Below are 114,351 nucleotides of genomic sequence, written 5' to 3' on the forward strand. Positions count from 1 at the left end.
CGCCTTTGCCCACCCTACAACTGAGCTACCGCTCGAACGCGGCCTTCAGCGCGTTCAGGTGCGGCACCAGCGGATTGCCGATGCTGGGCTGTTCGGCCGGCGGGGTGTGGATGGTGGTGTCCAAGCGACGCACGCGGGTCTGCAGGCTCATCGAGCGATGGATCAGGTCCTGCAGCTGCAACGGCAGCTTCTCGATTGTGTCGGCGGGGCCGGGATCGGCGGCGGAAAGCTTGACCTTTGTCTTTTCGCGATTGGCCTGACCCAGCGTCATCTCGCCTTCCTTCACCGCGCGATGCAGCAGCAGCCAGGAGGCGAGCTGCATCAGGCGGGTGGTGAGGCGCATGCTTTCGGTGGCGTAAGTGAGGCTGACGGCGCGATCGAGAGCCTTGGCCTCGGTGCGGCCGGCGCCGTCGAGATAGGCGGCGGTCGCTTCGACGAGGTCCATGCCCTCGCGGAACAGGGCGCCGAACGCCGCAGAGTTGGTGAACCGCTCGCTGAGTTGAACGAGAGCGCCGTCGGCTTGCAAACGTTCCATGGTTAACGCCCCTTACGCAACTTATTTACCGATCCGGCTTGGCCGCCGGGTTATGATGAACAAATCATTGCGCGGGCGAACCGCGGAGTCCAGCGACAAGCGCGGATATGGTTTCCGCGCGTCTTTCCTCTGAATTCAACTGGGCTAAAGCGCGCATCGCGCTTTAGCGTGTTGTTTGAGCATGATCCTATCGGAAAACCGCTTCGCACTTTGCCGGATCATACCGTGCGACGCAAAAAAGAGCCGCCGGAAAACCGGCGGCTTTGAAAGTTGATAACAGGGAGGCGTCAAACAGAGTGGACAGGAGCCACTCGGTGTCCAAACGAGGACAGTTCCAGTCATAAACCCGAAAGCTTAATGTGGAGTAAACGAACGATTTTTTTGAGGGTTCGTTAGCCATGTCGGTCAGTGGCCGAGCGGTATGCGGAACCAAGCTCTCAGTCATCGCCCCGCCTGGTTAGGCGTTTGGCACGCTGGCGCAACACAGGTCGCTGTCGTCCCGGACAAGGGTAAGCGCAGATCCGGGATCCATAACCACAGGCGGACGTGATTGCGGGGACTCGGAGTTGCCGGCCTCGCGCAACAGCACCGTCCTGTGGCTATGGGTCCCGGATCTGCGCGCGCTTGAGGCGCGCTTGTCCGGGACGACAGCTCTTGTGTGATCCTACGATTTGAAAATACTGTTCGCCGCATCACGCGACGCGCGCTTTTTGGTGGCGGCTTCCTCCAGTCTTGCGATCTCGGTCTTGAGCAGGGTGACGCGCTCGGTCAGTTCTTCGAGCGACAAGAGTGAGAGGTCCTGTCCGATCTCGTGACTGATCTTCTTGCGCGGCCGGTCGTCGTCTTCCATCGACATCGTCGTTCTCCTGCATTCACGCGCCGAACGAGGCTGGACGGTTGCCAGCGTGGACCATGCTGGCTAATCAATGGCCTCGTTCATCCAGCATTTTTGCTCAAGGACAAATCATGGACAAGCTGCCCGCGCAAATGACGGTGGTCGCCATCTCCAAGCCCGGTGGACCGGAGGTGCTGGTGCCGGAACAACGCAGCGTTCCGCAACCGGGTCCCGACGAGATCCTGGTCAAGGTGCAGGGCGCCGGCGTCAACCGGCCCGACGTGGCGCAGCGCTCCGGCGCCTATCCGCCGCCGCCCGGCGCCAGCGACCTGCCGGGCCTCGAGATCGCGGGTGAAGTGGTGGCGGTGGGCAGCAACGCCAGGCGGCACAAGATCGGCGACAAGGTGATGTCGCTGGTCGCCGGTGGCGGCTACGCGCAGTACTGCATCGCCCAGGACGGCCAGGCGATGAGCGTGCCGCCGACGCTGTCGATCAAGGAAGCCGGCGCGCTGCCGGAAACGCTGATGACGGTCTGGCACAATGTGTTCGAGCGCGGCGGCCTCAAGGCCGGCGAGACGCTGCTGATCCATGGTGGCTCCTCCGGCATCGGCACTATGGCGATTCAGCTTGCCAAGGCGTTCGGCGCCAAGGTGATCGTCACCGTCGGCGGCCCCGACAAAGCCGAGGCTTGCCTCAAGTTAGGGGCCGACCGCGCCATCAACTACAAGACTGAAGATTTCGTCGCCGTGGTCAAGGAAGCGACCGGCAATGCCGGCGCAAATTTGATCCTCGACATGGTCGCCGGCGACTATGTCGACCGCAATTACGACGCCGCCGCAGTCGACGGCCGCATCGTGCAGATCGCGACCCTCAACGGCCCCAAGGTCAACGTCAACATCGCCAAGGTGATGGTGAAGCGGTTAACCCATACCGGCTCCACGCTGCGCCCCCGTACGAATGCGGATAAGGCGGCGATGGTCGCGGCGATCGAGGAGAAGGTCATGCCGCTTTTGCGCGAGGGACGCGTAAAACCGCTGATGGACAGCTCATTCCCGCTGGAAAAAGCCGCCGACGCGCACCGGCGCATGGAGACCAGCGCGCATATTGGCAAAATTGTGTTGGAAGTCTAGGCCTCCGGCCCACAGGGCAAGGTGGAAACCCTTTGATTTTCCTTGCTTTCGTGCCATCTATCGCGACGCACCGAACCAATTCGGTCCGGTCTGAAATCGTCTTGCTATCAGAGTTTGCGTCGAACGCGGAGAACTGACCTTGCGTCTGATCAGGTGCCTCGCGCCCATCGCGCTGGGCCTCATGATTCTTGTCGCCGCGTCCCCTGCACGCGCGCTTGACGCTGTCAGCGTCCGCAGCGACGCGCCCGCGATCGACCTCACCGGCGTGCTCGAGCACCAGCGCAGCGATGCCGACCGCATCCAGGTCTCGACCGCACCGGGCACCGACGGCATCGTCCGCCGCATCGAGGTGCGCGCCCGCGAAGGCGGCCAGAACTGGGTGGTGTTCGCGCTCGCCAACAACACCGACGACCAGCTCGACCGCCTGATCGTCGCCCCGCACTACCGCATCGTCTCCTCCGGCTTGTTGTGGCCCGACCTCGGGCTGTCGCGCATCGCGACCATCACGCCATCGACCGGCGACCGGCCGGAGCGGCAGGAAAGCCCGACCGCCGACGTCTTCCGCATCACGCTCGACCCGGGTGCCGTCATCACCTTCGTCGCGGAACTGCGCACCGACAAGCTGCCGCAGCTCTATCTGTGGGAGCCGGAATCCTATAAGGACAAGGTCAATTCCTTCACGCTCTACCAGGGCATCGTGATCGGCATCTCCGGCCTGCTTGCGCTGGTGCTGACCATCCTGTTCGTCGTCAAGGGTAGCATCATGTTCCCGGCAGCCGCGGCGCTGGCGTGGGCGGTGCTGGTCTATATCGGCGTCGATTTCGGCTTCTGGGGCAAAGTGCTCGACATGTCGAACAACGCCGAGCGCATCTGGCGCGCGGCGGGTGAAGCCATCCTGGCGGCGACGCTGCTGGTGTTCCTGTTCGCCTATCTCAATTTGAGCCGCTGGCACGTGCGCTACTCGCACATCACGGTGGGCTGGCTGGCCTTCCTGGGCTCGCTGGTGGCGCTCGCTCTGTTCGATCCGGCCGTCGCGTCCGGCATCGCGCGCATATCGCTGGTGCTGATCGCCTTCGCCGGCTTCGCGCTGATCGTCTATCTCTCGACCCACGGCTTCGACCGCGCGGTGCTGCTGATCCCGACCTGGTTCCTGCTGGTGGTCTGGGTGGTCGCGGCCGGCATGACGGTGGCGGGCTCGGTCACCAACGACATCGTCGGCCCCGCGCTGCTCGGCGGCCTGGTGCTGATCGTGATGCTGATCGGGTTTACGGTGATGCAGCACGCCTTTGCCGGCGGCGGCGCCACCACCGGCGTCGTTTCCGACATAGAGCGGCGGGCGCTGGCGCTGGCCGGCTCCGGCGATTTGATCTGGGACTGGGACGTCTCCGCCGACAAGGTCTTCACCAGTCCCGAGACCGAGGCCCTGCTTGGCCTCAAGCGCGGCACGCTGGAAGGTCCGGCGGCATCGTGGCTGGAGGTGCTGCATCCGCTCGACCAGGATCGTTTCCGCGCCGCGCTCGACAGCGTGCTCGACCAGCGCCGCGGCCGCCTTGTGCAAGATTTTCGCCTGCGCACGCCGGACGGTCATTTCATGTGGTTCGCGCTGAAGGCGCGCCCGGTGGTCGGCTCCGACGGCGAAGTCTCGCGCGTGGTCGGCACGCTCACCGACGTCACCGAGCTGCGCATCGCCGAGGAGCGCCTGCTGCACGATTCCGTGCATGACAATCTCACGGGCCTGCCCAACCGCAAGCTGTTCATGGACCGGTTAGGTGCGGTGGCGCATTTCGCCAAGACCATGCCGACGCTGCGGCCGACGCTGATGGTGATCGATCTCGACCGCTTCAAGCAGGTCAACGATTCCGTCGGCATCGCGGTCGGCGATTCCATCCTGCTCACCCTCGCCCGCCGCCTCACCCGCATCCTGAAGCCGCAGGATACGCTGGCGCGGCTTGCCGGCGACCAGTTCGGCCTGATCCTGCTGTCGGAGCAGGATCCCGCGCGCATCACCGCCTTCGCCGAGACCATCCGCAAGACCATCCGTGCGCCGATCGCCTTCAACGACCGCGAAATCTTCCTGACCGCCTCGATCGGCCTCGCGCTCTCCGATCCGCAAGTCCAGCTCACCGACGAGATCATCAAGGACGCCGAGCTGGCAATGTATCATTCCAAGCGCATCGGCGGCGACCGGATCGACGTCTACAAGCCGGCGATGCGCGCGCGCAAGACCGACCGCCTGACGCTGGAGAGCGAGCTGCGCCGCGCCATCGAACGGCAGGAGCTCACGATCCTGTACCAGCCGATCGTGCGGCTCGAGGACCGGTCGATCGCGGGCTTCGAGGCGCTGTGCCGCTGGGATCATCCCAAACTCGGGCGCATGGCGCCGTCGGAATTCATCACTATTGCGGAAGAGACCGGACTGATCGTCGACCTCGGCATGTTCGTGCTCGACCAGACCGCCAAGCAGCTCTCGATCTGGCAGCGGGCGATGCGCTCGCGCGAGCCGATCTTCGCTTCGGTCAACGTCTCCTCGCGCCAATTGCTGCGCCACGACCTGATCCACGACATCCGCACCGTGCTGTCGCGCTCGTCAGTGGCGCGCGGCACGCTCAAGCTGGAACTGACGGAATCGCTGGTGATGGAGAATCCGGAGCACGCGGCGCAGATGCTGACGCGGATCCGCGAGCTCGGCACCGGGCTCTCGCTCGACGATTTCGGCACCGGCCATTCCTCGCTGGCCTATCTGCAGCGCTTCCCGTTCGACACCATCAAGATCGACCAGTCGTTCGTGCGCACCACCAACCGCGGCACCCGCCCGGTGATCCTGAAGTCGATCATCGCGCTCGCGCACGACCTCGGCATGGACGTGGTGGCGGAAGGCGCCGAGACCGATTCCGACGCGGTCGAGCTCTACCAGATGGGCTGCGAATACGCGCAGGGCTTTGCCTTCGGCGAGCCGATGGACGCCGATGCGGCGATGCGGCTGCTCACGGAAGTGCGGCTGGAAGCCGCGAGCTGACGCGCCGCACGCACTGCTCTCCCTTCTCCCCTTGTGGGAGAAGGTGGCGCGAAGCGCCGGATGAGGGGTCGCCTCCGAGAATTCTGACGTAAGAGATTCACGCGCGGAGAGAGACCCCTCACCCGTCTCGCCGCGATGCGGCGAGCCACCCTCTCCCACAAGGGGAGAGGGGACAAGCGGCGCTCACCCAGGACGTCGCCGGTCGCTTTTCCGCTTCGTGAACCTTACGCTCTGGCCGTCCGGCATCCGCGTCGCCACAAATCCTGCGGCGAGGCAGGCTTCGCGCTGCGGCATCTGGATGTCGGGGCTGCGCAGGCTGTCCCACCATGAGGCGCGGTGCGCCGCGCGCGGCAGGGCCGCGCCGATGATCTCCTCGATCTGCTCATAGCTCAGCACGAATTCCGTCTGCTTCTGCCGCATCAGGTAGTCGCGCAACGCGTCGTAGTCGTTCACCGTCGTCCCTCGTCCGATGCTCTGGTTTGCTCAAAACCGGGAGCTGCATAAACCGTTTCTTAACTCATTGCGACAGCGCCGTCCCGGCTTAAACACTACTCAAGCTTTCGGGCGCATCCACTAATGTCGGGAGCAAGCGATGTTGTCTGGATGGCGCGAAGTCACGGCCCGCCGGCCATGGCGGATTTCGGCGAAGCTGCTGATCATCTCGTCCGTGGTGACGGTGCTCGGCTTTTCCGCCATTTGCGTCAACGTCATGCTGGACATGCGCCGCGGCGAGGAGGCGCTGGCGCGCCAGACCCTCGAGAACCTGACAACGACCATCGAGTCCGACATCAGCCGCAACATCGAGATCTACGATTTGTCCCTGAAGGCGGTCGCCAGCAACATGCTGCTGCCCGAGATCGCCACGGTCTCGAAGCCGATCCGCCATCTCATCCTGTTCGATCATGCGACCACGGCGAGGCATTTCGGCGCCATCCAGGTGTTCGATGCCGATGGCAGGCTGACCATCGACGCCTCCACGCTCGATCCCCTTGCGGAGAACCGGAGCGACGAGGATTACTTCAAGGCGCACCGCGACAATCCCGGCGCCGGATTGTTCATCAGCCGCCCGATGCTGTTTCGCGGCGCCTATTCCATCGTGCTGAGCCGCCGCCTCAGCGACACAGACGGCGGCTTTCTTGGCGTCGTCGCCGGCTCGATCCGCTTCAGCTATTTCCACGAGTTGTTCGAGCGGCTGAGCCTTGATCCCGAGGACACCATCACGGTGCTGAGGCGAGACCGCACCATCATGATGCGGCGGCCGTTCGACCTCGACATCATCGGCAAGAATCTGGCGACGGTCCAGACCTGGAAGCCGGATAATCTGCAGGCGGGCGGGTCCTATGCGGGCCGGGGGCCGGTGGACACAACACCGCGTCTGTACGTGCGCAGCAACGCCTCCGGTCCGCTGTTCGTCGTGGCCGGCAAGCCGCTGGCCGCCGTGTTTGAGCTATGGCAGAAGGAAGCCTATCGCATCGGCGCCGTGGTCCTGGCGCTCGCGCTGTTCGTGCTCGGGACCGCGATCGTGCTCGCCCGCGAGATTGGCCGGCGCGCCGAAGCCGAAAGCAAGCTCGAGGAGATGGCGACGACGGACGCCCTCACCGGCTTGCGCAACCGCCGCAGGTTCGACCAGGTGATCGACCTCGAATGGCGCCGCGCCATGCGTCAGAAGACACCCGTTGCGCTGTTGATGATCGATGCCGATCACTTCAAGGCTTACAATGATACGTTCGGCCACCAGGCCGGCGACCAGGTGCTGGTCGGCATCGCCATCTGCATCTCGGATTCGGTGCGCCGCGCCGGCGACTGCGCCGCGCGCTATGGCGGCGAGGAATTCGCGGTGCTGCTGCCGGACACCTCGGCCGCCGACGCTTTCATGATCGCAGAGACGATCCGCGGCAAGGTGCAGGGCTGGTCCGACGACCAGGCGACGTCGACCGTTTCCTGCGGCATCGCGAGTCTCGTTCCCACGGCAGACATCGACTGGCCGATCCTGGTCGCCGCCGCAGACAAGGCGCTCTATGCGGCGAAAGCCGGCGGCCGCAACCAGTCCGTGGTCGCAAGCTTGCCGAAGCTGTCGCTGGTGGCGTGAGCTTAGCTGTCATTCCGGCGAGCAGCGTGCCCCAAACTCAGTGTCGTCCTGGCGAAAGCCAGGACCCATTACCCCAGGGAGGAATCGTGGTGCGAGCAGGTAACCAGGAGTCTTCGCCAAATTACTCCCTGGGGTAATGGGTCCTGGATCGGCGCAGCGCTTGTCCAGGACGACGCTAACGAGAGATCGAGAAGTAACCTCGCGCTACTGCCCCAGATATTTCTTCATCTCGGCGATCAGGCCCTCGCGCAGCTCCGGGCGCTTGAGGCCGTAGGCGATGTTGGCGCGGAGGAAGCCGGGCTTGGAGCCGCAATCGTGGCGCTCGCCCTCGAATTCGACACCATAGAACTTTTGCGATTTGGCGAGACCGATCATGGCGTCGGTGAGCTGGATCTCGCCGCCGGCGCCGCGCTCCTGGGTCTGAAGGATCTTGAAGATTTCGGGCTGCAGAATGTAGCGGCCGGTGATCGACAGGTTGGAGGGCGCGGTGCCCTGTGCCGGCTTCTCGACCATGCCGTCGACCTCGAACATCTTGCCGGTGCGTTTTCCGACGCCGCAGATGCCGTACTGATGGGTGAGATGGTCGGGCACCGCCTCGACCGCGATGACATTGGATTTCTCGCCAAGCGTGGCCGCGGTCTCGATCATCTGCTTCAGGCAGCCGGGCGAATTGAGCACGAGTTCGTCCGGCAGCACCACCGCGAACGGCTCATTGCCGACGATGTCGCGCGCGCACCAGACCGCGTGCCCGAGGCCGAGCGGCGCCTGCTGGCGGGTGAAGCTGACGGCGCCGGCTTCGGGCTGGTTCTGCGCCAGAACGTCCTGCTCGGTCTTCTTGCCGCGCGCCGCCAGCGTGGCGTCGAGCTCGAACATCCGGTCGAAATGATCTTCGATGACATTCTTGTTGCGGCCGGTAACGAAGATGAAGTGCTCGATGCCGGCTTCCCTGGCCTCGTCATAGACGTACTGGATCAGCGGCTTGTCGACGATGGTCAGCATTTCCTTCGGCATCGCCTTGGTGGCGGGCAGGACGCGGGTGCCGAGACCGGCGACGGGAAATACGGCTTTGCGGATTTTCATGGGATTGATCGAATACCTTGAGACGCGCGTGAATGATGCAATGGCGGCTTGCTACCCGGTTTGCAGCCGGTAACAAAGGCGGATGTAGGGCCCCGCCCCCTTGAGTGAAAAAAGGGGGCCCACAAAATTTCACCTTTGTTAAGCAATTGGCAACCGTAACAAGGCCTCCTGAAGGCGGATTTTTGGCCGGGCGGGTGGGGACATGATGCAATCAGTGGCAAGGCTGGCACTGGAAAGGCTGGCAGTGGTAAGGCTGGCAAAGTGCGCTGGATCTCTGACCGGCGCAACGATGGTTGCGGCCGCTCTGCTGCTGCCTGTCTCCGCGCGCGCCCAGGCGCAGAACGGCCTGTCGAACCTGTTCGGCGGTATTTTCTCCGGCGCGAACCCGGCGCCCTCGCAGCCTGCGCCCGGCGGCGCTCAACCCTGGAGCGGCGAGGACGGCGCGTCCGGCCATCCGCTGATGAGCGCATCGGCAATCCGCGAAGCCGCTTCCAATTTCAACAATTGCGTCGCTGCGATGTGGCCCGATGCCGCACGGCGCGGCATCACGCAGGAGAATTTTCAACGCTTCACCGCGGGGCTCACGCCCGACCTGCGCATCATGGACCTGATGGATTCGCAGCCGGAGTTCACCAAGTCGATCTGGGACTATCTCGACATCCTCGTGAACGACAACCGCCTCGCCAAGGGCCGCGAGGTCCTCGCCAAGTACAAGGCGCAGTTCGACGCCACCGAAAAGGCTACCGGCGTCGATCGCACCATCATCGCCTCGATCTGGGGCATCGAATCCAACTACTCGACCCAGATGGGCGATCGCAGCGTGCTGCAATCGACTGCGACGCTGGCCTGCATCGGCCGCCGCCAGGCCTATTTCAAGGACGAATTCCTCTCCGGCCTGGAAATCCTCAACCGCGGTGATCTCAGGCCCGAACAGTTGCGCGGCTCCTGGGCCGGCGCCTTCGGTCCGACCCAGTTCATGCCGACGGCGTTCAAGCGCTTCGCCGTGGACGGAGATGGCGACGGCCGGCGCGACGTCGTCGACAATCCGACCGACCTGATCGCATCCACCGCCAACAATCTGAAGAAGGACGGCTGGCAGAGCGGCCAGACCTGGGGCTACGAGGTCGTGGTCCCGCAGGGCTTCAATTACATGCTGGCCGATCGCGCCAAGGCGATGACGATCGCACAGTGGGAGAAGCTTGGGCTCAAACGCCCGGCCAACCAGCCCTTCCCGCAGCCGGCGGAGAAAGCCTATCTGCTGGCGCCCGCCGGCGCGCAGGGACCGGGCTTCCTGATGCTGCAGAATTACCGCGTTATCATGAAGTACAATCCGGCCGAGGCCTATGCGCTGGCGATCGGCCACTTCGCCGATCGCCTGCGTGGCGGCCAGCCCTTCGTGCAGCCCTGGCCACGCAAGGAACGGGAGTTGTCCCGCACCGAGCGGCTGGAACTCCAGCAGCTGCTGGCCCAGCGCGGCTTCTACAAGGGCACCCCGGACGGCCAGTTCGGCGGCCAGACCCGCGAGGCCCTGCGCAATTTCCAGGCCTCGATCGGGGTGCCGGCGGACGGATTTGCCTCCTCGGACGCGCTGGACCGGCTGCGGGGACGGTAAAATCGCGCCGAAAGTAACCCTGAACAGGGATTTTGCCCGCCGGCCTTGACGGGGACCGCTGATCCCCGTGTATGGCCTAGAGAGACCATAAGAAAATCCGCGAGAGAATCTGCCCGTTTGCGGCCGGATTCCGTTATTATATTGAGCCCGTTCCGATCCCCGTTGCGCGTGCCCGAAATCGCATGTCGAAGCATAAGTCCCTGTTCAAGGCGCTGACCGAGACCGGCCCGTTGATCGCGCTGGGGACGGCGCTTGCGATCCTGGTATCGGTCGCGGGGCCCGCCTCTGCGCAATTTTTCAACTTCCCCGGCTTCGGCGGTCCGCCGCAGCGCGCGGCCCCGCCACCACCACCACGGGGCGGCGGAGGCGGCGGCGGATGGTTCGGCGGCGATTTCTTTGCGCCGTTCCAGCAGCAACAGCCACAAGCGCCGCGTCAGGATTTCTCGCGCGCGCCGGCACCTAGCAAACGCGACACGATTCCCGACAAGAACGTGCTAGTGATCGGCGACGGCATGGCCGACTGGCTCGCCTACGGCCTGGAAGACGCCTACACCGAGCAGCCCGACATGGGCGTGATCCGCAAGCACAAGACCACGTCCGGCCTGATCAAGTACCAACCGCGCGGCGAGCCCTCGGACTGGGCGGCCGCGGCGAAGGGTATTCTCGAGACCGAAAAACCGGACGTCATAGTCGTCATGCTCGGCCTCAACGACCGCATCGCGATCCGCGAGGCCGCGCCCGAGAAATCCGACAAGCCCGCGGACAAGGACAAGAAGAACGACAAGGGCGCGCGCGCCAAGCCGCAAGGAAAAGGTGACGCAAAGCCCGGCGACGCCAAGCCCAACGCCGCCGACACCGCTGCGAAGCCGGACGGCAAGCCTGTCGATACCGACCTGCCGCAGGATGACGCCGACAATGCCGATGCGCCGCCGATCGCAGCGCCCGAGAAGACCGCGCGCAACCCGAACGGTCTCTACGAATTCCGCGACGACCGCTGGGTCGAGCTCTACGGCAAGAAGATCGAGGAGCTGACCAACGTTCTCAAGAGCAAGGGCGTGCCGGTGCTCTGGGTCGGCCTGCCCGCGATCCGCGGACCCAAGGGCACGGCCGACATGCTGTTCCTGGATTCACTCTATCGCGAAGGCGCAGCCAAGGCCGGCATCACCTATGTCGATGTCTGGGACGGCTTTGTCGACGAGGCTGGCCGCTTCCTCCAGAAAGGCCCGGACTTCGAGGGCCAGATCCGCCAGCTCCGCAGCTATGACGGCGTCTATTTCACCAAACCCGGCGCCCGCAAGCTCGCCCACTATGTCGAGCGCGAGATCACGCGCCTGCTTGCGGGACGCTCAGGCCCGATCGCGCTACCGAGCGAGCCGGCGACGCCCGATACCAGCGCCGAGCCGGGCAAGCCCGCGCCGCGGCCGCTGGCCGGCCCGATCGTGCCGCTGGTTGCGGCCTCGATCTCGACCGATCAATTGCTGGGTGGACCGGGCTCGCGTCCCGCCCCCGTCGATGCCCTCGCTGCGAAGACGCTGGTCAAGGGCGAGCCGCTGGCAGCGCCTGCGGGCCGCGCCGACGACTATGCCTGGCCGCGCCGCGAAGTCGGACGCGAGCAGGCCAAGGGCGATACGCCGATGGCCGCGACGACGCCTGACGGCGGTGCGCCAAGTGCGGCCGCAGCGATCGCGCCGCCAAAACTCGCGCCGAAGAAGCCGCCAATGCAGCAGCAACCGGCGCAGGCAACGCCGTCGTTCCGTGATTTCTTCGGCTTCGGCTCTCCGCCGCCGCCACGTCAATTCGCACCGCCGCCGCGCAATCCGAATCCCAACCCCGCGATCCCGCGTCCGCCGGGCAACGTCGGGCGGTCGGCGGAAGTGTTCCGGTAGTCGCCTCTCCGTCTTGAGATGTCATTCGGAGGCGCGCCCCGGAATGACGTGCCTGGCCTCAGCCGTAATAGCGCCAGCGCGGCGGCGGGCGACGGGCGGGGCGTGACATCAGCAGGGCAAGCGCGAAGCCGATGCCGCCGGCGACCAGCAGCGCTCCGAGCGGGTTGTCCTGCACCTTCCGCGCGATCGCTTGCGAGCCGTCGCGGAACGTGTCCTGGCCTGCTTCATAGGCGTCCTTGGCGTAGCTCGCGGCGGTGTCCGTGGCATCGCGCGCCGCATCTTTCGCCTGACCGTACAGGTTCTGCACGGTGCCGGCGGCCTCGCGCGCCTTGCCTGAAGCCTGCGTCTTCGCATCTCCCGCCATCTCGCCCACGGTGCCTTCCACGCCGCCCGCCATTTCCTTTGCCGATCCGATGATCCGATCCGCGTCCATGATAATCCTCCTCGGTAATCAGCCGAAGTAACCGATCAAAAGCAACGCGGTTCCTTGCATTTGCCTACAGAATGAGCCCGCCATCGACGACGAGGGTCTGGCCGATGATGTAGGAGGACAGCGGCGACGCCAGGAACAGCGCCGCGCCCGCCATGTCGGCCGGCGTGCCCAATCGCCGCAGCGGGATGCGCGACAGCGCGTCTTCGAGCCGCTTGGGATTGTCGGTCGTCACCTTCGTCATCTTGGTGTCGACGAGGCCGGGCGCGATGCCGTTGACGCGGATGCCGTCCTCGGCCCAGGCCTCACCCAATGTCCGCGTCAATCCGACTGCACCGGTCTTCGAAGCGTTGTAGGCGGGATTGCCCATGGTGGAATGATAGGCCGCGGTCGAGGACACCATGATCAGCGCGCCCTTCGCATCCCGCAACATGGAATGAAAGCGCGTCGCGCACGCCATCAGGCTCATCAGATTGACCTCGACCACCTTGCGGAAACCGCTCATCTCGAATTCGCCGCGCCGGTACAGCACCGCGCCTTGCGCGAGCACGAGCACGTCGAGCCGGTCGAAGGACGGCTCGAACGCTTCGATCGCACCGGCATTGCTGACATCGAGCTGCGCATAAGCGAGACCCGTGAGGTCAGACCCTTCTTGCTGAGAATATTCCTTGGCGTGAGCGCGCGTACCGCAAACATCAACTTGCGCGCCCCTGGTCCGAAAGGCCTGCGCGATGCCGTTGCCGATGCCACTGGAACCGCCGACCACCAGCACCTGCTTGCCTGAGAAATCGAGCTCGTTCGCCATCGCGGTCTCCCTTTTGATTTTGCTTGTTTGACCTCTCTGCGTATCGAGGCCAGCCTTGTCAATCGCCGGCAGTGTCGTTCCTTGCCGGTGCAGCGATCCCCGTCGACGGGGGCCTGACGGCGCGCAACGCGTGAGGGGCATGCGGTCGGGGCGTTGACACGGCCGGGCGCGGGAGTAGCTTTTTTACCAGCAGTGCGGGGCCAACCGCTCGCGGTTCGCGGGAGAAAACGCCATGACGATCGCCATCCGGCAGCTTCAGAAATATTTTGTCGGCGAGGTTTCCGGCCTCGACCTGCGCAAGCCTCTCACCGAGAGCGAAGCGCGCGAGGTCGCGGCTGCCATGGACAGATATGCGGTGCTCGTGTTCCACGACCAGGACATCATCGACGATCAGCAGATGGCCTTCGCGCTCAATTTCGGCCAGCGCGAGGACGCGCGCGGCGGCACTGTGACCAAGGAAAAGGACTACCGGCTCAATACCGGCCTCAACGACGTTTCCAACCTCGACAAGGACGGCAAGCCGCTGGCGAAGGACAGCCGCGCGCATCTGTTCAATCTCGGCAATTGCCTGTGGCACTCCGACAGCTCGTTCCGTCCGATCCCGGCAAAATTCTCGCTGCTGTCGGCGCGCGTGGTGAACCCCAAAGGCGGCGACACCGAATTCGCCGACATGCGCGCGGCCTATGACGCGCTGGACGAGGAGACCAAGACGGAGATCGAAGACCTCGTCTGCGAGCATTCGCTGATGTATTCGCGCGGCTCGCTCGGCTTCACGGAGTATACCGACGAGGAGAAGGAGATGTTCAAGCCGGTGCTGCAACGCCTGGTGCGCACCCACCCCGTGCATCGCCGCAAGTCGCTGTACCTCTCATCGCATGCCGGCAAGGTCGTCGGCATGAGCTTGCCGGAGGGCCGGCTGCTGCTGCGCGACCTCAACGAGCACGCGACGCAACCGGAATTCGTTTACGTGCACAAATGGAAGCTGCATGATCTCGTGATGTGGGACAACCGCCAGACCATGCACCGCGTCCGCCGCTACGACCAATCCCAGCCCCGCGACATGCGCCGCGCCACGGTGGCGGGCACGGAGCCGACGGTCCAGCAGCAGGCGGCGGAGTAGGCACGGCTGTCGTCGGCCAAGCCGGCAAATGCGCGGTGGCTTTAATTTCTCACGTCGTCCTGGACCAGCGAGCGAAGCGAGCGCCGATCCAGGACCCATTACCACAGGACACAGTTTGGCGACGACTGGTGGTCACCAGCCTGCCTCAACAACTGCTCCTTGGGGTAATGGGTCCTGGCTTTCGCCAGGACGACAGAACAAGCTACGCGTGTCCCGCCTCGTTGGAGAGCATGCCGGGATCGATGCCGATCTTGTGCAGGGCGCGGGCATATTTGTCGTCGACGTCGTCGCCGAAGATCAGATCCGCATCCGCGTCGCAATGCAGCCAGCCATTGCTCTGGATCTCGGTCTCGAGCTGGCCCGGCGCCCAGCCGGCATAGCCGAGCGCAAGGATGGCGTGCTTCGGGCCGGAGCCCTTGGCGATGGCCCGCAAGATGTCGACGGTCGCGGTGAGGCAGACGCCGTCGTCGATCCTGAGCGTCGCATTCTCGATGTAGAAGTCGCTGGAGTGCAGCACGAAGCCGCGACCCGTATCGACCGGACCGCCGCGCAGCACCTTCATGCTTTCGGCGTTCTCCGGCAGCTTGATGTGCTCGCCCTTCTTGATGATACCGAGCTGCATCAGGAGCTCGGGAAAATCGATGCTGCCGGCCGGGTGGTTGACGATGATGCCCATCGCGCCTTCGGCCGAATGGGCGCAGAGATAGATCACCGAACGCTCGAAACGGGCATCACCCATCACCGGCATCGCGATCAGAAGCCGGCCGTCGAGATACCCGGCGGAATTCGGGGGTGTGGAGCCCCTGCTCCGGGTGCTGTCGCCAGTCCTTTTACCTGCGGGAGCCATCGCTGAAGCACTCCGGTTTCACTTCCCATCCTGATGTCGGGCTCCGCCGCTGTCAAATCAAGGCTTGCAGGGAGCTGATTCAAGCGCATCCATCACAAGCAATTCAATGGTTTGCCCTGGGGCGCCCCTGTAAAGACGTGCCATGTTCTCCATAGTTCCCATGCGTGCGGCGATTGGCGTCGCAACAACCCTGCTCGCAACGTCGCTGGCGATGACCGCCCGCGCCGACGACGCTTCGCCTTGGCAACGCGACGGTCATTCCGCGGTGCGGTTGCTGGCGGGGTCGCGCAGCGGCGCGGTCCTGCTCGGCGGCATCGCCTTCCAGCTCCAGCAGGGATGGAAGACCTACTGGCGCACGCCCGGCGATTCCGGCGTTCCGCCGCGGTTCGACTTCTCGAAGTCGGACAATGTCGAGGCGGTGACCGTGATGTGGCCGGCGCCGCTGAAATTCGACGACGGCGCAGGCGGTCACTCCATCGGCTATCACAACCAGATCGTGCTGCCGCTGCGCATTGTCGCCAAGGCGGCCGACAAGCCGGTGACATTGCGCGCCGAGATCAACTACGCGGTGTGCGAAAGACTCTGCATTCCCGTCGAGGCCAGCGTCGAGCTTGGCTTCAACAGCGTCGCTTCGACCGAGGACGCCAACCTGCGCGCAGCGCTCGATACCGTGCCCAAGCCCGCCAATATCGGCGATCCCAATCCGCTGACCATCCGCGACGTCAAGCGCGACGGCGCCAAAAAGGTGTTGGTCGACGTGGTCGCTCCGGATAGCCGCAACGTCAATTTGTTCGTGGAAGGACCGAGCCTCGACTGGTCGCTGCCGATCCCCGCTCCGGTCGAGCCTAGCCCGCCCGGCGTCAAGCGCTTCACCTTCGAGCTGGACGGACTGCCGCCGGGCGCCAAGCCCGACGGCGCCGCGCTGAAGTTCACGCTGGTCGGGCCGGAAAAGTCGTACGAGTTCAATACGAATTTGGAATAGTTGTCGTCCTGGCGAAAGCCGGGACAACGGCGAGTAAATTGCACCGCCGGCGCCGGTCCTCTGCTGTCGTCCCGGACAAGCGCGCCTCAAGCGCGCGCCGATCCGGGACCCATAGCCCCAGGATTGGGTGAGGCGAGGACTCGTGGTTGCGAGCTCGCTCAAATAATTGCTCCCTGGGGTTATGGGTCCCGGATCAGCGCTCCGCTTCGCTGCGCTTGTCCGGGACGACATCGCGATTGAGGCAAGCTCCACCCAACCGAATCTTAACGAATGGTTGCTAGTTCCGAAGGTTGCCGCTGCATGCGGGACGCCTTGGGGATTGTCGACGTGGCCGTGATGGATGCAGAACCCGCAACGACCGCACGGGCCGGGCTCATCGCGCGGCTGCGCGGAAAATTGACGGGCGGGTCCAGCGAAGCGTCGCTGACGCGGCGGCTGGCCGGCACCATCTTCATCATCCGCGTGATCAGCGCAGGCCTTGCTTATGTCTCGCAAGTTCTGCTCGCGCGCTGGATGGGCACCTCCGACTACGGCGTCTACGTCTATGTCTGGACCTGGGTGCTGCTGCTCGGCAGCATGATGGATTTTGGCATTTCGGCCTCCGCGCAAAAGATCATTCCGGACTACCGCATCGCGGGCGAGCATGCGCTGCTGCGCGGCTTTCTTTCCGGCAGCCGTTGGCTGACCTTTGCCGCGTCCTTGCTGGTGTCGCTGGGGCTCGCCGGCCTCGTCAAGCTGCTCTCGCCATGGATCGATCCTGCCGAAGAGCTGCCGCTCTATATCGGCTGCATGACGCTGCCTGCCTTCGTGGTCGCCAACACCCAGGACGGCATCGCACGCTCGCACGACTGGATGCAGCTCGGATTGATGCCGCAATTCATCATCCGCCAGGCGCTGATCATCGGCATCACGGCCGGCGCATTCCTGCTCGGCTACCATCTCGGTGCGGTCGCCGCGATGGTCGCGAGCGCCGGCGCAGTGTGGATCGCGATGACCGGACAGATGCTTGTGCTGAACCGCAGGCTCGCCGGTCACATCGAGGCTGGTCCCAGGACCTATGACGTCAGGGGCTGGCTCGCCGTCTCGCTGCCGATCCTGCTGGTCGAGAGCTTCTACCTGCTGTTGTCCTACACCGACGTGCTGGTGCTTCAACAGTTTCGCCCCTCCGGCGAGGTCGGCGTCTACTTCGCCGTGGTCAAGACGCTGGCGCTGGTCTCCTTCATCCACTACGCGATGTCGGCAACGACCGCGCACCGCTTCGCCGAATACAACGCAGCTGGCGACAAGGCGCGGCTGTCGGCCTATGTGGCGCACGCCATCAACTGGACGTTCTGGCCGTCGCTGGCCGCAACCCTGGCGCTGCTCGCGCTCGGCAAGCCGCTGCTCTGGCTGTTCGGGCCGCAATTCACGGTCGGCTACGACATCATGTTCGTCGCCGCAATCGGGCTGGTGGTGCGTGCTGCGATCGGCCCGGTCGAACGCCTGCTCAACATGTTAGGTGAGCAGAAGATCTGCGCGCTGGCCTACGGGCTCGCATTCTTGATGAATCTGGTGCTCTGCATCGCGCTGGTGCCGCGCTTCGGCGGCCATGGCGCCGCGGCCGCGACCTCGATCTCGCTCAGCGTCGAGACGGTGCTGCTGTTCTGGATCGTGCGGCAGCGGCTGGGCCTGCACGTGCTGGCATTTGGAAGATAGTCGGGCCTCTCCGTCCCATCCCTTGCCGCCCCTTGCCGTCCCCACGGAAGATACGTTCCGCCGGAAGCTGGCGAATAGGGCAAATCGTCTGCCCATTAACCGATATAGGCAGGATTCTTCTTATTCCGTCGAGCCAGTTGCCCACCAGGGAAAGTTTATTCTACGTCGTATTGCCCCGCTGACGAGATAAACCTAAGATTCCCCAGACATGATTGATCCGCTCTATGTCGCCTCCGGATTCGGCGTCGGCCTCCTTGTCGGGATGACCGGCGTGGGTGGCGGATCGTTGATGACGCCGCTCCTGATCCTGCTGTTCGGCGTGCACCCCGCTACCGCGGTCGGCACTGACCTGCTCTATGCGGCCGCCACCAAGACGGGCGGCAGCATGGTGCATGGCTGGTCGCGCAACGTACACTGGCCGGCGGTGCTGCGGCTCGCCTGCGGCAGCATTCCGGCAAGCGCGCTCACGCTGTTCGTGCTCTGGAAGCTCGATCTCAAAAGCGATTCCGAGCGCAATCTCGTCAACCTCGTGCTCTGCTTCGCGCTGCTGCTCACCGCCACCTCACTGATCTTCCGCAAGTCGATCATGGAACGCTATCGTCGGCGCCTGGAGCAGATCGACGAGCGCAGCACCGCCATCGCAACCGTCGTCACCGGTATCGTGCTCGGCGTGCTGGTTTCGATTTCCTCCGTCGGTGCCGGCGCTGTCGGCGTGACCGTGCTGCTGCTGCTCTACCCGCGCCTGCCGATGGCGACCATCGTCGGCTCCGACATCGCCCACGCCGTGCCGCTGACGCTGGTCGCCGGGATCGGACACTGGGCCCTTGGCGACGTCGATTGGGCGCTGATGGGCGTGCTGCTGCTGGGCTCGCTGCCCGGCATCATCGTCGGCAGCTACAGCGCGACGCGCGTGCCCGAAACGGTGCTGCGCCTGACGCTCGCCAGCGTGCTGTTCGTGGTGGCCGGCAAGATCATGTTCGCGGAATTGAACCTGTCCTCGGCATTCGTGACGGCTCTGGCCTGGACGCACTGAACAGGAGCGGCGCTCCAGTCCCCGGATCGTAGGGCGGGCAAAGCGGAAGCGTGCCCACCGATTCTGTTCAATCGCGGAAGGATAGTGGGCACGGCGCTGATGCGCTTTTGCCCAGCCTACGGCCTGGGCCGCCCTACTCCGCGGTCCAGCCGCCGTCGATCGAGAGGTTGGTGCCGGTGATCTGCGCGGCATCGTCGCTGCACAGGAACAGCGCCAGCGCGGCGACCTGCTCGGAGGTGACGAACTCCTTGGTCGGCTGCGCGTCAAGCAGCACGTCGTTGATGACCTGCTCACGCGTGAGGTTGCGGGCCTTCATGGTGTCGGGAATCTGCTTCTCGACCAGCGGCGTCCAGACATAGCCGGGGCTGATGCAGTTGCAGGTGATCTTGCTGGTCGCGACCTCCAGCGCCACGGTCTTGGTCAGGCCGGCAATGCCGTGCTTGGCCGACACGTAGGCCGACTTGAACGGCGAGGCGACCAGCGAGTGCGCCGATGCCGTGTTGATGATGCGGCCCCAGCCCTTCTTCTTCATGCCGGGCACCGCGGCGCGGATGGCATGAAAGGCCGAGGACAGGTTGATGGCGATGATCTGGTCCCACTTCTCCGGCGGAAACTCCTCGATCGGGGAGACGAACTGGATGCCGGCATTGTTGACGAGGATATCGACCGAGCCGAAAGTCTTTTCGCCGAGCGCGATCATCCCGGCGATTTCCGCCGGCTTGATCATGTCGGCCGGCGAGTAGACCGCCTTGACGCCGAAATCGGACTCGATCTTGGCGCGCTCCTTCTCGATGTCCTCGGGCGAGCCGAAGCCGTTGATGACCACGTTGGCCCCGGCAGCGGCGAACGCGCGCGCATAGGCGAGCCCGATGCCACTGGTCGAACCGGTCACGACGGCGTTCTTGCCTGACAGACTACCCATATTCATTCGCTCCTTTTTGGTGGGGGCGCGGTGACGTCCCCCGTGAGATCGTAGGTCACCATGGTCTCGCCGGCCTGCGGCCGCTCGAGCGAGTCCTTGTGGCGCATCGACAGATGTACGTCGCGCACGCCGGCTTCCCAATGCTCGACCATCGCGACATGCGAGAAATCGTAATCCTTGGACGAGGATTCGTAGTTCTTGCTGCGGTAGATCAGGTGCACCACCGTCACGGTGCTTTCACGCGCGGCCTTGGAGAGGTATTCGACAGACGGATCGTTCTTCAGATAATCCGGCAATTTTCCGATCAGGTCGCGCACCGCCCTGCGGGCATTGTGCAACTGCCTGTTCTTGTCGGTGTTCATCCGCGTCCGGCTGGAAAAGCGGATGTCCTTCTCGCGCTCGGCAGCTTCGAGCAGCGAAGTCGGCAAATCCCCGCGGGCGCTGAACAGGTCGACCTGGAAGATCAGGAGGTCGCGAGCGAGCTCCGCGTCCAGCACGTAGTCCAGCGGCGTGTTGGAAGCGATGCCGCCGTCCCAATAATGCTCATCGTCGATGATGACCGACGGAAAGCCCGGCGGCAGCGCGCCGGAGGCCATGATGTGCTCGGGGCCGATCTTCTTGCCGAGCTTCTTGAACTCGTGATTGTCGAAATACTTGAAATTGCCCGAGGTGACGCCGACGGCGCCGACCGACAGGCGGGTCTTCAAGTCGTTGATGCGATCGAAATCGACCAGCCGCTCCAGCGTCTTCTTCAAGGGCGCGGTGTCGTAATAACTCTGCGCCTGCGGACTGCCAGGAGGCCAGAGCGGCGCGGGCGGCAGACGCGGCGTGAAGAAGCCGGGCACGCCGAAGGTGGCGATCAGCGCGGCGCTGGTCGAGTTGAACAGCTCGCGGCTGTGGTCGCTCTTGCCGATCGGCTTCCACGGCACCGGCGCCGAGACCATCTCCCAGAATTCCTTGAGCCGCTTGACGCGGATGTGGCCCTCGTTGCCGGCGATGATGGCGGCGTTGACTGCACCGATTGAGATGCCGGCGATCCACTCCGGCTCGAAGCCGTAGCCGCACAGGGCCTGATAGGCGCCGGCCTGATAGGAGCCGAGCGCGCCACCGCCCTGCAGGACCAGGACACGTTGCGCATTCGCGGGGACGCTGGCGGATTCCGGGCTATGATCTGTCATGCGGGAACAATAGCAGATGGCGAGCGACCGTGGCGACAGTTCGCCGCGGCGTCAATGCATCCCGGGATCAAGTCTGGCTTATCGAGGGTCGGTCGCTGCCAGGATCATGGTCCAGAACACCTTGTACTTGGTGCCTGGAGCATAGCCCGCTGCGATGCCCAATTTTGTGACACCGCTCTTGAGCATGTTGGCCCGGTGCGGAGGCGAGTCGCGCCAGCCGGAAAACGCTTCCGCCAGCGTATGATAGCCGGCCGAGACATTCTCGACGGCCACGGTCGCCGGATAGCCGCCGGTGCTGAGGCGCTTGGCCAGGGGCGCACGGACGTCGTGGTCCATCTTGTTGGCGGCCGCCATGGCCTGCGACTGGGATTCCGCAAGCCGCATCAGGTCGGGATCGATCACGATGGTGCCGAGGCCGCTATTCTGGCGATATTGGGAGATCATCACCGCGGCCGCCTGCGCATCGAGCTTGGCGCCCGGGACCGCCATGTCGGCATACATCGACGGCTGCTGAACCGGCACTTCGTTGCCGGCACAGCCGGCGAGCAGCAAAGTGATAAGTATTGCGGCCGCAGCGCGCATGAATCAGAGCCCCCAGATGAGGGGCCGTTGTTGCATACCAACCGTGGCTGAAAGGTGAATTTTGCGGAAGATTTGAGCCTTCGGCCTACTCGCTCAGCCCGCAAATATCCGGTAGCGGCGCGGCTGGAGGCCGATCGCGTCGCCGGCGCGCAGTTCCTTGTCGCGGGGGGCGTCGATCTCGATGGTTTCACCGCCCGCCAGTTCGACCTCAGCGCGCTGCACGGGCCCAAAATTCCGGACCTGCTGCACGGCGCCCTCGAAGGCGCCGCTCCCGGGCGGGCCGACCAGCATGTCGTGTCGCCGCACGAACAGTCTTGACGCGCCAGGCACGAGCCCGTCTGCGGCAAGGGCGAGCGGCCGGTCGCCGAACCGGACCATGCCGTCGGCAATCCGAACGGGAAGCTCGATGGATTCGCCGATGAAGCCGTGGACGAAGGCGGTGGCCGGGCTTTCATAGACATCGTCGGGCGAGCCGATCTGCTCGATCCTGCCCTTGTCCATCACCACGACGCGGTTGGCGACCTCGAGCGCCTCTTCCTGATCGTGGGTGACGAAGATCGAGGTGACGTTGATCTCGTGATGCAGCGAGCGCAGCCACTTGCGCAGCTCCTTGCGCACCTTGGCATCGAGCGCGCCAAACGGCTCGTCGAGCAGCAGGATGCGCGGCTCGATCGCGAGTGCACGGGCCAGCGCGATGCGCTGGCGCTGGCCGCCGGAGAGCTGGCTCGGATAGCGGTCTGCAAGCCAGTCGAGTTGCACGAGATCGAGCAGCTCCTTGACGCGCGCACGGATCGCCGCCTCCTCTTTCCGGACCGCGCGCGGCTGCACGCGCAGGCCGAAGGCGACGTTCTCGAACACCGTCATATGGCGGAACAGCGCGTAGTGCTGGAACACGAAGCCGACGTGACGCTCGCGCGCGCCCTGCGCCAGCGCGTCCTCGCCATTGAACGACACTTCACCGGAGTCGGGCCAGTCGAGGCCCGCGATGATCCGCAGCAAGGTTGTCTTGCCGGAGCCGGACGGCCCGAGCAGCGCCAGCAATTCGCCGTTGTCGACCTTGAGGTCGACGCCGTCGAGGGCTGCGAAGCTGCCGAACTTCTTGACGAGATTCCTGACTTCAATGGTCACTTGCGTCGTGTCCTTCGGCGAGATGACGTTCGAGAACGGTTTTGGCAATCAGCGTGATCAGCGCCAGCATCGCCAGCAGCGAGGCGATCGCGAATGCGGCGACGAACTGGTATTCGTTGTAGAGGATCTCGACCAGCAGCGGCATGGTATTGGTCTCGCCGCGGATATGGCCGGAGACGACCGAGACCGCGCCAAACTCGCCCATCGCGCGGGCGTTGCAGAGCAGCACGCCGTAGAGCACGCCCCATTTGATGTTGGGCAGCGTGACGCGGAAGAAGGTCTGAAGGCCGGAGGCGCCGAGCGAAATCGCGGCCTCCTCTTCCTGCGTGCCCTGCTCCTGCATCAGGGGGATCAGCGCCCGCGCCACAAAGGGAAAGGTCACGAAGGTGGTGGCGAGCGCAATGCCGGGCACCGCGAACAGGACCTGGATGTCGTGGTCACGCAGCCAGCCGCCGAAATAGCCCTGCGCGCCGAACAGCAGCACGAAGACGAGGCCCGAGATCACCGGGCTCACCGAGAACGGCAGGTCGATCAGCGTGATCAGGAAGGTCCTGCCCTTGAAGTCGAACTTGGCGATGGCCCAGGCGGCGACCAGACCGAACACGAGATTGAGGCCGACCGAGATCGCCGCGACCAGCAGCGTCAGCTTGATCGCGGACAGCGCCTCCGGCTCGGCGAGCGCGGCGAGATACGCGAGGATTCCTCTCGAGAACGCCTGCGCGAACACGACCACCAGCGGCAGCACGACGAAGACGGAAAGGAACGACACTGCCAGCGTGATGATGACGATGCGCACCGCCCTCGGCTCGGTGCGGAGGTTGTCGCGCGCAGCCGCGGCATGTGCGCGCGCCTTGGCCTCCGACGAGGAAAGCGAAACGGAATCTGCAAGCTGCATCGTCATCGCATCCGACCTCAACGCACCGGGATCCGGCTCTGCGCCCAGCGCTGGAGCCGGTTGACGGCGAAGATGATGACGAAGGAGACGACGAGCATGACCACCGCGATGGCGGTCGCATCGGCGTAGCGGAATTCGGAGAGCCGGATCACGATCAGGAGCGGCGCGATCTCGGACACGTTCGGCAAATTGCCGGCGATGAAGATCACCGAGCCGTATTCGCCGACCGCACGGGCGAAGGCGAGCGCGAGCCCCGTCAGCAGTGCCGGCCCGAGCGAAGGTAGGATCACGCGAATGATGGTCTGCCAGCGGCTCGCCCCTAAACTGCCGGCGGCCTCCTCGATCTCGGGATCGAGATCCTGGAGCACCGGCTCCACGGTGCGGACGACGAAGGGGATGCCGATGAAGATCATGGCGACGAAGATGCCGACCGGCGTGAACGCCACCTTGATGCCGGCCGCGGCAAGCGGCGCGCCCAGCCAACCCTTCTCGGCAAACAGGGCGGTCAGCGCGACACCGGCGACCGCGGTCGGCAACGCGAACGGCACGTCGACGATGGCATCGAACAACCGCCGCCCGGGGAAGCGGTAGCGCACCAAGGCCCAGACGATGATGCTGCCCATCACCAGGTTGACGCAGGCCGCCGCGAAGGCGAGGCCGAACGAGACGCGAAGCGCGTTCAGGGTGCGGCGGCTGGAAAGAATGTTCCAGAACTGCTCGGGGCTGAGCTCGAGCGATTTCAGGAACAGGCCAGCGAGCGGAATCAGGATGATAACGGACAGCCAGGAAAGCGTCAGTCCCATGGTGAGACCGAAGCCCGGCAACGTCCGGCGTCGTAAAGCGATTGCGCTCACCAAGCCCCCTGCTAAAGCCCCTCCGACCGCACCCGATCAGTTCTTGTAGATCTGATCAAAGACGCCGCCGTCGGCAAAATGTTCCTTCTGCGCCTTGGCCCAGCCGCCAAACACATTGTCGATGGTGAACAGCTCGACCTTGGCGAAGGAATTTTCATACTTCTTGGCGATCTCGGGATCGCGCGGACGGTAGAAATTGCGCGCGGCGATCTCCTGACCTTCCTTGGTATACCAATATTGAAGGTAGGCGTCGGCGGCGTTCCGCGTGCCCTTTTTGTCGGCAACCTTGTCGACGATCGTAACCGGCGGCTCGGCCAGGATCGATTGCGGCGGCGCCACGATCTCGAATTTCGCGGGTCCAAATTCCTTCAAGGCAAGAAACGCCTCGTTCTCCCAGGCCAGCAGCACGTCGCCGACGCCGCGCTCGACGAAAGTCACGGTCGCGCCACGCGCTCCAGTGTCGAGCACCGGCACCTGCTGATAGAGTTTGCCGATGAAGTCCTTGGCCTTGTCGGCCGAGCCGAGCTTCTTCTGGGCATAGCCCCATGCCGCCAGATAGTTCCAGCGCGCGCCGCCCGAGGTCTTCGGGTTCGGCGTGATCACGGCGACGCCCGGCTTGAGCAGATCGTCCCAGTCCTTGATGCCCTTGGGATTGCCCTTGCGCACCAGGAACACGATGGTCGAGGTATAGGGTGATGAATTCTGCGGCAGCCGCTTCTGCCAGTCGGGCGCGGTGAGACCCTTGCTCGCGATGGCATCGATGTCATAGGCGAGCGCGAGCGTCACCACATCGGCCTGCAACCCGTCGATCACCGCGCGCGCCTGCGATCCGCTGCCGCCGTGCGACTGCTTGATCTCGACGCTCTTGCCGGTCTCCTTCTGATAGGCAGCTGCGAACGCCTTGTTGAATTCGGCATAAAGTTCGCGCGTCGGATCGTACGACACGTTCAAGAGATTGATGTCAGCGGCGAAAGCCGAGCTTGCCAAGAAGCCTGTCAGAATCAGGCCTGCCGCGAGCGGAACGATACGGCGCATCATGTCCATCTCCATTCACTTCGAGGACCTCAGTGTCAACGAAGGCGTGCAGACATAACTCGGGGCCAAACACGTTCAAGTCAACGGAACCGGATTTCCTTGTTCGTAGCGTGGCAGCCTAGCTGTGCTACGAAATCTTCATCGTGTGAATGCCGCATTCTGTCTTGGCGCGGCCGCGCCACCGGCCGGCACGTTCGTCCTCGCCCGCGGCCGTCCGGCTGGTGCACGGCATGCATCCAACGGACAGAAATCCGGACGCAGCCAAAGGATGCCGCGGCAATTTGGCGCGGACGAAGATCGCCTCGATCTCCTCGCGCGAGACATTGGCGAACGGATTGAACTTCAACCGCGCGCCGTCGTCCTCGACCACCGGAATATCGGCGCGGGCATTGCCTTGAAAACGCTTGCGGCCATTGAGCCAGGCCGAAAACGGCTTGAGCGCACGCGCCAGAGGTTCCACCTTGCGAATGCGGCAGCAGGCGTCCGGATCGGAGAACCACAAGTCGCGGTCGGGATCCTCGCGCGATAGCGTCTCCTCGAGCGGCTTGATCGAGCGGACATCTTTCAGGCCCAACGTTGCGATCAGCGTGTCGCGATAGGCCAGCGTCTCCTCGAACAGCCAGCCGGTATCGAGAAAGACCACGGGAATCGCCGGATCGACATCCGCCATCACCTTGAGCAGCGTCGCCGATTCCGTGCCGAATGAGGACACCAGCGCGAGCTTCTCGCGGCCAACCGCCTTCAGGGCTGCGGCGATGACCTCCGAGGGCGACGCATCGCGCAGCGCGCGATCCTGCTCCTCCGCCGAGGGCAGTCCGGAGACTGACGATACCTGAGATGCGACTGCGTTCACGTGCCGACACCTTCCGAGTGACGCAGCTGCATGCGCCGGTGCAGCGCGGTGATCCGGCCATCACCGGTCGGCTGGTAGAATACCGAGTAGCGCTTTGCGGTCTGCATGAAGGCCTCCGCGTCCGCCTGCTTCTTGACCTCGAAGCAATCGAAGCCGGCGCGCAGCATGAATACGAACTGGTCGCGCAGCACTTGGCCGGTGGCACGCAACTCGCCGCGATAGTCATAACGCTCGCGCAGCAGCCGGGCCTGGCTGTAGGCGCGCCCGTCGCGGAACGTCGGGAACACCAGCGCGACGGCGGCGATCCTGCCGAGATAGGGCACCAGCTCGGCGATATCGCGGTTGTTCGGCCAGATCACGCCGACCTTGCCGCCGCGCTTGAGCAACGCGTCCGCATCGCCTAGGAAGCGCTCGGCCGGCACCAGGATGTCGCCGCCCTCGGGCAGCGGCGTGTCGACGGCGAGCTTGACGAAACTGTCGTCGGCGATCTTTCCGCCGTTAACGAGTGGCATAGACACGCTCCTTGAAGGGTTCGACGCCGAGGCGCTTCACCGTATCGATGAACAGCTCTTCGGGCCGCTCACGCAGCGCGAGATAGGCTTCCACAACGTCTTCGATGACGTCGGCGACCTCGTCGAACTTGACGCCGGGGCCGATCAGATTGCCGAGCGCAGCACTCTCGTCGGCGCGACCGCCGATGGTGATCTGGTAGACCTCCTCGCCGTTCTTCTCGACGCCGAGAATGCCGATATGACCGACATGGTGATGGCCGCAGGCATTGATGCAGCCGGAGATGTTGATGTGCAGCCGGCCGATCAGGTTGGCGAGCTCGTGATTGGAAAAGCGCCGCGTCAGCTCCTGCGCGATCGGGATCGAGCGCGCGTTCGCCAGCGAGCAATAGTCGAGTCCGGGGCAGGCGATGATGTCGGTGATCAGGTTGACGTTCGGTGTCGCCAGGCCGAGCCTGTTGAGCGCCTTCCACAGCGCCGGCAGGTCGCGCTTGGCGACGTGCGGCAGCGCCAGATTCTGCTCGTGGCCGACACGGATCTCGCCGAAGGAATATTTGTCGGCGAGATCAGCCAGTGCGTCCATCTGCTCGGCGGTGGCATCGCCCGGAGGCGCGCCGATCGGCTTCAGGGAGACCGTGACGATGGAATAGCCCTGCACCTTGTGCGGAGCGACGGAGTTCTTGCGCCACGCTTCGAAGCCGGGATCGGCCGCGGCCTGGCGCAGCTCGTCCGGCATATGCGGCAGCTTTTCGTAAGCCGGATAAGTGAAGCGCGAGCGGATGTCCTCGATCACCTCGTCGTCGATCTGAAGCGAGGAATTGCGAATGTGCTGCCACTCATCCTCGACCTCGCGCGAGAACTTCTCGATGCCGAGCTCGTGCACCAGGATCTTGATGCGCGCCTTGTAGATGTTGTCGCGGCGGCCGTACTGGTTGTAGACGCGCAGGATGGCCTCGATGTAGCTGAGGATATCGCGGCCGTGCACGAAGTGCTTGATGGTCTTGCCGATGAACGGCGTGCGGCCGAGGCCGCCGCCGACCAGCACCTCGAAGCCGGTCTCGCCCTTTTCGTTCTTGATCAGCTTCAGCCCGATATCGTGGATCTTGATCGCGGCACGATCGTGATCCGACGCGGTGATCGCGATCTTGAACTTGCGCGGCAGGAATGAGAATTCCGGATGCAGCGTAGTGTGCTGGCGGATCAGCTCCGACCAGATGCGGGGATCCTCGATCTCGCCGGGTGCGACGCCGGTCCACTGGTCCGAGGTGACGTTGCGCATGTTGTTGCCGGAGGTCTGCATCGCATGGATGCCGACTTCGGCGAGATCAGCCAGCGCATCCGGCAGCTCGGCGAGCTTGATCCAGTTGAACTGGATGTTCTGCCGCGTGGTGAAATGGCCGTAGCCGCGATCGTATTTGCGCGCGACATGAGCGAGCGCCCGCAACTGGTTCGACGCCAGCGTGCCGTAGGGGATGGCGACGCGGAACATGTAGGCGTGCAATTGCAGATAGACGCCGTTCTGCAGGCGCAGGATCTTGAATTCGTCCTCGGTGAGCTCGCCCGAGAGGCGGCGCTTCACCTGGTCGCGGAATTCCGAGACGCGCTCGTTGACGAGCGTGCGGTCGATTTCGTCGTAAGCATACATCAGAGAGTGCCTTAAACCTGGACCGGCGACCCGATCGTCACACCGGTGCGGCGGATCTGTTCGCGCAGATTGCCGGGCTGGACCTTGCCGTCCTCGCCGATCCGCACCGGCGCGATATAGGGACCGATCGCGCCGACGTCATCGGCGACGGACTCGGCGAGCAACGCTTTCGCCTCGTCTGAGTTGCGCACGATCGCGGCTTCCGACAGCTCTGCGGACCAGCCATTGGCGGCGGTGCGGTAGACCACGATGCCGTCCCAAGTACGGTTGGCGGTCACGACCGAGGGGCCGGCGATTTTGATTTTCTTCTGTTCAAGCGGAGAGGTCATTCGGCTGCATCCAGGAGGTCAGAGATGATTTGCTTTGGGGTTTTCTCGGAAGTTTCGCGGCGCAGGGAGCCGGCATGCCGGACCACGTCGCCGATGATGAGAATGGCGGGACCACCGTTGATCCGCCGCACGAGCTCGGGCAGGTCGCGGAGCGTGCCGATGGCGCCTTGAGCATCGGGACGCGTGACGCGGGCGAACACGCCGACCGGCGTTTCCGGCGAGCGGCCCGCCGCGAACAGGCCCTCGCGTATGGCGGGCGCAGCGGTCATGCCCATGTAGACCACGACGGTCATTTTGGTGTCGGTCAGCGTCGACCAGTCCACGGCTTCCGCATCGCGCGCCTTGTGCGCGGTGAGGAAGGTAATGCGGGTCGCCTCATGACGGTAGGTCAGCGGCACTTCGAAATCGGCGGCACCACCGAGTCCAGCGGTGATGCCGGGAACGATCGAATAGGCGACACCGGCCGCACGCAGGGCTTCGATCTCTTCGCCGCCACGGCCGAACACGAAGGGATCGCCGCCCTTCAGCCGAACCACGCGCTGGCCCGCCTGTGCAGCCTCGATCATGCGCTTGTTGATGGCGTCCTGGCCGATGCCGGGCCTGCCGACGCGGCGGCCGACCGGAATGCGCGCGGTGTCGCGGCGGATGCGGTCGAGAATCTCAGGCGAAACCAGCTCGTCATGAAAGACGATATCGGCATCCTGGAGCGCGCGCAGCGCCTTGATGGTCAATAGATCGGGATCGCCGGGACCGGCACCGACCAGCGCGACGGAGCCTTCCGGCTTCTCCGCGCGCGCGAAGGCGGACGGATCTGAAATCTTCCCAAGCGCGGCTTCCGCCTCGCCCTTGCGGCCGGCAAGCACGGCGGCGCCGATCGGACCGTCGATCACGCGCTCCCAGAAGCGCCGGCGCAACGGAAACTCGGCGATGCGCTCGTTGATGGATTTGCGGAAGGCGCCGATGAACTCGGCGAGTTCGCCGATGCGCGCCGGCAGCAGCGCCTCGATCTTCTCACGCACGCGCCGCGCCACCACCGGCGACGTTCCGCCGGTGCCGACCGCGACCACGACCTCGCCGCGATCGACAATGGCCGGGAAGATGAAGCTGGAGTGCTCGAGGTCGTCCATGACGTTGACGGGCAGGCCCAGAGCCTTGGCGCGGGCCGACATCGCCACGCCGACATCGCCCGCGCCCGCGCAAACGATGGCGATGACGCCTGAGAGATCGGCGGTGAGCGGATCGCCGGACACGACTTCGATGCGCGTCGCGTCCGCGGAGCTGAGACTCAGATCATGATTGCCGTCGATCGCATGCACGCGAATGCGCGCGCCGGCAGCAGCGAGCACGCGCAGCTTGGCGCGCAAAAGCTCACCCGCGCCGATGAGGACCACCGGACCGGCCTTGAGATCGAGAAACACCGGCAAGAACCGCATGCGATACTCGCTTCCCCCACATCCGGGGTTGACTGGAATTATTTTCTATATATGTCTCGTTTCGAGCGCGCAAAGAGAAATTTTTTTCTTCTCTCCCGCGCTGCAACTATAGAATTTTCGCCTCCAAACGCAAAGTGGCAGAGATGCATCTTCTCAAGGACGATTCCGCGGCTGATCGACTGAGCAGCCCCGCGTTCACCGAGCGCGCACGTGCTCAAGAATTTTCTGCTGAACTTGCCCCTAGCATGGACCATCTCGACCAGCTCGAGGCGCAGAGCATCTATATCTTCCGCGAGGCCTTTGCCCGGTTGAAGAAGATCGCCCTGCTGTGGTCGCTCGGCAAGGACTCCAATGTCATGATCTGGCTGGCGCGCAAGGCGTTCTTCGGCCGCTTGCCGTTCCCGGCCCTTCATGTCGACACCGGCAAGAAGTTTCCGGAGATGTATCGCTTCCGCGATCACTACGGCAAGGAGTGGGAGCTCGACCTGCGCGTCGAGCCCTGCCCGCCGATCGATGCCGTCGACCCGACGCTGCCGCCTGCGGCCCGTTCTGCCGCGCGCAAGACCGAAGGGCTGAAGATGGCGCTGGCCAAATCCGGCTTTGACGGCCTGATCGCCGGCATTCGCCGTGACGAGGAGGCGACGCGGGCCAAGGAGCGCGTGTTCTCGCCGCGCGGGCTCGAAGGCAATTGGGACGTGCGCGACCAGCCGCCGGAGTTCTGGGATCATTTCAACGCCTCGCCGCCGCAGGGCGCGCATCTGCGCATCCATCCGATCCTGCATTGGACCGAGGCCGACATCTGGGCCTACACCAAGCGCGAGAACATCCCGATCATCCCGCTTTATCTCTCGCAGAACGGCAAGCGCTATCGCTCGCTGGGCGACCAGGACATCACCAATCCGGTGAATTCGACCGCATCGACCATCGACGAGATCCTGATCGAGCTCGAACAGACCAAGGTGCCGGAGCGCGCGGGGCGTGCGCTCGACCACGAGACCGAGGATGCTTTCGAGCGTCTGCGCGTCGCCGGCTATCTCTGATCAAGGACGCATCGCGGCTATGAACATGATCGTCACGTCTGCCTCGCCCGCCACCCCGAACGGCACGACGCGGCCGCAGGTCCGCATCGTCATCGTCGGCCACGTCGACCACGGCAAGTCGACACTGGTCGGCCGGCTTTTGCATGAGACCGGCAGCCTGCCCGACGGCAAGCTCGAAATGCTCAAAGCCGTCAGCGCGCGGCGCGGCATGCCGTTCGAATGGTCGTTCCTGCTCGATGCGCTGCAGACCGAGCGCGACCAGGGCATCACCATCGACACCACGCAGATCCGCTTCCGGACCAATTCGCGCGACATCGTGCTGATTGACGCGCCCGGCCACGCCGAATTCCTGCGCAACATGATCACCGGCGCCTCGCAGGCCGACGGCGCGGTGCTGATCATCGACGCGCTCGAAGGCGTACGCGACCAGACTCGCCGGCACGGTTATCTCCTGCATCTGCTGGGCGTGAAGCAGGTCGCGATCGTCGTCAACAAGATGGACCGCGTCGACTTCGCCGCCGAACGTTTCAAGGCCATCAGCGACGAGATCTCGGCGCATCTGCAAGGCCTCGGCGTGACGCCGACCGCTGTGATTCCGATCTCCGCGCGCGACGGCGACGGCGTCGCCGAGCGCACCGACCGCATCTCCTGGTACAGGGGACCGACGGTGGTGGAGGCGCTGGACCGGCTGGAGCCAGCGCGACCGCTCGAGGCGCTGGCGCTGCGTTTGCCGGTGCAGGCGATCTACAAGTTCGACGATCGCCGCATCGTCGCCGGGCGCATCGAATCCGGCAGCCTGGTTGCCGGCGATGAGATCGTGATCATGCCGGCCGGCAAGATCGCCAGGATCAAGTCGGTCGAGAGCTGGCCGGTGACGCCGGTCGCCGGACGTCAGGGCGCCGGCCGCTCGGTCGGCATCACGCTCGACCGCGAGCTGTTCGTCGAGCGCGGCGACATCATCGCGCATGCAAGCGCCGCCCCGCGCGAGACGCGGCGGCTACGCGCACGCATCTTCTGGCTGCACGACAAGCCGCTCGCCAAGGGCGACCAGCTGCTGGTGCGCTGCGGCCCGAAGGAAAGCCGCGCCACCGTGGTCGCGATCGAGAAGGCGGTCGATCCCGGCGAGCTTTCGAGCGTCGAGAACAAGGCGATCGGGCGCAACCATGTCGGCGAGATCGATATCTCGCTGTCCCATCCGATCGCGACCGATCCCTACACCGAGAATCCGCGCACCGGGCGCCTCGTGATCGAGGTCTCCGGACGCATCGCCGGCGGCGGCCTGGTGCTGTCGGTCGATGCCGGCCAGCGCGCCGAGCCGGTCGACATCGTGCCGGTGGAGTCCGCGCTGCGGCTGGATGAGCGCTCCGCACGCTATCGCCACAACGGCGCGGTGGTCTGGCTCACCGGCCTGCCGGCGTCCGGCAAGTCGACGCTGGCGAAGGCGCTGGAGCGGCGGCTCTTCACCAACGGCGGCTCTCCGATCCTGCTCGACGGCGACACGGTGCGGGCCGGCCTCAACAGCGATCTCGGTTTCTCAGCCGCCGACCGCAGCGAGAACATCCGCCGTCTCGCCGAAGTCGCTACGCATCTTGCCCGCAACGGCCATATCGCGATCGTCGCCGCGGTCTCGCCCGCACGCGAGGACCGCGCCACCGCACGCCGTATCGCCGATACCGCGTTCCGCGAGATCCACGTCGCGACACCGGCCGAGGTGTGCGAGGAGCGCGACCCCAAGGGCCACTACAAGAAGGCCCGCGCGGGAGCGCTCGCGTCCTTCACCGGCATCGGCAACGATTACGAGAAGCCCGAGGCGGCCGAGCTCGTGATCGACACCGCCACGCGTTCGGTCGCAGATGCGACCGATGCCATCGAGCAGATGCTGAAGAGCACCGGCGTGCTGTTCGACGAGGTCGTGGATCTGGCCGCGAATATTTGAATGTTTGAAGAGCGCATTGTTGCGCCACACCACCGGTGTCGTCCTGGCGAAGGCCAGGACCCTTACCGCGGGATCTAACCGTAAGACACGGTGGCAATACCGGACGGCGAGTCTTCGCCAAACTCCTTCCTGGGGTAATGGGTCCTGGCTTTCGCCAGGACGACGCCGGTGAGAGGGCGTGCCTGTTATTTTCGCATCGGACGCGAAGACGCGGTCCGACCGGACGCCACCTCGCCTTGACATTTTGACAGACCTCGGGGGCCTTCTCACGGCCTCGATTTTGAGGCTAATAGAGCCCCGAAAGCCGTCCTTTGCGGGCGCATTTTGCTGCTGTCGGGTCAAAAGCAGCCAAAAACAGCCATTTCCAACAAGAAAGCCCATCATGGAACGCGTCGACGCCCACGGACTGAAGATCGCCCCCGTCCTGTTCGATTTCATCGCCAAGGAAGCGGCCCCGAATACCGGCATCGCACCCGACGCGTTCTGGGCCGGGCTGGCCGCCATCGTCAAGGAGCTGGGGCCGAAGAACCGCGCGCTGCTGGCGGTCCGCGACACGCTGCAAGCCAAGATCGACGACTGGCATCGCGCCAACAAGGGCAAGCCGTTCGACATCAACGCCTACACCGCCTTCCTGAAGGAGATCGGCTATCTCCTGCCCGAGCCGGCGACCCAGAAGGTCGAAACGGCAAACATTGACGAGGAGATCGGCAAGATCTGCGGCCCGCAACTCGTCGTGCCCCTGACCAATGCGCGCTATGCGCTGAACGCGGCAAATGCACGCTGGGGCTCGCTGTACGATGCCTTCTACGGCACCGATGCGATTCCGCACGATGCCGCCGACACTGGCAAGGGCTACAACAAGGCGCGCGGCGACAAGGTGATCGCCAAGGCCAAGGCGTTCCTCGATGCCGCCGTGCCGCTCGCGACCGGCAGCCACACCGACGTCACCGCCTATAGCGTGGTCGCCGGCCAGCTCGCGGTGAAGCTGAAGAGCGGCAACGCCACCGCGCTGAAGAACGCGGCGCAGTTTGCCGGCTTCCAGGGCTATGTGGCCGCACCTTCCGCAGTGCTACTGGTCAACAACGGCCTGCACGTCGAGGTCAAGATCGACCGCAACAACATGATCGGCAAGGACGATCCGGCCGGCGTCGCCGACATGATCATGGAGTCCGCGGTCTCCACCATCCTCGACATGGAAGACTCGGTTGCCGCGGTCGATGCCGAGGACAAGGTGCTGGTCTACCGCAACACGCTCGGCCTGATGAACGGCACGCTCTCGGCCGATTTCGAGAAGGGCGGCAAGACGCTGACGCGTTCGCTCAACACCGACCGCTCCTACAAGACGCCAGACGGCAAGGGCGAGGTGACGCTGCATGGCCGCAGCCTGCTGCTGATGCGCAATGTCGGCCATCACATGTTCACTGACGCGGTGCTGGACGAGAACGGAGAGGAGATTCCGGAAGGCCTGCTCGATGCCGCCGTCTCCGGCCTGCTTGCGATTCATGACCTGAAGGGCAACTCCAAGGTCAAGAACAGCCGCACCGGCTCGGCCTATATCGTCAAGCCGAAGATGCACGGCCCGGACGAGGTGTCGCTGACCTGCGAGATATTCGACCGCGTCGAGAAGATGCTGGGCCTTCCCGAGAACACGATGAAGGTCGGCATCATGGACGAGGAGCGGCGCACCACCGTCAATCTCAAGGCCTGCATCCAGCGCGCCTCTAAGCGCATCATGTTCATCAACACAGGCTTCCTCGACCGCACCGGCGACGAGATCCACACCTCGATGGAGGCGGGTCCGATGATCCGCAAGAACGAGATGAAGGCGCAGGCCTGGATCAAGGCCTATGAGGACTGGAATGTCGACATGGGCCTGATCGACGGCCTGCCCGGCCACGCCCAGATCGGCAAGGGCATGTGGGCGGCGCCGGACAAGATGGCGGACATGCTGGCCCAGAAGCTCGCCCATCCCCAGGCGGGCGCCACCACCGCCTGGGTGCCCTCGCCGACCGCGGCGACGCTGCACGCGCTGCACTACCACCAGGTCAATGTGATCGCGCGCCAGCAGGAGCTCACCAAGGGCGGGCCTCGCGCGAAGCTTTCAGACATCCTCACCATTCCGGTGTCGAAGTCGAACTGGGCGCCCGACGACGTCAAGCAGGAGATCGACAACAACTGCCAGGGCATCCTGGGTTACGTCGTGCGCTGGATCGATCAGGGCGTCGGCTGCTCCAAGGTGCCCGACATCCACGACGTCGGCCTGATGGAGGACCGCGCGACCTTGCGCATCTCCAGCCAGCACCTCGCCAATTGGCTGCACCAGGGCGTCATCACCGAAGCGCAGGTGATGGAATCCCTCAAGCGCATGGCCGTCGTCGTCGACAAGCAGAACGCCGGCGATGCACTCTATCAGCCGATGGCGCCCTCCTTCGACGGTGTCGCGTTCAAGGCGGCCTGCGACCTGATCTTCAAGGGGCGCGAGCAGCCGAACGGCTACACCGAATACATCCTCACTGCGCGCCGCCGCGAAGCGAAGGCAGGAGGCTGACGAGGATTGCATCGAGCGGGCGAAACGTCGCGGCGCGCGGCGGAACGGCCGCGCGCCGCTTGCGTTGTCGGGCCATCAACCAATGGGAGATGGTCATGGACTGGAATCGCATCGAAGGAAACTGGAAGCAGTTCAAGGGATCCGCCAAGGAGAAATGGGGCAAGCTCACTGACGATGATCTCAAATTGATCGAGGGCCGCCGCGAGCAACTGGAGGGCCGGCTCCAGCAACGCTACGGCAAGGCCAAGGACCAGGTGCGTCAGGATGTCGACGATTGGCTCAAGTCGCTGCATTGAAGCAGCCGCAAACAAAGCCCCAGCGCAAGCCGGGGCTTTTTCGTTGCGACAGCAACGGTGCGAGGGAAAGACCCTGCCCGCGCTAAAACACCGTCAGGTATTTCAGCAGCGACACGACGCCGATGATGATGACGACGACGCGCGCGATCTGCTTGGCACGGCCGTCCATCGGCAGCATGTTGATGAGATAGAGCACGAGAATGACGACGAGAAAGGTGACGAGTACACCGACCAGCATCGCAGAAGCCCCCCTTCAGGCAAATTGCTAACGGTGTCCTAACGCCTGTCGCCCGCGCTGGTTCCGTACAGGCAACCCATTGCAACTTATAGTAGTTACGCACTTCTACGATAGGCCGCCCACCTAAAACTTTACCCTTTTCGTTTCAGATGCCTGCTCGATACGCTCGACAAGCTCTCGAACATCCTGGCCGCCACCGTCAACCACCAGAACGGTGAGATCGACCAGCTGCTGTCGATCAAGCAGAACGCCTGGCTGCTCCGCAACACCGCGGGCGAAGCCTCGTTGATCGTTTCGCTCGGCGAGCTGGGTCCTGGCTCTCGCCTGGCTCTCGCCAGGACGACGATGCAGGAGCAGGAAGCGCGCCCTACTCCTTCGCCACCACCGGCACCTGGCGGAATTTAGCGCGGACTGACTCCGGCAGCGGCGAGAAGTTCATTGCGACACCGTGCCGGTCATTTGCGTTGCGGTTGGCGACCACCAGTCCGTCGGCGCCTGCGACGATGTCGCCCTTGCGCAAGGTGGGATCGTCTTCGACCTTGACCTGTGCGAGCCCGGCTGCGCTCTTGCCGTTGCAGGTGCAGCCCGCGACGATCTCACTACGATAGCGGAACGCATTCGGAAGTTCGGAATAGGATTTTCCGCCCTCGGTCGTGGCGTCGTCGATATTGCTGCCATACACCAGCGAGGTTTCGGCGGTCGGACAGAAGCTCTTGCAGGATTGCGCCTTGCTCTCGGCATCCGCGCCTTGCGCCGGGAAGTAGCGGCCATCGCAACCGCGCACGCAATAGGCGGCGCCGCCGCCATAGGCGGCCCGCTGTCGCGGGGAGTCGTAGCCCGGCATGTCGTCGCCCGGAAACGGCATCCGGATCTGTGGAGGCCGCGCTCCGAACGCGCCGAACAGCGCCGAGAAAAAATCCTCCGCCTGCGCCGACGGCGCCAGCACGAGTCCGAGAGAGGCGACGGTGAACAATGCCGCCGCGCCGCTAGCCAGCTTGCCGATCGAACATTTACCCATGTGGCCTCATTCAACTCCTAGTTCACCGACGACGCCGAGACGTTCAACGCCTGGCGGCCCGCGGGCAGCGTCGTCACCGCCGGGCGTTTGCGCTCACCGCCCCTCTCGTACCCCTTGGCCATCAGCGGCGCGTTCTTGGGCAGCACCACGACCTTGGCGCCGACGTTGACACGACCGAACAGGTCGATGACGTCCTCATTGGTCATGCGGATGCATCCGGAGGACACGAACTTGCCGATAGTGGTGGGATCGTTGGTGCCGTGGATGCGGAATTGGCTCGCGCCGAGATACATCGCGCGCGCACCGAGAGGGTTGCCGGGGCCGCCGGCAACGAAGCGGGGCAGATAGGGCTGACGCGCGATCATTTCCGCCGGCGGATGCCAGTCCGGCCACTCCGCCTTGCGCGCCACGCTTTGCACGCCTGACCAGGTGAAGCCGTCGCGACCGACCCCGACGCCGTAGCGGATGGCGCGGCCATTGCCGAGAACGTGATAAAGATAGGTGTTGCCGGTATCGATGACGATGGTGCCTGCCGGCTCGTTCTTGTCGAAGCTGACGATCTGCCTGCGCAGCCGATCGGGCAGCACGGCGTCCTCGTCGGCGGCCTGCGGCTCCTGGCGCGCGTAGCCCTGCGTATAGCTCGGGTCCCGCGGAAAGGCCTGCGACGGCATCGGCGGATAGCCAAACGTCTGTGCCTGTGCCGCGAAGGGCACTGTCAGCAAAGCTGTAGCAAAGGTAATAGTGGTGAGCACGCGCGGCGAGAGCCGGCGGCGAACTGCAAAGAATTTCGTCATGTGCTGCCCCGTTAGAGGGTGCATCTGGGTGATGCGCTGCCGTCTAAACGCGGCCGAGCCGACTCAAGTTCCGCCCCGGCATGCGGCAGCCATGTCACAGTCAAGCGAGCGCATCTTCACGAGGCCGCGATGGAACCCGTGTGGCGATCGCACGTTCTCGGCTTGTCGTGGGCGCGCGGGCCGAGGGGCTTCCGTGCCGGAGAGGTGTTGTGCGCGTCCTTCCCAGTGAACGTATGATCCCCGGCAACGGCGAAGGCAGCCCGCTTGCAGACAGTCATAGCGAACTGCCGCCGGTGATCCGTCGCACCGAATTCGTCGCCTTCTCGCTCGCCGGACTGCTCCTGATCGCCGTAGTCGCGGTGCTCTACGTCGGAAGGGCATTCTTTCTGCCCGTGGTGATGGCCTTTGTCATCGGCACCATGCTGTCTCCGGCAGCGACCTTTCTGGAAAAGCGGAAGGTGCCGCGGGGGCTCGCCTCCGTGCTGATCGTGGTCGCCGGGACCGCCGTGGTCAGCTTCGTTGTCGCGCTGATCGCTTCGCCTGTGATGGAATGGAGCGCCCGTCTGCCCGAACTCGGAGCAAAGCTGAAGGACAAGCTGCACGTGTTCGACCGGCCGCTTGCGCTCTGGCAGGAGCTGCAGACCCTGGTCGGCGGCTCGGACGGACTACCGAGCTTCCAGATGCCTAAATTCGAATGGGTGCAGCCAACGCTGGAATTCCTGTCGCCGACCTTCACCGAATTCGTGTTGTTCTTCGTCACACTCATCCTGTTCATCGCGAGCTGGCGCGATTTGCGGCGAGCGATAATCATGACTTTCAGCGATCACGACGCGCGGCTGCGTACGCTGCGAATCCTCAACGAGATCGAGGTCCGTCTCGGCAACTACCTCCTGACCGTCACCGTCATCAATGTCGGCGTCGGCATCGCCGCCGGGCTCGTTTGCGCGCTGACCGGCATGCCCAACCCGGCCGGGCTCGGCGCGCTTGCGGCGGCCCTCAATTTCATCCCGATCATCGGGCCGGTCGCCATGTTCGCCATTCTGGTCGTGGTGGGACTGGTCGCGTTCCCGACCATCGGCGGCGGCCTGATGGCGGCGCTTGCTTTTGGCGGCATCACCTTTCTGGAGGGACATTTCGTCACGCCGACCATCATCGGCCGACGGCTCGCGCTCAATGCGCTAGCCGTACTGCTGGCGCTGGCGTTCTGGACCTGGCTATGGGGCCCGATGGGCGCCTTCCTGTCGTCGCCGCTTCTGATCGTCGCGCTGATCTTGAAGGAGCATCTGTTGCCGCAGGATTCGCCGCAGCTTCCGCAGGACTGACCGGTTTCCGTGAACGGAACTTACCCGACGACGAAACGTTTTCCGGCTGCCTCAGTCGTCAATAGTTCGGAGCTCCCGATGTCTACGACCAATGCCGAATCCGGGATGAGAGACTGGACCGACAAAGCCAGCAGAGAACGCCTCGAGAAGGATATTTCAGCCGTGAAAAGCGATATCGCCGCCCTCACCGATCAGATCGCCGACGCGCTCAATACCTTTTCCAAGTCCACGAGCAAGCAGGCCCGCCGTGGCTATCGTCAGGCGCGCGAGAACATGGATTCCGCGATCGACGACATGTCCGAGCGCGGCAGCGCGATGATGGATGCTGCGCAAGACGCTTACGGATCGATCGAGGAGACGCTGGAAGATGCGATCACGCAGCGACCGCTCGCGACCGTCGCGCTCGCGCTGGGCATCGGTTTCCTGATCGGCGCCGCCTGGCGCCGGTAAGGCCCGCGAACGACCTCAAGACCGCGGCTGCAGCGCCGCCGAGGCGGCTTGTGGGCATTTGAGGAGCAAGGCCATGCTTCAGCGCATCATCGACGGGATCAGTGCATCAACCGGGACGACTGTCCGGCTGACATCGCTTGCCGCCGCCGCGGCATTCGCGCTGTTCGTGACGACATGCTTCCTCTGCGCCGCCGTCTTCATCTCGGTCCTGGAGAAATATGGTCCGGTTCAGGCCTGTCTCGCTGGCGCCGCCATCTTCTTTCTGCTGACGCTCACTTCCGCGGGCACCTATTGGGGCTACAAGCGCGAGGTGCAGAAGCGCGCCAAGATCGCGGCCGAGCGCGCCGCGAGATCGGCGGCGCAGAGCATGCTGGCCGACCCGATGCTGCTCGCGACGGGTGTGCAGATCGTTCGCGCCATCGGAGTCAAGCGGCTGCTGCCGATCCTTGCGATCGGTGGCATCGCACTCGGAATCATGGCGAGCCGCGCCGGCGCACCTGACGAGGCATCGGCTGAGCCTGCCGAGTAGCGGTCAGACCTCCGGACAGCAGGACGTCATCCAGGCAACGGGGCCGGGCGATCCGACGGCCGCGACTTGGGCCGCGGCTTGCGCAATTTTTCGGCAGCCGGACAGATCAGGCTCCATTCACGCAAACGCTACTCGGATAGGCGGGCGGTTGCCGCTAAAAGCGGCGCCCCTGATTCTAAAAGTCATTTTCCGCGATGAAACCGTCCGTCAAGGCGAACCTCTCCGCATTCCAACCCGACGCCAGGCTCTATCTGACGCTCGGCATCGCCAACTGGTCGATTTTCGTCGACCACATCCCGAACAACGTCGTCAACCTGCTGACGCTGCGAAATTTCGGCTTCAGCGGCGCTGCGGATCTGTTCGTGTTCGTGGTGGGCTACGGCGTTGCTATCATCCACGGCAGAATGGCGCTGGAGCGCGGCTACGTCGTCGCGGCGACACGCATTTTCCGCCGCGTCTGGCGGCTCTACGCCGCCTATGTCGTGCTGTTCGTGATCTATATCGACACCATCGCCTATGTCGCCTCGCAATCGATGGCGCCGGAGATCATTCACGAATACAACATCTCCGGCATTCTCGAGCACCCGCTGCGCATCCTCGTCCGCGGCCTGGTGCTGCAGGAAGAGCCGCTGAACCTCGATCTCCTGCAATTGATGATCCCGCTGATGGCGTTCTTTCCGTTTGCGCTGTGGGGGCTGCTGCGACGGCCGAACCTGACGCTGGCGGCATCGATCGCCCTGTATTTTGCGGCGCGCTGGTTCGACTGGAATTTCCGGCTCTATCCCGATCAGGAGTGGACCTTCAACCCGTTCTGCTGGCAGATGCTGATGGTGCTGGGCGGCTGGTTCGCCGTTACCGGTGCGTCAGGCCGCGCGCTGCATCGCATGTCCTGGCTGCGCGTGCTCGCGGGCGCCTATCTCGTGTTCGCGATGGCGATCACGGTGATGCGCCACTCGCCGGCGCTTGCCGCCCTCTTGCCGGAAATCGTGCTCAACAGCATCACGCCGACCGACAAGGAAAACCTCGCGCCTTATCGTGTGGTCCATTTCCTCGCGCTCGCTTTCCTCGCAACATATCTCGTCCCGGCCGACCATCCCGGCCTGCGATTGAGACCGCTTCAGGCGGTCATCAGATGCGGCGAGGAATGGCTCGCGGTGTTCTGCGTCGGCGTGTTCCTGTCCTTCGCCGGCCATCTGATCCTGATCACCGGCGCCAATCTGGTGGTGATGCAGATCGCCGTCAGCCTGGTCGGCTTCGCGGCGCTGGCTGCGGTCGCGTATTACATCTCCTGGTCGAAGCGGCAGGATCTGCCCGCGGCATTGCGACAGCAGGCCTGACCGCCGAGACGTCTCGATTCCGCTAGGCCCAAAGCTGCGGCTGCGCTATGCCGGGCGAAGGCGGCGTCTGTGCAAGGAGACCGGGCGTGGTGACGGCAAAAGGCGGGGGTGAAGAGGCCGACAGTGCGCCCCGGCGCGGCCGGCCGCGCTCGATCGAGACCACCAACGCCATTCTCGAAAGCGCCTATGCGCTGATGGCCGCCACGGGACCCACCGTCACCACGATCGACGCGGTGGCGCGCCACTCCAACGTCTCCAAGATGACGATCTACAAATGGTGGCCGTCGCGGGAGGCGCTGCTGATCGACGCCTTCCTGCACCATGCCGCGCAAATGCTGCCGCTCCCCCCAGTCGGTGCCGGCAGCCCCGCGGCGCGTGCGCGTCGTCATGCTGCGGCCTATGCCGAGGCGCTTCAGGGCGAGTTCGGAAAAGTGCAGCTTGCCGTCATCTCCGAATGCATCTCCCGGACCGGCTCGGCGGAGCTATTCTACGCACGCTATCTGCAACTGCGCCGCGACGCGCTGGTCGAGACGATCGCCGCAGGCCAGCGTGACGGCAGCATCCTGGCCGAGGGGCAGCCCGAGGATCTCTACGACGCGATCTATGGCAGCCTGTTCTACCGCTACGTCTTCGGCATTGCCCCGATCACGCCGAGCTACGCGCGGACCCTGGTCGACCTCGTGTTGCGGCCGAAGGACTAGCCGCGATCTATCTCACCGGCTGCGAAAACTTCTCGGTGCGGTCGCGCTCGGACATGTCGACGACCGTCTCCATCGGCGCGGTCAGCTCGTAGACGTAGGAGGCCTCGGTGAAGAACCGCTTGGCGGTGCCGCCGAGCGCTTCGGGCGCGACCCGGTCGAGCAGGATCAGGCCGAAATCGGAATCGGGGCGGCGCGTCGCCTCGCTGGTGTTGAACTCCTCCCAGCGGAATTGGAAGACCTCGCCAGGCGACTCGCCCGTCACCGTCCAGTTCGCGGTGATGTGCGGATGCTTGCCGACCAGTGACAAGCCCTCGTCCGAGTGCGAGGCGAGCTCGAAGAACAGCAGCGACAGGCTTTGCGCGGCGCGCGCGCTGACCGCGATGTCCGGGCCACTGACGGCGATGCGGTCGGCATGCGGAATGGCGCGCGCCTCGAACAGGCCCTTCAGCTTGACGCCCTGCCACTGGCTCTCGCTGAGCAGCGAAACGACATTGGACATCGCATGGATGCGGCCGATCAGCAGCTCGCGCGCGACGTCGATGTCGGAGCCATGACGCAGCGTCCGCGTCACGATCGACTGGATCACGGCCAGGATGTTCTTGACCCGGTGGTTGAGCTCGTCGATGACCGCCGTCAGCCGGCGCTCGAAACCAATTCTGACCTGGATTTCCCGGCTGAGCCGCAGATTGTTGTAGGCAACGTAGCCGAACAGGCCGCACACCATGGCGGTGATGGCGAAGCCGATCGCGGCCACGATGATCGCGGTCTGCTCGGCGCGTCGCGCCGAATTGGTCTTCGCGTAGTAGCCGAGCTGCCAGTCGCGGCCGCCGAAGCTCACGGTTCGCGTCGCCGACGGCACCGAGCCGTCCGGCTGCGCGTTGCGCGCGGAGACCACGCCCTGGTCGTTGGCGACCAGTTCGCCACCGTCCCTGCGCGGATCCTTGAGCGCGACCGAGAACAGCGACATGTCGTCATTGGTCAGCATCAGCGAAGCGAGCTCATAGGAAAAGGTGATGAAGCCGGCCGGCTCCACCGCGCCCTCGGGAATCACGGGAGCCGCCACGATGACGCCAATCGCTCCATTCCCACGCAGCAGAGCAACCGGATCGGAGGCAACCGACCGCTTCTCCACGCGGGCACGCGTCAGCATCGCGTTGCGAACCTGATCCTGATCATAGCTGCGGCCGGGCAACGTCTTGGTCTCGTCGCTGCGCGGCTCGAGATCCATCAGCACGTCGATCGGCCGGGTGACACTCGCCGGATCGATCGGTTTGTCGTCGTAGGTGCGGATCCGCGAGTTTGGGAAGCCGGCACCAGCGATGGCCGTCTGCGCTGCCGCCAGTTCGGTTGGCTTCAGCCGGGCGACCCAGCCGGCCACCACGAAATCGGTCTTGAAGGCGTAGATGGCCGAGCGCAGCGGCTCCAGCATGTTCGGCTTGATCACCGACGGCGCTCGGAACAGGCCGGAGGCGACACGCGCGAGCAGCTCGCGTTCGGTGAGCCGGTCCTGGACCAGGCTGGCATGAACGTCGATCGCGCGCGCCAGCGCGATCCGGTCCAACGCCAGCTCCTGATCGTGGACGCGATAAGCCGCAAGCCCGGAGAGCAGGGCTCCGAGCAGAGCGATGAAGCCGATGATGAAACCCAGCCGGACCACGCGATTACTCAGGCGAAAGCAGGAGGTCGGCAATAAATACGAAGCATATCAATGCCGCTCGAACGGCCATGTGCCGGAACAGAGTGGACCCCGGTGACGGAGATAATGAAGGAGGAGGCATCAGTACGCAACTTGGGTCGCCTGATAAGCTTAATCCGCACGGCCGATCATAGGGGTCAGGACGGCTTGGCCCGGGGCACCGAAGGTAATCAATCGCGGTGCCGGGAATTAGTTCCACGGCTGCAGCTTTTGCCCCAGGCCTTAACGGCGGAAAAGCCTGCGCTATGTCGTCGCGCTGGTCAGCCCGCCCGGTGCAGTCCACCTTTGGCTTCGATAAAGCCGACGATGCGGTCGAGCCCTTCGCTCTTTTTGAGGTTGGTCATGACAAAGGGACGCGCACCGCGCATGCGCTTGGCATCCGTCTCCATCTTCTCCAGGGAGGCGCCGACATGGGGCGCAAGGTCGATCTTGTTGATGACCAGAAGGTCGGACCGGGTGATGCCGGGGCCGCCCTTGGAGGGGATTTTGTCGCCGGCCGCCACGTCGATGACGTAGATCGTGAGGTCGGCAAGCTCTGGGGAAAAAGTGGCAGCGAGATTGTCGCCGCCGGACTCGATCAGAACGAGGTCGAGCCCGGGAAATTTCGCGCGCATGTCCGCCACCGCGGCCAGGTTCATCGAAGCATCCTCGCGGATCGCGGTATGAGGGCAGCCGCCGGTCTCGACCCCGGCGATGCGGTCAGGCGTCAGCGAGCCCGAGCGCACCAGGAATTCCGCATCCCATTTGGTGTAGATGTCGTTGGTGATCGCGGCGATGTCGTAGCGATCGCGCATGGTCTTGCAGAGCAGGTCCATCAGCGCGGTCTTGCCCGATCCGACGGGACCGCCGACACCGACGCGCAAGGGGCCGTGAGATTTCGACATGTGGTGCGCTCTCTCCTAACGTCGTCCTGGCGAAAGCCAGGACCCATTGCCACCGAAGGCCGTTGTCGCGGCACGCTGGAGCCACACCTGCGTATAACCACATGCATTTGTGATTATGGGTCCTGGCTTTCGCCAGGACGACGGCGGAGGACCCTGCTCGCTCATGCCCTGAACAGCCGCGTATACTGCGTCTCGTGCCGCAGGCTGGCGAGATCGGCGCGAAACGTTGCGCTGCCAAGATCGTCCAATGTCGCAACCAGCGCACGATGTGCGGTCGCGCCGACGGCAGCTTCCAACGTCACCAGAACGCGCTGGCTGTCGGTCTGACCGAGCGGAATGAGCCGGCTTGCCGCCGAGATCCAGTTCGAGACCAGCGCATGCAGGAAGGCGTGCAGCGTCGGGGCCAGCGGCACGCCATGCATCGCGGCGACCACGCCGACGGCGACGGGATAAATCAGCGGCGTGCTGCATGCCGCGACCATGGCATCCAGTCCGTCGGCATCCCAGGCCGCGCGCGTGATGTCGATGAAGGCGCGTCCCTGCGAGGTCGTCTCGAGCTGCCGCTCGCGTGACGGCACGAAGGCGGCAGCGAGCTCGGCGATATCGCGCAAGGAGGCCTCCTCGCCCGCCTCCGCGGCCCGATAGGCATGGACCAGAAACGTCGCGTCACAAAAGCCCGAGCCGTCGCCCAGCATCGCGTCGAGCCAGTCGGCCAACGTCGCGGTGTCGACGATGTCGCCCGCCTCCACCGCCCATTCGATGCCGCTTGAGTACGAGAAGCCGCCGACAGGGAAGGCCGGCGACAGCCACGTCATCAGCCGATACAGCGCCGCCGCCTCGCGCTCGGCGAGGCGGCCGGCGCCGGTCGGCTCATTTGTGGTCATGAGCATGGCTATCGCCGTGGTGATGGTCGGGGTGGTCGCAATGCTCGTCGTGGTGATGATGACCGTGCCCATGGTCAAGCCCGGCATGATCGTGATCGTGGTGGTCATGGCCGTGGTGGTCGTGGCCGTGATGGTCGTGGGCATGATCGTGATGAGCGTAGTCGTCGTGGCCGTGCGTGTGACCGGCATCCGCGTAGGCGCCGCCTTCGGGATCGAACGGTGCCTCGATCTCGATGACACGGGCGCCGAGCCCCTTCACCATGGCCTCGATGACATGGTCGCGGCGGATCCGCAGGCCCTTGGCCATGATCTGCGTCGGCAAATGGCGGTTGCCGAGATGCCAGCCGACGCGGATGAGGTGATGCGGATCGTGGCCGCGGATCTCGAGCAGCGGCTCCGGGGCGGCAACCACTTCGACCAGCCGCCCATCCTCCAGCACCAGCGCATCGCCGCCCCGCAGCACGACGGCGTTTTCCAGGTCGAGCAAAAACTCAAGGCCGCGGGTGCCCGTCATCGCCATGCGGCGGCGGTGCCGATCGTCGAAATCGAGCACGACGGTATCCGCTGGCGCTTCCGTGAAGCGGTGCTGTCCCTTGACCTGTATCGCCCGGATCATGCTTTTACCCTGTTACCGTGTCTCAACCTTCTCGGGCGTGATGTATTCGACCTTGGGCGGCGCCGTGAAGCATTTCACCGCAATGCGGCCGAACGTCTTCATGTGCTCGGCAGCTCGATGCGGCCCCAGCGCCTCCATGTTTTCCCACTGCTCGACGAACACCATCTTGGCCGGATCAGTGACGCTCTCGTGCAAATCATAGGCGATATTGCCGGGTTCTTTCCGAGTCTCCTTGATGCAGGCGGTGGCGGCTGCAATGAATTCGGCGCGCGTCTCGGGCTTGATGGTCAAAGTGGCAACGACATAGATCACGAGAAATCCTCCCGGCTTTTCTTCTAAGGTAAGATACCGGGCGGGACATTAGACCAGGCGGGAGCGAACGCAACACCGTAAAATCGGCCCCTGGAGCCACGGCCGGGGACATGCGTTGGGGCGCTATTCTCAGTACATGAAATACCGCTGCGCCATCGGCAGCACCTCGGCCGGCGCGCAAGTGAGCAGCTCGCCGTCGGCGCGCACCTCATAGGTCTCAGGATCGACCTCGATGTTGGGCGTGGCGTCGTTGTGGATCATGCTCTTCTTGGAGATCCTTCCGCGGGTGTTCTGGACCGCATAGAGCTTCTTGTCGATGCCGAGCTTCCGCGCAAGGCCCCCGGTGACCGCGGCCTTCGAGGTGAACACCACCGAGGACGCCGTGCGCGCCTTGCCGAAGGCGCCGAACATCGGCTGATAGTGCACCGGCTGCGGCGTCGGGATCGAAGCGTTGGGATCGCCCATGGGCGCGGCGACGATCGAGCCCCCCTTGACGATGCAGTCCGGCTTGACGCCGAAGAAGGCCGGCGACCACAGCACGAGATCGGCGAGCTTGCCCTTTTCCACCGATCCGATCAGCTTTGACACGCCATGGGCGATCGCGGGATTGATCGTGTACTTGGCGATGTAACGCTTGACGCGAAAATTGTCGTTGTCCTTTCCCTTGTCCTGCGGCAACGATCCGCGCTGCTTCTTCATCTTGTCGGCGGTCTGCCAGGTGCGGATGATGACCTCGCCGAGCCGGCCCATGGCCTGCGAATCCGAGGACATCATCGAGAGCGCGCCGAGATCGTGCAGAATGTCTTCGGCGGCGATGGTTTCCTTGCGGATGCGACTTTCGGCAAACGCCAGATCCTCCGCGATCGAGGGATCGAGGTGATGGCACACCATCAGCATGTCGAGATGCTCGTCGATGGTGTTGCGGGTAAACGGCCGCGTCGGATTGGTCGAGGACGGCAGCACGTTCTTCAAGCCGGCTATCTTGATGATGTCGGGCGCATGGCCGCCCCCGGCACCCTCGGTATGGAAAGCGTGGATGGTGCGGCCCTTGAACGCCTTGATGGTATCCTCGACGAAGCCGGATTCGTTCAGCGTGTCGGTGTGGATCATCACCTGGATGTCGTAGTCGTCGGCGACCGAGAGGCAATTGTCGATGGCGGCCGGCGTGGTGCCCCAATCTTCGTGCAGCTTCAGCGCACAGGCGCCGGCCTTTATCATCTCGACCAGCGCCGCGGGCCGCGAGGCGTTGCCCTTGCCGGAAATGCCGAGATTGACCGGGAAGGCGTCGAACGACTGGATCATCCGCCCCATGTGCCACGGCCCGGGCGTGCAGGTGGTGGCGAATGTGCCGTGCGACGGACCGGTGCCACCGCCTAGCATCGAGGTGACGCCCGACATCAGCGCGTGCTCGATCTGCTGCGGGCAGATGAAATGAATGTGGCTGTCGAAGCCGCCGGCGGTGAGGATTTTCCCCTCGCCCGCGATCACGTCGGTGCCGGGGCCGATGATGATGGTGACGCCCGGCTGGATATCGGGATTGCCGGCCTTGCCGATGCCGGCGATCATGCCGTCCTTGATGGCGACGTCGGCCTTCACGATGCCCCAGTGATCCACGATCAGCGCATTGGTGATGACGGTATCTGCCGCGCCCTGCCGGTTGGTGACCTGCGACTGCCCCATGCCGTCGCGGATCACCTTGCCGCCGCCGAACTTCACCTCCTCACCGTAAGTGGTGAAATCTTTCTCGACCTCGATGATGAGGTCGGTGTCGGCAAGCCGCACCTTGTCACCGGTGGTGGGGCCGAACATGTCGGCATAGACGGAACGTTTGATCTTCACGGACATCACAAGCCCCGTTTGCGGTTGAATGTTGGATTGGTGCTCACAGCGAAGCCCTTGCTGTGAGCACCGTGGTATCGAATGTCGTGTCGAGCCATGGGTTTCCGCCGCGGCAACCGGCGACGACCTGCTCGGCCCAATCGGCATAGTCGGCGAGATCGTCGCGCTCCTCGGCGGTCGGATCGGAATGAATGCGCGCGCCGAGATTGCTGATCTTGTCGGCGATCTTGATCAGCTTTGCCCCGGCAGATTTTTTCGGCGCATCGATCACCTGCCGGCGCCGGCGCTCCGGCTTCAGCAGGCTCATATCGTCCGTGCACTCGGCGACGAGCGACGCGACACGCTCGGAGAATTTCTGCGCGAGCTCTTCGCGCGTGGTGTCGGTGTCTTCGATCGAATCGTGCAACCAGCCGGCCGCGACCAGCTCGGCATCGGTACCATCGGTCGCGGTTGCGAGCAGGTTCGCCACCTCGGCGAGATGGTTGATGTAGGGCTCCTTGCCGCGCCCCTTGCGCGACATGCCGTTGTGACGGTGCGCGGCGAGTTCGGCAGCTTCAGAGATGAGGCGGACGGGTGAGAGCATGGCAAACCTCCGTTGTTGTCTCAACCGTGCCGTGCCGCGCTCGTTCCTGTGGAGATCACAGCTTCCCCATCACGTCGCCGCGAAAGCCGTAGATGGTCTTCTTGCCGGCCACGGCGACGAGCTGGACGTCGCGGGTCTGGCCGGGTTCGAAGCGGACGGCGGTGCCGGCGGCGATATCGAGGCGCATGCCGCGGGATTTTTTGCGGTCGAACTTCAGGGCCGGGTTGGTCTCGAAGAAATGGTAGTGCGAGCCGACCTGGATCGGTCGGTCGCCGGTGTTGGCGACGGTCAGCGTCACGGTCCTGCGGCCGGCATTGAGCTCGATCTCGCCGTCCTGGATGAAGAGTTCGCCGGGAATCATGTTTTGCTCCTGATCGGCTCGTGCACGGTGACGAGCTTGGTCCCGTCCGGGAAAGTCGCCTCGACCTGGATGTCGTGGATCATCTCGGGAATGCCCGGCATCACCTGGTCGCGGGTGAGCACCTGCGCGCCGGCCTGCATCAATTCGGCGACGGTGCGGCCGTCGCGCGCGCCTTCGAGAATGAAATCGGAGATGATCGCGATCGCCTCGGGATGGTTGAGCTTGACGCCGCGATCGAGCCTGCGGCGCGCCACGATCGCCGCCATCGAGATCAGAAGCTTGTCCTTTTCGCGGGGAGACAGGTTCATGCGAAATCTCTTCCGTTCAACACATCTATTCAGCCAGCGTCAATTCAACCAGAGCCGCGGCAGGACCGCACCGGTGCGCGCCAGCACGGCCATCATGTCGGCCCGCAACGCGGCTGCATCTTGGGCACAGAACCGCGCCATTGCAAATCCATTCCAGGCGGATATCCCGACCTCGCCGACGAAGGAGTCCGAGGCCTCGCGGATTCGTTCGACCAGCGCCTCGTTGCCGGGAACGATCAGCGCCGTGCCGATCGCCGGGCAGCCCTTGGCTACCGCCGATCGCGCGAGCTTTGCGCCGATATTGCCGTCGAGCCGGACAGTCTCGGCGAAGACGAGCTTACCGCTACGGCGCAGCCGCCAATGATCGACGAACTCGCCCTGCTCCATCCGCTCGCCCATGGCGGTGCGCCCGAACACCACGATCTCGCACAGCAGGAGCGAGCCCGTCGCATCAAGGTCGATGTCGAAGCGGCGTCGCACGCGGGCCCGGTCGAACAGGATCGTCTCCTGCGGCAGCCAGGACAGATGCGCGCCGGCGCCGACCTTCAATGCGATATTGAGCTGCGCCGCCGGCCCTGGCGCGCGATAGACCTTTTCCGCAGCCGCCGTGGTCACGGTCAGGCGCGCTGCGTCGGCCGCTGCGATCTCGATGTCGAAGCGATCGCCGCCGGCGACGCCACCGGCCGTGTTGACGAACATGCCGGACAGGCCGTCATCCTCCGGCGAGGGAAAGCGCACGCGCAGCGAGCCCGATTCATGCACGACGCCGCGTCGCGTTATGCCGTCGCGCGCGTGCACGTCGAACCGCACCGCGCCGCGGGCACGATTCGCCTCGAATACCGAAGTCTCGAAGTCAGAGAAATTGGCTGATCGTTCGCTGCGCATCCGCCTCCCCAGCCGGTCGCGGCAGGATGTCTGGTCCAAGGTTTCCTGGCTTACAGCGCCATCTGGCGGCTGATCTCGCTCGCATCGAGATTGGTGCGGTCGCAGGTGAATTTCACCGCGCCGCGATCCATCACGGCGAAACTGTCGCCGAGTTCGCAGGCAAAGTCGAGATATTGTTCGACCAGCACGATGGCAATGCTGCCGAGGTTGCGCAAGTAGGAGATCGCGCGGCCGATATCCTTGATGATCGAGGGCTGGATGCCCTCGGTCGGCTCGTCGAGCAGCAGCAGCTTCGGCCGCATCACCAGCGCGCGCCCGATCGCGAGCTGCTGCTGCTGACCGCCGGAGAGGTCGCCGCCGCGCCGGCCGAGCATGGATTGCAGCACCGGGAATAGCGAGAACACATCGTCGGGGATATGCTTATCCTGGCGCTTGAGCGGACCGAAGCCGGTCTTGAGGTTCTCCTCGACCGTCAGCAGTGGAAAAATCTCGCGGCCCTGCGGCACGAAACCAATGCCCTTGCGGGCCCGCTCATAGGGCTTGAGCGAGGTGATGTCGTCGCCGTCGAACACGATCGCGCCCGACGAGATCGGATACTGACCGACCATGGCGCGCAAGAGCGAGGTCTTGCCCACCCCGTTGCGTCCGAGCACGCAAGTGACCTTGCCGGGCTCGGCCGCGATCGAGACGCCGCGCAAAGCCTGCGCTGCGCCGTAGAACAGGTTGATGTCCTTGACCTCAAGCATCGCTCAGCGCCCCAAATACACTTCGATGACCCGCTCGTTCGACGAGACCTGGTCGATGGTGCCTTCCGCGAGCACGGTGCCTTCGTGCAGGCAGGTGACCTTGACGCCGAGTTCGCGCACGAATGTCATGTCGTGCTCGACCACCATCACGGTGTGGGTCTTGTTGATTTCCTTGAGCAGTTCGGCGGTGAGATGGGTCTCGACGTCGGTCATGCCGGCGACGGGCTCGTCGACCAGCAGAAGCTTCGGATCCTGCGCCAGCAGCATGCCGATCTCGAGCCATTGCTTCTGGCCGTGGCTGAGGCTGCCGGCAAGGCGGCCTCGCGCCTCGGTGAGACGGATCGTCTCCAGAACCTTGTCGATGCGCTCCGATTCCGCCTTGCTGCCGCGCCAGAACAGCGTGCCCTTGACGCTGTGATCGACATTGAGCGCGAGCAGCAGATTGTCCTGCACGGTCTGGCTCTCGAACACGGTCGGCTTCTGGAATTTGCGGCCGATGCCGAGTTCGGCGATGCGGGTCTCGTCCAACCGCGTCAGGTCGGTGACGCCGTCGAACAGCACCGTGCCCTCGTCGGGCTTGGTCTTGCCGGTGATGATGTCCATCATCGTGGTCTTGCCGGCACCATTCGGGCCGATGATGGCGCGCATCTCGCCGGGTTCGAGCGTCAGCGAGAGGTTGTTGATGGCGTGAAAGCCATCGAACGAGACGTGTACGCCGTCGAGATAGAGCATCGCGGAGGTCGCGCGGGTGTCCATTACGTTCATTGCGCCTACTCCGCCATCTTCGGTTCGGTGACGCCGTCCTCGGCTGCGGCGCTCCTGGTGGCCTCGGCCGGGCGTCTTTCACTCGACGAGTCCCGCCAGGCATTGAAGGTGCCGACGATGCCCTTGGGCAGCAGCAGCGTCACCAGGATGAACATGGCACCCAGCATGAAAAGCCAGTACGGCGCGAGCATGCCGGAGGTGAAGAACGTCTTGGCATAGTTGACGACGACGGCGCCGAGCGCCGCACCGATCAGCGTGCCGCGGCCGCCGACCGCGACCCAGATCACCGCCTCGATCGAATTGCCCGGCGCAAATTCCGATGGATTGATGATGCCGACCTGCGGCACATAGAGCGCGCCGGCCACGCCGGCCATGCAGGCCGACACCGTGAAAACGAACAGCTTGTAGGATTCGACGCGATAGCCGAGGAAGCGCGTGCGCGACTCCGCGTCACGCACCGCGATCAGCACCTTGCCGAGCTTGGAGGAGACGATGGCGCGGCAGATCAGGAAGCCGGCGATCAGCGCCAGGCAGCTGAGCGCGAACAGCGCGGCGCGGGTGCCCTCGGCCTGGACATTGAAGCCCAGAATGTCCTTGAAATCGGTCAGGCCGTTGTTGCCGCCGAAGCCGAAATCATTGCGGAAGAACGCGAGCAGCAGCGCATAGGTCATCGCCTGCGTGATGATCGACAAATAGACGCCGGTGACGCGGGAGCGGAAGGCGAGCCAGCCGAAGCAGAACGCGAGCAGGCCGGGCACGACCAGCACCATCAGCGCGGCGAACCAGAACACGTCGAAGCCGTACCAGTACCAGGGCAGCTTCGAATAGTTCAGGAACACCATGAAGTCGGGCAGGACCGGATTGCCGTAAACGCCGCGCGTGCCGATCTGCCGCATCAGGTACATGCCCATCGCGTAGCCGCCGAGCGCGAAGAAGGCGCCGTGGCCGAGCGAGAGGATGCCGCAATAGCCCCAGATCAGGTCGATCGAGAGCGCGAGGATGGCGTAGCAGACGTATTTGCCCCAGAGCGCGACGAGATAGGTCGGCACTTGCAGGAACGAGCCGGCAGGCAGCAGCAGGTTGGAGAGCGGGATCAGCACCCCCAACGCGGCCACGACCAACAGAAAGATGGTTGCGCCGCGGTCGAGCGATCGCGTCAGCATATGCGGCGTCATGCTTCCACCGCCCGCCCCTTGAGCGCGAACAGGCCGCGTGGGCGCTTTTGAATGAACAAAATGATGAGGACAAGAATGGCGATCTTGCCGAGCACGGCGCCGGCGACCGGCTCCAGGAACTTGTTGGCGATGCCGAGCGTGAAGGCGCCGACCAGCGTGCCCCAGAGATTGCCGACGCCGCCGAACACCACGACCATGAAACTGTCGATGATGTAGCTCTGACCGAGATTGGGGCTGACATTGTCGATCTGCGACAGCGCCACTCCGGCGATGCCGGCAATGCCGGAACCGAGGCCGAAGGTCAGCGCGTCGACGCGCGAGGTGGCGATGCCCATCGAGGCCGCCATGCGGCGGTTCTGCGTCACCGCGCGCATCTCGAGGCCAAGCGCGGTGTAGCGCAGCATCGCGAGCAGGATCGCGAACACCGCGAGCGTGAAGCAGAGGATCCAGAGCCGGTTATAGGTGATGGTGATCTGGCCGAGCTCGAAGGCACCGCTCATCCACGAGGGATTGCCGACCTCGCGGTTGGTCGGACCGAACATGGTGCGCACAGCCTGTTGCAACACCAGCGACAGGCCCCAGGTCGCAAGCAGCGTCTCCAGCGGACGGCCATAGAGAAATCGGATGATGCTGCGCTCGATCACCACGCCGAGCGCACCGGCGACGAGGAAGGCGAGCGGCACGGCGATCAGCAGCGAATAGTCGAACAGGCCGGGATAGCGGGTGCGGATCACCTCCTGCACCACAAAGGTGGTGTAGGCCCCGATCATCACCATCTCGCCATGCGCCATGTTGATGACACCCATCACGCCGAAGGTGATGGCAAGGCCGATCGCCGCGAGCAGCAGCACGGAGCCGAGCGAGAGGCCGTACCAGGCATTCTGCACCATGGACCAGACCGCCAGCGAGCTCTGGATCGAGCCGATTGCGCTCGCGGCGGCTTTCGTCACCGAGGCGGGCTGATCGCTGCCGATGCCGGTGAGCAGAGCGAGCGCTTCCTGGTCGCCGCGGGCCTTGATGGTGGCGACCGCCTCGAGCTTCTGCACTTCGGTAGCGTCGGGTTTGTACAGCAGGATTGCGGCACGCGCGTCGCCCAGCGTGGCCTTGACGGATCTGTTGGTTTCCTTGGCAAGCGCGCCTTCAACCGCATCGAGCGCCGTCTCCTCATGCGACTTGAAGACGGATTGCGCGGCCTGCAGGCGCATTCCGAGGTCCGGCGACATCAGCGTCAGGCCGCCGACCGCGGCGTCAACGCTGCGGCGTAGACGATTGTTGAGACGGACCGCGCTCGCGCTGTCGGGAACGCTGGCCACCGGCTGGCCGGTCGCGGCATCGATCGACTTGCCGTCGGCGCTGGTGACGTAAACCTTCTTGCTGTCCGGATCGGCCATCAGGCGGCCGTCCTGGAGCGCACTGATGATGGGATAGGCCAACGGGTTGCCGCTGCTCGCGACCGCGCCGATCGCCTCTTCCGTGTCGGAAAAATCGTCGTTGGCGAATTTGGAAACCGCATCCTCGAACGGACCGGCGAAGGCCGGCAGCGCGAACACGATCAGGAACAACGAGAGCGCAAGCGAACAGAGACGAGCGGACAAATTGGCTGGCACTGTGAATGACCCCGGCAGAAATGTGTGGAGAAGGCGGCGGGATCGCCGCCTTCTCCGGTCGTCCAGTGGAGCGTCAGATTCGGATCAGGAGCCCGAACCGAGGCACTTGTTGGTTTTGGTGTTGAAGTTGCCGCACTTCTTGCCGACCCAGTCGCCGACCAGGTCCTTGGAGCCCTCGAGCTCCTTCGACCAGGCGTCGCCAGCAACGAGGCCAGGCGTCTTCCAGACCACGTCGAACTGACCGTTCGCCTTGATCTCGCCGATGAACACCGGCTTGGTGATGTGGTGGTTCGGAAGCATCTTGGAGGTGCCGCCGGTCAGGTTCTTGGCTTCGATGCCCGGGAGAGCGTCGATGACCTTGTCGGGATCGGTCGACTTCACCTTCTCGACCGCCTTGACCCACATGTCGAAACCGATCACGTGCGCTTCCATCGGATCGTTGGTCACGCGCTTCGGATTCTTGGTGTAGGCCTGCCATGCCTTGATGAACTTCTCGTTCTCCGGCGACTTGATAGACTGGAAGTAGTTCCAGGCGGCGAGATGGCCGAGCAGCGGCTTGGTGTCGATGCCGGCGAGTTCTTCCTCACCCACCGAGAACGCGACGACCGGGATATCCTTGGCCTTGATGCCCTGGTTGCCGAGCTCCTTGTAGAAGGGAACGTTGGCGTCGCCGTTGATGGTCGAGACCACCGCGGTCTTCTTGCCGGCCGAGCCGAACTTCTTGATGTCGGCCACGATCGTCTGCCAGTCGGAGTGACCGAACGGCGTGTAGTTGATCATGATGTCTTCCTGGGCGACACCCTTCGACTTCAGATAGGCTTCCAGGATCTTGTTGGTGGTGCGCGGATAGACGTAGTCGGTGCCCGCGAGCACCCAGCGCTTCACCTTCTCTTCCTTCATCAGGTAGTCGACGGCCGGGATCGCCTGCTGGTTCGGCGCGGCACCGGTGTAGAACACGTTGCGCTCGCTTTCCTCACCCTCGTACTGCACGGGGTAGAACAGGATGCTGTTCAGCTCCTTGAACACCGGCAGCACGGACTTGCGCGACACCGAGGTCCAGCAGCCGAACACGACCGCGACCTTGTCCTTGGTGATCAGCTCGCGCGCCTTTTCGGCGAACAGCGGCCAGTTGGAGGCGGGGTCGACGACGACGGCCTCGAGCTTCTTGCCGTTCACGCCGCCCTTCTTGTTCTGCTCGTCGATCAGGAAGAGGATGGTGTCCTTCAGCGTGGTTTCGCTGATGGCCATGGTGCCGGAGAGAGAATGGAGGACACCGACCTTGATGGTGTCGTCGGCGGCCTTCGCGCCGGTCAATGAGGCCAGACCGAGCATCAGTCCGGCGGTCGCGGCGAGCACGCCGCGGCGGCTAAATGACGCCGCTATATCGTGAGTGGATTTGGTAAGCATGATTGTATCATCTCCCTGACGCAGACGTGAAAAAACGCTGCGAAACGGCCCCACGGCCGCCTGCGATTAACGGAATCGCAAGAACCATGCCATGGGCTGAATGCCGATCAAGCCCTTGACTTAATTTGATTATTTGCTCGAAATCAAAGTTTCGCCGCACTCCACTTGCTCAGAAATTGGGCGAATAAAATGTATGCTAATGTGGCAAACAGTCTATTTTCTGAGCAGAATTGCACTTCTGTCTAAATTTACGGCATAGCTATTTCTGCACCGCAATCGCCATTCGGGGCGGACCTGCCTTGAAAAGGCCCCCTGGATGTTCCATATGACGCGGGAGACTTCTTGCGAATCAAGCGGTCGTTGCGAGCCGCGTGTTCTTAGGCCCTTACGGGCGTTTGGCTTGCCCCATCCCATCAAGCCCATCCGACACCCCAAACACGCAGGTGTCCTCTCGACACCCTCTTGCGCGCGCCCCGCAGACTGCGCCGGGCGCCCGCTTTTGACATGGAAAGAACCCACCTTTTGACTTCGTTTCAGGATTTCGGCCTCGCCGAACCCATTTCGCGTGCTCTCACCGAAGAGAAGTACGTCACGCCCACCCCCATCCAGGCCCAGACCATCCCGCTGGCATTGACCGGCCGGGACGTGGTCGGCATCGCCCAGACCGGAACCGGCAAGACCGCGTCCTTCGCGCTGCCGATCCTGCATCGCCTGCTCGAGAATCGCATCAAGCCGCAGCCCAAGACCTGCCGGGTGCTGGTGCTCTCGCCCACCCGCGAATTGTCCGGCCAGATCCTCGACAGCTTCAACGCCTATGGCCGCCACGTTCGCCTTGCCTCGACGCTCGCGATCGGCGGTGTGCCGATGGGGCGCCAGGTCCGCGCGCTCATGCCGGGCGTCGACGTGCTGGTCGCGACCCCCGGCCGCCTGCTCGATCTCGTGCAGAGCAACGGGCTTAAGCTTTCGAGCGTCGAATTCCTGGTGCTCGACGAAGCCGACCGCATGCTCGACATGGGCTTCATCAACGACATCCGCAAAATCGTCGCCAAGCTGCCGATCAAGCGGCAGACGCTGTTCTTCTCGGCCACAATGCCCAAGGACATCGCCGAGCTCGCGGACGCGATGCTGCGCGACCCCGCCCGCGTTGCGGTCACCCCGGTGTCCTCGACGGCCGAGCGGATCAATCAGCGCATCATCCAGGTCGACTTCTCGGCCAAGCCCGCCGTGCTGACCAAGCTCCTGAAGGACGAGCCGATCAATCGCGCACTGGTTTTCACCCGTACCAAGCACGGCGCCGACAAGGTGGTGAAGACGCTCGAGAGGGCCGGCATCGCCGCCAGCGCCATCCATGGCAACAAGTCGCAGAACCATCGCGAACGGACGCTGGCGCAGTTCCGCTCCGGCGAGATCCGCACCCTGGTCGCCACCGACATCGCCGCCCGCGGCATCGACGTCGATGGCATTACCCATGTCATCAATTTCGACATACCGAACGTGCCCGAGACCTATGTCCACCGCATCGGCCGCACCGCGCGCGCCGGCGCCGAGGGCACCGCGATCTCGCTGGTCGCAGGCGGTGAGGAGCTCGGTTATCTGCGCGACATCGAGCGGCTGATCCGCGTGGCGCTGCCGCGGGAGGACCACCGCACGGACGCAGGGCGCAACGATGCGGGCCCAGCCGCCTCACAGCAGCGGCAGGGACGCCCGGGCCGCCCGGGCCAACGCCCGCAAGGCGCAAGGCATGGTGAGGGACGCAATGGCGAGGGCCGACGCGCCGACGAACGGCGTAGTGACGGACGGCATAGCGCCGGCAAGCAGGGCGATGGAAGGCCCGGCGAAGGTCGGCACGGTGAAGGCCGGCATGTTGACGGACGGCCCGGCAGCAGCCAGAACGCCGCCAAGGGATCTCGCCGCCGCCAGCCCGGTGGCAAGATGCACTCATCGTCAACCGACCGACCGGAACAGCGTTCGGCGCATAGCGCAGGCAAGCCTGATGGGATACAAGGCGTGGCCTTTTTGCGCCGCGAGAGTCGGCCGATGGGCCAACCGACCCGCAAACCCTATTCGAATTAGCCGACCATCGACCTGGAGTAATTCATGGCTAAGGAAGAGCTGATCCAGTTCGAAGGACTGGTCACTGAAATCCTCCCCGACGCGCGTTACCGTGTGCAGCTCGACGCCGGGCACGAGATCGTTGCCTACACCGCCGGCAAGATGAAGAAGAACCGCATCAAGACGCTGGCGGGCGACCGCGTGACGGTGGAAATGTCGCCCTACGACCTCGAAAAGGGCCGGCTGATTTTCCGTCACAAGGACGAACGTCCCTCCACGCCCGGTGGACCGCCGCGGCGCGGGGCGGGTGGCCAGTTCCGCCGACGCTAAGTGATCCATCCGCACGCAAGCGCGGAATTAAAATGCTGACCTGCATGCTGATCCGCCGCGCAAACCGCGGCGGATCAAAAAATCGTGCGCGCAGGATTGTTTTGGCGCCTTGATTCCAATAAAATCAACTCATCGATTTTCGGCCGGACGACATTGGCATCCACCGGTACAGCCGGTTCAGACACGCTGACGACCCTTCCAAAAATTCGATCTAACCTGCCTGCGCGAGCAGGCTCTTACATTGTGTTATCTGAGAAGGAACTACCCCCGTGAGCATGGGAACCGTGAAGTGGTTTAACGCGACCAAGGGCTTTGGCTTCATTCAGCCCGACGACGGCGGCCAGGACGTGTTCGTACATATCAGCGCCGTCGAGCGCGCGGGCCTCGGCACGCTGCGCGAAGGCCAGAAGATTTCGTACGAGATCGTGGCCGACCGCCGGTCCGGCAAGTCGGCCGCCGACAATCTCCGCTCCGCCGGCTGAGCCGGCCTGGCCTTCGGCCCGGATCGGATCGAGCGAACAAGCCAACGGAAAGGCCGTGCGCAATGCACGGCCTTTTTCATGTCGGAACGAGCGGGGCGCTCTTGCTAGTTCGTTTTGGCGGCTGCGCCGCCGTTGCTGGCGTTGCTGCTCAACGAGCCGGCCTGGTTCATCGTGTTGTTGAAGTACGCATCGCTATCGCCGAGCGTCACGCGGCGCTGGCAGATCGGCATACAGCTATAGGACTCGCGCTCGATCCCGCGATAGACGGTGACGAGCCGGTCGCTCGGACCTTCGACCTGGATCTGGCGATCGACCAGAATCTCGCCGCCGCGGTCCAGCGCGACGAAATTGGTGGCGCCATAGCCTTTCCCGGTCACGACGATCATGCCGCCGGGCTGGAGCGTGACGTCAGCTATGAGGGGATTGCCGACCACAATGGTCGCTACTTTGCCGGGCAGCCGCACCAGCTTGGCCTGGTCGACATTGACGGCGATGGCGTCGGCGGTGGACTCGGCTTGGCCAGCGGCTGGCGACGCCAGCACTGCGGCCGCAACCAGAAGGCAGACGCGCGCACGGCGGCGCAGCAACTCTTTACGCATACACTTACTCCCGGGACGTCACAAACCGGCAGAAACGATTCGGAAAGCGGAGCCGGCGCCCGACACGGCTAGCCTGCCCTCAATTCGTGAACGTTCCGCAAACTCGCCGACTATTGTTTGAACTGACCGGCGTTTTGCGGCCTCAAGGCCGGTATCCGGTCCTAGCGGCGGAACGGATAGGCGAGCTGGCCCGCAATCTCCTTCGGCATGGTCGCTTCGTCCTTGCCGTAGTCCTGCGGCAATTCACCCGCCGGCATGCGGAAGGTGCCGAACATCATGTCCCAGATCGGAAACGTTCCAGCGAAATTGGTGTCGCCGCCCACTTCGAGCGACGTGTGATGCCAGCGGTGGAACACCGGTGTCGCCAGCAAATATTTGAACGGCCCGAAGGTCCAGTTCAGGTTGGCGTGCACGAAGGCCGAGTGGAAGGTGGTGAACGGGCCGACCCAGATCATGACGTTTGGGGAAATGCCGGCCATCAACAATACGACGTCCACACCGATCGTGCCAAGCACGAGATTGACGGGATGGAAGCGGGCCGCCGAAATCCAGCCCAGCTCCTCCGAGGAGTGATGGATCGCGTGGTACTTCCAGAACCCGCCGCCGTGAAACAGCCGGTGCAGCCAGTACAGCATGAAATCGGCCAGGACCACAAACAGCACGCCCTGCACCCAGAGCGGCAGCTGCGACAGCGGGCCGTGACCATTGTCGTAGAAGGCGATGAGATCGTCGGCGTCGTGGATATTGAAGACGACGCCTGCGCCGACGATCAAGAGCCCGATCCGCATGGTGCGGGCGAACACCGGAACGAAGAACCAATAGCAGATGTCGGTGATGATTTCCCGCTTTCGCCACCACGGCGCGCCGGGATTGCAGGCCCAGAAATGCTCGAGCACCGTGAAGACCACCGCCAGCCCGAAGGTAATGGGGATCACCTTCTCGATGGTCTCGCCGAGCATCAGGGCAACCTGCATGGGTAGGCTCGACATCGTCGCCTCGCTTCCGAATTCCTGGTCTCCTCTAGGCCTACTCCGCTAGATTTAAGGGAGGGTGAAGTTCGCCGCGCACCTGCAGCGCATTCCGAGCACGAGCGAATTGCAACTGCCGTCTTAAGGCGAAATTCACTCTGGCCAAAAGCACCGCGTAGACGCCGGGTTTCCCGGGCTGAATTAACTTTACCGAAAGAGCTCGGCTCTCATGGTCATCGCGTCAATAGCGCCGATGAGGCGACCCCACCCCAGATGGAGTTTAGTTCATGAACAACCTGATCGCGCGTTTCGTGAAGGATGAGTCCGGCGCCACCGCCATCGAATACGGCCTGATCGCCGCCGGCATCGCGCTGGCCATCATCACCGTCGTCAACAATCTCGGCACCACGCTGAATGCCAAGTTCACCTCGATCAGTTCGTCGCTGAAGTAAGCGACCGACGCACGACGGCAAAAGCCCCGGGCCTCCGGGGCCTTTGTGTTTTCGGACACGACGAGTTCCAGTGGCGTTGCGCAAGTACAGAACCGATGCCGCATTTGCGGCAAGCCAGGCGGACGCGGCGCGGACCGACGCGCCGACATATTGGGTCTGCCTTGCGCTGCTGCTTGCGACGGTCGCGCTCGCCGCGCGCATTGCCAGCCTCTGGTGAGAGAGTCCCCGGCGGCAAGCTTCGACCCCAAAGCTGCTGTCGCCATTGTCGGTTTGTTTAGCACTGCGGGCTAGCATTGCTGGCGACGCCCCCATCCGGCGACAAACCCAGGCCTCAAGACGCAGCCCATGATCCTCGACCTTGCGCGCCTTCTGCTATTTCCGGCCCTGATGGCATTCGCCGCTGCGAGCGACCTCTTCACCATGACCATCTCGAACCGCGTGTCGCTGGCGCTCGGTGCGGGCTTCTTCGCACTCGCCATTGCCGGCGGCATGGCGCCTTACGACATGGTGAGCCATGTCGGCGCCGGCGCGCTTGTCCTGGTCGTGGCCTTCAGCTGCTTTGCAATGGGCTGGGTCGGCGGCGGCGACGCGAAGGTCGCTGCCTCCGTCGCACTCTGGTTCGGCTTCGCGCAATTGATGAACTTCCTGCTCTACGCCTCGCTTTTCGGCGGGGTGCTGACGCTGCTTCTGCTCCAGTTCCGGCAATGGCCGCTGCCCTACGGGCTTGCGGGCCAGGCCTGGCTCGCCCGGCTGCACGCCAAGGACAGCGGCATTCCCTACGGCATTGCGCTCGCGCTGAGCGCGCTGATGGTCTACCCGGAGACCGAATGGGTGAAAGCGATCGACCTCGCTCACCTCGCACTGCGCTGAACGCACCGGGATCAACCCGGCGTCAAGGCGATTTAGATACGCCTCATTAACCATGCTTTGACGAATAGCTGGTCAACTGCCGATTACGGCGGCGGAAGCGTCGCGGCGTTTAGTTGGAAAGTGAGCGTATGAATAGGGCACGCATTGTCGTCCTGACGGTCGCCATCGGCGCCGGCGGCGTCGCCGCGTACCTGGCGAGCGGTTCGGACAATTCTGCGCCGCCTCCGGCGGCTCCGATCGCGCAGCTTCCGACCGTCGACGTGCTGGTGGCCAAGAACGACATCGGCCTCGGTCAGACCGTCAAGCCGGAAGACGTGCAATGGCAGACCTGGCCCTCAGCAACCGCCAGCGCCACTTTCATCCGCCGCAACGAGCGTCCCGAGGGCGTGACCCAGGTCACGGGCTCGATCGCGCGCGCCCCCTTCATTCAGGGTGAGCCGATCCGCGACCAGAAGCTGGTCAAAGCCGAGGGCTCCGGCTTCATGGCCGCGATCCTTCCGAGCGGAATGCGTGCCATCTCCACCGAAATCTCTCCCGAGACCGGCGCCGGCGGCTTCATCCTGCCCAACGATCGCGTCGACGTGCTCCTGACCCGACGCCTCAAGAATCCGGACCAGAGCTCCGGTGCCCCTGACATCGTCTCGTCCGAGATCATCCTGGTCAATATCCGCGTGCTGGCCATCGACCAGGCGCCGAAGGAGAAGGACGGTCAGAACTCGGTGGTCGGCAAGACCGTTACCCTCGAGCTCAATCCCCAGCAGACCTCGACCCTTTCCGCCGCCCGCCAGAGCGGCTCACTGTCACTGGCGTTGCGCAGCATTGCCGACGTCAAGATGAGCGACAACACGCTGGACGAAACGCAAAAGCCACGCGGAGACGGCATCTCGGTCATTCGCTACGGCGTCCTAAGCCAGGCGGCGAAGGCACGATGAGGGCAGTCGATATGAAATGTGGGGCAAAATCGTCGACGATGCGAACCTCCGTGGTCCGCGGTCTGTCGTTTTCGGCCGCTCTCGCGCTGACTCTCAATCCGGCGCTGGTGCCGGTCATCGCCGCCGACTACCGTCCCGTGGCCCCGGTCGCAGCCGACGGCCAGATGAACGCGCGCTTCCTCTCGCTCGGCATCGGCAAGTCGATCGTGATCGACCTGCCGCGTGACATCAAGGACGTGCTCGTCGCCGATCCCAAGATCGCCAATGCAGTGGTCCGCTCGGCGCAGCGCGCCTACATCATCGGCGCGTCGGTCGGCCAGACCAACATCGTGTTCTTCGATTCCGCCGGCCAGCAGATCGCGGCCTATGATATCGCGGTCAAGCGCGATCTCAACGGCGCGCGGGCCGCGCTGAAGCAGATCCTGCCCAATTCCGACATCCAGATCGACGGCCTCGGCGACGGCGTCGTCCTGACCGGCTCGGCGGTAAATCCGCTGGAAGCGCAGCAGGCCAACGATCTCGCCGCGCGGCTCGCGGGCGGCGCCGACAAGGTGGTGAACTCGATCGTGGTCCGCGGCCGTGACCAGGTCATGCTGAAGGTGACGGTCGCCGAAGTCGCCCGCAGCATCATCAAGCAACTCGGCATCGACCTCTCCGCGAACCTCAACTACGGCACGTCGGTGGTGAGCTTCACCAACGCCAACCCGTTTACAGCCCTTGGCAAGAATCTCGTCGACGGCAACAATCTGACCACGAAATTCGGCGCGACCCCGTCAGTGCAGGCGACGCTCCGGGCAATGGAATCCGCCGGTGTGATCCGCACGCTGGCCGAGCCGAACCTGACCGCGATCTCCGGCGAGTCGGCGACCTTCATCGCCGGCGGTGAATTCCCGGTCCCGGCAGGCTATGCCTGCGATCCCACCACGCATGTCTGTACCACCCAGATCAGCTTCAAGAAGTTCGGCATTTCGCTCAACTTCACCCCCGTGGTGCTGAGCGAAGGCAAGATCAGCCTGCGGGTGATGACGGAAGTGTCCGAATTGTCCAACGAAAATGCGATTACGCTGTCGCAGGCCGTGACATCGAGCTCGGTGAACTCGCTGACCGTGCCCTCGATCAAGACCCGCCGCGCGGAGACCTCGCTGGAGATTCCGTCCGGCGGCGCGATGGCGATGGCCGGGCTGATCCAGGAGCAGACCAAGCAGGCAGTCAGCGGATTGCCGGGCCTGACGCAGCTTCCGGTCCTCGGCGCGCTGTTCCGCAGCCGCGACTTCGTCAACAACGCGACCGAACTGGTCGTCATCGTCACGCCCTACATCGTACGAGCGGTGGCGCAGAAGGATCTATCGCGTCCGGATGACGGCTTTGCAGCGCCCGCGGATCCGCAGGCCGATCTGCTCGGCAACATCAACCGCCTCTACGGCGTGCCTGGCCGGACCGAACCGGGCCGGAATTACCGCGGCACCTACGGCTTCATCACCGATTGAGGCGGAACGGGGACTTCGTTATGACCACAAGACCACCCCAGATTCGCAAACGCGCCATCGGCTTCGGTGGCGCGCTCGTCGGTATCGCTCTCGCGCTCGGCGGCTGCCAGCATGACGAGGTCGCCACCGCCTCCATTCCCGACGACTACAAGCAGCGCCACCCGATCGCGATCGAGGAGCAGAACCGCTCGATCGTCGTCTTCGTCGGCCACGCCCGCGGCGGGCTGACTGCCGCCCAGCGCGCCGACGTCATGGGCGTGGCGTCGACCTGGCTGCACGAAGGTACCGGCGCCATCCATATCGACGTACCGTCCGGCACGCCCAACGCGCGTCCGGTGGCGGAGACGATGCGTGAGATCCAGGCGATGCTGGCAGCGGCAGGCGTTCCTCCGCGCGGCATCACGGTTCGCCCATATCAGCCGGAAGACAAGCGCTTCCTCCCGCCGATCCGGCTCACCTATTCCAGGATCGCCGCGGTCGCTGGCCCCTGCGGGCTGTGGCCGGAGGACATCGGTCCCTCGATGAAGAACAAGAGCTGGTTCGAGAACAAGCAATATTACAATTTCGGCTGCGCCTATCAGCGCAATCTCGCGGCGATGGTCGACAATCCGTCGGACCTCGAGCAGCCGCGGCCTGAGACACCTTCCTACGCGCCACGGCGCAACGCCGCCTTCGAGAAGTATCGCAAGGGGGCGCCGACAGCGGTGTCCTATCCCGAGGCCGACAAGGCCAAACTCAGCGACACCGGCAAATGATCAGCTACGCTCGCCAGACTCAAGAAGAGCAGCCGGAAACCCCGTCTCCGCCGGCCGAGGAGCACATCGCGCCCGCGCCGCGCGTCTCGGTCCAGGCGTTCTGCGAAACCGTGGAGACCGCTGCCGCCGTGCAGTCGGCCGGCGAGGATCGCCGTCTCGGCAAGGCCCATTTGAAGATCCAGATGGGCGGCATGGCGGCCGCGATCGAGGCCTATCGCTCGGCGCCCACGCCGAACGTGATCGTGCTCGAGAGCGACGGACGCAACGACCTCCTGACGGGCCTCGACCACCTCGCCACCGTCTGCGACGCCGGTACCCGCGTGGTCGTGATCGGCCGCATCAACGACGTCACGCTCTACCGCGAGCTGGTTCGCCGCGGCGTCAGCGACTACGTGCTCGGTCCGGTCGGCGCCATCGATGTCGTGCGCTCGATCTGCAACCTGTTCTCCGCGCCGGAAGCCAAGGCGGTCGGACGCATCATTGCCGTCGTCGGCGCCAAGGGCGGCGTCGGTTCCTCTACTGTGTCCCACAACGTCGCCTGGGCAATCGCGCGCGACCTTGCTATGGACGCGGTGGTCGCCGATCTCGACCTCGCCTTCGGCACCGCCGGGCTCGACTACAACCAGGATCCGCCGCAAGGCATAGCGGACGCCGTGTTCTCGCCTGACCGCGTCGATACCGCCTTCATCGACCGCCTGCTGTCGAAGTGCACGGACCACCTCAGCCTCCTGGCGGCGCCGGCGACGCTCGACCGGGTCTATGATTTCGGCACCGACGCCTTCGACTCCGTGTTCGACACGCTGCGTTCGACCATGCCCTGCATCGTGCTCGACATTCCCCACCAGTGGTCCGGCTGGACCAAGCGCGCCCTGATCGGGGCGGACGATATCCTGATCGTGGCGGCGCCTGATCTGGCCAACCTGCGCAACACCAAGAACCTGTTCGATCTGCTGAAGGCCGCACGCCCCAACGACCGGCCGCCGCTCTACTGCCTGAATCAGGTCGGTGTGCCGAAACGGCCCGAGATCGCCGCCGCCGAGTTTGCCAAGGCGATCGAGAGCCAGCCGGTCGTCTCGATCCCGTTCGAGCCGCAGATCTTCGGTTCGGCGGCCAATAACGGTCAGATGATCGCGGAGATCTCGGCCAACCACAAATCGATCGAGATGTTCCTTCAGATCGCCCAGCGCCTAACCGGCCGCAGCGAGACCAAAAAGCAAAAATCGTCCTTCCTTTCACCCCTGATTGAGAAGTTGCGGGGAAAATAAGCCGCCGCATGGAGTTGTTAAGTGTTCGGTAAGCGTAGCGGAACAGACACCGACCCTCGGGCCCCGAAGCCCGGCGCCGCGTCGCCAGAGCCTGCCCCGGCTCCGGCGCCCGTGGTGTCGCGCGCGCCCCCGCCGGCCGTCGCCTCGCCGCCGCTCGCCCCCACCAGGCCTGCGCCGGCCATGGAGAGCCGTCGCTCGGACAATTACTACGAGGTCAAAGCGACCATCTTCGGCGCGCTGATCGAGGCCATCGACCTCGCCCAGCTCGCCAAATTGGACTCCGAGTCGGCGCGCGAGGAAATCCGCGACATCGTCAACGAGATCATCGCGATCAAGAACATCGTGATGTCGATCGCCGAGCAGGAAGAGCTGCTCGACGACATCTGCAACGACGTTCTCGGCTACGGCCCGCTCGAGCCGCTGTTGTCGCGCGACGACATCGCCGACATCATGGTCAACGGCGCCAACACCGTCTACATCGAAGTCGCCGGCAAGATCCAACGCACGGGCATCCGCTTCCGCGACAACCAGCAGCTCCTCAACATCTGCCAGCGCATCGTCAGTCAGGTCGGCCGGCGCGTCGATGAATCCTCGCCGATCTGCGACGCGCGCCTCGCCGACGGCTCCCGCGTCAACGCCATCGTGCCGCCGCTGTCGATCGACGGGCCGACGCTCACCATCCGCAAGTTCAAGAAGGACAAGCTGACGCTGGATCAGCTCGTCAAGTTCGGCGCAATCTCGCCGGAGGGTGCGGAAATCTTGCAGATCATCGGCCGCGTCCGCTGTAACGTGCTGATCTCCGGCGGTACCGGCTCGGGCAAGACCACGCTGCTCAACTGTCTGACCAATTACATCGAGCACGACGAGCGCGTCATCACCTGCGAGGACGCGGCCGAACTGCAGCTGCAGCAGCCCCACGTCGTGCGGCTCGAAACCCGCCCGCCCAACATCGAAGGCGAAGGCCAGGTCACCATGCGCGAATTGGTGCGCAACTGCCTGCGCATGCGTCCTGAGCGCATCATCGTCGGCGAAGTCCGCGGCCCCGAGGCGTTCGACCTGCTGCAGGCCATGAACACCGGCCACGATGGCTCGATGGGGACGCTGCACGCCAACAACCCGCGCGAGGCGCTGTCGCGCTGCGAATCCATGATCACGATGGGCGGCTTTTCGCTGCCTTCGCGGACCATCCGTGAGATGATCTGCGCCTCGATCGACGTCATCGTCCAGGCCGCGCGCCTGCGCGACGGTTCGCGCCGCATCACCCACATCACCGAGGTGATGGGCATGGAGGGCGACACCATCATCACCCAGGACATCTTCCTCTACGACATGGTCGGCGAGGACGCCAACGGCAAGATCATCGGCCGGCACCGCTCGACCGGCATCGGCCGCCCTAAGTTCTGGGAACGCGCCCGCTATTACGGCGACGAGAAGCGCCTTGCTGCTGCGCTCGACGCGGCGGAAGTGGCGCCGACGACATGAGCAGGTCAGCACGGTCATGAACATGCAGGTCCTCGCGCTCGCGTTCCTTGCCGCCGCCGCCGTCGGCGGCATCGGCTGGGTTTTCCTTTATCCATTGCTGTCCGGCGAGCGGAAGGCGGAAAGCCGCCGCGCCTCGATCGCGCGCGCCGACGCGCCCGCAGCCAAGACCGAGAAGACCCAGCGTTCGCGCCGTGAGCAGGTCGAGACGTCGCTCAAGGATCTCGAGGCGCGGCGCCAGCAGGAGAAGAGCGTTCCGCTCAACGTCCGCCTGTCGCAGGCGGGACTCGACTGGGCGCCGCAAAAATTCTGGATCGCGTCCGCCGTCGTGGCGGGCGTGCTGTTCGCCATCGCCCTGTTCGTCGGGGGCGGACTGCTCGGCGCCGGCGGCCTCGCCTTTGCCGGCGGGTTCGGCCTGCCGCGGTGGGCGCTCGCCTTCCTGAAAAAGCGTCGCGAAGACAAATTCCTGAAAGCACTGCCCGACGCGGTCGACGTAATCGTCCGCGGCATCAAGGCGGGACTGCCGCTGTTCGAATCGATCAAGGTCGTCGCCGCCGATGCACCGGAACCGCTGCGCAGCGAATTCCTCGCGATCATCGAGACCCAGGCGATCGGCATGCCGCTCGGCGAGGCCTGCTCGCGGCTCTATGACCGCATGCCGCTGCCGGAAGCCAACTTCTTCGGCATCGTCATCTCGATCCAGCAGAAGTCCGGCGGCAACCTCTCCGAAGCCCTCGGCAACCTCTCCAAGGTGCTGCGCGACCGCAAGAAGATGAGGGAAAAGATCCAGGCGATGTCGATGGAAGCCAAGGCATCGGCCGGCATCATCGGATCGCTGCCGCCGATCGTGATGTTCCTCGTCTATCTCTCGACGCCACAATACATCTCGCTGCTGTGGACCCATCCCACCGGCCAGCTCATGCTGGTCGCCTGCGTCGTCTGGATGTCGATCGGCATCATGGTGATGAAGAAGATGATCAACTTCGATTTCTGACGGTGCCGTATGGTCGAATTCCTCGTTTCGAAACTGCATGACGTCCGCTTCATGACCATGATGCTGGCGGCCATCGCCGCCAGCGCCACCGTCTATACGCTGGTGATGCCGCTGTTCGCCGGCGAAGGCCTGTCCAAGCGCATGAAGGCGGTGGCGAGCGAGCGCGAACGCATCCGGCAGCGCGAGCGCGAACGCCTCAACAGGAACGAGAAGGTGTCGCTGCGCCAGACGCCGAAGCAGCTCGTTTCTCGCGTCGTCGAGGACTTCAACCTTACCAAATGGCTTGCGCAGGAAGCCGCGCGCGACAAGCTCATCATGGCGGGCTATCGCGGGCAGGCGCCTTACGTCACCTTTCTGTTTGCCCGCATGGTGGCGCCGCTGGTTCTGTTCGTCGGCTCAACCTTATACGTATTCCTGATCGCGCATCTTCAGCAGTCGCTGCCGATCAAGATCGGCATGTGCGTGGGCGCGGCCTATCTCGGCCTCCAGGCGCCGATGCTGTTCCTCAAGAACGCGATCTCCAAGCGTCAACTCTCGATCAAGCGCGCTTTCCCCGATGCGCTCGACCTCCTCCTGATCTGCATCGAATCCGGCATGTCGGTCGAAATGGCGTTCAGGAAAGTCGCCACCGAGATCGTCGGCCAGTCGATCGCACTGTCGGAGGAGTTCACGCTGACGACGGCCGAGCTGTCCTATTTGCAGGACCGCAAGGTGGCTTATGAGAATCTGGCGCGGCGCACCGGGCTCGAAGGCGTCAAATCGGTGTGTCTTGCGCTTCAGCAGGCCGAGCGCTACGGCACGCCGCTCGGCCATTCCTTGCGCGTCATGGCGCAGGAGAATCGCGACATGCGCATGAACGAAGCGGAAAAGAAGGCCGCAGCGCTGCCGCCCAAGCTGACGGTGCCGATGATCCTGTTCTTCCTGCCAGTGTTGTTCGTCGTCATTCTCGGACCGACCGGCATCAAGATCTCCGAGCTGCACTGACACAATGCGGACCGCACGCGGTCCGCGCGCGACCTCAAGATTGCAAGATCAGGTCTGATCAGTCGGGCTGGCTGAGCGAGGCGACCGGCGTCCGCTTCGCTGCGCGGCGCGGGGCGTCGCTCCGGCTCAGCATGTCCTTGAGATATGCGACATTGGCCGCGGCCTGATCCGGCGGCAGGTCCGCCTTCACGATGGTCTCGGCTTCGGCGAAGCGGCCCTGGAGGCCGACGACAAGGCCGAGATTCTGCCGCACCCGGCCACTCGCACGCGGCGAGGCATAAGCCTGCCGCAGCGCCTCTTCAGCCTTCGGCAGGTCCTTCGACAGCATGTAGGACAGGCCGAGATTGGAGAGCACGCCGGGATCATCCGGAGCGATCTTCAGCGCGCTCGCATAGTAGGAGCGCGCCTCGGCGTGACGGCCCATCTGGTCGAGTGCAGTGCCCTGCACCGAGAGCAGGCGCCAGTCCGGATTGTCGGGTGAATGGGCCTTCGACAGCACGTCGAAGGCTTGCTGGAAATTGCCATTGTCGGCGAGCGCACGGCCGTATTGGGCGAGCAGTGCCTTGTTGCCGGGATTGGCGATGGTCGCCTGCTCAAGCACCGCAGCGGCCTGGGCGCGCTGACCGTTTGCGCGCAGCGCCTGGCCATAGGCAAGCGCGGCGTCGGCGTCCTTGGGATTGGCACGATAGCGCTCGCCATAGACTTCGGCGGCGCGCGCGGGATCGGTGGGAGCGGCTTCCGCACGCGATGCGACCGAGCCGGTGACATCGGAGAGCTTCGACATGGCCGTGCAGCCGCCGAGGCCGACCGCCACCGCCGCGACCAGCGAGGTGGACGCAAGAAGCCGGGCAAGACTGAACCGTTGACGCATGACGCTTTGACTCTCGAGCCAATTGATCGAGCCGGACGCGTCAGCAATAGACTGTTAACCCTAACGGGCGGTTAATGGCTGCTTATCGACCCGATCAATACTCGATGGCGAGCCGCTTGCGGATTTCGTCGATGCGCTTGTCGAGCGCATCGAACCTGGCGTGCACGGAGCGGTCGTGGAGATAGAAGACGTAGCCGCCGGCAAGAAACGCGAAGATCCAATGATGATGCTCGACATAGCCGAAGATCGCCTCGACGGCCTGGCCGATGAATGTGACCACGCTCCACACAAACTCCATTGCATTTCCTCCCGGCGCGCTTTGTCGTCGGTCGCCGACGATCTCCACGCCCGGCGGCCGTTGCCGGAACCTAGCATGGCCCCCTTGTGGCGAGTAGCGGCTCGCCGAACGGTGACGGCAAAGCCGATTGCAGCGGCGGCGAAACTCTGCGAAGTCTCCTCGCATGACCTGCTTGATCTGACGATCCGGACCCGCCAATGCCCTCTGTCTTCGAGACGTCGCCCACCGCCATCCCGATCACCTTCGTCACCAAATCGAGCTGGGATGCGGTGCGCGAGACGCTGCCGCCGGCGCAACGCCAGTTCGCCACGGCGAGCGCCTTTACCGGCAAGCGTGGCGGCTATCTCGCGCTGCCGGCGCCCGACGGTGCGATCGCGCAGGTGCTGTTCGGCCTCGACGACGATGGGGCAAGATCGCGCGACCTGTTCCGGCCGGGCGCCCTGCCTGGGCTGCTGCCGCCGGGCGTCTATCGCTTTGCCAATGCACCGCACGATGCACGGCTGGCGGCTCTCGCTTTTGCACTGGGGAGCTACCGCTTCGCCCGGTACCGCAAGGCAGACCGGCCCAACGTCCGGCTGGTGCCGCCGGACGCCGTCGACGCCGTCGAGATCAGCCGCATGGCGGATGCCGCGATGCTGGCGCGCGACCTCATCAACACACCGTCCAACGACATGGGCCCGGAGGAGCTTGCCGCCGCGGCGCAAGCCCTTGCCGCCGAATTCGGTGCAAGCTTCGCCTGCACCATCGGCGAGGACCTGAAGACGAACTTTCCGCTGATCCACGCCGTCGGCATGGCCTCGGACCGCGCCCCGCGGCTGATCGACATCGGCTGGGGCGATCCCTTCCATCCCAAGGTGACGCTGGTCGGCAAGGGCGTCTGCTTCGACACCGGCGGGCTGGACCTGAAGCCGTCCAGCGGCATGCTGATCATGAAGAAGGACATGGGCGGCGCCGCCAACGTGCTGGCGCTCGCGCGCATGGTGATGGATGCGAAGCTGAAGGTCCGGCTGCGCGTGCTGATCCCGGCGGTAGAGAATGCTGTTTCCGGCAACGCCTTCCGCCCGCTCGACATCTTCACCTCGCGCAAGGGCATCACCATCGAGATCGGCAACACCGACGCGGAGGGCCGCCTGGTGCTCGCCGACGCGCTGGCGCTGGCGGACGAGGAGATGCCGGACCTGCTGATCGATCTGGGCACGCTGACGGGCGCCGCACGCGTGGCGCTGGGGCCGGATTTACCGCCCTTTTACACCAATGATGAAACCCTTGCCGCGGACGTCGCGCGCTGCGCGGCGAAGGAGAACGATCCGTTGTGGCGCATGCCGCTGTGGCCGGCCTACGATGCGTGGCTGGACTCCAAGACGGCCACCATCACCAACGCACCCTCGGGTGGCTTTGCCGGCTCGATCACCTGCGCGCTGTTCCTGCAGCGCTTTGTCGAGCAGGCGAAGAGCTGGCTGCATGTCGATATCTACGGCTGGACGCCGTCGGCAAAGCCGGCACGGCCCGAGGGCGGCGAATGCCAGGCCGCGCGAGCACTCTACACATTGCTGAGCGAGCGCTATGCATGATCCGCGGCTGACGCCGGCGCGCGGCGACCTCGCCGCGAAATATCTCGAAGGCAAGGTGCAGGCCGATCGCTTCGTCACAGGCGAGGAATTCGAAGTGGTCGAGCCGATCGCGCCGGTGCGCGAGCAGCCGTCCTCGGACGCGATGCTGATGACGCAGGCGCTGCGCGGCGAACGCGTCACCGTCTACGATCGCAACGGCGAAGGCTGGGCCTGGGGCCAGCTTGGCGGCGACGGCTATGTCGGCTGGCTGCCCGACGCAGGCCTGGCCCGGCCCTCGGCCGCGCCGACGCACCTGGTGACCGCGCTCAGGACGTTCGCCTTCCCCGGCCCCTCGATCAAGCTGCCGCCGGCCGACACGCTGGTCCTGGGATCGAAGCTCGCGGTAACACGCGAGGATGGCAGTTTTGCCGTGACGAGCGAGGGAACATATCTGCCGAAGATGCATCTCGCAGCGCTCGATCATCGTGAGCCGGATTTCGTCGCGGTCGCCGAGCGCTTCGTCGGCACGCCCTATCTCTGGGGCGGCAAGAGCAGTTTCGGCATCGATTGCTCGGGCCTGGTGCAGGTTTCGCTGACTGCGGCAGGCATCGGCTGCCCCCGCGACAGCGACATGCAGCAAGGGGGTCTCGGCCGCGCGATCGAACCGCACGAGAGAGGCAAGCTGCAGCGCGGCGATTTGATCTTCTGGAAGGGCCACGTCGCGATCGTCCGCGATGGCAGCACCATGGTTCACGCCAATGCGTATCACATGGCGACGGTGATCGAGCCGACCGAGCCGGCGATCGCGCGGATCAGGCACGCCGGCAGCGAGGTCGTCGCGATCAAGCGGCTTGGTTAGTCTCGCAAATGCGACGGGAAACACCTCTCCCGTGCGGAGGGTGAAGAGGATTACGTCGCCGACGCCCCATTTCCCGCCGTTTCAAGCCGGAACGCCGCCGCAAACAGCGCGCGCGTATAATCCGTCTTCGGGTTCTTGAAGAGCTCGGCGGCCTGGCCCTCCTCGACCACCTTGCCGCCCCGCATCACGATCAGGTGGCTGGCGAGCGAAGCAACGACGCGCAGATCGTGCGAGATGAACACGTACGTCAGGTCGCGCTTGCGCTGGAGCTCGCGCAGGAGGTCGACCATCTGCGCCTGGATCAGCATGTCGAGCGCGCTGGTCGGCTCATCCAGCACGACGAAATCCGGCTCCAGCACCACCGCGCGCGCGATCGAAATGCGTTGGCGCTGGCCGCCGGAGAACTCGTGCGGATAGCGATAGCGGGTGTCCGGCTTAAGCCCGACATCTTCGATGGCCTTGACGACACGCGCCTCGCGCTCCTCGCGCGAGAGCTTGGGCTGATGGACGGATAGACCTTCGGCGATGATGTCGGCGACCGACATGCGCGGGCTGAGCGAGCCGAATGGGTCCTGGAATACGATCTGCATGTCGCGCCGGAAGGGACGCATCTGCTTGAAGCGCAGGCCCTGGATGTCGTTGCCCAGGAACACGATGCGCCCATTCGAGGAAATCAGCCGTAGTAGCGCTAACCCGAGTGTGGTCTTGCCGGAGCCGGATTCGCCGACGACGCCGAGCGTCTCGCCCTTGCGTACGACGACGCTGACGCCGTCGACCGCCTTGATGTGACCGACCGTCTTGCGCATCAGCCCGCGCTTGATCGGAAACCAAACCTTGAGATCATCGGCCGACATCACCACGGGCGCATTCGGCTGCGGTGGCGCCGGATCCGGCTTCGGCTCAGCCGCGAGCAGGTCGCGCGTATAGGGATGCTTCGGACCGGTGAAGACCTGCTCGACCGGCCCCTGCTCGACGATCTCGCCGCCTTTCATGACACAAACGATGTCGGCGATCCGGCGCACGATGCCGAGGTCGTGGGTGATGAAGAGCAGGCTCATGCCGAGCCGGGCGCGGATTTCGGCAAGCAGCGTCAGGATCTGCGCCTGCACGGTGACGTCGAGCGCGGTGGTCGGCTCGTCCGCGATCAACAGATCCGGCTCGTTGGCGAGCGCCATCGCGATCATCACGCGCTGGCGCTGGCCGCCGGAAAGCTGGTGCGGATAGCTTTTGAGCCGCGTTTCGGGCTCGGGGATGCCAACCTGCGTCAGCAGTTCCAGCGTCCGCTCGCGCGTCTGCGCGTTGCTGGTCGGATTGTGCAGCTGGATGATCTCGCCGATCTGCGCCTCGATCGTGTGCAGCGGATTGAGCGAGGTCATCGGCTCCTGGAAGATGATGGAGATGTCGCTGCCGCGAATCTCCCGCATCTGCTGCTCGGACTGATCGATCAGCTCGCGTCCCTTGAAGCGTATACTCCCCGAGGGATGCGAGGCGCTCGGATAGGGCAGCAGCTTCAGGATCGAGAGCGCGCTGACGGATTTGCCGGATCCGGACTCGCCGACCAGCGCCAGGCATTCGCCGCGCTTGATCTGAAACGAGACCTTGTCGACCGCGAGCGTCGTGCTGCCGCCCTGGTGGAAGGCCACCGAGAGGTCGCTCACTGCGAGCAGGGGCTGGTTGATCGCGTCCATGTTCTACCTGAACGTCTTGCGCGGATCGAAGGCGTCGCGCACGGCTTCGCCGGTGAAGATCAGAAGCGACAGCATGATCGCCACCGAGAAGAAGCCGGAGAAACCGAGCCACGGCGCCTGCACATTCGACTTGCCCTGCGACAGCAACTCGCCGAGCGAGGGCGAGCCGGGCGGCAGGCCGAAGCCGAGAAAGTCCAGTGCTGTCAGCGTCATCACCGAGCTCGACACGATGAACGGCAGGAACGTCATGGTCGCGACCATCGCGTTCGGCAGCAAATGCCTGAACATGATCACGGCGTTCGAAACGCCGAGCGCCCGCGCCGCCTGGATGTACTCGAAATTGCGCCCGCGCAAGAATTCCGCGCGCACGAGTCCGACCAGCGACACCCAGGAAAACAGCAGCAGGATGCCGAGCAGCACGAAGAAGCCGGGCACCAGCACCGATGACAGGATCAGCAGCAGATAAAGCGAAGGAATAGCAGTCCAGATCTCGATGAAGCGCTGGAATATGAGATCGACCCGGCCGCCGAAATAGCCCTGCACCGCGCCGGCGGCGATGCCGATGACGGAGGAGATGATGGTCAAGCAGAGGCCGAACAGCACCGAGATGCGGAAACCGTAGATCAGGCGCGCCACCACGTCGCGGCCCTGATCGTCGGTGCCGAGCCAGTTGTATTCAAGATCGCGGCAGCTCTTGAGGCCCTTCTTCTCGACGACAGGCTTGCACTGCGCTTCCGTCAACATCCAGGTCGGCGGCGACGGCGCCGGCGTCGGCAGATCGAGATTGTGGGTGTCGTACGAGTAACGAATCAGCGGCCAGACGATGCTGCCGCCTTTGTCCCTGATCAACTTTTGCAAATAGGGATCGCGATAGTCGGCTGCGGTCTCGAAATCGCCGCCGAACGTCGTCTCCGAGTAGGTGATGAAGGCCGGCCAGTAGAGATGCCCGTCATATTTGATCAGGAACGGCCGGTCGTTGGCGATCAGCTCGGCAAACAGCGACATCACAAACAGCATCATGAAGAGCCAGAACGACCAATAGCCGCGCCGGTTGGCCTTGAAATTCTCCCAGCGCCGCCTGTTGAGCGGCGACGGTGCGAACGGCTTCCCCGTGATCGGCACGATTTGGCCGAGCGGCGACTTCGTGGCGGTTTCGATCGGGGTCGGGGCGGTCAGCGTCATCAGACCTCCCGCGCCTCGAAATCGATCCGCGGGTCGATCCACATGTAGGTCAGGTCGGAGATGAGGTTGACCACGAGACCGACGAGCGAAAAGATATAGAGCGTGCCGAACACCACGGGATAGTCACGGTTGAGCACGCTCTCGAAACTGAGCAGTCCCAGCCCGTCCAGCGAGAAGATGGTCTCGATCAGAAGCGAGCCAGAGAAGAAGGCGTGAATGAAGGTGCTGGGGAAGCCCGCGATGACGATCAGCATGGCGTTGCGGAAGACGTGGCCATAGAGCACCCGGCCCTCGCTACAGCCCTTGGCGCGCGCGGTCATCACGTATTGCTTGCGGATTTCGTCCAGAAACGAGTTCTTGGTCAGGAATGTCATGGTGGTGAACGCGCCGAGCCCCATGGCGATCAGCGGCAGCGTCAAATGCCAGAAGTAATCGATGATCTTCCAGTACCAGGGAAATTGCGACCAGCCGTCCGATGTCAGCCCGCGCAGCGGAAACCAGTTGAAGAACGAGCCCCCGGCAAACAGGATGATCAGGAGGATCGCGAACAGGAAGCCGGGTATAGCATAGCCGAGCACGAGCACGCTCGACGTCCAAGTGTCGAAACGCGTACCGTCCTTCACCGCCTTGCGGATTCCGAGCGGAATCGAGATCAGGTAGGTCAGAAGCGTCAGCCAGATGCCGAGCGAGATCGAGACCGGCAGCTTTTCCTTGATGAGCTGGAGTACGCTGACGTCGCGAAAATAGCTCTTGCCGAAATCGAAGCGGGCGAAATTCCAGACCATCATCGCGAAGCGCTCCGGCGCCGGCTTGTCGAAGCCGAACTGCACCTCCAGCTTCTTGATGAAGTCGGGGTCGAGCCCCTGCGCGCCGCGATATTTCGAGTTGATGGCATCGCCGGCGCCGAGTTGCCCCGGCGCGCGCTGCGCAAAGTCGCCGCCGCCCGAAATGCGCGAGCTGCCGCCGGTGTCGGCGCCGGAGAGCTGCGCGATCACGCGCTCGACCGGGCCGCCGGGCGCGAATTGCACCACGACGAAGGAGACGAAGAGTATCCCGAGCAGGGTCGGGATCATCAGGAGGATGCGGCGGGCGATATAGGCGCTCATGAACTACTTCGCCTGCTCGAGCTTGGCGGCCTTGGCCGCGTCGAACCACCAGTTTTCGGGTGCGCCGACCCCTTGCGCATATTTCGGAGGCTTCTCGGGATGGCTGAACTGATCCCAATAGGCCACGCGGTGGAAGTTGGCGTACCATTGCGGCACCCAGTAACGTCCGGCACGAAAGACACGATCGAAAGCCCGGCAAGCGGTGGTCAGTTCCGCCCTGGTTTGGGCGCCAATGATCTTGTCGATCAGCGCGTCGATCACCGGACTGGAGATACCCGCAAGATTGTATGAGCCCTTGGTCTTGGCAGCGTGGGAGGAAAAGAACGCCCGCATGTTGTCGCCCGGGGTAGCCGACATGGAGAAGCGCTCGATGGTCATATCGAAGTCGAAATCCTCCAATCGCGCACGGTATTGCACGGCGTCGACCAGGCGGAACGTGGCATCGATACCAAGCGTCGCCAAATTCTTGAGGTAGGGCCCGTGGTGCGGCTGGATCGATTGCTCGTCGTTCAGGAATTCGATGGTGAAAGGTTCGCCATTGGGCAGCACGCGCTTGCGGTCCTTGATGACATAGCCGGCTTCATTGAGCAGTTCGCCGGCCTTGCGCAGCAGGCTGCGATCCTGCCCCGATCCGTCCGACACCGGCGGCACAAAGGGCATTCCGAACACTTCGTCCGGCACCTGGCCCCGGAATGGCTCGAGCAGCGCGAGCTCCTCAGGCGAAGGCGGCCCGGACACCATCATGTCCGAATTCTGGAACGGCGATTGCGTACGTGCGTAGGCGCCGTACATGATGGTCTTGTTGGTCCATTCGAAGTCGAAGGCGTAAATCAAGGCTTCCCGCACCCGGGCATCCCTGAATTTGTCCCGGCGCAGATTGATGAACCAGCCTTGCGCGCCTGAGGGCGTATCGTCAGGTAATTGTTCGCGCTTAACGCGGCCGTCCTTGATCGCCGGAAAGTCATAGCGGGTTGCCCAGATGCGCGCGGTGAGCTCCTCGCGAAAGAGATAGGACTTGCCGGTAAAGCCTTCGAAGGCGACGTCGCGGTCGCGATAATATTCATAGCGGACGGCATCGAAATTATAGCTGCCGCGGCAGACCGGCAGATCGGCGCCCCACCAATCCTTGACGCGCTCATATTCGATGTAGCGGTTCACCTCGAACCTGCCGACCTTGTACGGGCCAGAACCCAACGGCGTATCGAGCGAGGATTCCTCGAAGGGGCGCGTTGCGTAATAGGCCTTTGAGAAGATCGGGAGGCCAGCAACATAGAGCGGCACGTCGCGTGCGCGTCCCGGCGCGAACGTCACGGCCACCGTCGCATCGTCCAGCGCCTCGGCCTTCACGAAATCGCGCAACTGCACGATGATCAGAGGATGACCTTTCTCTTTCAGGGAATTGAGCGAGAAGGCGACGTCGTGCGCGGTTAGCCTGGAGCCATCGTGAAAACGGGCCTCCTGCCGTATCATGAAGGTGTAGGTGAGTTTGTCCGGAGAGATACGTACCGATTTGGCTGCGACCCCGTACATCGCGTCGGGTTCGTCATTGGCGCGCGCCATCAACGGCGCAAAGGTCATGTCCATACCTTGCGCGCCTTCGCCCTTCAGGATGTAAGCGTTGAGCGAGCTGAACGTGAAATAGGACTGGTTGTAGGCGCGGACCGACGGGATCAGCGAGAACGTGCCGCCCTTCGGCGCGTCGACATTGATATAGTCGAAATGGTGGAAGTCGGCGGGATATTTCAGATCGCCGAACGCCGAGATGCCGTGCATTTCGGCCGGCATTTCCGATGCGACCGCGCCGCGCAGGCAGGACGCGCTCACGGCGCCGATGCCGAGGCCGAGCACGTGCCGGCGTGAGGGCTGCGCCATGCGGATAATGTCCTTCACGACTTCTTCGCGATCCGCGCCGCCTTGTCTGCGTCGTACCACCAGATGAACGGGAAGCCGGACTGGCCGTATTTGGGCAATTCCGACGGCCGGCCGAACCGATCCCAGCGCGCGGTGCGTACTTTGGGATAATTCCACTGCGGCACGACGTAGTTATTCCAGAGCAGCACGCGGTCCAGCGCCTTGGTGGCGGCGATGAGATCGTCGCGGTCGGTGGCATAGATGACCCGCTCGATCAGCTTGTCGATGGCGGGGTTCTTGATGCCGGCAACGTTGCGCGAACCGGCCATGTCGGCGGATTTGGAGCCCCAGAATTCGCGCTGCTCATTGCCCGGAGACTGCGACTCGCCCCAGGAGTTGGTGATGATGTCGAAATCCCAGTCGCGAAGCCGGTTCTCGTATTGCGTCGGATCGACCGTTCGCACGCTGACTGCGATGCCGAGACGCTCGAGCGACGGCTTGTAGAACAGCACGATCCGCTCGAAGCTCGGATCCGCGCTCAGGAGTTCGAAGGCGAGCTGGGTCCCGGTCTTGACGTCGATCAGCTTGCGATCGCGCACCTCGTAGCCGGCCTCCTTCAGCAGGCGCAGCGCCTCGCGCAGATTGTCACGCACCGCTTCCGGGCTGCCCCCGACGGGATTGGTGTAAGCCGTCGTGAAGACCTCGGGCGGCACGTCCGCGCGCACTGTTTCGAGGATTTCGAGTTCCTTGCCCTGCGGCAGGCCGGTCGCCATCAGTTCGTCGATGCCGTCGAAATAGCTGCTGATGCGCTTGTACTGGCCGAAAAAGATCTGCTTGTTCATTTCCTCGAAGTCGAACGCGTAGTTGAGCGCACGACGCACGCGAGGATCCCTGAATTTGGCGCGGCGCAGGTTCGGCACGAAGGCCTGCATGACGCCCGAGCTGCGGTTGGCGAATTCCTCAAGGATCACGCGTTTCTCGGCCACGGCGGGGAAATCGTAGGCTGTCGCCCAGCTCTTGGCGCTGTTCTCGGTGCGCCAGTCGACCTGGTCGGCCTTGAATGCCTCGATCGCGACGGTCGCGTCCCGGAAGTATTCGTAGCGCAGCTCGTCGAAATTGTTGCGGCCGACATTGGTGGCGAAGTCACGCCCCCAATAGTCCTTCACGCGCTCGAGAGCGATAGTACGGCCGGCAACGAATTCCTTGATCCGGTAGGGACCCGAGCCCAGCGGCACTTCGAGCGTGGTGGCGGAGACGTCGCGCTTGCGCCCTTGTGCGTCGGTGCCCTCCCACCAGTGCTTCGGCAGGATGGTGAGCTGCCCCACGATCTGCGGCAGTTCGCGATTGCCCGGCGCATCGAACACGAACTTGACGTCACGGTCCCCGACCTTCTCGGCCCTGACCACATGGCTGTAATAGGCCGAATACATCGGGTGGTGCTTCTTGAACGCATCGAGCGAGAAGATGACATCGTCGACGGTGACCGGCTTGCCATCATGCCATTTGGCCTCGGCGCGCAGGCGATAGGTCACGAAGGAGAAATCGGCGGGATGGCTCACGGCCTCCGCGAGAGCGCCATACTCGGTCGAGACTTCGTCCAGCGAGGGCGTCAGCAGGGATTCATAAATGAAGGCGACAGCCCCCGCGATCGCACCCTTCACGCCGGCGACGACGATGTTGAAATTGTCGAACGTGCCGACGGCGATCTGGCGCGCGGCGCCGCCTTTAGGCGCTTCCGGATTGACATAGTCAAAGCGCTTGAAGTCGGCGGGATACTTGACGTTCCCGAACAGCGACAGCGCGTGACGCCAGGACAGATCGCTAGCGGCCTGTACCTCGGCCGCGCCGATGGCGGGAACGCCCGCCACGGAACCGAGGGCAGGAAGTGCGGCGGCAGCAGTGCCGGTGAGCAAGAGGTCGCGTCGGGTAATGGCCAAATCAACATCCCTGTCTTGAAGGAGGTTACCCCTTTAAGTGCTCAATATAGGCGAGGTTTCGACCGAATATGTTGCTTTTTCCTCATCTTGGAAGCCCGGGAGGCGGTTCGCTGCGGCCAAACGCCCCGATAACAACGCCGCGAGGCCCAAATGCGGAAACGGCCGGGCTTATGAGCCCGGCCGCGTACCAAGATCGAAGTCGAAACGCCTTACTTCGCTGCGGTGGGCAGCGGCTTCGGGCTGTCGGAAAGGCTGTTCAGATAGGCGATAACGTCGGCGCGCTCGCTGTCCTTCGGGATGCCGGCAAAGCCCATTGCGGTGCCCGGGACAGCCGCCTTGGGATTGGCGATGAACTTGTTGAGCGTATCGAAGTCCCAAGTGCCGCCCTTGGCCTTCATGGCGGCCGAGAAGTTGAAGCCGCCGCGACCCTCACCGACGTGGTCGCCGACGACGCCGTAGAGGTTGGGACCGACGCGATTCGGGCCACCCTTCTCGAAAGTGTGGCACGCGCCGCACTTCTTGGCGGCGGAAGCGCCCTTCTCGACGGAGGCGGTCTGCAGCAGCTTTTCGATCGGCTCGGACGGCGCGGCAGCCGCAGTGCCACCCTTGTCTCCCGCCTCTTCCTTCACTGCAATCTCGAAGCCGGGCTTTTCCGGCATTTTTGGCGAGAACAGCGCCTGGGCGGTGAAGCTCGTCACCAGCAGAACGAGACAAGTGCCGAGCACGGCACCGAGAATCTTATTGAGTTCGAAAGAGTCCATTTCCGGCCAGGCCCCACACCGCAAGAAGGATCGAGCGGCCCAACCGGCCGCCAGGACGCGCCTCGGGAGAATCAAACGTTCCTTATTGTTTCCCCGAGTTTTGCCATTGAGATATCGGTTTGCCCGGGGTCTGGCAACCCGTATAAGCGAGCCGGCTTTCGCCCCATCCCCACCCCATTTCTCAACGCGGAAAACGCTCCATTTCCAGGCCCTTGAACCGATGACCGCTCCCCGCATCCTGGTGCTGATCCCGGCTCGCATGGCGGCCACCCGTCTGCCCGGCAAGCCGCTCGCCGATATCGCAGGCCTGCCGATGATCGTGCACGTGCTGCGGCGCGCCGAGGCCGCCGGGATCGGCCGGGTTGCGGTTGCAACCGATACGGCGGAGATTGCCGCGGTCGTGACCGCCCATGGCGGCGAGGCCGTGATGACCCGCACCGAGCACCCCTCGGGGTCGGACCGCATCCACGAAGCGATGCAGAAGCTCGACCCCGCAGGCAAGGCCGAGATCGTGGTCAATCTCCAGGGCGATTTCCCGACCATCACGACGGGCAACATTCGCGACGTGCTGCCGCCGCTCGACGACCCGGCCGTCGATATCGCCACGCTGGCCTCGCAGATCCATACCGAGGAGGAGGACCTCGCTCCCAGCGTCGTCAAGGCGGTCGGAACCTCGCTCGGCGGCAAGCGCATGCGGGCGCTTTATTTCACCCGCGCCACGGCGCCCACCGGCGACGGACCGCGCTACCACCATATCGGCCTCTATGCCTATCGCCGCGCGGCCCTGGAACGCTTCGTCTCGCTGCCGCCGTCGCCGCTGGAATTGCAGGAGAAGCTGGAGCAGCTGCGCGCGCTGGAGGCCGGCATGCGGATCGACTTCACCATCGTCGATACCGTGCCCCGCGGGGTCGACACCCCTGCCGATCTCGAAACCGCCCGCAGCATACTTTCCAAATCCTGAGCGGCTGTTACAAGGCCGACCCAGGAGCACTTCAAGACATGAGCAAGCCAAGAATCGCGTTCCAGGGCGAGCCCGGAGCCAATTCCCACATCGCCATCGTCGAGGCCTATCCCGACGCCGACCCGATGCCCTGCGCCACCTTCGAGGACGCGCTATCGGCGATCTCGTCGGGCGAGGCCGATCTTGGCATGATCCCGATCGAAAATTCGGTCGCAGGCCGCGTCGCCGATATCCATCACCTGCTCCCGGCCTCCGGCCTCTTCATCATCGGCGAATGGTTTCTGCCGGTCCGCCATCAATTGATGGCGGTGAAGGGGACCAAGCTTGAGGACATCAAGAGCGTCGAGAGCCATGTGCATGCGCTCGGCCAGTGCCGGCGCATCATCCGCAAGCTCGGCATCAAGCCGATCGTACACGCCGACACCGCCGGCAGCGCCCGCGACATCTCCGAGCGCAACGACAAGACGGTCGCGGCGATCGCCTCGCGCCTGGCCGCGCAGATCTATGGCCTCGATATCCTGGCTGATGACATCGAGGACGAGGCCCACAACACCACGCGCTTCGTGGTGCTGGCGCGCGAGCCCAAATGGGCGCCGCGGGGCACCGGCCCGCTGGTCACGACTTTTGTATTCCGGGTGCGCAATTTGCCTGCCGCGCTCTACAAGGCGCTAGGCGGCTTTGCCACCAACGGCGTCAACATGACCAAGCTCGAGAGCTACATGGTCGACGGCAATTTCTTCGCCACGCAGTTTTACGCCGATGTCGACGGCCATCCCGAGGACAAGGGCCTGGCGTTTGCGATCGAGGAGCTGAAATTCTTCTCGCGCGAATTCCGCATCGTCGGCGTGTATCCGGGACACCCGTTCCGCGCGACGTTCAACGAAACGCAGCAGGATTGATCTGCCGCCCTCCCAGGAGGGTGAACTTATACTGCTGGCTTCGCCAGCCCGAACGCCTCCGCCAGCAGCGAATACGACTTCTTGCGCGCGTCGTGGTCGTAGACGGCGGTGATCACCATCAGCTCGTCGGGCTTGCTGGCATCGATCAGCGGCTGAAGCTTCTGCTGTACCGTCGCAGGCGAGCCGACGAACAGGCGCGAGCGGTTGCGCAGGATCGAGGTGCGCTCGGCATCCGTATAGGGATAAGCCAGCGCTTCCTCGACGCTCGGCAGCGGCAGGTACTGGCCGCGGTCGCGGCGTAGGCGGTTGAGGTCGAACGAGGCGGCGAGTTTTTCAGCCTCGTCATCAGTGTCAGCGGTGATGACGGCGACGGCCAGGATCGCCTGCGGGCTCGCGCGCCACGCCGAGGGCTGGAAACGGTTGCGGTAATGCACCATCGCATCGATCGCGTCGTGGGACGCGAAATGATGGGCGAAGGCGAAGCCCATCCCGACTTGCGCGGCCAATTCCGAGGAATAGTCGCTGGAGCCGAGCAGCCAGATCGGCGGCAACGGCGTGTCGTCGGGCATCGCGACGACGTTATTGTAAGGGTGTCCCGAGGGAAATTCACGGGTCTGCCACAGGATCAGTTCGTGCAGCCGCTCCAGGAAATCGTCGCCCTCGCGGCGATCGAGCCGGCTGCGAAGCGCGTAGGCCGTCGCGCCGTCGGTCCCCGGGGCGCGGCCGAGGCCGAGGTCGATGCGGCCGGGGAATAGCGCCTCCAGCATTTTGAAGCGTTCGGCCACCACCAGCGGCGCGTGGTTGGGCAGCATCACGCCGCCGGAGCCGACGCGGATGTGCGTCGTCACCGCAGCGATCTGTCCGATCATCACGTCGGGCGCCGGGCTCGCGACGGACGCCAGGTTATGATGCTCGGCGAGCCAATAGCGGACATAGCCGAGACCGTCGACATGGCGCGCCAGATCGATGCTGTTGCGCAGTGCCGCGGCCGGCTTCGTGCCGGTGGTGACGACGGAGAGGTCGAGGACGGAGAGCGGGAGCATGGCGGGTAAGCTAACGCGCCGTGGCAGCGCTACAATGGGGCGAGGAGCAGGGCTGGCGTGTGCTGGCCGTGAGTCGGGTGCGCTGGCACCGTCGCTGCCGTTGGGACAACAGCACTAATCCTCAGTTGATTTTCATACTGCCCAACAATCTATTTCAGCAGAGATTCTTTGGATGACACATCCAATTACCTGAAATATATATCGAATATCACAATTCGCGCATCCCACAATGATACTCAACTTCCGCCAAATTGACAGCAGTATTCGCAATAGTGGGCCACTTCCCATCCACGATGGGCTGTCGGGTCATTCGCCTTTGCCCTATCTTAGCTCTTCCAAGCTGGACCTGACCGACGGCCGCCAAGAAGACTCTGGAGTGAGTGGTGCCATGACCGATTTGACGACGCCTGCCCAAGCCGAGGGGCACCTCGCCGGAAAACGGCCGGCGATCTCCTTCGAGTTCTTTCCGCCCAAGACCGAAGACATGGAACGCAATCTCTGGGACACCATCAACCGGCTGGCTCCGCTCGAGCCGAATTTCGTCTCGGTGACCTATGGCGCCGGCGGCTCGACCCGCGAGCGCACCCATTCGACCATCTCTCGCATCCTGAAGGAAACCGCGCTCTTGCCAGCCGCGCATCTCACCTGCGTCGGGGCCTCGCGCGGCGAGATCGACGAGATCGTCGACCGCTATCACGAGGTCGGCGTCCGCCATATTGTCGGCCTACGCGGCGATCCGCCTGGCGGCATCGGCACGGCCTACGCCGCCCATCCCGACGGCTATCAGAGCTCGGCCGATCTCGTCGCGGGGATCAAGAAGCGGCACGCTGATATCGAGGTTTCGGTCTCAGCCTACCCTGAGAAGCATCCCGAGGCCCGCGACTTCGACGCCGATATCGACACGCTGAAGGCCAAGGTCGACGCCGGCGCGACCCGCGCCATCACCCAGGTGTTCTTCGATAACGACCTCTACTTCCGTTATCTCGACCGCGTTCGTAGCCGCGGCATCAACATTCCGATCGTGCCGGGCATCATGCCCATGCACAATTTCAAGCAGGCGAGAGCCTTCGTCACCCGCGCAGGCACCAGCGTGCCGGACTGGCTTGCGGAGAAGTTCGACGGCCTCGACGACGATCCCGACACACGCAAGCTGGTCGCTGCCACTGTTGCCGCCGGCCAGGTGCACAAGCTGGCGAAGCACGGCGTCGACACCTTCCATTTCTACACCATGAATCGCGCCGACCTCGTGTTCGCGATCAGCCATTTGCTCGGCATTCGCGCCAAGAGCGCCCAGAAGGCTGCGTAAGACAACATGACCATACCGATCTCTCCGAAGCGAACCGCCCTGCTCGACGCCGCCCGCGACCGCATCCTCGTGCTCGACGGCGCCATGGGCACGATGATCCAGAACCTCCAGTTCGACGAAGCCGCCTTCCGCGGCGAGCGCTTCAAGGATTTCCACCGCGACCTGCGCGGCAACAACGATCTGTTGATCCTGACCCAGCCGCAGGCGATCGAGGACATCCACGCCGCCTATTTGCGCGCCGGCGCGGACATCGTCGCGACCAACACGTTCTCCACGACCTCGATCGCGCAGGCCGATTACGACCTCACCGACATCGTCTATGAGATGGCGCTCGAAGGCGCCCGCCTCGCCGGCAACGCGGCCCGGCGTGTCGAGGCCGAGGACGGCAAGCCGCGCTTCGTCGCCGGCGCCCTCGGCCCGACCAACCGCACCGCCTCGATCTCGCCGGACGTTTCCAACCCCGGCTACCGCGCCGTGACCTTCGACGACTTACGCAAATCCTATGGCGAACAGATCAAGGGCCTGATCGACGGCGGCATCGACCTGCTGCTGGTCGAGACCATCTTCGACACGCTGAACGCCAAGGCGGCGCTCTATGCGATCGCCGAGATCACGGAAGCGCGCGGCATCGACGTGCCCGTGATGGTGTCAGGCACCATCACCGACAAATCCGGCCGACTGCTGTCGGGACAGATGCCGGAGGCGTTCTGGCATTCGGTGCGGCACGCCAAGCCCATCACCATCGGCTTCAACTGCGCGCTCGGCGCCGAAGATCTGCGCGCCCATATCGCCGATATCGGCCGCGTCGCCGATACGCTGGTGTGCGCCTATCCCAATGCCGGCCTGCCCAACGAGTTCGGCCAGTACGACGAGACCCCGGAGTACATGGCCCGCCTGATCGGCGAGTTCGCCCGCGATGGCCTCGTCAACATCGTCGGCGGCTGCTGCGGCACCACGCCGGACCACATCGCGGCGATCGCCGCCGCTGTAGCGCCGCACAAGCCGCGCGTCGTGCCGGAGATCGAGCCTCGCTTGAGGCTCTCCGGCCTCGAGCCCTTCATTCTGACGGACGCGATCCCGTTCGTGAATATCGGCGAGCGCACCAACGTCACGGGTTCGGCGCGCTTCCGCAAGCTGATCACCGCCGGCGACTACACCGCCGCGCTGCAGGTCGCCCGCGACCAGGTCGAGAACGGCGCACAGATCATCGACGTCAACATGGACGAGGGCCTGCTGGACTCGGAAGCTGCGATGCGGACCTTCCTCAACCTCGTCGCCGCCGAGCCCGACATCGCCCGCGTGCCGGTGATGGTCGACTCTTCCAAATTCTCGGTGATCGAGGCGGGCCTGAAATGTGTTCAGGGCAAGCCGGTGGTGAATTCGATCTCGATGAAGGAAGGCGAGGAGAAGTTCATCCACGAAGCGAAGATCGCCCGGCGTCACGGTGCGGCTGTGGTGGTGATGGCGTTCGACGAGGTCGGCCAGGCCGATACGTTCGCCCGCAAGACCGAGATCTGCAAGCGCGCCTACGACATCCTGGTGAACCGCATCGGCTTTCCGCCGGAAGACATCATCTTCGATCCGAATATCTTTGCGATCGCGACCGGCATTGAGGAGCACAACAACTACGGCGTCGACTTCATCGAGGCGACGCGCTGGATCCGCAAGAACCTGCCGGGCGCGCATATCTCGGGCGGCGTCTCCAATCTGTCGTTCTCGTTCCGTGGCAACGAGCCGGTGCGCGAGGCCATGCACTCGGTGTTCCTGTATCATGCCATCAAGGCCGGCATGGACATGGGCATCGTCAATGCCGGACAGATGATCGTCTATGACGACATCGATCCCGAATTGCGCCAAACTTGCGAGGATGTGGTGTTGAACCGCGATCCCGGCGCGTCCGAACGGCTGCTGGCGCTCGCGGAGAAATTCCGCGGCAACAAGACCCAGACCAAGGAGGCCGATCTCGCCTGGCGCGAATGGCCGGTGGAGAAGCGGCTCAGCCACGCGCTGGTGCATGGCATCACCGAGTTCATCGAAGTGGATACCGAGGAAGCCCGCAAGGCCTCCAAGCGACCGCTCGACGTGATCGAGGGACCGCTGATGGCCGGCATGAACGTGGTCGGCGACCTCTTCGGCGACGGCAAGATGTTCCTGCCCCAGGTCGTCAAATCCGCACGGGTGATGAAGCAGGCGGTGGCCTGGCTGATGCCATTCATGGAAGAGGAGAAGGCGCGCAACCTCGCCAACGGAATCGGCACCGAAGGCTCCAGCTCCGCCGGCAAGATCGTGCTTGCGACCGTCAAGGGCGACGTCCACGACATCGGCAAGAACATCGTCGGCATCGTACTCCAGTGCAACAATTTCGAGGTCATCGACCTCGGCGTGATGGTGCCGGCCGCGAAGATCGTCGAAACCGTGAAGGCGGAGAAGGCCGACATCGTCGGCCTGTCCGGCCTGATCACGCCCTCGCTCGACGAGATGGCGTTCTTCGCCGGCGAATTGCAGCGCGAAGGGTTGAAGCTGCCGCTGCTCATCGGCGGCGCCACCACGAGCCGCGTGCATACCGCCGTGAAGATCGACCCGAGCTATCGCGCCGGGCCCGTGGTGCATGTCAACGACGCCAGCCGCGCTGTCGGCGTCGCCTCCGCGCTGCTGTCGCCCGAGAAGCGCGAGGCCTATGCTGCCGACGTGCGCGCCGAATACGCAAAGATCTCCGATGCGCATTTCCGCGCGCAGGCCGACAAGAAGCGGCTGAAGCTGGCTGCGGCCCGCGCCAACCGCGTACCGGTCGACTTTGCCGCAAACAAGCCGGTGAAGCCGACCTTCCTCGGCACCAGGAGCTTTGACGATTACGATCTCGCCGAGCTTGTGCCCTATATCGACTGGACGCCGTTCTTCCAGACCTGGGAGCTCGCCGGCCGCTTCCCCGCCATTCTCGACGATGCCAAAGTCGGCGAAGTCGCGCGTTCGCTCTACGACGACGCGCGAAAAATGCTCGATTTGATCGTCAGGGAAAAATGGTTCAGGGCGCGCGCGACCGTCGGCTTCTGGCCGGCGAATGCGCAAGGCGACGACATCGTGCTCTATGCCGACGAAAGCCGGACCAGGACGATCGCGACGCTGCACACGCTGCGCCAGCAGCTCGAGAAGCGCGAGGGCCGCTTCAACGCCGCGCTGTCCGATTTCATCGCGCCAATTGACACGGGTGTGCCCGACTATGTCGGCGGCTTCGTCGTCACCGCCGGCATCGGCGAGGATGTGGTCGCCGACCGCTTCAGGAAAGCCAATGACGACTACTCCTCGATCCTGTGCAAGGCGCTGGCCGACCGTCTTGCGGAAGCCTTTGCCGAGCGCATGCACGCCCGCGTGCGCCGCGAGTTCTGGGCCTATGCGCCGGACGAGGCGCTCTCGACCGAGGAGCTGATCCTCGAAAAATACCAGGGCATCCGCCCCGCGCCCGGCTATCCCGCGCAGCCCGATCACACCGAGAAGGCGACGCTGTTCGAGCTGCTCGACGCGGAAGCCACGGCCGGCGTGAAGCTGACGGAGAGCTTTGCGATGTGGCCGGGCTCCAGCGTGTCCGGGCTCTATTTCTCACATCCTGCGAGCTATTATTTCGGTGTCGGCAAGATCGAGCGCGACCAGGTCGAGGACTATGCCGCACGCAAGGGCATGAGCATCGCGGAGACCGAGCGCTGGCTGGCACCCATCCTGAACTACATTCCGGCGCAGCAAGGCGCTGCCGACAAGGCTTTCGCGGCGACGCCGGCGAACGACGAGACCTCGAAGGAGCTTGCCTCGCATCCGCCGGGCTGCACCTGCGCCGTGCATCTGGTCTGGCAGAAGAAGCGCGCAGGCGCGGGATAGGCTCGCGCCTTCGCCCCTAACTTAAAAGGTGAAAACAACCCCATGCACAGTAGGGATGGGGTTGAAAGGCCTAAGGAATTTTCGGTCCTGCCGAAAGCAGCTTGATGCGTCGGGCAAAACACCTGTATTAATTCATCGTTGCAGACCTCGCCTGTTGAACGGCAGAGGCTCTCCACCCCGATCTCGTCATTGCGAGCGCAGCGAAGCAATCCAGTGTGTCTCCGCGGAGAGATTCTGGATTGCTTCGCTGCGCTCGCAATGACGGGGTGTGGGCAACCACATCGCTCTCCAACTCACATTCCAAACAGCTTGCATCCTCGCGCGTATTTCGCCGCCACAACCGTGAACGCAACGCGCGCTCGCCGCGACCAATAGCGGTCGCCATCGGAGAGCCAAGGAAATCAGATGCTGGATGCCCATCAATTGATGTGGACGCAGATTGCCGCCGGAATCTCGATATTGCTGTTTGGATTGATGCTGTTCAGCCTGATCCGCATGCGGGGCCGGATGCAGGCCGCGCGGAGCTGGGACAAGGTCGAGGGCATCATCACGGTCTCCCGGGTCGATCAGCCTGCGACCCACGCCTCGGACGATCGGAACGATGCCAAGCCCATCATCCGCTATCGCTATCAGGCCGGCGGCCAGGAGCTGGAAGGCGACAAGATCTTTGTCGGCGGCCCCGCCATTACGACGAGGGTGCTCGCCGCAAAACTGGCCGGACGATATCCGGTCGGCGCGCATGTCGAAATCCATGTCGATCCGAAGCAACCGACCGAGGCACTGCTGGAGCCTGCCGCGGCGCAGAACGTCGCGGCGCTGGTGGCGTTCACCATCGCATTCGGTTTTATTGCCGCCACCCTGACCGCGCATTCGCTCGCCGGTCACGTGCTCTACGCCGACAATGGCGTTCCGCTGTTCGCGTTCGCGGTGCCGATCATCGCGCTCATCGGCGTCGTGTTCTGCGTCGCAGAATATGTCCGGACGCGCCGGCTGGCGAGCGCCAGCCTGCGCTGGCCGACCGCGTCGGGCAGGATTACGCATTCCGACGTGATCGAGGAGATCATCGAGGAGAAGACCGAGCACGACAACAGACCGACGACTTCAAAGCTCGTACACCGCTATCAGGTCGACCTCCGCTACACCTACAAGGTCGGCAAGCGCGATTTCACCGGTACCGAACTCAATTGGGGCGGCACCATGATCTCCGGGCTGCGCGAGGTCGCGCAAAAGGAAGCAGCGAAATATCGTCCCGGTCAGAGCGTCAAAGTTTATTACGATCCGGAGCAGCCGGGACAAGCCGTGTTGGAGCCTGCAAACCGGGAAGGCGCGCTGGGGCCGCTGGTCGGTGCCGCGGTCTGCGCGATCGTTGGCGGCCTTTTCCTGACAATCCTGATCAAGGTCGGGTTCGCATAGGGCGCTTGGTGTCGTTCCGGGGCGCGCCGCTTGGCGCGAGCCTGGAATCCATTTATCCGCGACCCCAGCTGCACGATGGATTCTCAGATGCGCAATTGCGCATCATAGCTCGCTCTCCGCGCGCCCCGGAATGACGGACGGAGGGGCCCCTCACCCCTTTGGCGGCGCCAGCGGCTGCACGATCTCCTGGAACGGCGCCAGCGCCCCGCAGCGCTCGGCATGTGCGCTCAACGCCGGATAGCGCGCCGTGTCGAACAGCTGCGGATGCGCTTCGCGGGTGAAGCGGACGACGCAGGCCACCGCGACGTCGGCGTGGCCGATGCGCGTCCCCAGCCAGTACGGCATCGTCACCTTGGCGCGCTCGGCCTCCAGCACGCCGAGGACATCCGCAATCTGCGCCTCGCAGCGCTGGACCCAGAGCGCAAGCTGCTCCTTCCGCAGCACGCGCTCATAGAGCAGGCTCACCGCCTTGTCGCCGAGGCCGGTGGCGAGCGCGCAGATGCGCAAATGCTTGCGCCGCTCGATGCCGCTTCGCGGCAGCATCGCCTTCTCTGCACCAACGAGCTCGTCGAGATAATCCAGGATGATCGTGCTCTCGATCAGCGCCTCGCCGTCGTCGAGCACCAGCGTCGGCACGCGGCGTAGCGGATTATACGGCGCGATCTTGTCGGCATCGCCGAAGGTCGACCACGGCCGGTGCTCGAAGGCGAGCCCATAAAGCTTCAGCGCGATGGCGACGCGGCGGACGAAGGGGGAATCGTATTGGCCGATCAGGAACATGGTTCTCGCTCTTCTCAGTCGCTAGATGAGGCAGGGCCGATCAGTTTCCACGACAACATTGCAACGACGCAAGCAAAATCCTGGACATAGAGCATTGCGCCGAATGCACGGCGCCGGGACAGCGTCTCCCGGATGCGCTATCAAGGACGACATCATGACAGCGACAATGGACATCACCAGGGAGCGGATCGCGGCGACTGAGGCCATCATCCGCCCGCATATCCGCCGCACCCCACTGCTCGCAGCCGACCTCGCCGATTTCGGCCTGCCGGCCGCGCCCGTCATTTTCAAGCTCGAGCTGCTGCAGCATTCCGGGTCGTTCAAGGCGCGGGGTGCGTTCGCCAATCTGCTGCTGCGGCAGGTGCCGCAAGCCGGTGTCGTCGCCGCATCCGGCGGCAATCATGGCGCGGCCGTCGCCTATGCGGCGCAGCGGCTCAAAATTCCCGCCACGATTTTCGTTCCTGACATTACCTCGCCCGCCAAGGCCGAGCGGATCAGGGGTTATGGCGCCGAGCTCGTGATTGCCGGCAGCCGCTATGCCGATGCGCTCGCCGCGAGCGAAGCTCATGTGGCGCAGACCGGCGCCATGGCCGTCCACGCCTATGATCAGGCCGAGACCCTGCTCGGCCAGGGCAGCGTTGGCCTGGAGCTGGAGCAGGATGCGCCGGATATCGACACGCTGCTGGTCGCGGTCGGCGGCGGCGGGCTGATCGGCGGCATTGCGGCGTGGACCGCCGGCCGGACCCGCATCGTGGCCGTCGAGCCGGAGCAATCGCCGACCTTGCACGCCGCCTTCGAGGCGGGCGCCCCGGTCGATGCGCCGGCCGGTGGCCTCGCTGCCGACAGCCTCGCGCCAAAGCGCGTCGGACAATTGATGTTTCCGATCGCGCGCGCTCATGTCGAGCGCGTCGTCTTGATCAGCGACGAGGCGATCCGGCAGGCGCAAGCGGCGTTGTGGTCGAGCTTGCGCTTGGTGGCCGAGCCCGGCGGCGCAGCCGCCTTTGCCGCACTGCTCTCCGGCCGCTATCGTCCCTCACCCGGCGAGCGGGTCGCAGTGCTGGTCTGCGGCGCGAACACCACGGCGGTGAATTTCGATGGCTAGCGAAGCAATCCAGGATCTTTCCGAGGGGACAGTCTGGATTGCTTCGTCGCAAGGGCTCCTCGCAATGACGGTGTGGAAGCGGCAGTGCAGCCAGACAAAATCGCGGTCGAGAGCATGCGAGACAATTCCGGATTGCGCCGCGCTCCATCTGGGCTACGAAACGTCCACTACCTCTCCCCCTCGTCGCTCGCCAGCACGCCCTTCACCGCCCTCGCCCAGCCCGCGAGCTTCCGCTCGCGCGTTGCCTGGCTCATGTTCGGCTTGAAGCGGTCCTCGAGGCGCCAGTTGTCGGCGAATTTCGTCGGCTCGGGATAGACGCCGGCCTCAAGGCCGGCGAGATAGGCGGCCCCTAACGCTGTGGTCTCCTGGATCACGGGACGGTCGACGGGGGCGTCGAGGAGGTCGGCGAGGCGCTGCATGGTCCAGTCGGACGCAGTCATGCCGCCGTCGACGCGCAGCACGACGCTGGCGATTTCCGAGCTCGGCCAGTCGGCGCGCATCGCGGCCCACAAGTCAAAAGTCTGGTAGCAGACGCTTTCGAGCGCGGCATGCGCGAGCTCGGCAGGTCCGGTGTTGCGGGTGAGGCCGAACAGCGCGCCGCGCACGCGCGGATTCCAGTAGGGCGCGCCCATGCCGACGAAGGCCGGGACGAGATAGACGCTCTGCATGGAGTCTGACTGGTCGGCAAGCGGGCCGGTTTCGGCGGCGTGGTTGATGATGCCGAGGCCATCGCGCAGCCACTGAACAGCGCTGCCCGCAACGAAGATCGAGCCTTCGAGCGCGTAGGTGCGTTTTCCCGCGAGCTGATAGGCGATGGTGGTGAGCAGCTTGTTCCTGGAGACCACCGGCGTGGTGCCGGTGTTGAGCAGCGCGAAGCAGCCGGTGCCGTAGGTCGACTTCATCATGCCCGGGCGGAAGCAGGCCTGGCCGATGGTCGCGGCCTGCTGGTCGCCGGCGATGCCGGAGATGAGAATCGCGCCGCCGAACAGATCCGGCGTGCTCTCGCCGAAGCGGGCGGAGGAGTCCTTCACCTCGGGCAGCATCGAGCGCGGCACGCCGATGATCTCCAGCAGCTCGTCATCCCATTGCCCGGTGTGGATGTTGAACAGCAGCGTGCGTGAGGCGTTGGTGGCGTCGGTGGCGTGCACCTTGCCGCCGGTGAGGCGCCACAGCAGATAGCAATCGACGGTGCCGAACATCAGCTCGCCGCGCGCGGCGCGCGCCCGAGCGCCGGGGACGTGATCGAGGATCCAGGCGACCTTGGTGCCGGAGAAATAGGGATCGATGATCAGGCCGGTCTTCTCCGAGATGATTGGCTCGCGGCCGTCGGCCTTCAGCTTGGCGCAGATGTCAGCAGTGCGGCGGTCCTGCCAGACGATGGCGCGGTGCACGGCTTGGCCGGTGGCACGGTCCCACACCACGGTGGTCTCGCGCTGGTTGGTGATGCCGATCGCGGCGATGTCCTTTGCGGTGATGCCGGCCTGCTTGATCGCATCGCGGCAGACCGTGATGGTCGAGGTCCAGATATCTTCCGGCTCGTGCTCGACCCAGCCCGAGGCCGGAAAATGCTGCGGGAATTCAGCTTGCGCCCGCGCGGCGATCGAGATGTCGCTGCGAAACACGATGGCGCGCGAGGAGGTGGTGCCCTGATCGATGGCGAGGACGAAAGACATGGCGGCGGACCTTGGCGTTATTCCCTGAACGGGGATCATTGTGTCGCGCCAAAGGGAGCGGATTAGGGCGGGAAGGTCAAGTTGGGATGAGCGGGCGCCGCTCCCCTTCCTTCTCCCCTTGTGGGAGAAGGTGGCGCGAAGCGCCGGATGAGGGGTTGTCTCCACAAATTCGAATGAGGGCTGGACTCGCGGAAACAAAACCCCTCACCCGACTCGCCGCTGCGCGGCGAGCTACCCTCTCCCACAAGGGGAGAGGGTAAGAAAGCTACACCGCCGCCGTCGTCACGCCGCCGTCGATGACGATGGTTTGTCCCGTCATGAAGCTCGGTGCGTCGGAGGCGAGATAGGCCACGGCGCCGGCGATTTCGTCGGGTTCGCCGATGCGGAGGAGCGGCCGATGCCGCGGCTGGAGCCGGTGACCACGGCGACTTTTCCGGTGAGATCGAACGGGGTGTTTTTCATTAGTGTTGTGCTCCGCTGCTTCCATTTGCTCCGTCATTGCGAGCGCAGCGAAGCAATCCAGAATCTTTCCGCGGAGAAAGTCTGCTTCGTCGCATCAGCGCAAAATTGCTACGCAATTTTGTCGCGAGCTCCTCGCAATGACGGTAGTGGCGCTTAGATCAACCCGCCCGAATCCGCCACGCGGCGCTGGTGGTAGTCGGTGTCGCCGAAGGTGTTTTCGATCATGGTGAGGCGCTTGAAGTAGTGGCCGATCTTCGCCTCCATGGTCATGCCGATGCCGCCGTGCAGCTGGATCGCCTGCTGGCCGACGAATTTCAGCGACTTGCCGATCTGTACCTTGGCCGCGGCGATCGCGATGGTGCGCTCCTTCGCGTCCTCGAAATCACCCGCCATGGTCGCGAACATCGACATCGATCTCGCCTGCTCGGCGGCGACGAACATGTCAGAGGCGCGGTGCTGCAGCGACTGGAACGAGCCGATCGGCACGCCAAACTGCTTGCGCGTCTTGATGTACTCGACCGTGGTCTTGAGCGACTCGTCCATCAGGCCGACCGCCTCGGCACAGAGCGCGATGCGGGCCTCGTCCACGACGCGCTCGATCAGCGCCAGCGAGTCCTCGGGATTGCCGAGCGCAGCATCGGCGCCGACCTCGACACCGGTGAAGCTGATGTCGGCGGCATGCAGGCCGTCCTGCGTCGGATACGACTTCTTCGTCACGCCCTTGGCATCGGCCGGCACCAGGAACACGCCGATGCCGGTCTTGTCGCGGCGGTCGCCCTTGGTGCGCGCGGTCACGATCAATGTGTCGGCGTTCTCGCCGTTGAGCACGACGAACTTTTCGCCGTCGATGATCCAACCATCGCCCTTCTTCTTCGCCGTCGTGGTGACGTCGAACAGATCGTAGCGCGAGTTCTTCTCGAGCTGGGCAAACGCCAACGTCTTGCTGCCGTCGACGATGCCGGGCACGTGGGCGGCCTTCTGCGCGTCGGTGCCGGCGTGGCGCAGGAAGCCGCCGCCGATCACCACGGTTGGGAGATAAGGTTCGAGCACCAGCGCCTTGCCGAGCGCTTCCATCACGATCATGGTCTCGACACCGCCACCGCCGAAGCCGCCATCGGCCTCGCTGAACGGCAGACCGAGCAGGCCCTGATCGGCGAGCTTGAGCCAGACGGCTTTGCTCCAGCCGCCCTTCTCCTTCATGTACTTCTTGCGGCTCTCGAAATCGTAGGAATCGGTCAGCAGGCCGTCGATGCTTTCCTTGAGAAGCCGCTGCTCCTCGGACAAATCAAAATCCATGTTCTTTCGTTCCTCGTACCCGGATCATCTGACTTCGTCATTCCGGGATAGCCCGAAGGGCCAGACCCGGAATCCATTTCGCCTTTGAATGTGCGGCCCGATGGATTCCGGGCTCGCGACTTCGTCGCGCCCCGGAATGACGGCGGAAAAATTGCTCTCCCCGTAAGAACGGGGAGAGGGGGAAGAAAGCATCACAGCCCCAGGACCGCCTTGGCGATGATGTTGCGCTGGATCTCGTTGGAGCCGCCGTAGATCGAGACCTTGCGGTTGTTGAAATAGCTCGGCGCGATCTGGGCGGTCCAGTCCATGGCTTCGTTCGAGCCGTCGTCGCCGTGCACGTCGTAGGGGGCGGCGAACGGGCCGATCACTTCCATCAGGAGCTCGGTCGTGGTCTGCTGGATCTCGGAGCCCTTGATCTTCAGCACGGACGAGGCCGGATTGGGCTTGCCCTTGCCGTGCTTGCCTTCGTCGGCGACGACGCGGAGCTGGGTCAATTCCAGCGCCTTCAGCTCGATCTCGCAGGCGGCGAGCTTCTCGCGGAAGGCGGCATCCTCGATGATCGGCCGGCCAGCGGATTCGACCTTGCCGGCGAGATCGCGGATGCGGCGCAGCCGCTCCTTGGAGACGCCGACGCGGGCGATGCCGGTGCGCTCATTGCCGAGCAGGAATTTCGCGTAGTCCCAGCCCTTGTTCTCCTCGCCGATCAAGTTTTCGATGGGCACTTCGACGTCGTCGAAGAACACTTCGTTGACCTCGGCGCCGCCGTCGATGGTCTGGATCGGGCGCACGGTGACGCCCTTCGAATTCATGCTGAAGACGATGAAGGAGATGCCCATTTGCTTCTTGGCAGCGGGATCGGTGCGGCAGAGGCAGAAGATCATGTCGGCGTGCTGGGCCAGCGTGGTCCAGGTCTTCTGGCCGTTGATGATCCATTTGTCGCCCTTGCGCTCGGCCTTGGTCTTGAGCGAGGCGAGGTCGGAGCCGGAGCCGGGCTCCGAAAAACCCTGGCACCACCAGTCGTCGACATTGGCAATGCGCGGCAGATATTTCTTTTTCTGCTCTTCGTTGCCGAAGGTGTAGATGACCGGACCAACCATGCTGACGCCGAAGGCGAGCGGCTGCGGCGCCGGATAGGACTGCAGCTCCTCGTTGAAGATGTAGTGCTGCACACTAGTCCAGCCGGTGCCGCCATATTGCTTGGGCCAATGGCTGACGCCCCAACCCTTCTTGTTGAGGATGCGCCACCACGTCACCATCTCGTCCTTGGAGAGGTGGCGACCCTCGACCAGCTTGCGCCTTGTGTCCGGCGGCACGTTGTCGCGGAAGAATGATCGCACTTCCTCGCGAAACGCCTGCTCTTCTTTCGTGAATGCGAGATCCATCGGATCCTCCTGTGAGCTAATTCCAGCCTTTTATTCTTCGTCATCCTGGCGAAAGCCAGGATCCATTACCACCGGCCTTCGTTGCGTCAGTCGGTAGCCGCCGTGCCTCTCACCGAGACATGGGGTAATGGGTCCTGGCTTTCGCCAGGACGACGGTGAGATACTGCAACATGTGACGGTTTCTGCCGCAGGCGCAACTCGTGGCGCGATAGCTTGCCGACCGGCGTGCGCGGCAGGTCGTCGACGAACTCGACCTCCGCCGGCAATTCGTGCTTGCCGAGCTTGCCGGCGAGCTGCGCGCGCAGCTCGTCCAGCGAGAATGGCTTTGCCCCGGGCCTGAGCTTAATGAAGGCTTTTGCCGCCTCGCCGCGGTACGGGTCGGGAATGCCGAGCACGATCACCTCGTGCACGCCGGCAATGGTGTAGATCGCCTGCTCGATCATCTGCGGATAGACGTTGAAGCCGCCGGAAATGATCATGTCCTTCTTGCGATCGACCAGGAAGAAATAGCCGTCCGTATCGATGTAGCCGATGTCGCCGGTGAGGAAGCGGCCGTCGACGAAGGCCTCTGCGGATCCTTCCGGTTTGTTCCAGTAGCCCCTGGTAACGTTCGGGCCCTTGATGCGGATCTCGCCGACTTCGCCCGGCGGCAGTACTTTTGTCGGGTCATCCAGCGCGACGACGTCGAGCTCGATGCCGGGCAGCATCAGGCCGATCGAGCCGGGCTTGTCGGGACCTGTGGGCGGATGGCCGGTGCCGGGCGAGCAGGTCTCGGTCATGCCCCAGCCGCTCTTCAGCTTTTTGCCGATCTTACGCTCGAAGAAACTTGCGATCTCGACCGGCAGCGGCGCGCCGCCGGAGCCGATGACGGCAAGCGAGGAGAAGTCGCGCTTGTCGAGATCGGGCAGCGCCGCGATCGCGATCCACATCGTCGGCACACCCGGAAAGTAGGTCGCGCGCTTGACTTCGATGTCGCGCATCACGGCCTCGACGTCGAAGCGCTGGTGCAGCGAGATCAGATTGCCGCGGCTGAGCGAGGACAGCAGCACCACGGTGAGCGCGTAGATGTGGAACAGCGGCAGCACGCAGATCACGCGCTCGACGACATCGCCGCGCGCCGCGCGCGACGGCTTGCCCCAGACGTCGTAGATCGACACCGCCGAGGTGAGATTGCCGTGCGTGAGCATGGCGCCCTTGGGCAGGCCGGTGGTGCCGCCGGTATATTGCAGCAGCGCGACGTCGTCCGCTGTCACTTTCGGCCATTGCGCCGGGGCAGTGGCGCCCTCGACGAAGGTCTTGAAGGTGACGATGCGGGGATCGCTCGGGATCGCCGCCTGCGGCGTGCCGACCTTGCCCCAATTGTCGTCCTCGCAGACGACGAGACGATCGATCAGGCCCTTTTCCAGGAACTTCAGCGCCGTCGGCAGCAAGGCGGCGAGGTTCGAAGTCACCAGCACCCGCGAGCCGGAGTCAGAGACCTTGTGAGTCAGCGCGATCTCGCCGTCGAGCGGGGAGAGATGCGCAACGCGGGCGCCGGCCTTCAGCGCGCCGAAGAAATTGACGGGGTGATCGGGCGTATTGCCGAGGAACAGTGCGACGGACGCTCCCTGGCCATAGCCGGCGCGCAGGAAAGCGGCGGCCGCGCGCTCGGCCATCGCGGCAAGCTCGCTGTAGCTGATCGCACGGTCGCGGAATTCGAGCGCGGTGCGCGGGCCGTAATCGGCGGCGGCTTTCTTCAACAGGTCGGGGAGCGTGCCCTGGACGATGGTGTCGTCCCAGCGCACGCCCTCGGGATAAAACTGTTCGCCGGGATGGGTCATTTTTCTGGATCAGGTGTCATTCCGGGGCGCGACGAAGTCGCGAACCCGGAATCCATCGAGCAGCGTACTCGACGGCGGAATGGATTCCGAGCCTGGCCCTTCGGGCCATCCCGGAATGACGAGAGGATACACAGCGGCCATCACGCCGCTTTCGATGCCGCTGCCAGCGACGCAAACGTCTTGCCTTCTGCCGCGAGCTTCTTCAGCAGCGGCGCGGGCTCGAGGCTGGGGTCGTTTGTCTCCTTGGCGTAGAACGCCAGGCGATCGGCGATGTGCTTGAGGCCGACGCTGTCGGCCCAGAACATCGGGCCGCCGCGATAGATCGGCCAGCCGTAGCCGTAGAGCCAAACCACATCGATGTCGGACGGGCGCGCCGCGATGCCCTCTTCGAGGATCTTCGCGCCCTCGTTGATCATCGGGTACATCATGCGCTCGAGGATCTCCTCGTCGCTGACAACGCGCTTCTTGCGGCCGAGACGCAGCAAGGTCTCGTCGATCAGCTTTTCGACTTCGGGATCCGGCAGCGGCGAGCGCGAGCCCGCCTCATACTTGTAGTAGCCCTTGCCGGTCTTCTGTCCGAAGCGGCCGGCTTCGCAGAGCGCGTCTGCGATTTCCGACTTGATGCCGCGATCTTTGCGCGAGCGCCAGCCGATGTCGAGGCCGGCGAGATCGCCCATCGCGAACGGCCCCATCGGCATGCCGAATTTGGTGACGACGGCATCGACCTGCTGCGGCAGCGCGCCTTCGAACAGCAGCTTCTCGGACTGCTTGCCGCGCTGGGCCAGCATACGGTTCCCGACGAAGCCGTCGCAGACGCCGACCACGGCCGGCACCTTGGCGATCTTGCGCGCGATCGTCACCGCGGTCACCAGCGCGTCCGGCGCGGTCTTGTCGGCGCGCACGATCTCGCACAGCTTCATGACGTTGGCCGGCGAGAAGAAGTGCATGCCCAGAACGTCCTGCGGGCGCTTGGTCGCCTTCGCGATCTCGTCGATGTTCAGATAGGAAGTATTGGAGGCGAGCACGGCGCCCGGCTTGACGTATTGGTCGAGCTTGCCGAACACCTCCTGCTTCACCGCCATGGTCTCGAACACGGCCTCGATGACGAGGTCGGCATCGCCGACGTTCTCGATGCCGACGACGCCGTTGATCAGCGCCATGCGCTTGGCGGGCGCATCCGCCGGGATGCCGCCGCGCGCCGCGGTCGCTTCCCAGTTCTTCTGCATGATGCCCATGCCGCGCTTGAGCTGCTCCTCGCCGGTCTCGATCAGGGTGACGGGAATGCCGGCATTGGCGAACGACATCGCGATGCCGCCGCCCATCGTGCCGGCGCCGAGAATGGCAACACGGTTAACGGGCCGCGGCTTGGTGCCTTCGGGCACGCCGGCGATCTTGGCGGCTTCGCGCTCGGCAAAGAAGGCATAGCGCTGCGCCTTGGACTGGTCGCTGGCGACGAGCTTGAGAAAGCCCTCGCGCTCTTTCTTGAGGCCCTCGTCAAACGGCAGATCGATGGCGTAGCCGACCGCGTCGGCCGCCGCAAACGGCGCTTCCAGCCCGCGCGATTTCTTGGTCATGGCGGCAACGGCGTTGGTGAAGATCGAACGGTCGGCCTTGGCCGCCGCAATCTTGGAATCGTCGTCGCGCAGCCGGCGCAGCGGACGCTTCTCGGCGAGCAGTTTTCGCACGAAGGCTTCGCCGCCGGCAGCCGGCCCCTCGACGATCTCCTCGATCAGGCCGTTCTTCAGCGCTTCGGCAGCACCAATCGGATCGCCGCCGACGATCATCTTGACGGCAAGCTCCGGGCCGACCGCGCGCGGCAGGCGCTGGGTGCCGCCGGCACCAGGCAGCAGGCCGAGCTTCACCTCGGGCAGGCCGAGCTTTGCCTCTTTCACAGCCACGCGGAAATGACAGGCCAGCGCGACTTCGAGGCCGCCGCCGAGCGCGGTACCGTGGATCGCGGCCACGATCGGCTTCGGCGAGTTCTCCATTTCGGCCAGCACTTCATTGAGGCCCGGCGGCTTCGGCGGCTTGCCGAATTCGGTGATGTCGGCACCGGCGATGAAGGTACGCCCGGCGCAGGTCAGCACGATGCCCTTGATCGCGGGATCCGCGACCGCGGCCTTGATGCACTCCAGAATGCCGCCGCGGACTGCGGCGCTCAGGGCGTTGACCGGAGGGCTGTTGACCGTGACGATCCCGACCTCGTCATGACGCTCAAGTTTGACCACTTCGCTCACGGTGTCCCTCCTTGGTGGGGCTTGCTTTTATGGATTTCGCACTGCGGAATTTAATTCCGCATCTTGACGGCAGGGTTATTTTGAAGCACGTGGCTTGTCAACGACTCCGCGCAAGAAGCAGATCAGGGATGAAGCGTACAGGAAAGAAGACTGCGACCGACCGGAATTTCGTCGTCGCGCTTTCCCGCGGGCTGGACGTATTGCGCGCATTCGAACCCAATGACGGCCTGCTCGGCAATCAGGAGATCGCGTCGCGGACGAATCTGCCCAAACCAACGGTATCCCGGCTGACCTATACGTTGACGAAGCTCGGTTATCTGGCGCCGGTTCCCCGTTTCGAGAAATACCAGCTCACGCCCGCCGCGATGTCGCTCGGTTACGCGGCGCTCGCCAATCTCGGTGTTCGGCATTTGTCCGAACCGTTCCGCGAGGAAGTGATGCGCGCGACGGGAGGCGCCGTCGCCGTCGGCGGCCGCGACCGTCACAGCATGATCTATTTCGGGCAAAGCCGCGGCAGCGAGACGGTCGGCGTTCAACTTGACGTCGGCTCCCGGGTGCCGATTGCAACCAGCGCGATGGGCCGCGCCTATTTCTGGGCGCTGGACGAACACGATCGTGCCGAACTGTCGCGTGTCCTGCGCGAGCATTACGGCAGCCGCTGGCCCAAGATGCGCGACGGACTGGAACGTTCCGGCGAGACCGTCGCGAAATACGGTTTTGCGATTTCGGTCGGCGACTGGCACGACGATATCGGTGCCGCCGGCGTCGCGCTCAAGCTGAACGACGGAACCGGACCCTATGCCTTCAACTGCGGCGCGCCCGCATTCCGCTTCACGGAAGAGCGTTTGATCAACGACATTGGACCGCGTCTGCTGACGATGGTAAGGAACATCGAAGCGGCGCTCGGGGGTCTGATGCCGCATTCAAAAAAACAAGACAGCAAGAAGCTGAAGTCAGGAGGAAAAGTTGCGCGTGTGGCCGAGGGGATCAGATAGCCTTCGTCATTGCCAAGAGCGGTTCGCATCGCTCCTGCGCCCACTCAACAACGTGGGCGAGACGAGATGACGCAGGCACAGCTCGCGCAGGGGACATCGCCCCTGCTCGCCGTTCGCGACGTCAGCGTCGTGTTCGGCGGCATTGTCGCGCTCAACGGTGTGTCCTTTGACATGCATAAGGGCCAGATCCTGGGATTGATCGGCCCCAACGGTGCCGGCAAGACCACGCTCTTCAACTGCCTGTCCCGGCTGTATCAGCCGTCGTCCGGCGACATCCTGATGGAGGGCATCAGCATCCTGTCGCGGCCGCCGCACCGGATCGCCGAGATCGGCATCGGCCGCACCTTCCAGAACGTGGCGCTGTTTCCGAACCTGTCGGTGATGGACAACGTCCGCGTCGGCGCCCATTCGAAGACCTCCAGCGACATCATCAGCGACTCCCTGAGGCTTGCCTGGGTCCGGCGCAGCGAGAGCAGCGTCAACGACAAGGTGCAGGAGATCCTCGCCTATCTCAAACTCGAGGACGTCGCCCATACTGTCGTCTCCGGCCTGCCTTTCGGCACGCAGAAGCGCGTCGAATTGGCGCGGGCGCTGGCTGCCGATCCGAAGATCCTGTTGCTCGACGAGCCGGCCGGCGGCCTCAACCACGAGGAAGTCTATGTGCTCGGCGACCTCATCCGCCGCATTCGCGACGAGCGCCACATGACCGTGCTTCTGGTCGAGCACCACATGGGCCTCGTGATGTCGATCGCCGACCACGTCGTCGCATTGAACTTCGGCAAGAAGCTTGCGGAAGGCACGCCCGCCCAGGTGCAGGCCGACCCCGACGTTATCAAGGCCTATCTCGGGAGCAAGGACCAATGACGACGCTGCTCAACGTCAAGGACCTGCGCGCCTATTACGGCCAGGTCCAGGCGCTCCACGGCCTGTCCTTCTCGCTCAGCGAAGGTTCGCTGACGACGCTTTTGGGCGCCAACGGCGCCGGCAAGACCACGACGCTGCGCGCGATCTGCAACATGGTGCGCTCCACCGGCGGCATCGAGTTCGACGGCAAGCCGCTGAACCACCGCTCCACCGAGAGCATCGTGCGGTTCGGCATCGCCCATGTGCCGCAGGGCCGCGGCACCTTCACCACGATGACGGTGGAGGAGAACCTCCAGTTAGGGGCCATCACCCGCAAAGACAGCGCCGGCATCGTCTCCGACATCGAGCGCATGTATGCGCACTTCCCGGTCTTGAAGCAGCGGCATACCCAGCAGGCGGGCACGCTCTCCGGCGGCGAGCAGCAGATGCTCGCGGTCGCCCGTGCGCTGATGCTGCGGCCGCGGCTGATGCTGCTGGACGAACCGTCCTTCGGATTGGCGCCGCTGGTCGTGCGCGACCTGTTCGGCATCCTCGGCAAGATCAACCGCGAGGACAAGGTGTCGATCCTGGTGGTCGAGCAGAATGCGCAGCTCGCGCTCGAGCTCGCCGACCAGGCCTATGTGATCGAGACCGGACGCATCGTGATGTCGGGCAATGCCAAGGACATCGCGAACAACGAAGAAATCCGCAAATCCTATCTGGGTTACTGAGGGAGCCGGGACAATGGAGCTTTTCACCAACCAGGTCCTGGCTGGGATTGCCACCGGCGCAATCTATGCCTGCATGGCGCTCGCTGTGGTCATGATCTACCAAGCGATCGACCATCTCAACTTCGCGCAGGGTGAGATGGCGATGTTCTCGACCTTCATCTCCTGGCAGCTCATGCAATGGGGCGTGCCCTATTGGGCCGCGTTCGTGCTCACGCTGGCCCTTTCCTTCGTCGGCGGCATCGCGATCGAGCGCATCTTGTTCAAGCCGCTCGCGAAGGCGCCGATCCTGACCAACGTCGCCGGCTTCATCGCGCTGTTTGCGATCATCAACTCCTCGGCCGGCCTGATCTGGGACTTCACCATCAAGCAGTACCCGACCCCGTTCGGCTCCGCGCCGTTCCTGGGCAGCCAGCTGATCTCGACCCACCAGGCCGGCATGATCGGCGTCACAGTACTGCTGCTGCTCGGCCTCTACTTCTTCTTCCAGTACACCAAGATCGGTCTCGCCATGCGCGCCGCCGCCTCGGTGCCCGAATCGGCCCGGCTGGTCGGAATCAACACCTCCTGGATGATTGCGCTGGGCTGGGGCATGGCATCCGCGATCGGCTCGATCGCCGGCATGCTGATCGCTCCCGTCGTGTTCCTCGAGCCCAACATGATGGGCGGCGTGCTGATCTACGGCTTCGCCGCTGCCGTGCTCGGCGGACTGACCAGTCCGTTCGGCGCCGTGGTCGGCGGCTTCCTGGTCGGCATCTTCGAGAACCTTGCCGGCACCTACATCCCCGGCGTCGGCAACGAATTGAAACTTCCGATCGCGCTCGCGCTGATCATCTCCGTCCTGGTCGTCAAACCCGCTGGCCTGTTCGGCCGGCACATCGTCAAGCGAGTTTGATCATGAGCGCTGCAGAAGACGTCGTCACGGAAGCCCCGGCCGTCGAGGCCGTTCCGAAGCGCGCCATGACGCTGGGCACCGGCACCTCGCTGCTGGTGCTCGCGGCGCTGCTCATCATGCCCGTGTTCGTCAAGAACTTCATCATCTTCCAGATGACGATGCTTCTGATCTACGGGCTGGCGGTGCTGGCGCTGAACATCCTGACCGGCGGCTCCGGCCAGTTCTCGCTCGGCCAGAGCGCGTTCTACGCCGTCGGCGCCTATACGACGGCGGTGCTGATGGAGCACTTCAACGTCAACTACGCCCTGACCTTGCCGATCGCCGGCGTGGTCTGCTTCGCATTCGGCTTCCTGTTCGGGCAGCCGGCGCTGCGGCTTTCCGGCGTCTATCTCGCGCTCGCGACCTTTGCGCTGGCCACCGCCATGCCGCAGCTGTTGAAGCTCAACTTCCTCGAGCACTGGACCGGCGGCGTGCAGGGCCTCGTCGTCACCAAGCCCGATGCGCCGTTCGGCCTGCCGATGTCGCAGGATATGTGGCTCTACTACTTCACGCTCGTCGTCGTGATCGCGATCTACATCTTCTCGGTGAACCTGCTGCGCTCCCGGTCGGGCCGCGCCTTCATGGCGATCCGCGACAACGAGATCGCGGCCTCCGCCATGGGCGTCGACGTCGCGCTGTACAAGACGCTGGCCTTCGGCGTCTCCGCCGCCGTCACCGGCGTCGCAGGCTCGCTCGGTGCCATCGCGGTGCAGTTCGTGGCGCCCGACAGCTACACCATCACGCTCGCGATCTCGCTGTTCCTCGGCATGGTCGTCGGCGGCGTCGGCTGGCTGCCCGGCTCGATCGTCGGTGCCGCCTTCATCATCTTCGTACCGAACCTCGCGGAGGGCATCTCCAAGGGCCTCTCCGGCGCCGTGTTCGGCGTGCTGCTGTTCCTCGTCATCTACCTCGTGCCGCATGGCGCGAGGCAAGTCGCGATCCTGGGCCAGCAGTTCGCCGGAAAGCTCAGGAAGAACTGAAAATTCTCATAGTGAAATGAAGGAGACCGAATTGCTTCTCGGAAGAACACTGCGAACCGCTGCGCTGGTCACGGCAACGGCGGTCATCACTTTCACCTCCGGCGCGGCATTTGCCCAAAAGAAATATGACACCGGCGCGTCCGACACCGAGATCAAGATCGGCAACATCATGCCGTACAGCGGTCCGGCGTCGGCCTATGGCATCATCGGCAAGACCGAAGAAGCCTATTTCAAGATGATCAATGACAAGGGCGGCATCAACGGCCGCAAGATCAGCTTCGTCACCTATGACGACGGCTACTCGCCGCCGAAGGCAGTCGAGCAGGTCCGCAAGCTCGTCGAGAGCGACGAGATTCTGGCCGTGTTCAACCCGCTCGGCACGCCCTCGAACAGCGCGATCCAGAAATACCTGAACGCCAAGAAGATTCCGCAGCTGTTCGTCGCGACCGGGGCCACCAAGTGGAACGATCCGAAGAACTTCCCCTGGACCATCGGCTGGCAGCCTTCCTACCAGAGCGAAGCGCAGATCTACGCGAAATGGCTGCTCAAGGAGAAGCCGGACGCGAAGATCGCGATCCTCTATCAGAACGACGATTTCGGCAAAGACTACCTCAAGGGCACCAAGGACGGCCTCGGCGCCAAGGCCTCGTCCATGATCATCATGGAGGAAAGCTACGAGGTCTCCGAGCCGTCGATCGACGGCCATATCGTCAAGATCAAGGCCGCCAATCCCGACGTGCTGTTGATCTACGCAACGCCGAAATTTGCTGCCCAGACCATCAAGAAGACCGCCGAGCTCAGCTGGAAGCCGCTCCAGATCCTCACCAACGTGTCGATCTCGGTCGGCAGCGTGATGAAGCCGGCCGGATTCGAGGCTTCGCAGGGTGTGCTCTCGGCAGCCTATGCCAAGGACTCCACCGACCCGCAGTGGGCCAACGATCCCGGCATGAAGAGGTGGAATGAGTTCGTCGACAAGTACATGGCGGGCGCCGACAAGTCTGACACCAGCATGGTCTATGGCTATGGCGCTGCGTCGACTCTGGCCAAGGTGCTGGAAATGTCCGGCGACGATCTGACGCGCGTCAACCTGATGAAGCAAGCGGCGAGCCTCAAGGACTTTGCGCCGGACACCCTGCTGCCCGGCGTCAAGATCAACACCAACGCCACCGACTTCGCGCCGATATCCCAGCTCCAGATGCAGCGCTTCAAGGGCGAGAAGTGGGAACTGTTCGGCGAGATCATCAGCGGCGACGTCGCTTCAGAGTGACCCGCTGACGACACAGTCCCGGCCAACGAGCCCCCGCGCGCGATCGCGGGGGCTTTTTGTTGACGTCGGGCGTCAATCTTGTTCAATGCAGCGCCGATGCAACTCGGGGTAGGAGAGCAATGACTGCCGTTCGTTTTCAAGTTGCGGTTGTTTCGGTCGCGGTCGCATTGTGCACTGCAATGAGCAGCGCGGCGCTTGCGCAAAAGAAATACGACAGCGGCGCTTCCGAGACCGAGATCAAGATCGGCAACATCATGCCCTATAGCGGCCCGGCCTCCGCCTATGCCGCGATCGGCAGGACCGAGGAAGCGTATTTCAACATGATCAACGCCGAGGGCGGCATCAACGGGCGAAAGATCAAGTTCATCTCCTATGACGACGGCTATTCGCCGCCGAAGACGGTGGAGCAGGCGCGCAAGCTGGTCGAGAGCGACGAGGTGCTGCTGATCTTCGGCTCGCTCGGCACCTCCACCAACGGCGCCATCCGCAAATACATGAACGAGAAGAAGGTGCCGCAACTGTTCGTCGCGAGCGGGGCCTCCAAATGGAACGACCCCAAGCAGTATCCGTGGACCATGGGCTGGCAGCCGAGCTACGCCAGCGAGGCGCGGATCTATGCCAAGTACATCATGAAGGAGAAGCCGGACGCCAAGATCGGCGTGCTCTACCAGAACGACGATTTCGGCAAGGACTATCTGAAGGGATTGAAGGACGGCCTCGGCGCCAAGGCGTCGATGATCGTGCTCGCGGACAGTTACGAGACCTCTGAGCCGGCGGTCGACGAGCACATCGTGAAGCTGAAGGCCGCCGGCGCCGACGTCCTGGTCAGCATCACCACGCCGAAATTCGCCGCACAGGCGATCAAGAAGGCGGCCGAGATCAACTGGCATCCTATGCACATCATCTCCAACGTCTCGGCCTCGGTCGGCGGCGTGATCGAACCGGCGGGCCTCGAGATCTCGCAGGGCATCCTGTCGGCGAGCTACACCAAGGACGGCTCCGACCCGCAGTGGAACGCCGATGACGGCATGAAGAAATTCTACAGTTTCCTCGCGCAGTATGATCCCAAGGCCAACAAGCTCGATGCCGCCGTGGTATTCGGCTATGCCGCCGCGCAGACCTTGGTGAAGGTGCTGCAGATGTGCGGCGACGATCTCACCCGCGAGAACGTCATGAAGCAGTCCGCACACCTGAAGGATTTCGAGCCAGATACGCTCTTGCCCGGCATCAAGATCAACACCGCGCCGGACAATTTCGCCCCGATCGAGCAGCTCCAGATGATGCGTTTCAAGGGCAAGAAATGGGAGCTGTTCGGCGAGATCATCTCGAGCGAGATGGGTCATTAGAACTCTTTGAGCAGAGCGCAATTTGAGGTCAGGCTGGAATAGCAGCGCAACTCAGGATCAATGCGCTGACGCAAGGGACTGAATCTTACCAGCCGGAATATTCCGCGCCGCATCGATCAAATTGCGCCGGCTGCGATATTCGCTGAGGCGTTTTTCTTGCTGGCCGGACGGGAAGGGTATTCAATGTGTGCAGGAGCGGCGCGAACGAGCGCTCCCAATCAAAAAAAGCGACACATTGAAACGGACCAAGGGAGATCAAGATGCCTGCAATGCATGTGCGGCTGGGGGCCCTTGCGGCCGCCCTCGCGCTAGCTGCTACCTTTTCCACCGCAGCGTCAGCGCAAAAGAAATATGACACCGGCGCGTCCGATACCGAGATCAAGATCGGCAACATCATGCCCTATAGCGGCCCCGCTTCGGCCTATGGCGTGATTGGCAAGACCGAGGAAGCCTACTTCAGGAAGATCAATGCGGAAGGCGGCATCAACGGCCGCAAGATCAACTTCATCAGCTACGACGATGCCTACTCGCCGCCGAAGACGGTCGAGCAGGCGCGCAAGCTGGTCGAAAGCGACGAAGTGCTGTTGATCTTCCAGTCGCTGGGCACGCCGTCGAATTCCGCGATCCAGAAATACATGAACTCGAAGAAGGTGCCGCAGCTCTTCGTCGCTACCGGCGCCACCAAGTGGAACGATTCGCAGAACTTCCCCTGGACCATGGGTTGGCAGCCCAACTACCAGAGCGAGGCACGCATCTACGCCAAGTATATCCTGCAGAAGATGCCGAACGCCAAGATTGCCATCCTCTATCAGAACGACGATTACGGCAAAGACTACCTGAAGGGCATGAAGGAGGCGCTTGGCGCCAAGGCGGCTTCGATGATCGTCGCCGAAGAGAGCTACGAGACGTCCGAGCCGACCATCGACTCCCACATCGTGACGCTGAAGGCAACCGGCGCCGATGTCTTCTTCAACATCACCACGCCAAAATTCGCCGCCCAGGCGATCAAGAAGAACGCCGAGATCGGCTGGCATCCGACGCACTTTCTCAACAACGTCTCCGTTTCGATCGGCAGCGTGATGAAGCCGGCCGGCTTCGAAGCCTCGCAGGGCATCGTCTCCTCGAACTACTACAAGGATCCGACCGATCCGCAGTGGAAGGACGATCCGGCGATGAAGGCCTGGAATGAGTTCCTCGACAAATACTATCCCGAAGCCAACCGCACGGATTCGTCGGTGATGTACGGTTACATCGTCGCCCAGGCCCTTGTGCACGTGCTCAAGGCGTGCGGTGACGATCTGACGCGTGCGAACGTCATGAAGCAGGCAGCCAGCATCAAGGACTTCGAACCTGCCGGCCTCTTGCCGGGCATCAAGGCCAATACGGGCCCCACCGACTTTGCTCCGCTGTCCCAGTTGCAGCTCATGCGCTTCAAGGGAGAAAGCTGGGAGCTGTTCGGCGACGTCCTCAGCGGTGACGTCAGCGGCTGAGGACAGCACGGCCCCAGGGGTGGCTACCAAAAGAGGTGACTACTAAAGAAGCAGTCCCTGCGACGTCGTCGCAGGGGCTTTTTCTTGATGCTGCAACGCAAATCGTATTCAATTGCTGCCGCGTCGCCAAGAAACCCAGAAAAAGAATGACGCATACACACTAAGAAAATAGGGAGATTGGAATGCCTGCTGTCACCGGCAAATTTGCGGCCGCGTCCATTGCGCTCGCAGTCTTCGCAGCCTCGACCAGTGCCGCACTTGCCCAGAAGAAATACGATACCGGCGCGACCGACACCGAGATCAAGGTCGGCAACATCATGCCCTACAGCGGACCGGCCTCCGCCTACGGCGTCATCGGCCGGACCGAAGCTGCCTATTTCAAGAAGATCAACGAAGAAGGCGGCGTCAACGGTCGTAAGATCAACTTCATTTCCTATGACGACGGCTATTCGCCGCCGAAGACGGTGGAGCAGGCGCGCAAGCTGGTCGAGAGCGACGAAGTCCTCCTGATCTTCAACTCGCTCGGCACGCCGCCGAATTCGGCGATCCACAAATACATGAATTCGAAAAAGGTGCCGCAGCTCTTCGTCGCCACCGGCGCCACCAAGTGGAACGATCCGAAGAACTTTCCGTGGACGATGGGCTGGCAGCCCAACTACCAGAGCGAGACGCAGATCTATGCGAAGTGGCTACTCAAGAACAAGCCGGACGCCAAGATCGCCGTGCTTTACCAGAACGACGATTACGGCAAGGACTATCTCAAGGGCCTGAAGGACGGCCTCGGGGCCAAGGCCGCCTCGATGATCGTCATCGAGGAGAGCTACGAGACCTCCGAGCCGACCATTGACAATCACATCGTCAAGCTGAAGTCGACCGGCGCCGACGTGTTCATGAACATCACGACTCCAAAATTCGCAGCGCAGGCGATCAAGAAGAACGCCGAGATCGGCTGGAAGCCGCTGCACTTCCTCAACAACGTTTCGGCTTCGGTCGGCAGTGTGATCAGGCCTGCCGGTTTCGAGAATGCGCAGGACATCATCTCCGCCGACTATCTCAAGGACGTGGCGGACCCGGAATGGGCGAACGACCCGGGCATGAAGGGATTTCTTGAATTCATGGCCAAGTACTTTCCGGAAGGCGACAAGCTCGCTCACGAAAGCATCGTCGGGTATGGCGTCGCGCAGACGCTGGTTCAGGTGCTGAAGCAATGCGGCGACGATCTGACGCGCGAGAACGTCATGAAGCAGGCCGCTAACCTGAAGGACTTCCGGACAGAAGTGCTGCTGCCGGGCATCCAGATCAACACGTCACCAACCGACTTTGCGCCAATCAGCCAGCTTCGGCTTGAACGATTCAAGGGCGAGAAGTGGGATCTGTTCGGCGACGTGATCAGCGCCGACGTCGGCGGCTAGCCCCTGACAGACGCCACGACGGAAAGCCCCCTGCGAGACCCTCGCAAGGGGCTTTTGCTTGCGCGCCGATTATGATCACGCGATTGCACAATCGAATGACCGCAAAGCCCGCTTACGCTTTGGCGCATGATGCGGTAGGCAGGTGAGCGGCGCGTTTGCCGCCAGCCTCCCCTGTCTGCCCAAGGCCTTTGTCATGACCGACCGACGTCCCCTGCTCCGCGCGCTTTACGACGCCGCGGTTGCCGCCGCCCATCCCAATGTCGTGCTGGCGCCGCATCTGCGGCCCGCTCCGAAGGGGCGCGTGATCTGCCTTGCCGCGGGCAAGGGCGCGGGCGCGATGGCTGCGGCCACAGAGCGGCACTATCTCGACACGCTCAAGCTTGCGCCGGAACGCCTGGTCGGGATCGCCACCACCCGCCACGGCTACGGCGTGCCGACGCGCCGCATTCGCGTGGTCGAGGCCGGCCATCCCGTGCCTGACGAAGCCGGCCTGAAGGGCGCAGCCGACACGCTCGCGCTCGCGGGCGAGGCCGGGCCCGACGATTTGCTTCTGGTGCTGCTCACCGGCGGCGGCTCGGCCAACTGGATCGCGCCGGTGGAGGGCATCAGCTTTGCGCAGAAGCAGGCGGTCAACAAGGCACTGTTACGCTCGGGCGCGCCGATCGGCGAGGTGAACACGGTCAGAAAACACTTGTCGCGGATCAAGGGCGGACGGCTGGCGCGTGCCGGCAAGAACGCCGCCGAAATCGTCACGCTTGCGATCTCCGACGTGCCGCATGACGAGCCCTCCGCGATCGCCTCCGGCCCCACCGTGCCGGACCCGACCACGCTGGCGGACGCGCGTGCGATCGTGGCGAAGTACAGCCTCGACATTGACGAAGCCGTGCGCCGCGCGCTCGACGATGACCGCAACGAAAGCTGCAAGCCGGGCGATGCCGCCTTTGCGCGCGCGCATTTCGAATTGATCGCGCGTCCCAAGCAGTCGCTCGACGCCGCCGTGAAGCTTGCCAAGGACGCCGGCTACGAGACGATCGATCTCGGCGCCGATCTCGAAGGCGAGGCGCGCGAGATCGCCGTCGATCATGCCAGGATGGCCCTGGACGCGCGCGCGCAGGGCAAGCGGATCGCGATCCTCTCCGGTGGAGAGCTTACCGTCACTGTGCGCGGCCATGGCCGCGGTGGCCCCAACCAGGAATACGCGCTGGCGCTCGCCGAGCTGCTGAAGAACACCGCCGGCATCTCCGCGCTCGCCGGTGACACCGACGGCGCCGACGGCGGCGCCGGCAATCCCACCGACCCCGCCGGCGCACTGATCGACGCGGCGACGTTCGCGAAGATGAAGGCGCAAGGGCTGGAGCCGCAGGCCTATCTCGACAACAACGACGCCACGACGTTCTTCGAGGCGACCGGTGACCTGCTGCTACCGGGCCCGACGCTGACCAACGTGAACGATATTCGCGTGATTTTGGTGGATTGAGTCCCTTACCCTCCCCTGGAGGGGGAGGGCAATCGCATATGGATTTCACGCGGATTGTCCGCGGGCTTGCTCCGCCTCTCCCGCTTGCGGGAGAGGCCGACGCGCTCGCAGAGCGCGGCGGGTGAGGGCTTTCGCCACGGCGGGATATCCT

General features: G+C 64.0%; 103 protein-coding genes and 1 pseudogene. 49 read left to right on the forward strand and 55 right to left on the reverse strand.

The window, feature by feature from the left end:
• Positions 1-25: 25 nt before the first annotated feature.
• The gene (gene rcdA, locus FXV83_RS09975; protein WP_148739003.1) at positions 26-535 is read right to left on the reverse strand and encodes a protease adaptor protein RcdA; all 510 of its coding nucleotides are present in this window, start codon (positions 533-535) and stop codon (positions 26-28) included.
• 664 nt (positions 536-1,199) lie between these two features.
• Positions 1,200-1,391, reverse strand: a complete 192-nt coding sequence (locus FXV83_RS09985; protein WP_148739004.1) for a DUF1192 domain-containing protein — start codon at positions 1,389-1,391, stop codon at positions 1,200-1,202.
• A gap of 110 nt (positions 1,392-1,501) precedes the next feature.
• Here FXV83_RS09985 and FXV83_RS09990 point away from each other — a divergent pair, with 110 nt between their 5' ends.
• The gene (locus tag FXV83_RS09990) at positions 1,502-2,500 is read left to right on the forward strand and encodes an NAD(P)H-quinone oxidoreductase (RefSeq protein ID WP_148739005.1); all 999 of its coding nucleotides are present in this window, start codon (positions 1,502-1,504) and stop codon (positions 2,498-2,500) included.
• Between the two features lie 139 nt (positions 2,501-2,639).
• Entirely contained in the window at positions 2,640-5,516 is a 2,877-nt protein-coding gene (locus FXV83_RS09995) for an EAL domain-containing protein (protein ID WP_187435798.1), read from the forward strand.
• A gap of 183 nt (positions 5,517-5,699) precedes the next feature.
• Here the strand turns inward: FXV83_RS09995 and FXV83_RS10000 are convergent, their stop codons facing one another.
• Positions 5,700-5,969: a DUF7662 domain-containing protein gene (locus FXV83_RS10000; protein WP_187435799.1), complete on the reverse strand. Its 270-nt coding sequence runs from the start codon at positions 5,967-5,969 to the stop codon at positions 5,700-5,702.
• A 139-nt stretch (positions 5,970-6,108) separates the two neighbouring features.
• Between FXV83_RS10000 and FXV83_RS10005 the strand changes: the two genes are divergently transcribed.
• A complete protein-coding gene (locus FXV83_RS10005) occupies positions 6,109-7,605 on the forward strand; it encodes a sensor domain-containing diguanylate cyclase (protein WP_148739007.1) in 1,497 nt (498 codons plus the stop codon).
• 204 nt (positions 7,606-7,809) lie between these two features.
• On the opposite strand, the gene FXV83_RS10010 is transcribed toward FXV83_RS10005, so the two are convergent.
• On the reverse strand, positions 7,810-8,685 hold the full coding sequence (locus tag FXV83_RS10010; RefSeq protein ID WP_148739008.1) for a UTP--glucose-1-phosphate uridylyltransferase: 876 nt from the start codon (positions 8,683-8,685) through the stop codon (positions 7,810-7,812).
• Positions 8,686-8,974: 289 nt separating this feature from the next.
• On the opposite strand from FXV83_RS10010, the gene FXV83_RS10015 reads away from it, so the two are divergent.
• Together FXV83_RS10015 and FXV83_RS10020 are read left to right on the forward strand one after the other, a co-directional pair.
• Positions 8,975-10,297: a lytic murein transglycosylase gene (locus FXV83_RS10015; RefSeq protein ID WP_187435800.1), complete on the forward strand. Its 1,323-nt coding sequence runs from the start codon at positions 8,975-8,977 to the stop codon at positions 10,295-10,297.
• 182 nt (positions 10,298-10,479) lie between these two features.
• Positions 10,480-12,183, forward strand: a complete 1,704-nt coding sequence (locus FXV83_RS10020; protein ID WP_148739009.1) for an SGNH/GDSL hydrolase family protein — start codon at positions 10,480-10,482, stop codon at positions 12,181-12,183.
• Positions 12,184-12,241: 58 nt separating this feature from the next.
• On the opposite strand, the gene FXV83_RS10025 is transcribed toward FXV83_RS10020, so the two are convergent.
• Both FXV83_RS10025 and FXV83_RS10030 read right to left on the reverse strand, forming a co-directional pair.
• Positions 12,242-12,616, reverse strand: coding sequence for a CsbD family protein (locus tag FXV83_RS10025; RefSeq protein WP_148739010.1), 375 nt, complete (start codon positions 12,614-12,616; stop codon positions 12,242-12,244).
• Between the two features lie 64 nt (positions 12,617-12,680).
• Positions 12,681-13,418 carry an SDR family NAD(P)-dependent oxidoreductase gene (locus FXV83_RS10030; protein ID WP_148739011.1) on the reverse strand — a complete coding sequence of 246 codons (738 nt, stop codon included), beginning with the start codon at positions 13,416-13,418 and terminating at the stop codon, positions 12,681-12,683.
• A gap of 232 nt (positions 13,419-13,650) precedes the next feature.
• Here FXV83_RS10030 and FXV83_RS10035 point away from each other — a divergent pair, with 232 nt between their 5' ends.
• Positions 13,651-14,538: a TauD/TfdA dioxygenase family protein gene (locus FXV83_RS10035; protein ID WP_148739012.1), complete on the forward strand. Its 888-nt coding sequence runs from the start codon at positions 13,651-13,653 to the stop codon at positions 14,536-14,538.
• A gap of 202 nt (positions 14,539-14,740) precedes the next feature.
• Here FXV83_RS10035 and FXV83_RS10040 read toward each other — a convergent pair whose 3' ends face one another.
• The gene (locus FXV83_RS10040) at positions 14,741-15,385 is read right to left on the reverse strand and encodes a YqgE/AlgH family protein (RefSeq protein WP_148739013.1); all 645 of its coding nucleotides are present in this window, start codon (positions 15,383-15,385) and stop codon (positions 14,741-14,743) included.
• 142 nt (positions 15,386-15,527) lie between these two features.
• On the opposite strand from FXV83_RS10040, the gene FXV83_RS10045 reads away from it, so the two are divergent.
• The 3 genes from FXV83_RS10045 (at position 15,528) to FXV83_RS10055 (ending at position 19,095) form a co-directional block, all read left to right on the forward strand.
• Complete coding sequence (locus tag FXV83_RS10045) at positions 15,528-16,367, forward strand: protein-disulfide reductase DsbD domain-containing protein (protein ID WP_148739014.1); 840 nt, start codon at positions 15,528-15,530, stop codon at positions 16,365-16,367.
• A 327-nt stretch (positions 16,368-16,694) separates the two neighbouring features.
• Entirely contained in the window at positions 16,695-18,062 is a 1,368-nt protein-coding gene (locus FXV83_RS10050; RefSeq protein ID WP_430648931.1) for an oligosaccharide flippase family protein, read from the forward strand.
• 208 nt (positions 18,063-18,270) lie between these two features.
• Complete coding sequence (locus FXV83_RS10055; protein ID WP_148739016.1) at positions 18,271-19,095, forward strand: sulfite exporter TauE/SafE family protein; 825 nt, start codon at positions 18,271-18,273, stop codon at positions 19,093-19,095.
• A gap of 133 nt (positions 19,096-19,228) precedes the next feature.
• Here FXV83_RS10055 and FXV83_RS10060 read toward each other — a convergent pair whose 3' ends face one another.
• The 12 genes from FXV83_RS10060 to cysG all read right to left on the reverse strand — a co-directional run bounded on the left by FXV83_RS10060 (position 19,229) and on the right by cysG (position 30,458).
• Positions 19,229-20,017, reverse strand: a complete 789-nt coding sequence (locus FXV83_RS10060) for a 3-hydroxybutyrate dehydrogenase (protein WP_148739017.1) — start codon at positions 20,015-20,017, stop codon at positions 19,229-19,231.
• Positions 20,018-20,019: 2 nt separating this feature from the next.
• The gene (locus tag FXV83_RS10065) at positions 20,020-21,195 is read right to left on the reverse strand and encodes a DUF3734 domain-containing protein (RefSeq protein WP_148739018.1); all 1,176 of its coding nucleotides are present in this window, start codon (positions 21,193-21,195) and stop codon (positions 20,020-20,022) included.
• Positions 21,196-21,273: 78 nt separating this feature from the next.
• Positions 21,274-21,777, reverse strand: a complete 504-nt coding sequence (locus FXV83_RS10070) for a CAP domain-containing protein (protein ID WP_148739019.1) — start codon at positions 21,775-21,777, stop codon at positions 21,274-21,276.
• A 93-nt stretch (positions 21,778-21,870) separates the two neighbouring features.
• Complete coding sequence (locus tag FXV83_RS10075) at positions 21,871-22,905, reverse strand: sulfate/molybdate ABC transporter ATP-binding protein (RefSeq protein WP_148739020.1); 1,035 nt, start codon at positions 22,903-22,905, stop codon at positions 21,871-21,873.
• A complete protein-coding gene (cysW, locus tag FXV83_RS10080; RefSeq protein ID WP_148739021.1) occupies positions 22,895-23,806 on the reverse strand; it encodes a sulfate ABC transporter permease subunit CysW in 912 nt (303 codons plus the stop codon). The genes FXV83_RS10075 and cysW overlap by 11 nt, the downstream gene beginning before the upstream one ends.
• Positions 23,807-23,817: 11 nt before the next feature.
• A complete protein-coding gene (gene cysT / locus FXV83_RS10085) occupies positions 23,818-24,654 on the reverse strand; it encodes a sulfate ABC transporter permease subunit CysT (protein WP_187435801.1) in 837 nt (278 codons plus the stop codon).
• Positions 24,655-24,690: 36 nt separating this feature from the next.
• The gene (locus FXV83_RS10090; RefSeq protein ID WP_235939364.1) at positions 24,691-25,692 is read right to left on the reverse strand and encodes a sulfate ABC transporter substrate-binding protein; all 1,002 of its coding nucleotides are present in this window, start codon (positions 25,690-25,692) and stop codon (positions 24,691-24,693) included.
• A gap of 124 nt (positions 25,693-25,816) precedes the next feature.
• Positions 25,817-26,542 (reverse strand): phosphoadenylyl-sulfate reductase, encoded by a 726-nt coding sequence (locus FXV83_RS10095; RefSeq protein ID WP_148739024.1) that lies wholly within the window; start codon positions 26,540-26,542, stop codon positions 25,817-25,819.
• The gene (locus FXV83_RS10100) at positions 26,539-27,054 is read right to left on the reverse strand and encodes a DUF934 domain-containing protein (protein ID WP_148739025.1); all 516 of its coding nucleotides are present in this window, start codon (positions 27,052-27,054) and stop codon (positions 26,539-26,541) included. Before FXV83_RS10100 ends, FXV83_RS10095 begins: the two co-directional genes overlap by 4 nt.
• A complete protein-coding gene (locus FXV83_RS10105; protein ID WP_148739026.1) occupies positions 27,041-28,696 on the reverse strand; it encodes a nitrite/sulfite reductase in 1,656 nt (551 codons plus the stop codon). Before FXV83_RS10105 ends, FXV83_RS10100 begins: the two co-directional genes overlap by 14 nt.
• 11 nt (positions 28,697-28,707) lie before the next feature.
• Positions 28,708-29,025, reverse strand: coding sequence for a DUF2849 domain-containing protein (locus tag FXV83_RS10110; protein ID WP_148739027.1), 318 nt, complete (start codon positions 29,023-29,025; stop codon positions 28,708-28,710).
• A complete protein-coding gene (gene cysG / locus FXV83_RS10115) occupies positions 29,022-30,458 on the reverse strand; it encodes a siroheme synthase CysG (RefSeq protein ID WP_148739028.1) in 1,437 nt (478 codons plus the stop codon). Before cysG ends, FXV83_RS10110 begins: the two co-directional genes overlap by 4 nt.
• 245 nt (positions 30,459-30,703) lie before the next feature.
• Here cysG and cysD point away from each other — a divergent pair, with 245 nt between their 5' ends.
• The 4 genes from cysD (at position 30,704) to FXV83_RS10140 (ending at position 36,278) form a co-directional block, all read left to right on the forward strand.
• On the forward strand, positions 30,704-31,498 hold the full coding sequence (gene cysD, locus FXV83_RS10120) for a sulfate adenylyltransferase subunit CysD (protein ID WP_148739029.1): 795 nt from the start codon (positions 30,704-30,706) through the stop codon (positions 31,496-31,498).
• 19 nt (positions 31,499-31,517) lie between these two features.
• Entirely contained in the window at positions 31,518-33,434 is a 1,917-nt protein-coding gene (gene cysC, locus FXV83_RS10125) for an adenylyl-sulfate kinase (protein ID WP_148739030.1), read from the forward strand.
• A 382-nt stretch (positions 33,435-33,816) separates the two neighbouring features.
• Positions 33,817-35,982, forward strand: coding sequence for a malate synthase G (locus tag FXV83_RS10135; RefSeq protein ID WP_148739031.1), 2,166 nt, complete (start codon positions 33,817-33,819; stop codon positions 35,980-35,982).
• Between the two features lie 95 nt (positions 35,983-36,077).
• Entirely contained in the window at positions 36,078-36,278 is a 201-nt protein-coding gene (locus tag FXV83_RS10140; protein ID WP_187435802.1) for a CsbD family protein, read from the forward strand.
• An 82-nt stretch (positions 36,279-36,360) separates the two neighbouring features.
• Here FXV83_RS10140 and FXV83_RS10145 read toward each other — a convergent pair whose 3' ends face one another.
• The 3 genes from FXV83_RS10145 to FXV83_RS10155 all read right to left on the reverse strand — a co-directional run bounded on the left by FXV83_RS10145 (position 36,361) and on the right by FXV83_RS10155 (position 38,328).
• Positions 36,361-36,516: a Thivi_2564 family membrane protein gene (locus FXV83_RS10145; RefSeq protein ID WP_011084288.1), complete on the reverse strand. Its 156-nt coding sequence runs from the start codon at positions 36,514-36,516 to the stop codon at positions 36,361-36,363.
• 367 nt (positions 36,517-36,883) lie between these two features.
• Positions 36,884-37,534: a DUF2865 domain-containing protein gene (locus FXV83_RS10150; protein WP_148739033.1), complete on the reverse strand. Its 651-nt coding sequence runs from the start codon at positions 37,532-37,534 to the stop codon at positions 36,884-36,886.
• A gap of 17 nt (positions 37,535-37,551) precedes the next feature.
• Positions 37,552-38,328, reverse strand: coding sequence for a L,D-transpeptidase (locus FXV83_RS10155; RefSeq protein WP_187435803.1), 777 nt, complete (start codon positions 38,326-38,328; stop codon positions 37,552-37,554).
• A gap of 209 nt (positions 38,329-38,537) precedes the next feature.
• Between FXV83_RS10155 and FXV83_RS10160 the strand changes: the two genes are divergently transcribed.
• The 5 genes from FXV83_RS10160 (at position 38,538) to FXV83_RS10180 (ending at position 42,667) form a co-directional block, all read left to right on the forward strand.
• The gene (locus FXV83_RS10160; RefSeq protein WP_187435804.1) at positions 38,538-39,650 is read left to right on the forward strand and encodes an AI-2E family transporter; all 1,113 of its coding nucleotides are present in this window, start codon (positions 38,538-38,540) and stop codon (positions 39,648-39,650) included.
• A gap of 78 nt (positions 39,651-39,728) precedes the next feature.
• On the forward strand, positions 39,729-40,100 hold the full coding sequence (locus tag FXV83_RS10165; protein ID WP_148739035.1) for an ElaB/YgaM/YqjD family protein: 372 nt from the start codon (positions 39,729-39,731) through the stop codon (positions 40,098-40,100).
• 73 nt (positions 40,101-40,173) lie between these two features.
• On the forward strand, positions 40,174-40,629 hold the full coding sequence (locus FXV83_RS10170; protein ID WP_148739036.1) for a hypothetical protein: 456 nt from the start codon (positions 40,174-40,176) through the stop codon (positions 40,627-40,629).
• Positions 40,630-40,823: 194 nt separating this feature from the next.
• Positions 40,824-41,966: an OpgC domain-containing protein gene (locus tag FXV83_RS10175; protein ID WP_148739037.1), complete on the forward strand. Its 1,143-nt coding sequence runs from the start codon at positions 40,824-40,826 to the stop codon at positions 41,964-41,966.
• A 47-nt stretch (positions 41,967-42,013) separates the two neighbouring features.
• Positions 42,014-42,667, forward strand: a complete 654-nt coding sequence (locus tag FXV83_RS10180; RefSeq protein WP_148739038.1) for a TetR/AcrR family transcriptional regulator — start codon at positions 42,014-42,016, stop codon at positions 42,665-42,667.
• Between the two features lie 7 nt (positions 42,668-42,674).
• On the opposite strand, the gene FXV83_RS10185 is transcribed toward FXV83_RS10180, so the two are convergent.
• The 15 genes from FXV83_RS10185 to urtA all read right to left on the reverse strand — a co-directional run bounded on the left by FXV83_RS10185 (position 42,675) and on the right by urtA (position 56,735).
• The gene (locus tag FXV83_RS10185; protein ID WP_148739039.1) at positions 42,675-44,324 is read right to left on the reverse strand and encodes a CHASE domain-containing protein; all 1,650 of its coding nucleotides are present in this window, start codon (positions 44,322-44,324) and stop codon (positions 42,675-42,677) included.
• A 299-nt stretch (positions 44,325-44,623) separates the two neighbouring features.
• Positions 44,624-45,247 carry an urease accessory protein UreG gene (gene ureG, locus FXV83_RS10190; RefSeq protein ID WP_148739040.1) on the reverse strand — a complete coding sequence of 208 codons (624 nt, stop codon included), beginning with the start codon at positions 45,245-45,247 and terminating at the stop codon, positions 44,624-44,626.
• Between the two features lie 161 nt (positions 45,248-45,408).
• Positions 45,409-46,137 carry an urease accessory protein UreF gene (locus tag FXV83_RS10195; RefSeq protein WP_148739041.1) on the reverse strand — a complete coding sequence of 243 codons (729 nt, stop codon included), beginning with the start codon at positions 46,135-46,137 and terminating at the stop codon, positions 45,409-45,411.
• Positions 46,118-46,747 carry an urease accessory protein UreE gene (locus FXV83_RS10200; protein WP_148739042.1) on the reverse strand — a complete coding sequence of 210 codons (630 nt, stop codon included), beginning with the start codon at positions 46,745-46,747 and terminating at the stop codon, positions 46,118-46,120. The genes FXV83_RS10195 and FXV83_RS10200 overlap by 20 nt, the downstream gene beginning before the upstream one ends.
• 12 nt (positions 46,748-46,759) lie before the next feature.
• The gene (locus FXV83_RS10205) at positions 46,760-47,059 is read right to left on the reverse strand and encodes a putative quinol monooxygenase (RefSeq protein WP_148739043.1); all 300 of its coding nucleotides are present in this window, start codon (positions 47,057-47,059) and stop codon (positions 46,760-46,762) included.
• Positions 47,060-47,188: 129 nt separating this feature from the next.
• Entirely contained in the window at positions 47,189-48,904 is a 1,716-nt protein-coding gene (ureC, locus tag FXV83_RS10210; RefSeq protein WP_148739044.1) for an urease subunit alpha, read from the reverse strand.
• A 37-nt stretch (positions 48,905-48,941) separates the two neighbouring features.
• A complete protein-coding gene (locus FXV83_RS10215) occupies positions 48,942-49,481 on the reverse strand; it encodes an HD domain-containing protein (RefSeq protein WP_148739045.1) in 540 nt (179 codons plus the stop codon).
• A gap of 55 nt (positions 49,482-49,536) precedes the next feature.
• Positions 49,537-49,842: an urease subunit beta gene (locus FXV83_RS10220; protein ID WP_148739046.1), complete on the reverse strand. Its 306-nt coding sequence runs from the start codon at positions 49,840-49,842 to the stop codon at positions 49,537-49,539.
• Positions 49,839-50,150, reverse strand: a complete 312-nt coding sequence (locus FXV83_RS10225; protein WP_148739047.1) for an urease subunit gamma — start codon at positions 50,148-50,150, stop codon at positions 49,839-49,841. Before FXV83_RS10225 ends, FXV83_RS10220 begins: the two co-directional genes overlap by 4 nt.
• 39 nt (positions 50,151-50,189) lie before the next feature.
• Positions 50,190-51,035 (reverse strand): urease accessory protein UreD, encoded by an 846-nt coding sequence (locus FXV83_RS10230; protein ID WP_148739048.1) that lies wholly within the window; start codon positions 51,033-51,035, stop codon positions 50,190-50,192.
• A gap of 50 nt (positions 51,036-51,085) precedes the next feature.
• A complete protein-coding gene (gene urtE, locus FXV83_RS10235) occupies positions 51,086-51,781 on the reverse strand; it encodes an urea ABC transporter ATP-binding subunit UrtE (RefSeq protein ID WP_148739049.1) in 696 nt (231 codons plus the stop codon).
• 3 nt (positions 51,782-51,784) lie between these two features.
• The gene (gene urtD / locus FXV83_RS10240) at positions 51,785-52,546 is read right to left on the reverse strand and encodes an urea ABC transporter ATP-binding protein UrtD (protein WP_148739050.1); all 762 of its coding nucleotides are present in this window, start codon (positions 52,544-52,546) and stop codon (positions 51,785-51,787) included.
• Between the two features lie 5 nt (positions 52,547-52,551).
• Positions 52,552-53,721, reverse strand: coding sequence for an urea ABC transporter permease subunit UrtC (gene urtC / locus FXV83_RS10245; RefSeq protein ID WP_148739051.1), 1,170 nt, complete (start codon positions 53,719-53,721; stop codon positions 52,552-52,554).
• Positions 53,718-55,328, reverse strand: coding sequence for an urea ABC transporter permease subunit UrtB (urtB, locus tag FXV83_RS10250; protein WP_148739052.1), 1,611 nt, complete (start codon positions 55,326-55,328; stop codon positions 53,718-53,720). Before urtB ends, urtC begins: the two co-directional genes overlap by 4 nt.
• Before the next feature lie 84 nt (positions 55,329-55,412).
• On the reverse strand, positions 55,413-56,735 hold the full coding sequence (urtA, locus tag FXV83_RS10255; RefSeq protein ID WP_148739053.1) for an urea ABC transporter substrate-binding protein: 1,323 nt from the start codon (positions 56,733-56,735) through the stop codon (positions 55,413-55,415).
• Between the two features lie 504 nt (positions 56,736-57,239).
• On the opposite strand from urtA, the gene FXV83_RS10260 reads away from it, so the two are divergent.
• The 3 genes from FXV83_RS10260 to FXV83_RS10270 all read left to right on the forward strand — a co-directional run bounded on the left by FXV83_RS10260 (position 57,240) and on the right by FXV83_RS10270 (position 59,599).
• Entirely contained in the window at positions 57,240-58,808 is a 1,569-nt protein-coding gene (locus tag FXV83_RS10260) for a DEAD/DEAH box helicase (protein WP_187435805.1), read from the forward strand.
• Positions 58,809-58,832: 24 nt separating this feature from the next.
• The gene (infA, locus tag FXV83_RS10265; RefSeq protein ID WP_148739054.1) at positions 58,833-59,117 is read left to right on the forward strand and encodes a translation initiation factor IF-1; all 285 of its coding nucleotides are present in this window, start codon (positions 58,833-58,835) and stop codon (positions 59,115-59,117) included.
• Between the two features lie 269 nt (positions 59,118-59,386).
• Positions 59,387-59,599: a cold-shock protein gene (locus FXV83_RS10270; protein ID WP_007599788.1), complete on the forward strand. Its 213-nt coding sequence runs from the start codon at positions 59,387-59,389 to the stop codon at positions 59,597-59,599.
• A gap of 104 nt (positions 59,600-59,703) precedes the next feature.
• On the opposite strand, the gene FXV83_RS10275 is transcribed toward FXV83_RS10270, so the two are convergent.
• Together FXV83_RS10275 and FXV83_RS10280 are read right to left on the reverse strand one after the other, a co-directional pair.
• A complete protein-coding gene (locus FXV83_RS10275) occupies positions 59,704-60,198 on the reverse strand; it encodes a pilus assembly protein N-terminal domain-containing protein (protein WP_148739055.1) in 495 nt (164 codons plus the stop codon).
• Positions 60,199-60,359: 161 nt separating this feature from the next.
• Positions 60,360-61,187, reverse strand: a complete 828-nt coding sequence (locus FXV83_RS10280; RefSeq protein ID WP_148739056.1) for a sterol desaturase family protein — start codon at positions 61,185-61,187, stop codon at positions 60,360-60,362.
• Between the two features lie 266 nt (positions 61,188-61,453).
• On the opposite strand from FXV83_RS10280, the gene FXV83_RS10285 reads away from it, so the two are divergent.
• From FXV83_RS10285 to FXV83_RS10325, 10 genes are all read left to right on the forward strand, one after another.
• A complete protein-coding gene (locus FXV83_RS10285; protein ID WP_148739057.1) occupies positions 61,454-61,618 on the forward strand; it encodes a Flp family type IVb pilin in 165 nt (54 codons plus the stop codon).
• Between the two features lie 76 nt (positions 61,619-61,694).
• Positions 61,695-61,835, forward strand: a complete 141-nt coding sequence (locus tag FXV83_RS42575; RefSeq protein ID WP_187435812.1) for a hypothetical protein — start codon at positions 61,695-61,697, stop codon at positions 61,833-61,835.
• 128 nt (positions 61,836-61,963) lie between these two features.
• Complete coding sequence (locus FXV83_RS10290) at positions 61,964-62,488, forward strand: A24 family peptidase (RefSeq protein WP_148739058.1); 525 nt, start codon at positions 61,964-61,966, stop codon at positions 62,486-62,488.
• Positions 62,489-62,616: 128 nt separating this feature from the next.
• Entirely contained in the window at positions 62,617-63,420 is an 804-nt protein-coding gene (cpaB, locus tag FXV83_RS10295) for a Flp pilus assembly protein CpaB (RefSeq protein ID WP_148739059.1), read from the forward strand.
• Positions 63,421-63,431: 11 nt separating this feature from the next.
• Positions 63,432-64,907: a type II and III secretion system protein family protein gene (locus FXV83_RS10300; RefSeq protein WP_187435810.1), complete on the forward strand. Its 1,476-nt coding sequence runs from the start codon at positions 63,432-63,434 to the stop codon at positions 64,905-64,907.
• 20 nt (positions 64,908-64,927) lie between these two features.
• Positions 64,928-65,662, forward strand: a complete 735-nt coding sequence (locus FXV83_RS10305) for a CpaD family pilus assembly protein (RefSeq protein WP_148739061.1) — start codon at positions 64,928-64,930, stop codon at positions 65,660-65,662.
• On the forward strand, positions 65,659-66,927 hold the full coding sequence (locus FXV83_RS10310) for a CpaE/TadZ family protein (RefSeq protein WP_148739062.1): 1,269 nt from the start codon (positions 65,659-65,661) through the stop codon (positions 66,925-66,927). The genes FXV83_RS10305 and FXV83_RS10310 overlap by 4 nt, the downstream gene beginning before the upstream one ends.
• A 21-nt stretch (positions 66,928-66,948) precedes the next feature.
• Positions 66,949-68,409: a TadA family conjugal transfer-associated ATPase gene (locus FXV83_RS10315; protein ID WP_148739063.1), complete on the forward strand. Its 1,461-nt coding sequence runs from the start codon at positions 66,949-66,951 to the stop codon at positions 68,407-68,409.
• A gap of 16 nt (positions 68,410-68,425) precedes the next feature.
• Positions 68,426-69,400, forward strand: a complete 975-nt coding sequence (locus tag FXV83_RS10320) for a type II secretion system F family protein (RefSeq protein WP_148739064.1) — start codon at positions 68,426-68,428, stop codon at positions 69,398-69,400.
• Between the two features lie 9 nt (positions 69,401-69,409).
• Positions 69,410-70,384, forward strand: a complete 975-nt coding sequence (locus FXV83_RS10325; RefSeq protein WP_148739065.1) for a type II secretion system F family protein — start codon at positions 69,410-69,412, stop codon at positions 70,382-70,384.
• Between the two features lie 58 nt (positions 70,385-70,442).
• On the opposite strand, the gene FXV83_RS10330 is transcribed toward FXV83_RS10325, so the two are convergent.
• Together FXV83_RS10330 and FXV83_RS10335 are read right to left on the reverse strand one after the other, a co-directional pair.
• Positions 70,443-71,255, reverse strand: coding sequence for a tetratricopeptide repeat protein (locus FXV83_RS10330; protein WP_148739066.1), 813 nt, complete (start codon positions 71,253-71,255; stop codon positions 70,443-70,445).
• A 94-nt stretch (positions 71,256-71,349) separates the two neighbouring features.
• A complete protein-coding gene (locus FXV83_RS10335) occupies positions 71,350-71,553 on the reverse strand; it encodes a hypothetical protein (protein WP_018454690.1) in 204 nt (67 codons plus the stop codon).
• 197 nt (positions 71,554-71,750) lie between these two features.
• Here FXV83_RS10335 and FXV83_RS10340 point away from each other — a divergent pair, with 197 nt between their 5' ends.
• Together FXV83_RS10340 and FXV83_RS10345 are read left to right on the forward strand one after the other, a co-directional pair.
• Entirely contained in the window at positions 71,751-73,124 is a 1,374-nt protein-coding gene (locus FXV83_RS10340) for a leucyl aminopeptidase family protein (RefSeq protein ID WP_148739067.1), read from the forward strand.
• The gene (locus FXV83_RS10345; RefSeq protein WP_148739068.1) at positions 73,117-73,962 is read left to right on the forward strand and encodes a C40 family peptidase; all 846 of its coding nucleotides are present in this window, start codon (positions 73,117-73,119) and stop codon (positions 73,960-73,962) included. The genes FXV83_RS10340 and FXV83_RS10345 overlap by 8 nt, the downstream gene beginning before the upstream one ends.
• Before the next feature lie 50 nt (positions 73,963-74,012).
• On the opposite strand, the gene FXV83_RS10350 is transcribed toward FXV83_RS10345, so the two are convergent.
• From FXV83_RS10350 to FXV83_RS10375, 6 genes are all read right to left on the reverse strand, one after another.
• Positions 74,013-75,650 (reverse strand): ABC transporter ATP-binding protein, encoded by a 1,638-nt coding sequence (locus tag FXV83_RS10350; RefSeq protein WP_148739069.1) that lies wholly within the window; start codon positions 75,648-75,650, stop codon positions 74,013-74,015.
• Positions 75,651-75,653: 3 nt separating this feature from the next.
• Positions 75,654-76,832, reverse strand: coding sequence for an ABC transporter permease (locus FXV83_RS10355; protein WP_148739070.1), 1,179 nt, complete (start codon positions 76,830-76,832; stop codon positions 75,654-75,656).
• Positions 76,832-77,938 (reverse strand): microcin C ABC transporter permease YejB, encoded by a 1,107-nt coding sequence (locus FXV83_RS10360; protein ID WP_148739071.1) that lies wholly within the window; start codon positions 77,936-77,938, stop codon positions 76,832-76,834. Before FXV83_RS10360 ends, FXV83_RS10355 begins: the two co-directional genes overlap by 1 nt.
• A gap of 3 nt (positions 77,939-77,941) precedes the next feature.
• The gene (locus FXV83_RS10365) at positions 77,942-79,810 is read right to left on the reverse strand and encodes an extracellular solute-binding protein (protein ID WP_148739100.1); all 1,869 of its coding nucleotides are present in this window, start codon (positions 79,808-79,810) and stop codon (positions 77,942-77,944) included.
• A 14-nt stretch (positions 79,811-79,824) separates the two neighbouring features.
• Positions 79,825-81,726 carry an extracellular solute-binding protein gene (locus tag FXV83_RS10370; RefSeq protein WP_148739072.1) on the reverse strand — a complete coding sequence of 634 codons (1,902 nt, stop codon included), beginning with the start codon at positions 81,724-81,726 and terminating at the stop codon, positions 79,825-79,827.
• 209 nt (positions 81,727-81,935) lie between these two features.
• Complete coding sequence (locus FXV83_RS10375) at positions 81,936-82,487, reverse strand: c-type cytochrome (protein ID WP_148739073.1); 552 nt, start codon at positions 82,485-82,487, stop codon at positions 81,936-81,938.
• 220 nt (positions 82,488-82,707) lie between these two features.
• Here FXV83_RS10375 and FXV83_RS10380 point away from each other — a divergent pair, with 220 nt between their 5' ends.
• Positions 82,708-83,448 (forward strand): 3-deoxy-manno-octulosonate cytidylyltransferase, encoded by a 741-nt coding sequence (locus FXV83_RS10380; RefSeq protein WP_148739074.1) that lies wholly within the window; start codon positions 82,708-82,710, stop codon positions 83,446-83,448.
• Between the two features lie 38 nt (positions 83,449-83,486).
• Positions 83,487-84,347, forward strand: a complete 861-nt coding sequence (locus FXV83_RS10385; RefSeq protein ID WP_148739075.1) for a prephenate dehydratase — start codon at positions 83,487-83,489, stop codon at positions 84,345-84,347.
• Positions 84,348-84,373: 26 nt separating this feature from the next.
• On the opposite strand, the gene FXV83_RS10390 is transcribed toward FXV83_RS10385, so the two are convergent.
• Positions 84,374-85,390 carry an LLM class flavin-dependent oxidoreductase gene (locus FXV83_RS10390; RefSeq protein ID WP_148739076.1) on the reverse strand — a complete coding sequence of 339 codons (1,017 nt, stop codon included), beginning with the start codon at positions 85,388-85,390 and terminating at the stop codon, positions 84,374-84,376.
• Positions 85,391-85,778: 388 nt separating this feature from the next.
• Here FXV83_RS10390 and metF point away from each other — a divergent pair, with 388 nt between their 5' ends.
• The 3 genes from metF (at position 85,779) to FXV83_RS10410 (ending at position 91,976) form a co-directional block, all read left to right on the forward strand.
• The gene (metF, locus tag FXV83_RS10395; protein WP_187435806.1) at positions 85,779-86,696 is read left to right on the forward strand and encodes a methylenetetrahydrofolate reductase [NAD(P)H]; all 918 of its coding nucleotides are present in this window, start codon (positions 85,779-85,781) and stop codon (positions 86,694-86,696) included.
• A 6-nt stretch (positions 86,697-86,702) separates the two neighbouring features.
• On the forward strand, positions 86,703-90,563 hold the full coding sequence (gene metH / locus FXV83_RS10400) for a methionine synthase (RefSeq protein WP_148739078.1): 3,861 nt from the start codon (positions 86,703-86,705) through the stop codon (positions 90,561-90,563).
• Positions 90,564-90,968: 405 nt separating this feature from the next.
• A complete protein-coding gene (locus tag FXV83_RS10410; protein WP_148739080.1) occupies positions 90,969-91,976 on the forward strand; it encodes a DUF3592 domain-containing protein in 1,008 nt (335 codons plus the stop codon).
• A 150-nt stretch (positions 91,977-92,126) separates the two neighbouring features.
• Here the strand turns inward: FXV83_RS10410 and FXV83_RS10415 are convergent, their stop codons facing one another.
• Positions 92,127-92,756 (reverse strand): glutathione S-transferase family protein, encoded by a 630-nt coding sequence (locus FXV83_RS10415; RefSeq protein ID WP_148739081.1) that lies wholly within the window; start codon positions 92,754-92,756, stop codon positions 92,127-92,129.
• A 154-nt stretch (positions 92,757-92,910) separates the two neighbouring features.
• On the opposite strand from FXV83_RS10415, the gene FXV83_RS10420 reads away from it, so the two are divergent.
• Positions 92,911-93,858, forward strand: coding sequence for a threonine/serine dehydratase (locus FXV83_RS10420; RefSeq protein ID WP_187435807.1), 948 nt, complete (start codon positions 92,911-92,913; stop codon positions 93,856-93,858).
• Positions 93,859-94,025: 167 nt separating this feature from the next.
• Here the strand turns inward: FXV83_RS10420 and glpK are convergent, their stop codons facing one another.
• From glpK to FXV83_RS10450, 6 genes and pseudogenes are all read right to left on the reverse strand, one after another.
• Entirely contained in the window at positions 94,026-95,531 is a 1,506-nt protein-coding gene (glpK, locus tag FXV83_RS10425; RefSeq protein ID WP_148739082.1) for a glycerol kinase GlpK, read from the reverse strand.
• Between the two features lie 265 nt (positions 95,532-95,796).
• Positions 95,797-95,925 (reverse strand): annotated as a pseudogene (locus FXV83_RS10430) (SDR family oxidoreductase); the annotation flags it as partial.
• A gap of 221 nt (positions 95,926-96,146) precedes the next feature.
• Positions 96,147-97,289 (reverse strand): pimeloyl-CoA dehydrogenase small subunit, encoded by a 1,143-nt coding sequence (gene pimD, locus FXV83_RS10435; RefSeq protein WP_148739083.1) that lies wholly within the window; start codon positions 97,287-97,289, stop codon positions 96,147-96,149.
• Positions 97,290-97,480: 191 nt separating this feature from the next.
• A complete protein-coding gene (gene pimC, locus FXV83_RS10440; protein ID WP_148739084.1) occupies positions 97,481-98,671 on the reverse strand; it encodes a pimeloyl-CoA dehydrogenase large subunit in 1,191 nt (396 codons plus the stop codon).
• 86 nt (positions 98,672-98,757) lie between these two features.
• The gene (gene pimA / locus FXV83_RS10445) at positions 98,758-100,491 is read right to left on the reverse strand and encodes a dicarboxylate--CoA ligase PimA (RefSeq protein ID WP_235939365.1); all 1,734 of its coding nucleotides are present in this window, start codon (positions 100,489-100,491) and stop codon (positions 98,758-98,760) included.
• A gap of 140 nt (positions 100,492-100,631) precedes the next feature.
• Positions 100,632-102,728 (reverse strand): 3-hydroxyacyl-CoA dehydrogenase NAD-binding domain-containing protein, encoded by a 2,097-nt coding sequence (locus tag FXV83_RS10450; protein WP_148739085.1) that lies wholly within the window; start codon positions 102,726-102,728, stop codon positions 100,632-100,634.
• 128 nt (positions 102,729-102,856) lie between these two features.
• Here FXV83_RS10450 and FXV83_RS10455 point away from each other — a divergent pair, with 128 nt between their 5' ends.
• From FXV83_RS10455 to FXV83_RS10500, 10 genes are all read left to right on the forward strand, one after another.
• Positions 102,857-103,723, forward strand: a complete 867-nt coding sequence (locus FXV83_RS10455) for an IclR family transcriptional regulator (protein WP_187435811.1) — start codon at positions 102,857-102,859, stop codon at positions 103,721-103,723.
• A gap of 66 nt (positions 103,724-103,789) precedes the next feature.
• Positions 103,790-104,587, forward strand: coding sequence for an ABC transporter ATP-binding protein (locus FXV83_RS10460; protein ID WP_148739086.1), 798 nt, complete (start codon positions 103,790-103,792; stop codon positions 104,585-104,587).
• Complete coding sequence (locus FXV83_RS10465) at positions 104,584-105,297, forward strand: ABC transporter ATP-binding protein (protein ID WP_148739087.1); 714 nt, start codon at positions 104,584-104,586, stop codon at positions 105,295-105,297. The genes FXV83_RS10460 and FXV83_RS10465 overlap by 4 nt, the downstream gene beginning before the upstream one ends.
• A gap of 13 nt (positions 105,298-105,310) precedes the next feature.
• On the forward strand, positions 105,311-106,189 hold the full coding sequence (locus FXV83_RS10470) for a branched-chain amino acid ABC transporter permease (RefSeq protein ID WP_148739088.1): 879 nt from the start codon (positions 105,311-105,313) through the stop codon (positions 106,187-106,189).
• Positions 106,190-106,191: 2 nt separating this feature from the next.
• Positions 106,192-107,208, forward strand: a complete 1,017-nt coding sequence (locus tag FXV83_RS10475; protein ID WP_148739089.1) for a branched-chain amino acid ABC transporter permease — start codon at positions 106,192-106,194, stop codon at positions 107,206-107,208.
• Between the two features lie 31 nt (positions 107,209-107,239).
• Positions 107,240-108,475 carry an ABC transporter substrate-binding protein gene (locus FXV83_RS10480; protein ID WP_187435808.1) on the forward strand — a complete coding sequence of 412 codons (1,236 nt, stop codon included), beginning with the start codon at positions 107,240-107,242 and terminating at the stop codon, positions 108,473-108,475.
• A gap of 119 nt (positions 108,476-108,594) precedes the next feature.
• A complete protein-coding gene (locus FXV83_RS10485) occupies positions 108,595-109,821 on the forward strand; it encodes an ABC transporter substrate-binding protein (RefSeq protein WP_148739091.1) in 1,227 nt (408 codons plus the stop codon).
• 260 nt (positions 109,822-110,081) lie between these two features.
• Positions 110,082-111,311 carry an ABC transporter substrate-binding protein gene (locus tag FXV83_RS10490; RefSeq protein WP_148739092.1) on the forward strand — a complete coding sequence of 410 codons (1,230 nt, stop codon included), beginning with the start codon at positions 110,082-110,084 and terminating at the stop codon, positions 111,309-111,311.
• A 182-nt stretch (positions 111,312-111,493) separates the two neighbouring features.
• Positions 111,494-112,723, forward strand: a complete 1,230-nt coding sequence (locus FXV83_RS10495) for an ABC transporter substrate-binding protein (protein ID WP_148739093.1) — start codon at positions 111,494-111,496, stop codon at positions 112,721-112,723.
• Positions 112,724-112,916: 193 nt separating this feature from the next.
• Positions 112,917-114,200, forward strand: a complete 1,284-nt coding sequence (locus FXV83_RS10500) for a glycerate kinase type-2 family protein (protein WP_148739094.1) — start codon at positions 112,917-112,919, stop codon at positions 114,198-114,200.
• Positions 114,201-114,351 lie beyond the last annotated feature (151 nt).

The sequence above is a fragment of the Bradyrhizobium hipponense genome (genome assembly GCF_008123965.1).
In the GTDB taxonomy this organism is placed as follows: Bacteria; Pseudomonadota; Alphaproteobacteria; order Rhizobiales; family Xanthobacteraceae; genus Bradyrhizobium; species Bradyrhizobium hipponense.

What these genes read in the sequence shown, in the direction of transcription:
- cysC (WP_148739030.1), top strand. Translation starts at nt 31,518, where the DNA reads ATGAACATGATCGTCACGTCTGCCTCGCCCGCCACCCCGAACGGCACG.
- FXV83_RS10040 (WP_148739013.1), bottom strand. Translation starts at nt 15,385, where the DNA reads ATGGCTCCCGCAGGTAAAAGGACTGGCGACAGCACCCGGAGCAGGGGC.
- FXV83_RS10455 (WP_187435811.1), top strand. Translation starts at nt 102,857, where the DNA reads ATGAAGCGTACAGGAAAGAAGACTGCGACCGACCGGAATTTCGTCGTC.
- FXV83_RS10030 (WP_148739011.1), bottom strand. Translation starts at nt 13,418, where the DNA reads ATGGCGAACGAGCTCGATTTCTCAGGCAAGCAGGTGCTGGTGGTCGGC.
- FXV83_RS10195 (WP_148739041.1), bottom strand. Translation starts at nt 46,137, where the DNA reads ATGCTCATGACCACAAATGAGCCGACCGGCGCCGGCCGCCTCGCCGAG.
- FXV83_RS10420 (WP_187435807.1), top strand. Translation starts at nt 92,911, where the DNA reads ATGACAGCGACAATGGACATCACCAGGGAGCGGATCGCGGCGACTGAG.
- FXV83_RS10485 (WP_148739091.1), top strand. Translation starts at nt 108,595, where the DNA reads ATGACTGCCGTTCGTTTTCAAGTTGCGGTTGTTTCGGTCGCGGTCGCA.
- pimD (WP_148739083.1), bottom strand. Translation starts at nt 97,289, where the DNA reads ATGGATTTTGATTTGTCCGAGGAGCAGCGGCTTCTCAAGGAAAGCATC.
- FXV83_RS10365 (WP_148739100.1), bottom strand. Translation starts at nt 79,810, where the DNA reads ATGGCGCAGCCCTCACGCCGGCACGTGCTCGGCCTCGGCATCGGCGCC.
- FXV83_RS10280 (WP_148739056.1), bottom strand. Translation starts at nt 61,187, where the DNA reads ATGTCGAGCCTACCCATGCAGGTTGCCCTGATGCTCGGCGAGACCATC.
- FXV83_RS10150 (WP_148739033.1), bottom strand. Translation starts at nt 37,534, where the DNA reads ATGGGTAAATGTTCGATCGGCAAGCTGGCTAGCGGCGCGGCGGCATTG.
- FXV83_RS10140 (WP_187435802.1), top strand. Translation starts at nt 36,078, where the DNA reads ATGGACTGGAATCGCATCGAAGGAAACTGGAAGCAGTTCAAGGGATCC.
- cysD (WP_148739029.1), top strand. Translation starts at nt 30,704, where the DNA reads ATGGACCATCTCGACCAGCTCGAGGCGCAGAGCATCTATATCTTCCGC.
- rcdA (WP_148739003.1), bottom strand. Translation starts at nt 535, where the DNA reads ATGGAACGTTTGCAAGCCGACGGCGCTCTCGTTCAACTCAGCGAGCGG.
- cysW (WP_148739021.1), bottom strand. Translation starts at nt 23,806, where the DNA reads ATGACGATGCAGCTTGCAGATTCCGTTTCGCTTTCCTCGTCGGAGGCC.
- FXV83_RS10475 (WP_148739089.1), top strand. Translation starts at nt 106,192, where the DNA reads ATGAGCGCTGCAGAAGACGTCGTCACGGAAGCCCCGGCCGTCGAGGCC.
- ureG (WP_148739040.1), bottom strand. Translation starts at nt 45,247, where the DNA reads ATGTCGAAATCTCACGGCCCCTTGCGCGTCGGTGTCGGCGGTCCCGTC.
- FXV83_RS10320 (WP_148739064.1), top strand. Translation starts at nt 68,426, where the DNA reads ATGAACATGCAGGTCCTCGCGCTCGCGTTCCTTGCCGCCGCCGCCGTC.
- FXV83_RS10090 (WP_235939364.1), bottom strand. Translation starts at nt 25,692, where the DNA reads ATGATGCGCCGTATCGTTCCGCTCGCGGCAGGCCTGATTCTGACAGGC.
- urtC (WP_148739051.1), bottom strand. Translation starts at nt 53,721, where the DNA reads ATGACGCCGCATATGCTGACGCGATCGCTCGACCGCGGCGCAACCATC.
- FXV83_RS10335 (WP_018454690.1), bottom strand. Translation starts at nt 71,553, where the DNA reads ATGGAGTTTGTGTGGAGCGTGGTCACATTCATCGGCCAGGCCGTCGAG.
- ureC (WP_148739044.1), bottom strand. Translation starts at nt 48,904, where the DNA reads ATGTCCGTGAAGATCAAACGTTCCGTCTATGCCGACATGTTCGGCCCC.
- FXV83_RS10145 (WP_011084288.1), bottom strand. Translation starts at nt 36,516, where the DNA reads ATGCTGGTCGGTGTACTCGTCACCTTTCTCGTCGTCATTCTCGTGCTC.
- FXV83_RS10175 (WP_148739037.1), top strand. Translation starts at nt 40,824, where the DNA reads ATGAAACCGTCCGTCAAGGCGAACCTCTCCGCATTCCAACCCGACGCC.
- FXV83_RS10495 (WP_148739093.1), top strand. Translation starts at nt 111,494, where the DNA reads ATGCCTGCTGTCACCGGCAAATTTGCGGCCGCGTCCATTGCGCTCGCA.
- FXV83_RS10180 (WP_148739038.1), top strand. Translation starts at nt 42,014, where the DNA reads ATGCCGGGCGAAGGCGGCGTCTGTGCAAGGAGACCGGGCGTGGTGACG.
- FXV83_RS10135 (WP_148739031.1), top strand. Translation starts at nt 33,817, where the DNA reads ATGGAACGCGTCGACGCCCACGGACTGAAGATCGCCCCCGTCCTGTTC.
- FXV83_RS10070 (WP_148739019.1), bottom strand. Translation starts at nt 21,777, where the DNA reads ATGCGCGCTGCGGCCGCAATACTTATCACTTTGCTGCTCGCCGGCTGT.
- pimC (WP_148739084.1), bottom strand. Translation starts at nt 98,671, where the DNA reads ATGGATCTCGCATTCACGAAAGAAGAGCAGGCGTTTCGCGAGGAAGTG.
- FXV83_RS10375 (WP_148739073.1), bottom strand. Translation starts at nt 82,487, where the DNA reads ATGGACTCTTTCGAACTCAATAAGATTCTCGGTGCCGTGCTCGGCACT.
- urtD (WP_148739050.1), bottom strand. Translation starts at nt 52,546, where the DNA reads ATGAACGTAATGGACACCCGCGCGACCTCCGCGATGCTCTATCTCGAC.
- FXV83_RS10460 (WP_148739086.1), top strand. Translation starts at nt 103,790, where the DNA reads ATGACGCAGGCACAGCTCGCGCAGGGGACATCGCCCCTGCTCGCCGTT.
- FXV83_RS10060 (WP_148739017.1), bottom strand. Translation starts at nt 20,017, where the DNA reads ATGGGTAGTCTGTCAGGCAAGAACGCCGTCGTGACCGGTTCGACCAGT.
- FXV83_RS10225 (WP_148739047.1), bottom strand. Translation starts at nt 50,150, where the DNA reads ATGAACCTGTCTCCCCGCGAAAAGGACAAGCTTCTGATCTCGATGGCG.
- FXV83_RS10065 (WP_148739018.1), bottom strand. Translation starts at nt 21,195, where the DNA reads ATGACAGATCATAGCCCGGAATCCGCCAGCGTCCCCGCGAATGCGCAA.
- FXV83_RS10465 (WP_148739087.1), top strand. Translation starts at nt 104,584, where the DNA reads ATGACGACGCTGCTCAACGTCAAGGACCTGCGCGCCTATTACGGCCAG.
- metH (WP_148739078.1), top strand. Translation starts at nt 86,703, where the DNA reads ATGACCATACCGATCTCTCCGAAGCGAACCGCCCTGCTCGACGCCGCC.
- FXV83_RS10020 (WP_148739009.1), top strand. Translation starts at nt 10,480, where the DNA reads ATGTCGAAGCATAAGTCCCTGTTCAAGGCGCTGACCGAGACCGGCCCG.
- FXV83_RS09985 (WP_148739004.1), bottom strand. Translation starts at nt 1,391, where the DNA reads ATGTCGATGGAAGACGACGACCGGCCGCGCAAGAAGATCAGTCACGAG.
- FXV83_RS10355 (WP_148739070.1), bottom strand. Translation starts at nt 76,832, where the DNA reads ATGACGCTGACCGCCCCGACCCCGATCGAAACCGCCACGAAGTCGCCG.
- FXV83_RS10015 (WP_187435800.1), top strand. Translation starts at nt 8,975, where the DNA reads ATGGTTGCGGCCGCTCTGCTGCTGCCTGTCTCCGCGCGCGCCCAGGCG.
- glpK (WP_148739082.1), bottom strand. Translation starts at nt 95,531, where the DNA reads ATGTCTTTCGTCCTCGCCATCGATCAGGGCACCACCTCCTCGCGCGCC.
- FXV83_RS10325 (WP_148739065.1), top strand. Translation starts at nt 69,410, where the DNA reads ATGGTCGAATTCCTCGTTTCGAAACTGCATGACGTCCGCTTCATGACC.
- FXV83_RS10470 (WP_148739088.1), top strand. Translation starts at nt 105,311, where the DNA reads ATGGAGCTTTTCACCAACCAGGTCCTGGCTGGGATTGCCACCGGCGCA.
- FXV83_RS10350 (WP_148739069.1), bottom strand. Translation starts at nt 75,650, where the DNA reads ATGGACGCGATCAACCAGCCCCTGCTCGCAGTGAGCGACCTCTCGGTG.
- FXV83_RS10290 (WP_148739058.1), top strand. Translation starts at nt 61,964, where the DNA reads ATGATCCTCGACCTTGCGCGCCTTCTGCTATTTCCGGCCCTGATGGCA.
- FXV83_RS10310 (WP_148739062.1), top strand. Translation starts at nt 65,659, where the DNA reads ATGATCAGCTACGCTCGCCAGACTCAAGAAGAGCAGCCGGAAACCCCG.
- FXV83_RS10385 (WP_148739075.1), top strand. Translation starts at nt 83,487, where the DNA reads ATGAGCAAGCCAAGAATCGCGTTCCAGGGCGAGCCCGGAGCCAATTCC.
- pimA (WP_235939365.1), bottom strand. Translation starts at nt 100,491, where the DNA reads ATGACCCATCCCGGCGAACAGTTTTATCCCGAGGGCGTGCGCTGGGAC.
- FXV83_RS10100 (WP_148739025.1), bottom strand. Translation starts at nt 27,054, where the DNA reads ATGCCACTCGTTAACGGCGGAAAGATCGCCGACGACAGTTTCGTCAAG.
- FXV83_RS10155 (WP_187435803.1), bottom strand. Translation starts at nt 38,328, where the DNA reads ATGACGAAATTCTTTGCAGTTCGCCGCCGGCTCTCGCCGCGCGTGCTC.
- FXV83_RS10360 (WP_148739071.1), bottom strand. Translation starts at nt 77,938, where the DNA reads ATGAGCGCCTATATCGCCCGCCGCATCCTCCTGATGATCCCGACCCTG.
- FXV83_RS10305 (WP_148739061.1), top strand. Translation starts at nt 64,928, where the DNA reads ATGACCACAAGACCACCCCAGATTCGCAAACGCGCCATCGGCTTCGGT.
- FXV83_RS10105 (WP_148739026.1), bottom strand. Translation starts at nt 28,696, where the DNA reads ATGTATGCTTACGACGAAATCGACCGCACGCTCGTCAACGAGCGCGTC.
- FXV83_RS10230 (WP_148739048.1), bottom strand. Translation starts at nt 51,035, where the DNA reads ATGCGCAGCGAACGATCAGCCAATTTCTCTGACTTCGAGACTTCGGTA.
- FXV83_RS10215 (WP_148739045.1), bottom strand. Translation starts at nt 49,481, where the DNA reads ATGCTCTCACCCGTCCGCCTCATCTCTGAAGCTGCCGAACTCGCCGCG.
- FXV83_RS10275 (WP_148739055.1), bottom strand. Translation starts at nt 60,198, where the DNA reads ATGCGTAAAGAGTTGCTGCGCCGCCGTGCGCGCGTCTGCCTTCTGGTT.
- FXV83_RS10200 (WP_148739042.1), bottom strand. Translation starts at nt 46,747, where the DNA reads ATGATCCGGGCGATACAGGTCAAGGGACAGCACCGCTTCACGGAAGCG.
- FXV83_RS10330 (WP_148739066.1), bottom strand. Translation starts at nt 71,255, where the DNA reads ATGCGTCAACGGTTCAGTCTTGCCCGGCTTCTTGCGTCCACCTCGCTG.
- FXV83_RS10165 (WP_148739035.1), top strand. Translation starts at nt 39,729, where the DNA reads ATGTCTACGACCAATGCCGAATCCGGGATGAGAGACTGGACCGACAAA.
- FXV83_RS09990 (WP_148739005.1), top strand. Translation starts at nt 1,502, where the DNA reads ATGGACAAGCTGCCCGCGCAAATGACGGTGGTCGCCATCTCCAAGCCC.
- FXV83_RS10220 (WP_148739046.1), bottom strand. Translation starts at nt 49,842, where the DNA reads ATGATTCCCGGCGAACTCTTCATCCAGGACGGCGAGATCGAGCTCAAT.
- FXV83_RS10390 (WP_148739076.1), bottom strand. Translation starts at nt 85,390, where the DNA reads ATGCTCCCGCTCTCCGTCCTCGACCTCTCCGTCGTCACCACCGGCACG.
- FXV83_RS10005 (WP_148739007.1), top strand. Translation starts at nt 6,109, where the DNA reads ATGTTGTCTGGATGGCGCGAAGTCACGGCCCGCCGGCCATGGCGGATT.
- FXV83_RS10340 (WP_148739067.1), top strand. Translation starts at nt 71,751, where the DNA reads ATGCCCTCTGTCTTCGAGACGTCGCCCACCGCCATCCCGATCACCTTC.
- FXV83_RS10490 (WP_148739092.1), top strand. Translation starts at nt 110,082, where the DNA reads ATGCCTGCAATGCATGTGCGGCTGGGGGCCCTTGCGGCCGCCCTCGCG.
- FXV83_RS10035 (WP_148739012.1), top strand. Translation starts at nt 13,651, where the DNA reads ATGACGATCGCCATCCGGCAGCTTCAGAAATATTTTGTCGGCGAGGTT.
- FXV83_RS10025 (WP_148739010.1), bottom strand. Translation starts at nt 12,616, where the DNA reads ATGGACGCGGATCGGATCATCGGATCGGCAAAGGAAATGGCGGGCGGC.
- metF (WP_187435806.1), top strand. Translation starts at nt 85,779, where the DNA reads ATGACCGATTTGACGACGCCTGCCCAAGCCGAGGGGCACCTCGCCGGA.
- urtE (WP_148739049.1), bottom strand. Translation starts at nt 51,781, where the DNA reads ATGCTTGAGGTCAAGGACATCAACCTGTTCTACGGCGCAGCGCAGGCT.
- FXV83_RS10410 (WP_148739080.1), top strand. Translation starts at nt 90,969, where the DNA reads ATGCTGGATGCCCATCAATTGATGTGGACGCAGATTGCCGCCGGAATC.
- infA (WP_148739054.1), top strand. Translation starts at nt 58,833, where the DNA reads ATGGCTAAGGAAGAGCTGATCCAGTTCGAAGGACTGGTCACTGAAATC.
- FXV83_RS10500 (WP_148739094.1), top strand. Translation starts at nt 112,917, where the DNA reads ATGACCGACCGACGTCCCCTGCTCCGCGCGCTTTACGACGCCGCGGTT.
- FXV83_RS10415 (WP_148739081.1), bottom strand. Translation starts at nt 92,756, where the DNA reads ATGTTCCTGATCGGCCAATACGATTCCCCCTTCGTCCGCCGCGTCGCC.
- FXV83_RS10285 (WP_148739057.1), top strand. Translation starts at nt 61,454, where the DNA reads ATGAACAACCTGATCGCGCGTTTCGTGAAGGATGAGTCCGGCGCCACC.
- urtA (WP_148739053.1), bottom strand. Translation starts at nt 56,735, where the DNA reads ATGCTTACCAAATCCACTCACGATATAGCGGCGTCATTTAGCCGCCGC.
- FXV83_RS10010 (WP_148739008.1), bottom strand. Translation starts at nt 8,685, where the DNA reads ATGAAAATCCGCAAAGCCGTATTTCCCGTCGCCGGTCTCGGCACCCGC.
- FXV83_RS10045 (WP_148739014.1), top strand. Translation starts at nt 15,528, where the DNA reads ATGTTCTCCATAGTTCCCATGCGTGCGGCGATTGGCGTCGCAACAACC.
- FXV83_RS10110 (WP_148739027.1), bottom strand. Translation starts at nt 29,025, where the DNA reads ATGACCTCTCCGCTTGAACAGAAGAAAATCAAAATCGCCGGCCCCTCG.
- FXV83_RS10170 (WP_148739036.1), top strand. Translation starts at nt 40,174, where the DNA reads ATGCTTCAGCGCATCATCGACGGGATCAGTGCATCAACCGGGACGACT.
- FXV83_RS10345 (WP_148739068.1), top strand. Translation starts at nt 73,117, where the DNA reads ATGCATGATCCGCGGCTGACGCCGGCGCGCGGCGACCTCGCCGCGAAA.
- FXV83_RS10380 (WP_148739074.1), top strand. Translation starts at nt 82,708, where the DNA reads ATGACCGCTCCCCGCATCCTGGTGCTGATCCCGGCTCGCATGGCGGCC.
- FXV83_RS10260 (WP_187435805.1), top strand. Translation starts at nt 57,240, where the DNA reads ATGGAAAGAACCCACCTTTTGACTTCGTTTCAGGATTTCGGCCTCGCC.
- cysG (WP_148739028.1), bottom strand. Translation starts at nt 30,458, where the DNA reads ATGCGGTTCTTGCCGGTGTTTCTCGATCTCAAGGCCGGTCCGGTGGTC.
- cpaB (WP_148739059.1), top strand. Translation starts at nt 62,617, where the DNA reads ATGAATAGGGCACGCATTGTCGTCCTGACGGTCGCCATCGGCGCCGGC.
- FXV83_RS10055 (WP_148739016.1), top strand. Translation starts at nt 18,271, where the DNA reads ATGATTGATCCGCTCTATGTCGCCTCCGGATTCGGCGTCGGCCTCCTT.
- FXV83_RS10300 (WP_187435810.1), top strand. Translation starts at nt 63,432, where the DNA reads ATGAAATGTGGGGCAAAATCGTCGACGATGCGAACCTCCGTGGTCCGC.